General features: G+C 51.9%; 104 protein-coding genes, 1 rRNA gene and 1 riboswitch (1 of these 106 running past the window's edge). Of the genes, 26 read left to right on the plus strand and 79 right to left on the minus strand.

Annotated features, from left to right (window positions below; translation table 11 throughout):
- Nucleotides 1-84 (minus strand): 16S ribosomal RNA (locus ACFVSO_RS00005); the annotation flags it as partial.
- Between the two features lie 439 nt (nt 85-523).
- On the opposite strand from ACFVSO_RS00005, the gene ACFVSO_RS00010 reads away from it, so the two are divergent.
- Both ACFVSO_RS00010 and glsA read left to right on the plus strand, forming a co-directional pair.
- Nucleotides 524-1,939, plus strand: coding sequence for a stalk domain-containing protein (locus ACFVSO_RS00010; protein WP_387468777.1), 1,416 nt, complete (start codon nt 524-526; stop codon nt 1,937-1,939).
- A 91-nt stretch (nt 1,940-2,030) separates the two neighbouring features.
- Nucleotides 2,031-2,987, plus strand: coding sequence for a glutaminase A (gene glsA, locus ACFVSO_RS00015; RefSeq protein WP_387468779.1), 957 nt, complete (start codon nt 2,031-2,033; stop codon nt 2,985-2,987).
- Between the two features lie 119 nt (nt 2,988-3,106).
- On the opposite strand, the gene ACFVSO_RS00020 is transcribed toward glsA, so the two are convergent.
- From ACFVSO_RS00020 to ACFVSO_RS00030, 3 genes are all read right to left on the minus strand, one after another.
- Nucleotides 3,107-3,607: a YkvA family protein gene (locus ACFVSO_RS00020; protein ID WP_387468781.1), complete on the minus strand. Its 501-nt coding sequence runs from the start codon at nt 3,605-3,607 to the stop codon at nt 3,107-3,109.
- 80 nt (nt 3,608-3,687) lie between these two features.
- The gene (locus tag ACFVSO_RS00025; RefSeq protein WP_387468783.1) at nt 3,688-5,523 is read right to left on the minus strand and encodes an ABC transporter ATP-binding protein; all 1,836 of its coding nucleotides are present in this window, start codon (nt 5,521-5,523) and stop codon (nt 3,688-3,690) included.
- Complete coding sequence (locus tag ACFVSO_RS00030) at nt 5,516-7,243, minus strand: ABC transporter ATP-binding protein (RefSeq protein WP_387468786.1); 1,728 nt, start codon at nt 7,241-7,243, stop codon at nt 5,516-5,518. Before ACFVSO_RS00030 ends, ACFVSO_RS00025 begins: the two co-directional genes overlap by 8 nt.
- A 262-nt stretch (nt 7,244-7,505) precedes the next feature.
- Here ACFVSO_RS00030 and ACFVSO_RS00035 point away from each other — a divergent pair, with 262 nt between their 5' ends.
- From ACFVSO_RS00035 to ACFVSO_RS00045, 3 genes are all read left to right on the plus strand, one after another.
- A complete protein-coding gene (locus ACFVSO_RS00035) occupies nt 7,506-8,414 on the plus strand; it encodes a GGDEF domain-containing protein (protein ID WP_387468788.1) in 909 nt (302 codons plus the stop codon).
- A 111-nt stretch (nt 8,415-8,525) separates the two neighbouring features.
- Nucleotides 8,526-9,977, plus strand: coding sequence for a SpoVR family protein (locus ACFVSO_RS00040; RefSeq protein ID WP_387468790.1), 1,452 nt, complete (start codon nt 8,526-8,528; stop codon nt 9,975-9,977).
- Between the two features lie 117 nt (nt 9,978-10,094).
- Nucleotides 10,095-10,610 (plus strand): WGxxGxxG family protein, encoded by a 516-nt coding sequence (locus ACFVSO_RS00045; RefSeq protein ID WP_387468793.1) that lies wholly within the window; start codon nt 10,095-10,097, stop codon nt 10,608-10,610.
- A 79-nt stretch (nt 10,611-10,689) separates the two neighbouring features.
- Here ACFVSO_RS00045 and ACFVSO_RS00050 read toward each other — a convergent pair whose 3' ends face one another.
- The 4 genes from ACFVSO_RS00050 to ACFVSO_RS00065 all read right to left on the minus strand — a co-directional run bounded on the left by ACFVSO_RS00050 (nt 10,690) and on the right by ACFVSO_RS00065 (nt 14,948).
- Nucleotides 10,690-11,235: a YhcN/YlaJ family sporulation lipoprotein gene (locus ACFVSO_RS00050; RefSeq protein ID WP_387468795.1), complete on the minus strand. Its 546-nt coding sequence runs from the start codon at nt 11,233-11,235 to the stop codon at nt 10,690-10,692.
- A 190-nt stretch (nt 11,236-11,425) separates the two neighbouring features.
- Nucleotides 11,426-12,439 (minus strand): protoglobin domain-containing protein, encoded by a 1,014-nt coding sequence (locus ACFVSO_RS00055; protein ID WP_387468797.1) that lies wholly within the window; start codon nt 12,437-12,439, stop codon nt 11,426-11,428.
- A 111-nt stretch (nt 12,440-12,550) separates the two neighbouring features.
- On the minus strand, nt 12,551-12,850 hold the full coding sequence (locus ACFVSO_RS00060; RefSeq protein ID WP_387468799.1) for a rhodanese-like domain-containing protein: 300 nt from the start codon (nt 12,848-12,850) through the stop codon (nt 12,551-12,553).
- Between the two features lie 202 nt (nt 12,851-13,052).
- A complete protein-coding gene (locus ACFVSO_RS00065) occupies nt 13,053-14,948 on the minus strand; it encodes a PrkA family serine protein kinase (protein ID WP_387468801.1) in 1,896 nt (631 codons plus the stop codon).
- Nucleotides 14,949-15,186: 238 nt separating this feature from the next.
- Here ACFVSO_RS00065 and ACFVSO_RS00070 point away from each other — a divergent pair, with 238 nt between their 5' ends.
- Entirely contained in the window at nt 15,187-15,906 is a 720-nt protein-coding gene (locus tag ACFVSO_RS00070) for a DUF2161 family putative PD-(D/E)XK-type phosphodiesterase (protein WP_387468803.1), read from the plus strand.
- Here the strand turns inward: ACFVSO_RS00070 and ACFVSO_RS00075 are convergent.
- The 3 genes from ACFVSO_RS00075 to trmL form a co-directional block, all read right to left on the minus strand.
- Nucleotides 15,890-17,083: an aminotransferase-like domain-containing protein gene (locus ACFVSO_RS00075; RefSeq protein WP_387468805.1), complete on the minus strand. Its 1,194-nt coding sequence runs from the start codon at nt 17,081-17,083 to the stop codon at nt 15,890-15,892. The genes ACFVSO_RS00070 and ACFVSO_RS00075 overlap by 17 nt on opposite strands.
- Nucleotides 17,084-17,494: 411 nt before the next feature.
- Nucleotides 17,495-17,743 (minus strand): AbrB/MazE/SpoVT family DNA-binding domain-containing protein, encoded by a 249-nt coding sequence (locus tag ACFVSO_RS00080; protein WP_116045976.1) that lies wholly within the window; start codon nt 17,741-17,743, stop codon nt 17,495-17,497.
- 118 nt (nt 17,744-17,861) lie between these two features.
- Entirely contained in the window at nt 17,862-18,326 is a 465-nt protein-coding gene (gene trmL, locus ACFVSO_RS00085) for a tRNA (uridine(34)/cytosine(34)/5-carboxymethylaminomethyluridine(34)-2'-O)-methyltransferase TrmL (RefSeq protein WP_387468807.1), read from the minus strand.
- Between the two features lie 122 nt (nt 18,327-18,448).
- On the opposite strand from trmL, the gene ACFVSO_RS00090 reads away from it, so the two are divergent.
- Nucleotides 18,449-19,171 carry a response regulator gene (locus ACFVSO_RS00090; protein WP_387468809.1) on the plus strand — a complete coding sequence of 241 codons (723 nt, stop codon included), beginning with the start codon at nt 18,449-18,451 and terminating at the stop codon, nt 19,169-19,171.
- 80 nt (nt 19,172-19,251) lie between these two features.
- Here the strand turns inward: ACFVSO_RS00090 and serC are convergent, their stop codons facing one another.
- The 20 genes from serC to metA all read right to left on the minus strand — a co-directional run bounded on the left by serC (nt 19,252) and on the right by metA (nt 42,124).
- Nucleotides 19,252-20,337 (minus strand): 3-phosphoserine/phosphohydroxythreonine transaminase, encoded by a 1,086-nt coding sequence (gene serC / locus ACFVSO_RS00095; RefSeq protein WP_387468811.1) that lies wholly within the window; start codon nt 20,335-20,337, stop codon nt 19,252-19,254.
- 203 nt (nt 20,338-20,540) lie between these two features.
- Nucleotides 20,541-21,965, minus strand: a complete 1,425-nt coding sequence (gene glnA / locus ACFVSO_RS00100; RefSeq protein WP_387468813.1) for a type I glutamate--ammonia ligase — start codon at nt 21,963-21,965, stop codon at nt 20,541-20,543.
- A 255-nt stretch (nt 21,966-22,220) separates the two neighbouring features.
- Complete coding sequence (aroF, locus tag ACFVSO_RS00105) at nt 22,221-23,285, minus strand: 3-deoxy-7-phosphoheptulonate synthase (protein WP_387468815.1); 1,065 nt, start codon at nt 23,283-23,285, stop codon at nt 22,221-22,223.
- Nucleotides 23,286-23,466: 181 nt separating this feature from the next.
- Nucleotides 23,467-24,435: a 4-hydroxy-3-methylbut-2-enyl diphosphate reductase gene (locus tag ACFVSO_RS00110; RefSeq protein ID WP_387468818.1), complete on the minus strand. Its 969-nt coding sequence runs from the start codon at nt 24,433-24,435 to the stop codon at nt 23,467-23,469.
- 41 nt (nt 24,436-24,476) lie between these two features.
- Nucleotides 24,477-26,006, minus strand: coding sequence for a sensor histidine kinase (locus tag ACFVSO_RS00115; protein WP_387468820.1), 1,530 nt, complete (start codon nt 26,004-26,006; stop codon nt 24,477-24,479).
- A gap of 4 nt (nt 26,007-26,010) precedes the next feature.
- The gene (locus ACFVSO_RS00120) at nt 26,011-26,706 is read right to left on the minus strand and encodes a response regulator transcription factor (protein ID WP_387468822.1); all 696 of its coding nucleotides are present in this window, start codon (nt 26,704-26,706) and stop codon (nt 26,011-26,013) included.
- Nucleotides 26,707-26,786: 80 nt separating this feature from the next.
- Nucleotides 26,787-28,355: a trypsin-like peptidase domain-containing protein gene (locus tag ACFVSO_RS00125; RefSeq protein WP_387468824.1), complete on the minus strand. Its 1,569-nt coding sequence runs from the start codon at nt 28,353-28,355 to the stop codon at nt 26,787-26,789.
- Between the two features lie 320 nt (nt 28,356-28,675).
- The gene (locus ACFVSO_RS00130; RefSeq protein ID WP_387468826.1) at nt 28,676-29,182 is read right to left on the minus strand and encodes a hypothetical protein; all 507 of its coding nucleotides are present in this window, start codon (nt 29,180-29,182) and stop codon (nt 28,676-28,678) included.
- Between the two features lie 151 nt (nt 29,183-29,333).
- A complete protein-coding gene (locus ACFVSO_RS00135; RefSeq protein ID WP_387468828.1) occupies nt 29,334-29,747 on the minus strand; it encodes a YugN family protein in 414 nt (137 codons plus the stop codon).
- Between the two features lie 69 nt (nt 29,748-29,816).
- Nucleotides 29,817-30,482 carry a response regulator gene (locus tag ACFVSO_RS00140; protein ID WP_387468831.1) on the minus strand — a complete coding sequence of 222 codons (666 nt, stop codon included), beginning with the start codon at nt 30,480-30,482 and terminating at the stop codon, nt 29,817-29,819.
- Nucleotides 30,479-31,513, minus strand: coding sequence for a histidine kinase (locus ACFVSO_RS00145; protein ID WP_387468833.1), 1,035 nt, complete (start codon nt 31,511-31,513; stop codon nt 30,479-30,481). The genes ACFVSO_RS00140 and ACFVSO_RS00145 overlap by 4 nt, the downstream gene beginning before the upstream one ends.
- A gap of 7 nt (nt 31,514-31,520) precedes the next feature.
- Nucleotides 31,521-32,558: a cell wall-active antibiotics response protein LiaF gene (liaF, locus tag ACFVSO_RS00150; RefSeq protein ID WP_387468835.1), complete on the minus strand. Its 1,038-nt coding sequence runs from the start codon at nt 32,556-32,558 to the stop codon at nt 31,521-31,523.
- 173 nt (nt 32,559-32,731) lie between these two features.
- Nucleotides 32,732-34,120 carry a methyl-accepting chemotaxis protein gene (locus ACFVSO_RS00155; RefSeq protein WP_387468837.1) on the minus strand — a complete coding sequence of 463 codons (1,389 nt, stop codon included), beginning with the start codon at nt 34,118-34,120 and terminating at the stop codon, nt 32,732-32,734.
- 130 nt (nt 34,121-34,250) lie between these two features.
- Entirely contained in the window at nt 34,251-34,421 is a 171-nt protein-coding gene (locus tag ACFVSO_RS00160) for a hypothetical protein (protein ID WP_387468839.1), read from the minus strand.
- Between the two features lie 58 nt (nt 34,422-34,479).
- Nucleotides 34,480-35,040 (minus strand): 3D domain-containing protein, encoded by a 561-nt coding sequence (locus ACFVSO_RS00165; protein ID WP_387468841.1) that lies wholly within the window; start codon nt 35,038-35,040, stop codon nt 34,480-34,482.
- 69 nt (nt 35,041-35,109) lie between these two features.
- Entirely contained in the window at nt 35,110-37,044 is a 1,935-nt protein-coding gene (gene thrS, locus ACFVSO_RS00170) for a threonine--tRNA ligase (protein ID WP_387468844.1), read from the minus strand.
- Nucleotides 37,045-37,456: 412 nt separating this feature from the next.
- On the minus strand, nt 37,457-38,380 hold the full coding sequence (locus ACFVSO_RS00175) for a putative sporulation protein YtxC (protein ID WP_387468847.1): 924 nt from the start codon (nt 38,378-38,380) through the stop codon (nt 37,457-37,459).
- Between the two features lie 168 nt (nt 38,381-38,548).
- Nucleotides 38,549-39,685 carry a cyclic dehypoxanthinyl futalosine synthase gene (gene mqnC / locus ACFVSO_RS00180; RefSeq protein WP_387468849.1) on the minus strand — a complete coding sequence of 379 codons (1,137 nt, stop codon included), beginning with the start codon at nt 39,683-39,685 and terminating at the stop codon, nt 38,549-38,551.
- A gap of 304 nt (nt 39,686-39,989) precedes the next feature.
- On the minus strand, nt 39,990-41,150 hold the full coding sequence (locus tag ACFVSO_RS00185) for a PLP-dependent transferase (protein ID WP_387468852.1): 1,161 nt from the start codon (nt 41,148-41,150) through the stop codon (nt 39,990-39,992).
- Nucleotides 41,151-41,200: 50 nt separating this feature from the next.
- The gene (gene metA, locus ACFVSO_RS00190; RefSeq protein WP_387468854.1) at nt 41,201-42,124 is read right to left on the minus strand and encodes a homoserine O-acetyltransferase MetA; all 924 of its coding nucleotides are present in this window, start codon (nt 42,122-42,124) and stop codon (nt 41,201-41,203) included.
- Nucleotides 42,125-42,228: 104 nt separating this feature from the next.
- Nucleotides 42,229-42,335: riboswitch (SAM riboswitch) on the minus strand.
- Between the two features lie 376 nt (nt 42,336-42,711).
- Here metA and corA point away from each other — a divergent pair.
- From corA to ACFVSO_RS00215, 5 genes are all read left to right on the plus strand, one after another.
- Complete coding sequence (gene corA / locus ACFVSO_RS00195; RefSeq protein ID WP_119800740.1) at nt 42,712-43,647, plus strand: magnesium/cobalt transporter CorA; 936 nt, start codon at nt 42,712-42,714, stop codon at nt 43,645-43,647.
- Between the two features lie 85 nt (nt 43,648-43,732).
- Nucleotides 43,733-44,635 carry a LysR family transcriptional regulator gene (locus tag ACFVSO_RS00200; protein WP_387468857.1) on the plus strand — a complete coding sequence of 301 codons (903 nt, stop codon included), beginning with the start codon at nt 43,733-43,735 and terminating at the stop codon, nt 44,633-44,635.
- Between the two features lie 11 nt (nt 44,636-44,646).
- Complete coding sequence (locus ACFVSO_RS00205) at nt 44,647-45,456, plus strand: histidinol-phosphatase (protein WP_387468860.1); 810 nt, start codon at nt 44,647-44,649, stop codon at nt 45,454-45,456.
- Nucleotides 45,457-45,687: 231 nt separating this feature from the next.
- Nucleotides 45,688-46,533, plus strand: a complete 846-nt coding sequence (locus ACFVSO_RS00210) for an EamA family transporter (RefSeq protein WP_387468862.1) — start codon at nt 45,688-45,690, stop codon at nt 46,531-46,533.
- A 340-nt stretch (nt 46,534-46,873) separates the two neighbouring features.
- Nucleotides 46,874-47,182: a winged helix-turn-helix transcriptional regulator gene (locus ACFVSO_RS00215; protein WP_119800736.1), complete on the plus strand. Its 309-nt coding sequence runs from the start codon at nt 46,874-46,876 to the stop codon at nt 47,180-47,182.
- Nucleotides 47,183-47,254: 72 nt separating this feature from the next.
- Here the strand turns inward: ACFVSO_RS00215 and ACFVSO_RS00220 are convergent, their stop codons facing one another.
- The 13 genes from ACFVSO_RS00220 to ACFVSO_RS00280 all read right to left on the minus strand — a co-directional run bounded on the left by ACFVSO_RS00220 (nt 47,255) and on the right by ACFVSO_RS00280 (nt 65,615).
- Nucleotides 47,255-49,111, minus strand: coding sequence for an SLC13 family permease (locus ACFVSO_RS00220; RefSeq protein WP_387470492.1), 1,857 nt, complete (start codon nt 49,109-49,111; stop codon nt 47,255-47,257).
- Between the two features lie 203 nt (nt 49,112-49,314).
- Nucleotides 49,315-50,367 carry an NAD(P)/FAD-dependent oxidoreductase gene (locus tag ACFVSO_RS00225; protein ID WP_387468864.1) on the minus strand — a complete coding sequence of 351 codons (1,053 nt, stop codon included), beginning with the start codon at nt 50,365-50,367 and terminating at the stop codon, nt 49,315-49,317.
- A 72-nt stretch (nt 50,368-50,439) separates the two neighbouring features.
- Complete coding sequence (locus ACFVSO_RS00230; RefSeq protein ID WP_387468866.1) at nt 50,440-51,474, minus strand: FecCD family ABC transporter permease; 1,035 nt, start codon at nt 51,472-51,474, stop codon at nt 50,440-50,442.
- Nucleotides 51,474-52,532, minus strand: a complete 1,059-nt coding sequence (locus ACFVSO_RS00235) for a FecCD family ABC transporter permease (protein ID WP_387468868.1) — start codon at nt 52,530-52,532, stop codon at nt 51,474-51,476. The genes ACFVSO_RS00230 and ACFVSO_RS00235 overlap by 1 nt, the downstream gene beginning before the upstream one ends.
- 74 nt (nt 52,533-52,606) lie before the next feature.
- Nucleotides 52,607-54,322, minus strand: coding sequence for an ABC transporter ATP-binding protein (locus tag ACFVSO_RS00240; RefSeq protein WP_387468870.1), 1,716 nt, complete (start codon nt 54,320-54,322; stop codon nt 52,607-52,609).
- Between the two features lie 67 nt (nt 54,323-54,389).
- Nucleotides 54,390-56,351 carry an AraC family transcriptional regulator gene (locus ACFVSO_RS00245; RefSeq protein WP_387468873.1) on the minus strand — a complete coding sequence of 654 codons (1,962 nt, stop codon included), beginning with the start codon at nt 56,349-56,351 and terminating at the stop codon, nt 54,390-54,392.
- A 97-nt stretch (nt 56,352-56,448) separates the two neighbouring features.
- Entirely contained in the window at nt 56,449-57,420 is a 972-nt protein-coding gene (locus tag ACFVSO_RS00250) for an ABC transporter substrate-binding protein (RefSeq protein WP_387468875.1), read from the minus strand.
- Between the two features lie 133 nt (nt 57,421-57,553).
- Nucleotides 57,554-59,158 carry a helix-turn-helix domain-containing protein gene (locus ACFVSO_RS00255; protein WP_387468877.1) on the minus strand — a complete coding sequence of 535 codons (1,605 nt, stop codon included), beginning with the start codon at nt 59,156-59,158 and terminating at the stop codon, nt 57,554-57,556.
- A 143-nt stretch (nt 59,159-59,301) separates the two neighbouring features.
- Complete coding sequence (locus tag ACFVSO_RS00260) at nt 59,302-61,269, minus strand: ABC transporter substrate-binding protein (RefSeq protein WP_387468879.1); 1,968 nt, start codon at nt 61,267-61,269, stop codon at nt 59,302-59,304.
- 228 nt (nt 61,270-61,497) lie between these two features.
- A complete protein-coding gene (locus tag ACFVSO_RS00265; protein ID WP_387468881.1) occupies nt 61,498-61,866 on the minus strand; it encodes a hypothetical protein in 369 nt (122 codons plus the stop codon).
- 527 nt (nt 61,867-62,393) lie between these two features.
- Nucleotides 62,394-63,158, minus strand: a complete 765-nt coding sequence (sdhB, locus tag ACFVSO_RS00270; RefSeq protein WP_387468884.1) for a succinate dehydrogenase iron-sulfur subunit — start codon at nt 63,156-63,158, stop codon at nt 62,394-62,396.
- 2 nt (nt 63,159-63,160) lie between these two features.
- A complete protein-coding gene (gene sdhA, locus ACFVSO_RS00275; protein WP_387468886.1) occupies nt 63,161-64,918 on the minus strand; it encodes a succinate dehydrogenase flavoprotein subunit in 1,758 nt (585 codons plus the stop codon).
- 25 nt (nt 64,919-64,943) lie between these two features.
- Nucleotides 64,944-65,615 carry a succinate dehydrogenase cytochrome b558 subunit gene (locus ACFVSO_RS00280; protein WP_387468888.1) on the minus strand — a complete coding sequence of 224 codons (672 nt, stop codon included), beginning with the start codon at nt 65,613-65,615 and terminating at the stop codon, nt 64,944-64,946.
- A 202-nt stretch (nt 65,616-65,817) separates the two neighbouring features.
- On the opposite strand from ACFVSO_RS00280, the gene ACFVSO_RS00285 reads away from it, so the two are divergent.
- Both ACFVSO_RS00285 and ACFVSO_RS00290 read left to right on the plus strand, forming a co-directional pair.
- Nucleotides 65,818-66,705, plus strand: a complete 888-nt coding sequence (locus ACFVSO_RS00285) for a LysR family transcriptional regulator (RefSeq protein ID WP_387468890.1) — start codon at nt 65,818-65,820, stop codon at nt 66,703-66,705.
- A gap of 156 nt (nt 66,706-66,861) precedes the next feature.
- Complete coding sequence (locus ACFVSO_RS00290; protein WP_387468892.1) at nt 66,862-68,484, plus strand: CPBP family intramembrane glutamic endopeptidase; 1,623 nt, start codon at nt 66,862-66,864, stop codon at nt 68,482-68,484.
- On the opposite strand, the gene uvrC is transcribed toward ACFVSO_RS00290, so the two are convergent.
- Nucleotides 68,462-70,306: an excinuclease ABC subunit UvrC gene (uvrC, locus tag ACFVSO_RS00295; protein WP_387468894.1), complete on the minus strand. Its 1,845-nt coding sequence runs from the start codon at nt 70,304-70,306 to the stop codon at nt 68,462-68,464. The genes ACFVSO_RS00290 and uvrC overlap by 23 nt on opposite strands.
- Nucleotides 70,307-70,499: 193 nt before the next feature.
- Between uvrC and ACFVSO_RS00300 the strand changes: the two genes are divergently transcribed.
- On the plus strand, nt 70,500-70,646 hold the full coding sequence (locus ACFVSO_RS00300; protein WP_119800723.1) for a YqzM family protein: 147 nt from the start codon (nt 70,500-70,502) through the stop codon (nt 70,644-70,646).
- Between the two features lie 63 nt (nt 70,647-70,709).
- On the opposite strand, the gene ACFVSO_RS00305 is transcribed toward ACFVSO_RS00300, so the two are convergent.
- The 7 genes from ACFVSO_RS00305 to ACFVSO_RS00335 all read right to left on the minus strand — a co-directional run bounded on the left by ACFVSO_RS00305 (nt 70,710) and on the right by ACFVSO_RS00335 (nt 77,125).
- Nucleotides 70,710-70,961 (minus strand): YezD family protein, encoded by a 252-nt coding sequence (locus ACFVSO_RS00305; protein WP_387468897.1) that lies wholly within the window; start codon nt 70,959-70,961, stop codon nt 70,710-70,712.
- 59 nt (nt 70,962-71,020) lie between these two features.
- Entirely contained in the window at nt 71,021-71,887 is an 867-nt protein-coding gene (gene cysW / locus ACFVSO_RS00310; protein ID WP_387468899.1) for a sulfate ABC transporter permease subunit CysW, read from the minus strand.
- 56 nt (nt 71,888-71,943) lie between these two features.
- Nucleotides 71,944-72,777 carry a sulfate ABC transporter permease subunit CysT gene (cysT, locus tag ACFVSO_RS00315; protein WP_387468901.1) on the minus strand — a complete coding sequence of 278 codons (834 nt, stop codon included), beginning with the start codon at nt 72,775-72,777 and terminating at the stop codon, nt 71,944-71,946.
- 34 nt (nt 72,778-72,811) lie between these two features.
- Nucleotides 72,812-73,924 (minus strand): sulfate ABC transporter substrate-binding protein, encoded by a 1,113-nt coding sequence (locus ACFVSO_RS00320; protein ID WP_387468903.1) that lies wholly within the window; start codon nt 73,922-73,924, stop codon nt 72,812-72,814.
- A 278-nt stretch (nt 73,925-74,202) separates the two neighbouring features.
- Entirely contained in the window at nt 74,203-75,159 is a 957-nt protein-coding gene (gene dnaI / locus ACFVSO_RS00325) for a primosomal protein DnaI (RefSeq protein WP_387468905.1), read from the minus strand.
- A 24-nt stretch (nt 75,160-75,183) separates the two neighbouring features.
- Entirely contained in the window at nt 75,184-76,707 is a 1,524-nt protein-coding gene (locus tag ACFVSO_RS00330; RefSeq protein ID WP_387468907.1) for a replication initiation and membrane attachment family protein, read from the minus strand.
- Nucleotides 76,708-76,813: 106 nt separating this feature from the next.
- On the minus strand, nt 76,814-77,125 hold the full coding sequence (locus ACFVSO_RS00335; protein ID WP_387468909.1) for a YuiB family protein: 312 nt from the start codon (nt 77,123-77,125) through the stop codon (nt 76,814-76,816).
- A gap of 199 nt (nt 77,126-77,324) precedes the next feature.
- Here ACFVSO_RS00335 and hemQ point away from each other — a divergent pair, with 199 nt between their 5' ends.
- Nucleotides 77,325-78,071, plus strand: coding sequence for a hydrogen peroxide-dependent heme synthase (gene hemQ, locus ACFVSO_RS00340; RefSeq protein ID WP_387468911.1), 747 nt, complete (start codon nt 77,325-77,327; stop codon nt 78,069-78,071).
- Between the two features lie 179 nt (nt 78,072-78,250).
- Here the strand turns inward: hemQ and ACFVSO_RS00345 are convergent, their stop codons facing one another.
- Both ACFVSO_RS00345 and ACFVSO_RS00350 read right to left on the minus strand, forming a co-directional pair.
- Nucleotides 78,251-78,508 (minus strand): hypothetical protein, encoded by a 258-nt coding sequence (locus ACFVSO_RS00345; protein WP_387468913.1) that lies wholly within the window; start codon nt 78,506-78,508, stop codon nt 78,251-78,253.
- A complete protein-coding gene (locus ACFVSO_RS00350; RefSeq protein ID WP_119800831.1) occupies nt 78,508-79,701 on the minus strand; it encodes an NAD(P)/FAD-dependent oxidoreductase in 1,194 nt (397 codons plus the stop codon). The genes ACFVSO_RS00345 and ACFVSO_RS00350 overlap by 1 nt, the downstream gene beginning before the upstream one ends.
- 427 nt (nt 79,702-80,128) lie before the next feature.
- On the opposite strand from ACFVSO_RS00350, the gene ACFVSO_RS00355 reads away from it, so the two are divergent.
- Both ACFVSO_RS00355 and ACFVSO_RS00360 read left to right on the plus strand, forming a co-directional pair.
- Complete coding sequence (locus tag ACFVSO_RS00355) at nt 80,129-81,130, plus strand: NAD(P)/FAD-dependent oxidoreductase (RefSeq protein ID WP_387470494.1); 1,002 nt, start codon at nt 80,129-80,131, stop codon at nt 81,128-81,130.
- An 87-nt stretch (nt 81,131-81,217) separates the two neighbouring features.
- Nucleotides 81,218-81,460: a hypothetical protein gene (locus tag ACFVSO_RS00360; RefSeq protein ID WP_387468916.1), complete on the plus strand. Its 243-nt coding sequence runs from the start codon at nt 81,218-81,220 to the stop codon at nt 81,458-81,460.
- Between the two features lie 99 nt (nt 81,461-81,559).
- Here ACFVSO_RS00360 and ACFVSO_RS00365 read toward each other — a convergent pair whose 3' ends face one another.
- From ACFVSO_RS00365 to ACFVSO_RS00380, 4 genes are all read right to left on the minus strand, one after another.
- Complete coding sequence (locus ACFVSO_RS00365) at nt 81,560-81,703, minus strand: sporulation histidine kinase inhibitor Sda (protein ID WP_387468918.1); 144 nt, start codon at nt 81,701-81,703, stop codon at nt 81,560-81,562.
- Between the two features lie 1,242 nt (nt 81,704-82,945).
- Complete coding sequence (locus tag ACFVSO_RS00370; protein ID WP_387468920.1) at nt 82,946-83,620, minus strand: YheC/YheD family protein; 675 nt, start codon at nt 83,618-83,620, stop codon at nt 82,946-82,948.
- Between the two features lie 155 nt (nt 83,621-83,775).
- Nucleotides 83,776-85,941, minus strand: coding sequence for a DNA topoisomerase III (locus tag ACFVSO_RS00375; RefSeq protein WP_387468922.1), 2,166 nt, complete (start codon nt 85,939-85,941; stop codon nt 83,776-83,778).
- A 152-nt stretch (nt 85,942-86,093) separates the two neighbouring features.
- Nucleotides 86,094-87,134, minus strand: coding sequence for a DUF418 domain-containing protein (locus tag ACFVSO_RS00380; protein WP_387468925.1), 1,041 nt, complete (start codon nt 87,132-87,134; stop codon nt 86,094-86,096).
- Between the two features lie 327 nt (nt 87,135-87,461).
- On the opposite strand from ACFVSO_RS00380, the gene ACFVSO_RS00385 reads away from it, so the two are divergent.
- A complete protein-coding gene (locus tag ACFVSO_RS00385; protein WP_387468928.1) occupies nt 87,462-88,619 on the plus strand; it encodes a metallophosphoesterase in 1,158 nt (385 codons plus the stop codon).
- Nucleotides 88,620-88,765: 146 nt separating this feature from the next.
- On the opposite strand, the gene ACFVSO_RS00390 is transcribed toward ACFVSO_RS00385, so the two are convergent.
- From ACFVSO_RS00390 to ACFVSO_RS00405, 4 genes are all read right to left on the minus strand, one after another.
- Nucleotides 88,766-89,803, minus strand: a complete 1,038-nt coding sequence (locus ACFVSO_RS00390; protein ID WP_387468930.1) for a FecCD family ABC transporter permease — start codon at nt 89,801-89,803, stop codon at nt 88,766-88,768.
- Nucleotides 89,800-90,813, minus strand: coding sequence for a FecCD family ABC transporter permease (locus ACFVSO_RS00395; RefSeq protein WP_387468932.1), 1,014 nt, complete (start codon nt 90,811-90,813; stop codon nt 89,800-89,802). Before ACFVSO_RS00395 ends, ACFVSO_RS00390 begins: the two co-directional genes overlap by 4 nt.
- Before the next feature lie 96 nt (nt 90,814-90,909).
- The gene (locus ACFVSO_RS00400) at nt 90,910-92,190 is read right to left on the minus strand and encodes a stalk domain-containing protein (RefSeq protein ID WP_387468934.1); all 1,281 of its coding nucleotides are present in this window, start codon (nt 92,188-92,190) and stop codon (nt 90,910-90,912) included.
- Between the two features lie 26 nt (nt 92,191-92,216).
- Complete coding sequence (locus tag ACFVSO_RS00405; RefSeq protein WP_387468936.1) at nt 92,217-92,723, minus strand: hypothetical protein; 507 nt, start codon at nt 92,721-92,723, stop codon at nt 92,217-92,219.
- A 222-nt stretch (nt 92,724-92,945) separates the two neighbouring features.
- Between ACFVSO_RS00405 and ACFVSO_RS00410 the strand changes: the two genes are divergently transcribed.
- Nucleotides 92,946-94,535 carry a helix-turn-helix domain-containing protein gene (locus ACFVSO_RS00410; RefSeq protein ID WP_387468938.1) on the plus strand — a complete coding sequence of 530 codons (1,590 nt, stop codon included), beginning with the start codon at nt 92,946-92,948 and terminating at the stop codon, nt 94,533-94,535.
- Nucleotides 94,536-94,653: 118 nt separating this feature from the next.
- On the opposite strand, the gene ACFVSO_RS00415 is transcribed toward ACFVSO_RS00410, so the two are convergent.
- Genes ACFVSO_RS00415 through ACFVSO_RS00435 form a run of 5 tightly spaced genes read right to left on the minus strand, consistent with a single transcriptional unit; the run spans nt 94,654 to nt 98,612 of the window.
- A complete protein-coding gene (locus ACFVSO_RS00415; protein ID WP_387468940.1) occupies nt 94,654-95,094 on the minus strand; it encodes a metal-dependent transcriptional regulator in 441 nt (146 codons plus the stop codon).
- 14 nt (nt 95,095-95,108) lie between these two features.
- Nucleotides 95,109-95,993 (minus strand): metal ABC transporter permease, encoded by an 885-nt coding sequence (locus tag ACFVSO_RS00420; protein WP_387468942.1) that lies wholly within the window; start codon nt 95,991-95,993, stop codon nt 95,109-95,111.
- Nucleotides 95,990-96,913 carry a metal ABC transporter permease gene (locus tag ACFVSO_RS00425; RefSeq protein ID WP_387468944.1) on the minus strand — a complete coding sequence of 308 codons (924 nt, stop codon included), beginning with the start codon at nt 96,911-96,913 and terminating at the stop codon, nt 95,990-95,992. The genes ACFVSO_RS00420 and ACFVSO_RS00425 overlap by 4 nt, the downstream gene beginning before the upstream one ends.
- Complete coding sequence (locus tag ACFVSO_RS00430; protein ID WP_387470496.1) at nt 96,910-97,644, minus strand: metal ABC transporter ATP-binding protein; 735 nt, start codon at nt 97,642-97,644, stop codon at nt 96,910-96,912. Before ACFVSO_RS00430 ends, ACFVSO_RS00425 begins: the two co-directional genes overlap by 4 nt.
- 5 nt (nt 97,645-97,649) lie before the next feature.
- A complete protein-coding gene (locus tag ACFVSO_RS00435) occupies nt 97,650-98,612 on the minus strand; it encodes a metal ABC transporter solute-binding protein, Zn/Mn family (protein WP_387468946.1) in 963 nt (320 codons plus the stop codon).
- 234 nt (nt 98,613-98,846) lie between these two features.
- Here ACFVSO_RS00435 and ACFVSO_RS00440 point away from each other — a divergent pair, with 234 nt between their 5' ends.
- The gene (locus tag ACFVSO_RS00440) at nt 98,847-99,578 is read left to right on the plus strand and encodes a ZIP family metal transporter (RefSeq protein WP_387468948.1); all 732 of its coding nucleotides are present in this window, start codon (nt 98,847-98,849) and stop codon (nt 99,576-99,578) included.
- Nucleotides 99,578-100,039 carry a hypothetical protein gene (locus ACFVSO_RS00445; RefSeq protein ID WP_387468950.1) on the plus strand — a complete coding sequence of 154 codons (462 nt, stop codon included), beginning with the start codon at nt 99,578-99,580 and terminating at the stop codon, nt 100,037-100,039. Before ACFVSO_RS00440 ends, ACFVSO_RS00445 begins: the two co-directional genes overlap by 1 nt.
- Nucleotides 100,040-100,051: 12 nt before the next feature.
- Here ACFVSO_RS00445 and ACFVSO_RS00450 read toward each other — a convergent pair whose 3' ends face one another.
- Nucleotides 100,052-100,954 carry a LysR substrate-binding domain-containing protein gene (locus ACFVSO_RS00450; RefSeq protein WP_387468952.1) on the minus strand — a complete coding sequence of 301 codons (903 nt, stop codon included), beginning with the start codon at nt 100,952-100,954 and terminating at the stop codon, nt 100,052-100,054.
- Between the two features lie 173 nt (nt 100,955-101,127).
- Between ACFVSO_RS00450 and ACFVSO_RS00455 the strand changes: the two genes are divergently transcribed.
- The 4 genes from ACFVSO_RS00455 to ACFVSO_RS00470 all read left to right on the plus strand — a co-directional run bounded on the left by ACFVSO_RS00455 (nt 101,128) and on the right by ACFVSO_RS00470 (nt 105,803).
- On the plus strand, nt 101,128-102,234 hold the full coding sequence (locus ACFVSO_RS00455) for an extracellular solute-binding protein (protein ID WP_387468954.1): 1,107 nt from the start codon (nt 101,128-101,130) through the stop codon (nt 102,232-102,234).
- Nucleotides 102,235-102,321: 87 nt separating this feature from the next.
- Nucleotides 102,322-103,920, plus strand: coding sequence for an ABC transporter permease (locus ACFVSO_RS00460; protein WP_387468956.1), 1,599 nt, complete (start codon nt 102,322-102,324; stop codon nt 103,918-103,920).
- Nucleotides 103,917-105,050, plus strand: a complete 1,134-nt coding sequence (locus tag ACFVSO_RS00465) for an ABC transporter ATP-binding protein (RefSeq protein WP_387468958.1) — start codon at nt 103,917-103,919, stop codon at nt 105,048-105,050. The genes ACFVSO_RS00460 and ACFVSO_RS00465 overlap by 4 nt, the downstream gene beginning before the upstream one ends.
- 9 nt (nt 105,051-105,059) lie before the next feature.
- Nucleotides 105,060-105,803: a metallophosphoesterase family protein gene (locus tag ACFVSO_RS00470; RefSeq protein WP_387468960.1), complete on the plus strand. Its 744-nt coding sequence runs from the start codon at nt 105,060-105,062 to the stop codon at nt 105,801-105,803.
- Nucleotides 105,804-105,879: 76 nt separating this feature from the next.
- Here ACFVSO_RS00470 and ACFVSO_RS00475 read toward each other — a convergent pair whose 3' ends face one another.
- The 11 genes from ACFVSO_RS00475 to erpA form a co-directional block, all read right to left on the minus strand.
- The gene (locus ACFVSO_RS00475; RefSeq protein WP_387468962.1) at nt 105,880-107,856 is read right to left on the minus strand and encodes an FtsX-like permease family protein; all 1,977 of its coding nucleotides are present in this window, start codon (nt 107,854-107,856) and stop codon (nt 105,880-105,882) included.
- Nucleotides 107,831-108,607 carry an ABC transporter ATP-binding protein gene (locus tag ACFVSO_RS00480; protein ID WP_387468965.1) on the minus strand — a complete coding sequence of 259 codons (777 nt, stop codon included), beginning with the start codon at nt 108,605-108,607 and terminating at the stop codon, nt 107,831-107,833. Before ACFVSO_RS00480 ends, ACFVSO_RS00475 begins: the two co-directional genes overlap by 26 nt.
- An 88-nt stretch (nt 108,608-108,695) precedes the next feature.
- Entirely contained in the window at nt 108,696-109,829 is a 1,134-nt protein-coding gene (locus ACFVSO_RS00485) for a sensor histidine kinase (RefSeq protein WP_387468967.1), read from the minus strand.
- The gene (locus tag ACFVSO_RS00490; RefSeq protein ID WP_387468969.1) at nt 109,826-110,566 is read right to left on the minus strand and encodes a response regulator transcription factor; all 741 of its coding nucleotides are present in this window, start codon (nt 110,564-110,566) and stop codon (nt 109,826-109,828) included. The genes ACFVSO_RS00485 and ACFVSO_RS00490 overlap by 4 nt, the downstream gene beginning before the upstream one ends.
- 89 nt (nt 110,567-110,655) lie before the next feature.
- A complete protein-coding gene (locus tag ACFVSO_RS00495; protein ID WP_387468972.1) occupies nt 110,656-111,186 on the minus strand; it encodes a DoxX family protein in 531 nt (176 codons plus the stop codon).
- 333 nt (nt 111,187-111,519) lie between these two features.
- Entirely contained in the window at nt 111,520-111,822 is a 303-nt protein-coding gene (locus ACFVSO_RS00500) for a hypothetical protein (protein WP_387468974.1), read from the minus strand.
- A 14-nt stretch (nt 111,823-111,836) separates the two neighbouring features.
- Nucleotides 111,837-112,385, minus strand: a complete 549-nt coding sequence (locus tag ACFVSO_RS00505; protein ID WP_387468976.1) for a DoxX family protein — start codon at nt 112,383-112,385, stop codon at nt 111,837-111,839.
- 92 nt (nt 112,386-112,477) lie between these two features.
- On the minus strand, nt 112,478-113,587 hold the full coding sequence (locus tag ACFVSO_RS00510; protein ID WP_387468978.1) for a PAS domain-containing sensor histidine kinase: 1,110 nt from the start codon (nt 113,585-113,587) through the stop codon (nt 112,478-112,480).
- Entirely contained in the window at nt 113,580-114,236 is a 657-nt protein-coding gene (locus tag ACFVSO_RS00515; protein ID WP_387468980.1) for a response regulator transcription factor, read from the minus strand. The genes ACFVSO_RS00510 and ACFVSO_RS00515 overlap by 8 nt, the downstream gene beginning before the upstream one ends.
- A gap of 68 nt (nt 114,237-114,304) precedes the next feature.
- Entirely contained in the window at nt 114,305-114,754 is a 450-nt protein-coding gene (locus ACFVSO_RS00520) for a GAF domain-containing protein (RefSeq protein WP_387468982.1), read from the minus strand.
- A 231-nt stretch (nt 114,755-114,985) separates the two neighbouring features.
- Nucleotides 114,986-115,343, minus strand: the 3' portion of a protein-coding gene (gene erpA, locus ACFVSO_RS00525) for an iron-sulfur cluster insertion protein ErpA (protein WP_387468984.1). It continues 5 nt past the right edge of the window; only the last 358 of its 363 coding nucleotides appear in the window; its start codon lies off the right edge, out of view; it ends in the stop codon at nt 114,986-114,988.

A 115,343-nucleotide genomic window follows, 5' to 3' on the forward strand; every position in this document is an offset into this window, starting at 1 on the left:
GAAGAAACGTTAGGTCCGCTCGACTTGCATGTATTAGGCACGCCGCCAGCGTTCGTCCTGAGCCAGGATCAAACTCTCCATAAAAGTTAGTTTGACTTGCTCAATAACGTTGTTGCTTCGAAGTTCTTCACACTGACCAAGGTCAATGCGAGTTCTTCTTCTATCTATTAATTCCTTAGAATTAACAGGGCAGTTTCGCTCGTTGTTCAGTTTTCAAAGAACAATCAATTTCAGTGACAACGTTTTTTATCCTATCATATATCCCGTCATCGTGCAAGCTTTTTTTTAAAATCTTTTTCAGCTTGTCGTTGACGTCCGCCGTATTTCTCGGCCGGAATTAGAATATACCATAGCCTATTTCATTTGGTCAAGCACTTTTATAAAAAAACTTTACCCGATTGTTGTTTGCATGAACCACCCTACTGTTTTTAATGACGTGCATTTCATAAAACACTTATATCCGCATAAAATTCGGCAGACTATAATAGGAAAAGAATAGAAACCTAAGGAGTGTTACTTATCCATGAATTATAAGAAATGGTTACTATCCTCTGTCATTCTTCTGCTTCTCAGCTTTAGCCCCTCACTATCATCAAACACCAATGCAACCACATCAAAGCCAAATCCAAAATGGGTTGAAATCGCGGTAGGCATCATTCATAGCCTTGGGGTCAAAAGTGACGGAACCGTGTGGAATTGGGGGAATATTACGACCTATAGAGGAAGCCTTGGATCTGAGACGAACCTGTTCAGTCTTGTCCCCGTACAAGTTCCCTCTCTAAGCAATGTAGTCAGAGTCGCTGGCGGACAGACTCATTCCCTAGCACTGCGTTCGGATGGAACCGTATGGGCATGGGGCGGCAATCTTGATGGTCAATTAGGCGATGGCACTACTGTGAGCCGAGATATGCCGGCACAGGTGGGAAAACTTACTGATATCGTTGATATTGCTGCTGATTGGACAAGCAGCTATGCCGTGCAAGCAGACGGTACCCTGTGGGTATGGGGCGGTTTCTTCCCGGATAAACCAACGAACATGAAGAATATCACGGATGTACAGTCCATTTCTACTGGCTACTCTTCTTACGCTGTATTGAAGAAAGACGGAACGGTCATTCACGGCTATCAGCCTGAAAAGGTGATTGAGGGACTTGATAGCGTTACTCAGATTGCGATCAGCTCTTTTGAAGTATATGCATTAAAAGAAAATGGAACCGTATGGTTCTGGCCAGATGAAGATGGCAAGGCCAAGAAGCTGGACGGCATCACAGACGTCAAGGCAATTCAAGCCTCTGGAGGCGGTCCCCTTATGCTGAAGAAGGACGGCACTGTATGGTCTCAAGGCCATAATGTCGGCGGTCAATTAGGAATTGGCTCATATGAAGCAAGTGAAGTTCCAGTCCAAGCCGTTGGCTTGAAAAAAATGACGTCTATCGCGGCACACGGCGCCGGCTACAGAGCAATGGCGATTCGCGCGGATGGAACATTGTGGGCGTGGGGCAACGGATATACGGGGGACGGCACCAAGTGGTATCGAACGAAGCCCGTCGGAATTAAGGGCTACCCTGATGAACAACTGGAACCCGATCCTATCTTTGTAGAACTGGACGGCAGCACGCTTGCATTCGACACACCCCCAACGAAACAAAACGGACGGGTGATGGTTCCGCTCAGAGCGATCTTCGACGCGCTGGGAGCCGAAATCCATTGGGACGCCAATACTAAAACCATTACGGCTACAAAGGATCGCAATACGGTTATTTTGACGGTGGGAGAAAACTTTGCTTCTATTAATGGTGTAAAAGAAAAGCTCGATGCTTCTCCTGTTATCATCAAAGGAACTACTTTCGTGCCTGTGCGCTTTATCGGCAGCGCCTTTGGCAACGAAGTGCAGTGGGATGCTGTCCACAAAACCGTAATGATTTCAACAGCCCCATAACGGCTTCCCGCTTTCAAGCCATGCTGCTGTTGTATCCACGATCCCCCATCCATTATAATTTCAGAAAAAGCGTACCTAAGGAGTGAGGCCGGTGTCTCAAGCACATCATCACGAATCAGAGCTTGAATTGCTGCAGCGGCAGCTGCCTTTATGGCTGGCATCCAGCAAAGAGCAGTGTCGGGAAGGAAAAGTTGCTTCCTATATACCCGAATTGTCCAAAGCGCCACAAGAAGCGCTGGGTATTCATATCATCGACCAGGAAGGCCGCTCTGTCACCGCCGGTGATTGCAGCCTGACCTTCACCATGCAGAGCATATCAAAAGTATTCACCCTCCTCCTTGCGCTAATGGACAATGGCGAGGATGTTGTGTTCGACAAAGTAGGAATGGAGCCGACCGGCGACAACTTCAACTCCATGCTGAAGCTCGAGCTCGTTCAACCCGGCATTCCATTTAATCCGTTAATCAATGCGGGAGCAATCGCCATCTCCTCCCTGATTGCGGGAGGCAGCCCTGAGGAAAAATCAGAGCGTACGCTGCAGTTTTTCCGCAAGCTGGCACGGAATGACTCCCTCACCTATGATATGGCTGTCTATCACTCAGAAGCCGAATCTGCGGACTTGAACCGTTCCATGGCCTATTTTCTAAAAGACAACGGCGTGTTAAAAGGCAACGTGAACGATGTGCTGGATGTCTACTTCCGTCATTGCTCCATCGGCGTCAACTGTGCGGACTTGGCTCGAATGGCGCTCGTGCTTGCGTACAACGGTACCGATCCGATAACAGGCGTAAATCTCGTTCCCCGTCGTTACGTGCAGATCGCCAAGACGTTTATGGTCACATGCGGCATGTATAACGCCTCTGGCGAATTCGCCATCGAGGTCGGACTTCCCGCCAAGAGCGGCGTAGCCGGCGGCATTCTGTCGATGGTGCCGGGGAGGTACGGCATCGGTGTCGTTGGTCCATCCCTGAACCCGAAAGGCAACAGCATTGCCGGCGTTCATCTGCTGGAGACGCTCTCGAAGGAAATGGATTGGAGCTTGTTCTAATAAAAAGTAAAACAAATAAGGGCTGTGGCCCAGCAAATCAATTTGCTGGCCCACAGCCCTTTAATGTTTATATTGACAGGTGCCAGTTGCCCCATCGGCTGCAGAAATGAACCTCACCGCTATGGGCGTGTAATCACTTTGAAATCGCGGTTGATCGCAAAAAACTGCTCCGCTTTCTCCCGATGCTCGTCCGTAATTTGGCTGCTGAGCGCTTTGTAAGCAAGCAGGACGGCTGTCGCATCATCCGCAAAGCCCGCAACGGGTACAAAATCCGGAATGAGGTCAATCGGCAGAATCCAATACGCCAATGCGCCAATCGCAGTTGCTTTGGCCTTCATCGGCGTCGCCGGATCGGTGGCGCAATAATAGAGCGTCACGACTTCTCGTGCAAAAGGAACCTTGGACGCATAGCGCTTCACTTTGCCCCAGAAGCCCTCCTGCACATACTTCGCCTGCTGGTTATAATCCCCGATTTTGCCGGTCCATTTCTGGATATCCTTCTCCTCTAATTGCTCCGCTTCGACTTGCTCAGCAGCGAACGGCTCCCCATAATCCAGTCCTTCCCGATGCTCTTGAGCATATCCATCTTGGGCTTGTCCCTCTTGATCTGATCGTTCCATATGATAGCCTCCTTGAAGCTTGAGTTACCCCATAATACTGCAAAGGATCAGAAACGTTTCATTTGCCATAAAAGCAGCTCTCACGTTAGCACAACCTGACCATGAACCAGCTTGCTGTAGAAGCCGTTCCGCAGCAGCAGGTCATCATGCGTGCCGCTCTCCGTGACTTCCCCGTCCTGCAGGACGATAATCCGGTCCGCCGTCTGAATCGTATTGAGACGATGGGCGATGACAAAGCTGGTTCTCCCATTCATTAACCGCTGGAGCGCCTCTTGAATTTTTATTTCCGTGACCGTATCGATACTGCTGGTCGCTTCGTCTAGCACGAGAATAGCCGGGTCCGCCAGTATGGCTCTCGCTATGGCAATAAGCTGCTTCTGGCCTTGACTGATTCCGCCGCCATCCGGCTTCAGTTTTGCTCCATATCCGCCTCTCATTCTCAAAATAAAGGAATGGGCGTTAGCGAGCTTCGCAGCTTCCTCCACTTCTTCGTCAGTAGCGTCTAGCTTGCCGTAACGTATATTTTCCCGTATCGTGCCTTCGAACAAGAAGGGATCTTGCAGGACAAAGGCCATATGAGAGCGCAAGCTGTCGCGCCGTATGCCGCTTGCAGGCCGACCATCAATCCGAATGGAACCGGCCGAAGGCTCATAAAATCGGCAAAGCAGCCCGATAATCGTAGATTTGCCCGCTCCCGTCGGCCCTACGAATGCGACCGTCTCACCAGGCTCCGCATCGAAGCTGATCTGTCGCAGAATCGGATGGCCTTCCTGATACGCAAAGGAAACGTCGCGAAATTCCACCCGTCCCTTCATTGTACCCAGCGCAGCCGCCTCCCGCTCATCTGCCGCTTCCACGGGTTCGTCCATAATTTGAAAAACACGTTCGGCTCCCGCCATAGCGGACAATAGCGTATTCCACTGATTGGCCAAATCGTTCAGCGGGCGCGTGAATTGACGTGAAAACTCTGCGAATATCAATATCGTACCGACTGTAACACCATGCCCCCCAATGACGAGAAGCGAGCCTACTCCGACAATTAACGCAAAGCTCAAGTTATTGAGCCCGTTCATCAGCTTCGGAATAAAACCGGAGATTGCCTGCGCCCAGAAACCGGACATGTGTATTCGTTTATTGCGCTCATTAAAGGCTTCAATGACAACGGCTTCTCGGGAAAAAGCTTTAATAATCCGCTGGCCAGACAAGGTTTCCTCTACGAATCCGTTAAGTTCGCCGATATTGCGCTGCTGTTCTTTGAACAAGCGGCTTGTTCGACTCGTAATCCACTTCATGCCGAATACCATAAGCGGAATGACCATGAAGGTAAGCAGCGTAAGCAGCGGGCTAAGCGACAGCATCACGCCGACAATGCCGACCAGCAGCAAGATGCTCGATACGAGCTGGATGAACGAGCTGTTCAGCGATGAGCTGACATTTTCGATATCGTTCGTGACGCGGCTCATCAATTCGCCATGCTGGCGCTTCGCGAAGAACGGGATTGGCAGCTTGTGCAGATGGGCGAACAAATCCCGGCGCATCCCGCGAACCGTTTCCTGCGCTACTCCTATCATCCATATATTTTGCAGCCACATCGTCCATGCGTGAAGCCCATAGACAACTGCCAAGCCGATCAGAAAAGGGACGAAGCCCGTATTTTGCACCTCTATAAATCTATCAATCGCTGTTCCTGCCAAATAAGGGCCAAGCAAAGACAATATCGTGCTGAACACAATCATCACGAATACAGCCGCCAGCATCATGCGATGTGATGCCAGATAGCGCCAAAGCCGCTTCAGTGTTCCCGAAGCATCCTTAGCCTTCGCTGGTCGCTTTTTACCTGGATCGTGAGCGCCTGATCCTTCGCTCAGCGTTTTCGGAGGATCATAACGGAATGGCTCCTTTAACGATTCAAGCATGCGCTGCACCCGCCTTTCCGGATTGAGACTGGCAAATTTTCATATAGAGCGCGGATTCTTGCTTCATCTGCTCATGGGTGCCGCTCGCCAGCAGCTTACCGTCGTCAAGCAGCAAAATCCGGTCCGCATTGGCGGTCGAGCTTACCTTCTGTGTCACAAGGAGCGTCGTACAATTCATCGCTTTGAGCGCTTCCAGCAAAGCCGCCTCCGTCCGAACATCCAGCGCGCTGGTGCAATCGTCCAGCAATAGAATGGCCGGTTTGCGCACAAGAGCCCTCGCAATAGTCAGTCTCTGCTTCTGTCCTCCAGACAAATTCACGCCCATCTGTCCGATCACGGTATCGTACTGATTGGGAAACCGTAAGATCGTCTCATGGATTTGGGCCAACTTGGCCGCTTTCATGATCTCCTCCATCGATGCGTCATCCTTGCCAAAGCGGATATTGTCCGCTACTGTCCCCGAAAACAACACAATGTCCTGCGGCACATAGCCGATCGCCCTGCGCAGGTTCTCCATCTTCATCCTTTCATGATCTTGTCCGTCAATGCACACAGTGCCTTCAGCCGTATCATAGAATCGGGGAATAAGCTGGAGCAGCGTCGACTTGCCGGAACCCGTAGCCCCCATAATCGCCAGCGTCTCTCCAGGCAAGGCACGGAACGAGATATCGCTCAGTATCGGCTCCTCTGTGTCCGGGTAGCGGAAGGTCACATTCCGGAACGAGATGCTTCCCTCCATTTGAGAACGGGAAGAAGCAATTTCTCCATCCTTTAACGTTGCGTCTGTGACCAGTACGTCCTCAATACGCTCCGAGGAAGCTTTTGCCTTGGAGAAATTCACAACAATCATCGAGATCAAAGAAAAGACGCCTACGGTACGCGTCGCATAATTGACAATGGCAACAATCTCGCCAACAGATGCACTGCCCGCTTCGAGTTGTACCCTCCCGAACCAGAGCACCGCGATAATGCCTGCGTTCATGACCAGCAGGATAATCGGCATTGTCATCTCCGTCAGCCGAAGCGCCGCAACCGTCCGGTCCATCAATTCTCCGCTGGACTTGTCGAATCTGCCCCGCTCATGCTTCATACGCACGAATACGCGAATCAGCCGCATGCCGATCAAATTTTGCTGCATAATGGCATTCACCTGGTCGAGCCTTTGCTGGACGGAGCGGAACAGCTTCTCCCCCCTTTTCATAACCAGATACAGAAAAACAGCCAGAAACGGTATGGCTCCCGCGAACCATAACGCCAGCGTCGGATTCACGACAAACGCCATAATGACGCTTCCTACAATAAAGAGCGGAGCCCGCAGCATGATTCGCAGCCCCATAAATACCGTATTTTGCAATTGAATGATGTCATTGGTCAGCCTTGTTATTAAGGAAGATTCGGGAAAGCTATTGAAGTTGGCAAAGGAAAAGGACTGGATCTTCTCATACAGCTTCTCCCGCAGGTCGTAACCAAAGCTCTGGCTGACATGAGCGGCATAGAAGGAGCTTAAAATTCCGACCGCAAACGCCAAGACAGAACACAACAGCAGAATGCCGCCCCACAGGAAGATTACTTCCGTATCGCGCATCTGAATGCCTTCATCAATCATTTTCGCCATAATATAGGGCTGGAACAGCTCTATCAAAAGTTCTGTCAGCATAAGCGACAGCGCAACGATCGCCGCAACCCGGTATCGATTCAAATAAGAAAAAACAGTTCTCATTGCTAAACGTCCTCTCCGGCACCATCCCATGATGTCCTAGTTAGTTTCCATATACATCTATTATTATAAAGCCTTCCGGCCAAAAATGGCATGGATCTATCCCGTATGTTGGTTCGAGGGATACTAATTCCATATTCTAGGGATAAATTCCTACTTTGCTCCTAAAATGGTTGAGGACGTCCATTGTTTAGACTACTATAGTACTAGATAAGCTACTGAAATCAAGGACTATCGCCCTTACTACAAGGCAGGAGTTGAGATTATGAGCAGCCATGTCCGCTCAATCGAAGATGCAGCAGCAGGGATCATTCAAACGTTGAAGCATATCTCCAAGGTCAACACGATCTGCGTGACCGCGAATGACGGAACCTTGTCCAATCGCATTATTGGCGTCTATAACCGCGATCAGCAGCTTGTACCCTATGGAGCGGCTATGCCAATCCTGGCGAACTCGCTGCCGCATCAACAAACCACCCAATTTCATTACATTCCGAGCGTCATGGACGACGGTCGAATGACAGCCTCAGCCCCTTTACCCTTTATCAGCGACTGCTCTATGGTCTCCGTCTCGATCTATAAAGCCGATTCTGCTGCGCTTATCGGCTCCATCTGCTTGCTGGACAAGTCCCCTATCGAGCTGTCAGAAGCGGAGCAGGACTCGCTGCAATCCTTATCCTCGCTGCTTGGTTACATCATTGAACTGGAGAACGCCAGCCTAACCGACAGTTTGACAGGATTGTATAACCGCAGATATCTTACCCATCTGTGCAACAATGGCTCGGACAAGCTGTATAGTGTCCTCTTTATTGATATCGATGATTTCAAGGAAGTGAATGACCGCTATGGGCATGACACAGGCGATTTCCTGCTGCAAGAGATAGCGTCAAGGCTTCGGGCGAGCGTGCGCCGCTCCGATGTGCTCATTCGGTATGGCGGCGATGAATTTCTGATCTGCTTCCAGCATCTTGCGGATGATAGCGATCTGGCCATTATCGCAGACAAAATCAAGCTTTCGCTCAAGCAGCCCTACCTGATCGGCGGCCAGCTCGTCTATATCTATGCCAGCGTCGGCATGAGCTCCAAGCAAGGCGGAGGCTCGACACTGCGCGAACTGATCACCGATGCCGACCACTCCATGTACGATATGAAAAACAGCGATAAAAACGACTAATACTTTGCTTACCTGTACAGGCCAAATCGTCCATCCTCCACATAACCGTCCCTCTCCATTCATACATATGGTATGAACCGTGTTTTATACACCCACCTGGAGGGATGAGAGATGAATCAGGATGAGATTCGCGAACTGGAGCGAGCCATCGATGAAATAACGGAGATCGCGCAGGGCTTCGGCCTGGATTTCTATCAGATGCGATACGAGATCTGCCCCGCGGACATTATCTATACGTTCGGCGCTTACGGCATGCCTACCCGCTTCAGCCATTGGAGCTTCGGGAAGACATTCAATAAGATGAAGATGCAATATGATTTCGGGCTTAGCAAAATTTACGAGCTCGTCATCAACTCCAACCCGTGCTACGCCTTTCTGCTGGAAGGCAATTCCCTCATTCAGAACAAATTAATTGTTGCTCACGTCTTAGCTCACTGCGATTTCTTCAAAAATAACGCCCGCTTCGGCGTGTCGAACCGCAACATGGTGGAGAGCATGTCCGCTACAGCCGATCGGATTCACCAGTACGAGCTGCAATACGGCTCAGAAGCTGTCGAGAAATTTATTGATGCCATCCTCGCCATTCAGGAACATGTAGATCCCACTTTAATTAAACCCTATCAGCTGGATAAGAAACGATACATTGAGATGAGCCAAAAGGAACAGGAACGTTCCGCTGGACCCGCCCAACCGAACGCCTATGAAGAATTGTGGAATTTGGATACCGAGGCCGTCGCAGAAGCTAAAGCGGTAGCCGAGGAACTGGCAGCAGAAGCGAGACGCTTCCCACCTAAGCCGGAGAAGGACATCATATGGTTCATCGAAGAATATTCCCCCATTCTGGAGGACTGGCAGCGGGACATCCTGACGATGCTACGCGATGAGATGCTTTACTTCTGGCCGCAAATCGAGACCAAAATCATGAACGAAGGCTGGGCTTCGTATTGGCATCAGCGAATCATTCGGGAGATGGATCTGACAAGCGACGAAACCATTGAATTCGCCAAGCTGAATTCCTCGGTCGTCGTACCGTCCCGACACAGCTTGAATCCGTATTATTTGGGGCTGAAAATTTTCGAAGATATTGAACGCCGCTGGGACAACCCAACAAAAGAAGAGCAGGAGCGATTCGGACGCGTGCCCGGCAAGGGACGCGAGAAGATATTCGAGGTAAGGGAATTCGATTCCGATATTTCCTTCCTGCGCAATTATTTGACCAAAAATCTGGTCGACGATCTGGATTTGTATATATTCGAGAAGAAAGGACCTGAGTGGAAAATTACCGACAAGTCGTGGGAGAACATTCGGGATCAGCTCGTTTACTCCAAGGTAAATGGGGGATTTCCCAGCTTGTTCGTAAAGGATGGCGACTTCAACCGAGTAGGGGAATTGTATCTCATTCATCAATATGAAGGAACGGAGCTTGACCTGAAATATGTGGAGCGAACACTGCCTTACGTCGTTCAGCTCTGGGGAAAAAACGTGCATCTGGAAACCATCGTCGAGGATAAGAAATTAGTATTTAGCTGTGACGGGAAAAAAACGAGCAGAAAGTTCGTCTAAGGCGTGTCCCCGTTACTTACCATCCCTGATCTAGCCAATGGCTTGCATACGAAAGTCCAATACGGACGATCATAAGCCGGAAAGCTAATTCATTAAAGAAAGGGATGTTCACAGCTAATGAAAAAAGCAGGATTATTCGCCATTATGTTCGCATGCTTCACCATGGTCTTCACGGTTCCAACAGCCGACGCTAACCGCACCAGCATGGTCGAACCAAACGGTTCGATGTCGGTAGCCCCGTCACCAACAGCTTACCCGAATGGCAACACCGTGACGAATAATCTGAACCGTGCCACTACCAATGTAGGTAATGGAGTAAACCGCACCATTAACGGCATGGAAAATGGCATGAACCGTGCAATAACTGGCGTAGAAAACGGTGTGAATCGTACAGTTACAGGCTTAGAGAACGGTACAAATCGCGCTCTTGGCGTACGCGACAACAATGCTTACACCACCAACAATGCCAACAACAATTACAATCGCAACAATGCGAACATGAATCGCAATAACTACAGAGCAACAGCAAATACAACAACGAATGCCAACCGCGGATTTAGCTGGGGCTGGCTCGGTCTTCTTGGCCTGTTCGGTCTTGCCGGCATGAGAAGCCGCGACCGCGATCGCGCATAATCTAGATAACATATGGAGAAGCCTTCATGAATCGCGATCTCGCGAGCCCTTGAAGGCTTCTCTATTCCTCCACGGCTAATTAAGGGCGAATGGAAGATACATCGATGGCATCCGCTAATATGCCGATATCCTGATTCCGCATGTAAGCCCGGTAACCTTTGTTCTGTCTTACGCTTACCGATTTGATGCGCTCGCGCAGCTCGTCACTGGCCGTAATATGGTAGCGGTACTCCGGATATTGCCAAGTTAACGCAGACATAACCCGCTTCTCAATTATTCTTTTATTGCCGGTGTTATGATCGGTCTCAAGACCAACCAGCACATCGGTGTCGTTCATGACAGCAATTGCGGTTTTGACACCAGGCACGTTCTCTGCTATATGGGCAAGCTGGTCGTGATTGATTCTGTTTGTAGTGGCATTCGCTTCTCCAGCCGGTCTTCCTGTATGGTCATCCGGTATAGCCTTCCCATCGGATGAAATCCGGTTAAGCGGCTTAATCGCATTTTGCCTGATCTGCCGATCACGATTCGTATAATCGTCAGGCTCATTCCCACAGCCGCCAGTCATAACTAGCGCACTTGTTACAATGACAATCGATAGCGAAGTTCTGATATGCATCCTCATCTTCAAGCACCTCCGTGTATGCTCTTAACATGTACGAAGGCTACTTAAATATACATATCTCAGCACTTATTCCTACGTCTGGCATACATCCGTAGCAACCTTGAGCGTCTGCGCTCCTATGCCACCTGTATACGCCTTTCACCGGAACAATTAAAAAAGAAGCACTGCTATGAGCGCTCCTTAACTTACCTTATTCGTCATCTGATTGATTCAGCTGCTGCAAATCTTTGGTTACTTTCTCTACCATCTGAACGAAGGAAGCCAGCTCTTGCGAGCGTCCGGCCTGATTGCGTGCCTCCACCGATGTCTGCTCTGATTCACGGCGCACTTCGCTTAGCTTCTTCTCGATCTCTTCCAGCTTGGACGTGATGCCCTCCATAGCTCCGCGCGAGGAGGCAGCCAGCTTCCGGACCTCATTCGCTACAACCTCGAAACCTCTGCCGTTCTCTCCTGCTCTGGCCGCTTCGATCGCAGCATTGAGGCCGAGCAGATGCGTCTGATCGGACAAACCGCGAATGAGGCTGCCCATCTCATGAATACCATCCAGCTCTGAACGCAGTTCTCCCAGCAACGTATGCGTCTTATCCTGTGACTGCGAGGTGGATATTGCGGTAGCCGCAATGATTTGCGCCCCTTCGTCCAGCTCTACCATTAAGCTAACCAATTCCTGAACAGCGCTGGTCACCGTTGTCAGCATATGCGAGCGGGAATCCGCAAGCTTCTGAATCCGATACTGCTCATGCAGGTTATAAGCCTCCAGGACAAACTGTGAATCCAAATTGAACATTTTCGAAAGCGCATGCACAACTAGCTGCCAGCGTTCAGGCATGGTACGCTTCAGCACATCCGTCGCGATATCCAGATAAGTCATATACGATCCCAGATACCAGTCCGTCGTTAATCCAATTCTGGAGTGAACGGCGCCGATTCTGATGCGGTTATCAATAAAGTCGGAATCGATGACACCATCGGTGAGCGACATCCAGTATACGCGTTGTGTTTCTTTCAGTCTCTCTACCGTGCTCACTTTCGCGATTAGTGCCAGTAATTCCGGCTGCTGTCCGATCTTATCGTAGAAGCGAGTTACAACCTCTTCCACGACCTGCTGGAATATCGGTCTGCAATCGTTAAGCAATTGCAAGTCCTGCTCCCCAATTCCCGTATAGTCCAGTTGCTTCCGACGTTCTGCAGATACGTTAATCAATGCGCACGACTCCTTAGCGGTTATAGTTGAATGTCTAGTATCTATTATATATCGACTATTCCGCAATTTCCCATAATCTTTTTTCGGATTCAAATGATAGAGTCGCGCTTGTTACCCATAGGCCTTGTCCCAAAACCAGGAAGACATGCCGCCCTTCATATTATAGACCCGATAACCGGAGGCCTGCAGCCATTCGCAGGCAGTCCCGCTTCTGCTGCCGCTTCTGCACACCACGATGATATCTGCGGTTCGGTCAAGCTCCGCAGCCTTCTCCTCAAGTTGTCCAAGCGGAATATGAATCGCTCCTGGGATATGTCCGTTCGTCATCCACTCCGACAGCTCCCGGACATCCACAATTACCGGCTTATGCTTGAGCAGTTGCTCTACTTCATATGGCATCATTTCTTTCATGGACGCGCCCCTTTTCCATTAAGGATGAATACTACCTGGATTCATTACGACAAAATGGACAAGTTTAATCACAATACCCCTGCAGGTATGACAGTAATAAGAAAACTATAATCCCTTCCTTGCAGGCGCGTCAACGCACAGGGAATGGATATAATGGAAATAAGAAGAACCTTTGTCGCCTTGACAAAGGTTCTTCTCACCATTAGCGGTTCAGCAGACTGCCTACATACCGGAGCAACTCATTTGCGCATACCGGGCAATAAAGATGCTCGTCAATGAGCCGCTTCGTCACTTCATTAATCCGTTTGAGCTGGCTCTCATCCGGCGTCTTGGTCGAGGTTGTAATTTTCACGATATCCTTCAGATCGGTAAAAAGCTTTTTCTCCACTGCTTCTCTCAGACGCTCATGGCTGGTAAAGTCGAATTTTTTGCCTTTGCGCGAGTAGGATGAGATCCGAATCAGGATTTCTTCGCGGAAAGCTTTCTTTGCATTTTCCGATACGCCGATTTGTTCCTCTATGGATCGCATCAGCCTCTCGTCCGGGTCCATCTCTTCTCCCGTTAGCGGGTCTTTGATCTTGGCCCAATTGCAATACGCTTCAATATTGTCCAGATAATTCTCGAACAGTGTGCGAGCCGATTCCTCGAAGGAATAGACAAAGGCCTTCTGGATTTCTTTCTTCGCAAGACCGTCGTATTCCTTGCGCGCAATAGAGATGAAATTCAAGTACCGCTCGCGTTCCTCCTTCGTAATGGACGGATGCTGATCCAGTCCATCCTTGAGAGCGCGAAGCACATCCAGTGCATTGATGCATTGCATATCTTGCTTGATCAGCGCGCTCGATATCCGGTTAATGACATAACGAGGATCGATACCTGACATGCCCTCTTCCATATATTCGTTCTGCATCTCTTTCAGGTCAGCTTCCTTGAAGCCCTCCACTTCCTGGCCGTCATACATGCGCATCTTCTTAACGAGATCCATCCCTTGCTTCTTTGTTTCCTTAAGCCGCGTTAGAATGGAGAAGATAGCTGCCGATTTGAGCGCATGAGGGGCAATATGAATATGGCGCATGTCGCTCTGGGAGATTAGCTTCGTATAAATTTTTTCTTCTTCCGATACCTTCAGATTATATGGAATCGGCATGACGATCATCCGCGATTGGAGCGCTTCGTTTTTCTTGTTGGCGATAAACGATTTGTACTCGGATTCATTCGTATGCGCGACGATCAATTCGTCAGCGCTAATGAGCGCGAACCGCCCCGCCTTGAAGTTGCCCTCTTGGGTCAGCGACAGCAGGTTCCACAGGAACTTCTCATCGCATTTCAGCATCTCCTGGAATTCCATCAATCCCCGGTTCGCTTTGTTCAGCTCTCCGTCGAATCGATAAGCCCTCGGGTCCGACTCCGAGCCGAATTCGGTAATGGTAGAGAAATCAATGCTTCCGGTCAAATCAGCAATATCCTGCGACTTCGGATCAGAAGGACTGAACGTTCCGATACCCACCCGGTTATCCTCGGAGATAAAGACGCGCTCCACCAGCACGCTTTCAATCTGCCCATCATATTCCGTGTTCAATCTCATCTGGCAGGAAGGACACAGATTGCCTTCTATTCTGACATTCAGCTCCTTCTCAATCTCCGGCCTTAATTCATGGGGAATGAGATGAAGAGGGTCCTCATGCATCGGACAGCCTTTAATCGAATAAACGGCGCCTTTCTGCGTACGGGAGAAACGCTCGAGTCCTTTCTTCAGCATCGTGACAATCGTCGATTTGCCTCCGCTGACCGGGCCCATCAGCAGCAGAATCCGCTTGCGGACATCCAGCCTCCGGGCGGCTGAGTGAAAGTATTCCTCCACCAGCTTCTCCACAGCCCGGTCCAGGCCGAATATTTCCTGTTCGAAAAACTTATACGTTTTTCGCCCGCCAGCTTCCTCGACCCCATAGGATTCGATCATCTCGTACACGCGTGCATGTGCGGTCATGGCCGGGGTGGGATCCTTCCTCAGCAGCTCGATGAATTCCTTGAAGTTTCCTGTCCACGCCAATCTTTCGCCTTCCGCCTGATATTCCGATATTCGCTTGAAAATGTCCATGCCGTGCCTCCTCCCATCGCTTCCGCTAATACGCTATTTCCTCTCCGCTCGGGATTCATACCATGCGCTAACCTTAAGGCCATCATTTTTTTGAAGTATTACATACCTATGCTTATTCCAAGCGGAAATTGACCACTATTTTATACTGCCTTCCCGCAAATATCGACAAGCGCCCCATGTCCTTTGGTATAATAGGTGAACCAGAGCTAAGCCACGTCCATGGAGAGGAGAATGAGGGTTGGCTGTTCAATTGGAAGAAGAAATGTACGTCCCGATCAAACGCTTCTATGAGCAGCGGGGTTATACCGTAAAAGCGGAGGTGATGCACTGCGACCTGGTCGCAGTACATCCAGAGCGGGACGAGACCGTAATTGTGGAAATGAAAAAAACGTTCAATCTCGCCTTGCTGCTGCAAGGGATCGAACGTCTTCGGCTTAATGGGGATGTGGTGCTCGCTGTAGAACGGAACCGCAAGAAAAGCGGCGCTCATAATCAACGCTTCGGCGATTTGACTGAGCTGTGCCGGATGCTTGGTCTCGGTCTGATGACCGTTACGTTCTACAAAACCAAAGCCCCGGTCATCGACGTATTATGCGAGCCAGGGGAACCTCCCGTCCGCGGTGCGCGCCATCGCAAGCGGAGCAGGCTGCTTATGGAATTCAGAGAGCGCAGCGGCGACTATAATGTCGGCGGCAGCACCGGCAGGAAGCTCGTGACCGCTTATCGCGAGAAGGCGCTCAAATGCGCTTATGTCCTGCATCAAAAGGGACCCTCTGCGCCACGCGAGCTTGTTGCGGCCACCGGTATCGGCAAAAGCGGAGATATGCTTCGCAGCAATTATTACGGCTGGTTCCAGCGTGTCGAACGCGGCAAATACGCCCTGCTTCCGCAGGGCGTAGAGGCGCTTGATCTATACAGGGAAGTTATCGCGGACTGGATTGCTAGCTGCGAACTGTAAACTCTCCAATGGCTTCAACCAGGCGAGCCACGCCTTGCACCGTGCGCTCGCCTTTGGTATACGTATAGTTCAGTCGAGCGGTATTGCGCTTCGGCTGATCCGCATAGAAGGAGCTTCCAGGCACGAAGGCTACGCCTTTCTGCACAGCGCACCTGAGCAGTGCCTCCGCATCGAGCCCCTCCGGCAATTCGACCCACAGGAACATACCGCCTTGAGGTTTCACCCAGTTTAGGCCAGGCAGCGCTTCACGTCTTAACAGCGCATCCATTTCATTCATCCGGGCCCCATATTCCTTGGAGATCAATGCAATATGAGCATCCAGATCAAAGCCGCTCAAGAGCTGACTCAAGATTTGCTGATCCAACGTACTCGACTGAAGATCCGCCGCTTGCTTCGCCTTCTCCACCATCCGGATTACACGGCTGTCGCCGATTGCCCATCCGGTACGGAGCGCCGGCGCTACCGTCTTGGAGAATGTGCTCGTATACAGGACGGGATTATCCTGGGCACTGCCCGCCATTGCGAACAGGGAAGGATATTCCTCTTCATTAAACTTAATGTCACCATAAGGATCATCTTCAATAATAAGCATGTCATATTGCTTGACCAGCTCCAGCATCCGCTTGCGGCGCTCCTGGCTCCAGACACGGCCTGTCGGATTGCCGAAGGTTGGAACGGCGTACAACAGCTTCGGCTTATGCTTGCGAATCAGCTCTTCCGCCGATTCCGGCACCATGCCGAACTCGTCGCTCTCCGCCGATACAACATTGAGGCCATGAAGGGCGAATACCTGCAAGCAAGCCAAGTAAGTCGGCCGTTCGACCAGAATCGTGTCCCCCGGCTCGGTCAACACGCCTACGAGCAAGTCAATCGCTTGCTGCGAGCCAGTCGTGAGAATCATCTCCTCCGGGGTCACAACCATGCCCTTGGCAGCCATCCTCTCGCATAGCTGCTCCCTAAGAGGAAGAAATCCCTCCGTCAACCCGTATTGCAGCGCACCGGTTCCTTTATCAAGCACACGTCCGGCCGCTTCGCGCACAGCCTGTACCGGGAACAGCTCCTCGGCTGGCAGACCGCCTGCGAACGAAATCATGTCTTTGCCTTGCGTCAGCTTCAGAATGTCACGTACAGCCGATGATTTAAGCTGCGACACTCTGGATGAAAAACGGTATTCCATTCCCCTCGCCCCTTCAAACATAGTCTATGGATGTAGCTTGCATACGGAGCTTCGCGCCGAAGTCCATCTTCTACTACTCATATCCTTTATGTTAACAATGTGTTCACAACATTTAAAGTTTTCTTTTTGAAACATGTTGGTTATAATAAAGCTAGCTAATTGGAGGTGTCGAAAACATGAACTTTTTGATCGTAATGACCGTGTTTATCCTGTTCATTACCGCCATTCTGACCAGCTCTTACAACGACGATAAGACTAAAGGTCTGTAAGCAGCACACATTCGTATCATTCGATACTATGCGCCATTTAGAAACAAATGAAGCTTCCACCCTAAGCAATCGCTTAAGGCAGGAAGCTTCATTTCGTCATTCAGCGGCAGAATCGCCTGCAGCGTTCGGCCCGCTGCAACGACTAGCGCTTCAAATATCCCATTTCTTCCATACATTCTCCGCACACATAGCGCTCCTTGAACTCACGAACCTCGTTCATGGAACCGCAGAATACGCATTTCGGACGGTAACGCTCTAGAATGATGTGATCGCCTTGAACAAATATTTCAACGGGATCCCCCTCGTTCATCAAATAGCGTTTGCGCAACGATTTCGGAAGAACAATGCGTCCAAGCTGGTCTACCTTTCTAACAACGCCTGCTGGTTTCATCATATTCACCTCTTTTGTGTCTATTTTGTAAGTAGCTTGAGAAACCTTTGCAATATTATTAGTTCGACATACCCTCATGTTTTCCTTCCCGAAAAATTAATTTCTAAAATTCAGGCAACTATCTAAGTCCTAGAAATTCTATCTGCCTGAAAGCCTCATAAACGACAATTGCTGCAGAGTTAGAAAGATTGAGCGAACGGACATTATCCGTCATAGGCATGCGGATGCATGTATCCAAATTCGCGTCAATCAGTTCCTGAGGCAGCCCCTTTGTCTCCCGGCCGAATACGAAGAAATCACCATCCCGGTAGTCGAATTCCGAATAAACCTTGGTGGCTCTAGTGCTCGCGAAGAAGAAGCGGGCATCCGGGAAGAGCTCCCTGACTTCCTGGAAGCTGTCATGATAATGAATGTTAACGGAATGCCAATAGTCGAGCCCCGCTCTCTTGAGCGTCTTATCATCCGTATCGAAGCCCAGAGGGCGAACCAGATGGAGATGTGTGCCTGTTGCTGCGCATGTTCTCGAAATATTGCCTGTGTTGGCCGGAATTTCCGGCTCGACAAGCACAATATGAAAGGCCATTGCTGTCTTTTCCCACCTTTAAGAACGCTATAATTTTACATTCACTTTACGCACGGTTAATCTAGTGCAAAACGTCTCCCTTCATACTATACCTTATACTAGGAGGCAAAGGAGATAAATTGATGCGAAAAAAGATACTGGTCGTGGATGACGAACCTTCCATCTCCATGTTAATCGAATTCAATTTAAAGCTCGCGGGTTACGAAGTTCGATGCGTGAGCGACGGCGAAGCCGTATTCGATATGCTTAAGCCGTTCCGCCCTGATCTGATCGTTCTCGACCTTATGCTGCCCAAGATGGATGGAATTCAGGTGTGCCGGGAATTGCGAAAACAGAACAACGGCGTTCCGATCATCATGTTGACCGCTCTGCAGGACGTGACCGACAAAATTACAGGGCTCGATAACGGTGCCGACGATTATATGACCAAGCCGTTCAGTCCCCAGGAATTGATCTCACGGATCGGTGCTATATTCCGCCGATTGCAGACGCTGCCGGGATCATCTGACGAGACGATGATCTCCATTGGCAGACTGTCCGTTCATGTTGATCAGCGCGAAGTGTTTTTGGACGGGAAGCTAATTGATCTGACTCCGAAGGAATTCGAGCTGCTGCTGTTCCTGTCCAGACACAAGGGCAAGGTGCTCAGCCGCCAGCAGCTGCTGCATGGCGTATGGGACTACCACTTCCTCGGCGATACAAGAATCGTCGATGTTCATATTAGCCATCTTCGCGACAAGCTGGAGAAGAATGCCCGTTCGCCGGAATACATTATGACCGTCCGCAATGTCGGATACAAGATGCATGGTCCCAGCGCTGCTGCCAGTGAATCCTCACTCGCTTAGCCATTACGGATACAACTCATGACAAAAGACCGCCCTTCCTATCGCCTGCGGCGAGGGAAGGGCGGTTTGTTTATGGTAAACTATCCGTTGCGTTTTTGGAAATCAGCCATAAATTGAGCCAGCGCCTGACAGCTCTCCATCGGAACCGCATTATACGTCGAAGCGCGAAGGCCGCCAACGTCACGATGGCCCTTCAGGCCTACGAAGCCGTTCTGCTCGGATTCCTTGATGAACTGCTTCTCCAGCTCCTCGCTGCCCAGACGGAACGTGATGTTCATCAGGGAACGGCTTTGCGGCTGTGCGCAGCCACGATAGAAGCCGCCGCTTTGGTCAATTGCATCGTAGATCAGCTTCGTCTTGTCGCGGTTGTACTGCTCGATCTGCGCGACGCCGCCTCTTTCTTTGATCCACTTAAGTACGAGCGTAACCATATAGACAGAGAAGGATGGTGGCGTATTGTAGAGCGAATCCGCCTTCGCATGCGTCTCATAACGGAACATCGCAGGGATTGACTTCGAACCTTCCTTAACCAGGTCTTCGCGGATAATAACGACCGTTACGCCTGATGGTCCCAGGTTTTTCTGAGCGCCGGCATAAATGACGCCGAATTGGCTAATATCGATGGGACGGCTCAGAATATCGCTGGACATGTCGGCAATAAGCGGCACATTGCCAGTCGAAGGAAACTCATGGAACTGCGTTCCGCCAATCGTTTCGTTAGAGGTTAGATGCAGGTAGGATGCATCAGCCGGAACTTCAATTTCTGACAAATTCGGCACACGCATAAAGTTGTCAGATGCTGTAGAAGCGGCGATCACCGTTTCACCGATCAGCTTTGCTTCCTTGATTGCTTTGTCAGCCCAAGCGCCAGTCTGAACGTAAGCGCCTGGTTGGCCCGGACGCAGGAAGTTCATCGGCAGCATCGCGAATTGCGTGCTTGCTCCGCCTTGAAGGTACAATACTTTGTAGTTGTCCGGAATTCCGAACAATTCACGCATTAACGTCTGCGCTTCGTTGTTCACGCCCTCATAAAGCGGACTTCTGTGGGACATCTCCATAATGGACATTCCGGCACCGTGGTAATCGACAAATTGCTCTTGCGCTTGCTGCAGAACTTCCAGCGGAATCGCTGCCGGGCCTGCATTAAAGTTATAAGCTCTAGCCATTCTCCCATCCCACCTCTTCAATCTTTGTATATGATATGGTTATGATAGCAAGTTTGCACGCCTGCATCAAGTAGAATCCGGACAATTTTGTGTAAAAGTCGAACATATTATTAAAACCTGAATTAAATATTCGGATTTTGTTCATCTCCACGCCATTGCATAAAAAAACGAGCCCTGTTAGGCTCGTTTTTTTTCTGCTGAAATTAGCAACCGAAGTAGAGGCTATATTCATGCGGATGAATACGGATGGCTACTGCTTTTGCTTCTTGGCGTTTAAGTGCCACGTAGTTGTTGATGAAGTCTTGGGAGAACACGCCGCTTTCTGTCAGGAAGCCGGAATCTGCTTCCAGAGCGTCAAGCGCTTCGTCCAGTGTGCCTGGAACGCTGCGGATCTCTTTCTTCTCTTCTTCTGGCAGATCATAGATGTTTTTGTCGAACGGTCCGTAGCCCAGTGCGATTGGGTCAAGACCTTTCTTGATGCCGTCCAGACCTGCAAGCAGCATAGCTGCGAATGCCAGGTAAGGGTTAGCCGTGGAGTCCGGCGTACGGAACTCGATACGGCAGCCTTTAGGCGTTACAGCTGCGATTGGAATACGAACAGCTGCGGAACGGTTGCCTTTAGAGAATACCAGGTTAACCGGCGCTTCGTAGCCTGGAACCAGACGTTTGAAGGAGTTCGTGCTTGGGTTTGTAATCGCGATCAGGGCAGGAGCATGGTACAGGACGCCTGCAATGTAGCTCATAGCCATCTTGCTCAGGTTAGCGTACTCTTTGTTGTCATAGAACAAAGGCGTGTCGCCGTCGAAGATGGAAGTGTGAACGTGCATGCCGCTTCCGTTGTCGCCGAACAATGGTTTTGGCATGAATGTTGCCACTTTGCCCCATTGGCGAGCTACGTTGTGCACGATGTATTTGTATTTAAGCAGGTTGTCTGCCGTTTTAGTCAATGTGTCGAAACGGAAGTTGATTTCCGCTTGGCCAGCTGTTGCTACTTCATGGTGATGACGCTCAACGCGAAGGCCGGATTCTTGCATCAGGCGAACCATTTCGCTGCGGATGTCTTGTTGGGAGTCAACTGGAGCTACTGGCACATAACCGCCTTTAACCGGGATTTTGAAGCCCAGGTTGCCGCCCTCTTCTTTGCGGGAAGTATTCCATGCTCCTTCTTCAGAATCAACTGCGAAGAAAGAAGTGTGCATCGAGCTTTCGTAGCGAACATCGTCGAAAATAAAGAACTCGGATTCTGGTGCGAAGAATGCAGTCGTGCCGATACCTGTCGACTGGAGGTACTCTTCCGCTCTCTGAGCGATGCTGCGCGGATCACGGTCATAACGCTGTCCGTCTGGAGTGTGGATGTTACACATAATGTTCAAAGTAGGATGGCTAGTGAAAGGATCAACATAAGCTGTTTCAGTGTCAGGCATCATAACCATATCGGACTCTTCGATACCGCGGAAACCAGGGATCGAGGAACCGTCGAAAGCAACGCCGTTCACGAACGTATCAGCGTCCACCTCTGTAGAAGGCAACGAGATGTGATGTGCGCCACCGGATAGACCCACGAAACGGAAATCTACGAATTGAATGTTGTTTTCTTTAATTGTCTCCAAAACTTTTTGAACTGACATCTAAATTTCCTCCATTTCCGAACATTAACTAGTGTATGAGCGTTTATTGTTCAATAATTGCTCCGAATCTTGTTGTTATTATAAAACTACACTTTCCCCTCCGTCAATACTTATGTCAGGTATTTTTTATTCTCATGTCAGGTATACTTACAAGTTTGAACACCTGTTCACAATGATAGCGTTTTCGGCACAAACAAAACAATCCCGCCTGCTTGGGAGAGCAGACGGGACGCGAAGTTTCGGGTTATACGATCGTTATACGATTTTCCATTCCTTAAAGGCTTCTGCCGGCGCTTTCTCCGTATCGAACGTTTTGCCGACAATCGGAGCAAGCAGGGCAAGGTCCTTAAGAAGAGCTGCGAATTGATCCGGGAACAGCGACTGGACGCCATCTCCTGTCATGGAATTATCAGGATCGGTATGCATTTCGATAATCAGACCGTTCGCTCCGGCTGCAACCGATGCCTTCGTCATCGGCTCCACCAGCTCGCGTCTGCCCGTGCCGTGGCTCGGGTCGGAGATGACAGGCAAGTGACTAAGTGATTGCAGCACTGGAATTGCGCTCAGGTCAAGCGTGTTTCTCGTGTACGTCTCGAACGTTCGGATTCCGCGTTCACATAACATGACATTCGGATTGCCGCCGGCCAGGATGTATTCCGCTGCATTGAGGAATTCATCGTAAGTGGAGCTGAAGCCGCGCTTCAGCAAGACAGGTGTCTTGATCGTGCCCAGCTTGCGCAGCAGATCGAAGTTTTGCATATTACGCGTGCCAACCTGAAGGATATCCGCGTATTCAGCACATACATCCACGTATTCCGGCGTCATCACTTCCGTAATGGTCAAGAGGCCATGCTTCTTGCCCGCTTCCGCCATCATGACGAGACCTTCTACGCCAACGCCCTGGAAGCTGTAAGGTCCTGTTCTCGGCTTGAATGCCCCGCCGCGCAGCACCTGTCCGCCCGCTGCCTTGACCAGTCTTGCGATCTCATCGATCTGCTCCGGTGTCTCAACGGCGCATGGTCCGCCCATGACGACCAGGTTGCTGCCGCCAATCTTGACGCCTTTGATGTCAATAATGGTGTCATCTGGGTGGAAATCACGGCTTGCAAGCTTGTAAGACTTCGAAATCTTGATCACATTGTCTACACCTTTCATCTGACGCAGATGTTCGGCCAGTGTCGGGTCCGCCTGACCAATAATGCCAATAACCGTACGATCTGTTCCCTTCGACACATGAGCTTGAACACCGGCATTCTCGATATAATCGACAATCTCATTAATTCGCTCATCGGCGATGTTATGTTTGGTAATGACGATCATGTTCATCTCTCCTCAATTGTTCAATGTGGCAATCTTTAAGTCATTGCCAATTATCTCTTTCGCGCTTTTAAGCTTTTTGGCTTTTAAGCTTTTATGCTTTTAATCGCTAAAGTAAATATACCGAAATAATCGCCCAACGTCAACACCTTTGAGCGATTCAATTTCGTCTAAATTCGTAACTCTATACAGACGCTTCCGCATTGCCTGTCGACTTCACACGCACATTCGGCAGCAGCTTGTTCATATTGACGGTCCGCTTGATCTCCCAGGTAGAGGAGTCGCGGTAGTCATACTGCTCCAAATAAGTGATGACTTCCTTCGTAATCGGCGTCGGCGTCGAGGCTCCGGACGTAACGGCTACTCGGTCAATGCCTTGAAGCCACTCCTGCTTGATCTCACTCACGTCAGATACGCGATATGCCTTCACGCCGGCAATCTCTTCAGATACTTGCGCCAGCCGGTTGGAGTTGTTGCTCCGCGGATCGCCGACAACGATACAAAGTTGAGCCGTTCCCGCCTGACCCGCAACAGCTTCCTGGCGCACCTGAGTAGCCAGACAGATTTCATTATGCACTTCGGCATGAGGATACTTCTCTTGAAGCCGCTGTATGATATGGCGAATATCCCATTGCGACATCGTCGTCTGGTTCGTAATGATAATCTTGTCATGCGTAACGTTAAGCTCTTCGATCTCCGGTTCCTTCTCAATGAGATGGACTTGGTCGGGAGCTACGCCAATCGCGCCTTCCGGCTCGGGATGACCCTTCTTGCCGATATAAATAATATGATAGCCTGCCGCCGTCTTCTCCCGAATGAGATCATGCGTCCTCGTCACATCCGGGCATGTCGCGTCCACGACCGACAAGCCCTTCTGCCGGGCGCGCTCGCGCACCTCAGGCGAAACCCCGTGAGCGGTGAAAATAACGGTGCCTTCATTAATTTGATCCAATATTTCAAGACGATTCGCACCGTCAAGCGTGATGACGCCTTCCTTCTCGAACGCTTCCGTCACATGGGCGTTGTGAACAATCATGCCAAGAATGTAGATCGGTCTTGGCAACTCCAAATTTTTTGCCGTCTGCAAAGCAAGCACCATGGCGTCAACCACGCCATAGCAATAGCCTCTCGGCGATATTTTCACGATTTCCATCCCGTTGCACCTACTTTCTAACGAACCTCATTATGCGAACGCTAGCTTAAGTTCGGATCCGTTTCTACTATTATAGACGAATCCTCCCGCCCGGAAAAGTCTATTGGCAACCAGATCGTGAAAGTAGACCCTTCATTCTCCAATGTAACCACCTCGACCGACCCTCCGTGCTCATCGAGAATCCACTTGGCAATCGACAGCCCAAGCCCTGTCCCTACCGTTACGCCGCGCGATTCGTCAGCCCGGTAGAAGCGGTCGAAAATATGCGGAATTTCGTCCGGATTCATGCCGATGCCCGTATCTTGAATTCGCCAGCCGACATAGCTGTCCGTACGTACAGAGCTCAGCTCCACATGGCCGGAGGAAGTGTATTTGAACGCATTTTCGATAAATATGAACAACAGCTGCTGCAGGTAGTCATGATTCCCGTACACCGGTACGCCAACCAGCTTGGACAAGTCTCCGATCTGCCATTCGGCAGTGCGAGGCAGTAGCTGCGCTCTTCTCACGACTTCTTCTGTCAGCGGCAGCAATTGCAGCTGCTCCTTCTCCATCACATAACCCGCATCCGCGCGTGCCAGCGCCAGCAAATCGCCGACAAGCGTGCTCATTCGTCTGGCTTCCGCCGCGATATCTGACATCGCTTCACTGGACATCTGCCAATGATCCGACGTCAGCATAAGACCGTCCGTTCCTTTGGGTAAGCCGGATTCCTTGGCGCGAGACCACATCTTCTCCAGCAAATCGATATTGCCGCGAATGGTCGTCAGCGGCGTACGAAGCTCATGGGAGGCGTCGGAGACGAATCTCCGCTGCGCCTTATACGCTTCATCGAGTTCATTGTACGCTGTCTCCAGACGTGAGAGCATGGAATTAAGGGTATCGACCAGCACGCCGACCTCATCTTTGGGTCCATCCGAAGGGATACGTACACTCAGATCGGATCCCTTCTCAATCTGCTGCGTGGCGTCGATAACGCGGCCAATCGGATGAAGCGCATGCTTCGCGATGATCATCCCTACCGTAAACGCAATGAATACGACAAGTATGGAATAAAAGATAAGTGTGTTGCGCAGTCCTGACAAATACTTGTCTTCGTTGTAGGTTAGGACGCCGACCTGTACGAGCCCACCCAATTGTCCATCTTTTAAGGGAATTGGCTCTTGATAAGTTAATAGGTCATATTTCGACTTGCCAATCTCCATGACCCGTTTGAAATATCCCGCTTTAGGATTGGATGTAGCTTCAGGAAACGACATCGTCGTTCCAAGCTGCTCCAAATTATAAGAACGTTCAATTTTTTTGTCCGTATATTTAACGAATTGTACGAACATCTTCTTGTCAATCATCGGGGAATTTCCGTTCAATCCGATATCCAGCAAAATGTTTTGGTCGTAAAATGAAAGATACGTAGCGCTAACATTGAGCTGTTCACTTTGTTTCTTAAGCATGACTCTAAGGTCGTTATACGTATTCCAATTGATGAACAAATAAACACTGGCTCCGAATACTAGCAATGCAATTGCCAGCAATCCCGAGTACCACAAGGTTAGACGAAGCCGAATGGACATGCCTCTATCCTGCCTCCCCCCTGAGCACGTAGCCCGTGCCGCGAACCGTCTGAATGATTCGTTTTCCGCCGCCCTCTTCTACCTTTTGCCGCAGCATGGCGATGTAAACTTCCAGCACGTTGGATTCGCCGCTAAAGTCAAATCCCCATATTTTCTCCATGATGGCATCGCGCGTCAGCACACGCCTTGGATTCTGCATAAAGAGAAGCAGCAGATCGTATTCTTTGCTCGTCAATTCAATACGCCGTCCCGAACGAATTGCCTCGCGCGCGTCCATATCCAATATCAGGTCCTCGAACGCCAGCTGATGGCTGCTGGTCTCATCCAGCTTGTCCGACTTGCGGCGCAGCAGCGCTCTGGCTCTGGCCAGAAGCTCTTCCAGCGCAAAAGGCTTCACCAGATAATCATCCGCACCGAGATCAAGCCCTTTCACACGGTCAATCACATCGTCCTTTGCCGTCAGCATCATGATTGGCACGGCACTTCCGCTTTCGCGGACACGGCGGCATACCTCCCATCCGTCGATCTGAGGCATCATCACATCCAATATAATAATATCCGGATCAACGGTTAGAAGCGTCTTAAGCCCCTCTGCTCCATTGGAAGCCGTCGTTACTTCGTATCCTTCGAATGCCAGGCTGCGGCGTAGCATCGATATAATTCTTTCATCATCATCCACCACTACAATATGCGGTCTCACGGGCATCTCCCTTTCTACCGAACAAAAAGCGCAGAGAGTGGAAACTCTGCGCCTTGTTCGCCAATTCGAGCAGCAGCTGATTATTGCAGGCCAAATACGTTTTTATCGCCAATTTCGACCTTCAAATTCATTTCTTTTCCTTGACGGATAATATTGAATTCAACTTGCTCGCCGACTTTTCTGGATTGAATATCAGCAATTAATGCTGCCGATGTTGCCATCTTTTTGCCTTCAACGCCAACGATGACATCGAACTGTGTAAGTCCTGCCAGATAAGCTGGCGAGTTGTAGTAAACGCTCTTCACGAGCGAACCTTCCGCTTTCTCCATGCCAAGCTGCTTCGCAAATTCATCCGTCATATCATAAAGCTCTGCGCCGATGAACGGAGCCGCTTCCTTCGGTACTTCTGTGTTGTTCTTCAAGCTCTCGAGCACTTCATTAATCGTGCTGGTCGGAATCGCAAAGCCGATGCCTTGCGCTTGTGAGCTGACTGCAGTATTGATGCCGATAACCTCGCCCTTTACGTTAAGGAGCGGACCGCCGGAATTGCCGGGATTAATAGAAGCGTCCGTCTGAAGCAAATGCTTGTAATTGCGCTCGCCCTGCTGATCCGGAATATCGATTGGACGTTCCTTCGCGCTAAGCACCCCTGCTGTAATCGTATGGTCAAAACCGTACGGATTGCCGATCGCGACAACCCAATCGCCAATGTTGATATCATCGGAACTTCCCAGCGGTAGCGTCGGAAACGCCTTGTCTCCCTCGATTTTCAGAACAGCGAGGTCCAAATCATAGCTTGAGCCCAGCAGCTTCGCAGTGAACGGCTTGTCATAGCCTTGTACCGTCACCCGGATTTCGTCCGCTTGACCGACCACATGCTGGTTTGTCAGAATATGGCCATCCGCTTCGAAGAAGAAGCCTGTACCGATGCCGGACTGCTGCAGATCGCCGCTCTTCTCTTCACTTGGTGCCTCTGTACCCGGATAGTTATCACCGAAAAACTGTCTAAAGAACGGATCATTGAACAAGCTGTTGCCGCCATTGTTCGTTCTTACCTTCGCATAAGTCTCGATCTTCACGACAGCCGGGCTTGCTTGCTTGAAGAGCTGAGCGATATTGTCCGGCCTAGCCACAACGTTCGCCCCGCTTCCCGCACCGCTGCCGCTTGCCGTCGTTCCCGAGCCTGAGCCGCTGCCTTCCGATTGCGTAGCTACCGTATTGCCTGACGTGAACCAGTTGCGCGTATCCGCCGCATACATAAGTCCTCCGACAACAAGCACGCCTGCCATAAAGGAGAGGAACATCGATTTAAACGATGGACCTTTTTTCTTCTCTCTCACTTGAAAAGCATTCTTGACATTACCGCCGCCTGCTGGCGGAACCGGTCTAAGCTGGGGCGGATAAGACAGCGGCGGTTGCTGCGCCCCTCTATCATATCCGTCTGTTCTCTCGTAGCCATTGCCGCTAGCGATTGGCTGCGATGGTTCATTGACGGTCGGGCCGTATGAATAATAATAAGAAGGCTTTGGCTCCTGGACGCGAGCAGGCTCGGCAGCCTGTTCACTCGATTCGTTCGTATCGTCTGAACGCTTCGGCTCCTCCGGATTGAAAAAGTCGTCGTATCCATTTTTTTTGTTTTGATCATCCATATGCTTTCTCCTCCGTTCGACTGCTTGATTAATCTATTTCAATACAATTTATTTGTTAGTTCTATCTTGCACATTCTACCTTAAAACAAACTTAAAAAACCATGAAATTTAGATAACTTTTGGGCACGCTACTCCTTATTATTATTGGGTTTTGCGCAAAACCGCAAACTATTGAGCTTTTAGATACAAGTGCCTATTGTGGGCAAGATGCGGGCAACCCACAGAAACAGATCAATAAATAGAAAGAGCCGGGGGTATATTTACACACGGCTCTCTTATATTTTATCATATCGATATTTTCGGCGGCAAGACTGGCTTCCCTACCCTATCCGCTGAAGAATGTCCTCATCTATAATTTTTAACAAATCTTTCAAGTTATATGAATCATACTTGACCTTCCAAGTCCCTCCTTCTTCAATTAACTCTATACGTCCAGAGATAGCCATTTCTTCATCGCCAATTTGAAGCACGCCTTCATACATTAGCTTTATTACAACGGGATCATCGGTTTCTCGTTCTTCAAATACCAGGTCAGATAATCGGAGATCCGCTTTTTTAATTTGTGCGATTTCCAGTGAATTGATAAAAATACGATCAACCGATTTCTTTTGGAAAAACGAATCTGTTGTCAGCGGGCGAAGATTAGCATCTTTACTACTTATTTGTTCGAGCATGGCATCATCTGAATCCTCGAAGTGCTTGGCCTCGAGTTCAGTCTTTTTGTAAGCTTCGGCAACAGAAATGGCAGAATTCAGCTTGCTATCCTTCTGGCTTGTACAACCGCTAACTATGATCACAATCATTATGAGTCCAATAAAAACTCTCATGCAAGCACCTCCGATGAAATTATGATTATATGTTCTAAACGTTTCAATGCTTAATGAAGTTGATTACAATTTGCTCATTTACCATGTTAAAACAACAAAAAAACTCTCCAGCCGCCGGCTAGAGAGTCCTCTTCTCATTTATGGAGATTGTTTAGCGCTTCAACAGACTATCCACTTCACCCATAATCTCCTTCGCCTGCTCCGTCCAGCGGTGATCTACCGGGGCGTCAGGATCGGACGGGGCCTGGAACTGGTCGAACAGAGCTCCCGCCACTCGAACGGATGCTTCGGGGTCATTGCCCTCTTGATAAAGATGCCGAAGCACATAGGGTGTACCGAAGCGAATAATGGCATTGTTCTCCGACAGCTCGCTGTCGATGTTGCCGTCGGTCACCTGGAACGGGATACGCAGCCATACCTTGTTCTCATCATCGAGCGCGCGATCGAACGAGCCGCCGTCATAATCCCAATTGCCGCCAAGCGTGAACTGGCGCTCCGCCAGCAGCACCTGCATCTCTGTAAATTTCTTCTCTATGCCTTCCACTTCCGAAGCGATAGGAATCATGCGGCATACCTCCAACCTTTTTTCCGTATTTGCTAAAAGGTAGTATGCCCGCCGTCCCATCTCCTTATGCTACACGCGATTCGCCCAGCCCTTGCGGTGGGCCAGCACCGCCAGCTGCGTCCGGTCCTCCAGCTCGCACTTCATAAGCAGATTACTCACATGCGTCTTGACCGTCTTGATGCTAATATGCAGCTCATCGGCAATTTCCTTATTGGACAGGCCGTCCGCTATAAGCAGCAGCACTTCCTTCTCCCGCTCCGTCAAGTCTTCGTCACCCGACTGGGCCGTCCGCTGCCGCAGCCCTCGCGTCAACGCCTGCGATACGTCAGTCGTCATGACCGGCATGCCCTTGAACGCACCGTTGATCGCATAGATCAGCTCTTCCGCTGAGACGGTCTTGAGCACATAGCTGACAGCTCCCGCTTCAATCGCCCCGTACACCTTATCGTCTTCGAGGAAGCTGGTGAGCATCACGATTTTCATATTGGGATACTTCGCAATGACCGCTCGCGTCGTCTCGATGCCGTCCATCTCCGGCATCATCAGGTCCATCAGGATGATGTCCGGACGCTCCTCCTCCGATCTGGCCTCCAGCCAGCTTATCGCATCCCGGCCGTTGCCCGCTTCCGCAATAATATCGAGCTTAGGCTCCAGCATCAAATAAGTGCGAAGTCCAATTCTAACCATATCATGGTCATCGACAATCATAACCTTTATCGTATCGGATCCATTCATCGGCTCTGCTCTCCCCGGTATATTTTCGGAATTGTTACCTTCACTCTCGTACCGCTGCCTACTTTGCTGACGATATCGGCGCTGCCGCCCAGCTTCTGCGCACGCTCCTGCATAGTCGACAAGCCATAAGACCCGCTCTTCACCTGGTCTGCCTTGAAGCCTTTGCCGTCATCCACCAGCATCATCACGACTTGCCGCTCCGTATCCGCCAGTGTAAGCGTGCAGTTGCCTGCTCCCGCATGCTTCACGATATTCGCCATCGCCTCTTGCACGATCAGGAACAGCTGATGCTCCTTCGCTTCGCTAAGCTGCTCGGACAGCCGCCATTCCATCGAGCCTTGCAGGCCATTCTGGCGGCAATAATCCGGGAACCACTTGTCCAGCGCCTCCTGAAGCGTCCTTCCCTCCAGTTCCATAGGGCGCAGCTGTGCGATGAAATTACGCATCTGCTTCTGTGCCAGGTTAGACATCTGAATCAGCTGATCCAGCACGGACTTGGCGCGCTCTTCATCGACTTGCTGCAGCTTCGGCAAGGATGAAGCGCACATATGGATGGCGAATAATTGTTGACTGACCGTATCATGCAGATCACGCGCCAGCCGCTTGCGCTCTTCCAGTACAGCGGCTTCATTCGAAGCCGCCTCCGCAAGTACTTTCTCTTCTCCCATTTGCTGAAGCAGCTTCATTTTCTCTTCCATTTGCTCAGCCAGCTCATTAAACTCCCGGTAGATAGGTACAAAAGAGTTATGCCCTTGCTCCGTGATGCGCACCTCGTAGTTGCCGTTCACCGCTTGCTTCAAGGACAAATGCAGCGTATCCAGCCTCTGGCCGAACCGCTGCGCTGCCCAATATCCAAATCCGCCGCTTACAAGCAAGATGAGTAAGCCCGACCATAACTTCAGCTCAATCGTCGTGAACTGCCCAACCACTACACTCCATAATAACATCGCGAGCAGCACGGATACGGCGGACGACAAGACGAACATGCCGATAAGCTCCCACTTGCCGCTGCGCAAAAATCGAACCATCATGCCAGCGTCACCCTACCTTTGTTACACGCGTATCGCCAATAAAGGTACTGATGACGATCTTGATTTGTTTGTCGGCATCGGCATAACGAGGCGACTTCGTATTCACGTTCGTGAACAATCCGCCTTCCTTCTGCCCAAGCACCTTCACATCCCCGATGAACGCGCTGGATACCACTTGTACGCCAACCTCGTAGTCATTCGGCACGTATACCTTGACATCTCCGATAAAGGAAGAGATCGTAACTTTGGTTTCGCCAAACGGAATTTGCGCTTTGGTCAGGTCGAGAACGGTATCGCCGATAAAGTGGGAAATATTCATCGGCTTCAGCTCCCAATAATCGTGGCCCATATGGATATCGCCGATGAAGCCGGTGCGATTGATTGTGCTTTCATCATGGTTCCACCATTCTACATGTTCTTTGTGGCCGTTTTCGTAGCAACCGCTTTGCTTGCCCCGTTTCTTGTACTTGCTATACCCGTCATCCGAGCCGTAAGAGCTGCTTGATCCGGCTTCGTCAAACCCCTGATGCTTCGATTGCGATTTCTTAGGCTCATCAGCATAGTCATCCTGACTATTGAACTCATCCGAGCCGTCTCTGCCTGTCGGGTCCGGGTGAAGCGGCGGCGCCGGAGGTACAGGCGACTCATCCTGATAGGGACGGTAAGACTGCCAATCTTCGGATGGAGGCGTCTGACGTTTTCTGCGGCTCGGACTCCAGATCATACGAAGGCCGACAAAGATAATAATGACAGGAATCAGGAACGGAATAATATCCCCAATAGACCAGGTCAAGAAATCCAGGTTATTGCCCAGGAAGACAGCGCCCAGAATAACCATGAACCCTCCCCACCAACCTGAACCGCCATGATTGCGGCCGCTCAGCATCTGCGTTAATCCAAAATAGATCAGGATACACGGCCAAAAGGTCGAGAAGACGTCCCCTATGCTGAAATACAAATAACCAAGCTGTCTAAGCAAAAACGCTATTCCCAACGAAATGATGACAAGTCCGGTCAGCAACCGGCTTGCGAAGTTTCCATTCATGACGCCAACTCCCATGCCCTTCAATTTATATTCTTAGTATACCTGATTGCCCGTCTGTCGTATAAGGGACGGCCGATTGAACTTCATATCGGTCTCGAGACCGATATGTTTGGATGTTATTTACATATTCACAACAAAAAACCGCCATTGCCTCGGCAATGACGGCCTACCCGTTATTGAATCGACATATCCGCGCCGATTACGCCGATCGGATTCCCGGCTTCATCGTGAATCGACACAGAGATCGTCATACACAATTGCTTCGTTATGGCCGATACGTAGATGTCGGACTGGAAGGCATGTCCTGCGATCGCCTGCTTCCACCACTCCCTGCCTTTGGCATTCAGCAGACCAGCCTCAGGCAAGGATACGATAAAGGAGCCGTCCTTGCGATTCGACCAGATTGCTTCGATATCCGGCTTGGAACGGAGCAACTCCGTCAATACGGACCGGTGCTCCTCTTCCTTAAACGACTGCAGTCTGCTGTCGGCTGCGGCTTGCCTCAGCCACTGCTGCAAGGCCGCCACATTGCCCATCGCCTTATTGATTGTATGTTTAATACCGACATAATCAATAGCCTTCACCAGTTCTCCCGACGAACGACCCAGATTGCCCTTAATCCGGCCCAGCTTGGTGATCTGCTCCCGCTGCTGCTCCGTCATCTTAAGTGTCTCATCGACACTTTCCACTGTCTCATTGACGGAATTCACGACTTCCTTCAGCATGCGGGTCATATCTGCCATATGATCCGTCTGCCTTGCGCTTGCCACATCCGTATTGCCTGCCAGCTCGTCCACCTCGGATATTTTGTACAATATATCGTCCACTCTGCCTTGCGTCGTTCTCATCTCGTCTGCGCCGCGTCCGACAGAGCTCTTCTCCTCATCTACCGCCCGGATGACTTGCTTGACACCATTCTCAATCTGCTCGACGACCTGCGACGATCTTCTGACCGCTTCTCCGCTCTGCTCAGCCAGTTTCTTGATCTGATCGGCGACGACCGCAAAACCTCTGCCGTATTCCCCTGCATGCGCAGCCTCGATGGATGCATTCAGCGCAAGCAAAGACGTTTGGGATACGATCGCTTGGATAAGCGCGTTCATCTCACTGATATGAGACGTCTGTTCGATCAGCTCGCGAATATGCGCATCCATCTCTCCATTCTGAATAATCAGCTCATTCATGACTTCATTGGCAGTCTGCAGGGAGCGGCTTACATCCAGTACCATTTCTTTTGTCTCGTTGCTCTTGAGCCTCAAACGGGAGGAAGCCCCGCTAATCTGCTCAGCCGCCGAAGCAACCTCCTGAAGCGCGGAGAACGATTGTTCCATCTGGCTCATCGCGCCTGTGCTGGATCTTCGGAGCATCAGCTCCTGAGCAGCCGAACGGTTAGCTATGTCGGTAAGTTGAAGAATAGCTCCATCCACCTCATCTACTGCCGCATTCAATTGATCGGAAATGACCACCGATTCATGGAGCAGCGTCACCATCTTGTCCTGTTGTTCCGGCTTGATCGGTTCACTATCCGTATTTCGGGAAAACCATCGGGCTGCAGGTCGCATATGTAAGACCGCCCCTCTCCGTGGGTGATGTGAGTTTTCCCTACATTATAATCCAGTATTAGACAAAAGAAAAGAGAAACCGTTGCCGGTTTCTCTCTCTTTTTGGCGACTCATGTCACCTTAACTAACCTTATTGTTGGTTTTGATTGTTTTGATTGTTTTGAGCTGCTTGGTTCGCGTTTTGGTTAGCAGCTTGATTGTTAGCTGCATTATTTTGGTTGAATTCCTCAGCGAATTCAGCGTTGTACTGATTGTTTTGGTTTTGATTTTGTGCAGCTTTGTTTTTGTTTTTGTTTGTCATGGTCGTCACCTCCCCGTTCACCATTAGTATGGCAAGCCTTCGGCTTCTTATGCAAAAATTACGATTCCAGGTAAGACTGGGGAATCGGCTTGCCGACTTCTATCACCTGATTGATTTCATTCAACCAGGATTGGGTCAGCTTGCCCCTTCCTCGCCTTAGCACCTGGACTTCGACCTTGCGCTTGCCCCATTGCTCATATACTTCCTTGATCGTCTCAAAATACAGATCGATGCGATTTCCTTTGATGGCCGATCCGGTGTCGGCTACTACGCCGTAGCCGTATCCCGGGATATGCAGCAGCGTTCCGATCGGGAACAGCTTGGGATCGGCTGCAATAGTCGATACCTGGTCGCGTCTGACCTTCACCCCCGAATACGTAATACCGTATCCGGGATGGCCAGGACGTTTGCCTGTGGACTCGACACCTGCCGTGTAACCTGTTGCCACCACCTCTATAACATCCAGTGCAGCTGTTGTTGTGGTATTCGATTGCTTAGGATGATGATTGGCTGCAGATTCAGCGGGCGCACTGTATGCGATTGGCGCACCAAGCGCTGCGAGTGTGGCGATCAGCAGGATCATCCCCTTTTTTGCGCAAAGAAAAAAGCTTGTAACCATCTGGGCAAACTCCTCCTCAGAAGAATATTGCCCTGATGGTTCAAGCTTTATGCGCAGGGAGGTTACCGCCTACGCTTTGGATGCGATCTGGCTTTGCAAATACTCGATGATTTCTGCGATGGACTTGGCGCCGATATCGCCCTCGCCGCGTTTGCGGACGGAGACGGAACCGGATTGCATCTCATTTTCGCCAACGACCAGCATATAAGGAGCCTTCTCCAGCTGAGCCTCGCGGATTTTGTAACCCAGCTTCTCATTGCGCAGGTCACTCTCTACGCGAATGCCGGCCTCTTGCAGCTTCTCTGCCACTTCACGAGCATAAGCCTCGTATGCAGTCGAAACCGGAATGATCTTGGCTTGTACCGGCGATAGCCATAGCGGCAGCGCACCCGCAAAGTTCTCAAGCAGGAATGCCGTCATACGCTCCATCGTACTGATAATGCCGCGGTGGATAACGACTGGACGATGCTTCTTGCCGTCTTCCCCGACATATTCCAGCTCGAAGCGTTCAGGCAGCAGGAAGTCCAGCTGTGCAGTCGACAACGTCTCTTCCTTGCCCAGTGCTGTCTTGATCTGTACGTCGAGCTTCGGTCCGTAGAATGCCGCTTCGCCCTCCGCCTCGAAGAACGGAAGCTCCAGCTCCTCGACAACCTCACGCAGCATACGCTGGGACATTTCCCACATCTCGTCGTTCTGGAAGTATTTCTCTGTATCCTGCGGGTCACGATAGGACAAGCGGAAGCGGTATTCCTTAATGCCGAAATCTTCGTATACCTTGCGAATCAAGTTAATGACACGCGCGAATTCTTCCTTGATCTGATCCGGACGGCAGAAGATGTGAGCGTCGTTCAGCGTCATTGCGCGAACGCGGTGCAAGCCAGTCAGCGCGCCGGACATCTCGTAGCGGTGCATCGTGCCTAGCTCGGCAATACGAACCGGCAGGTCACGGTAGCTGCGCATGTCGCTCTTGAATACCATCATATGATGCGGACAGTTCATCGGACGAAGCACCAGTTCTTCATTGTCCATAACCATCGTCGGGAACATATCTTCATTATAGTGATCCCAGTGACCGGAGATTTTGTACAGCTCAACATTAGCCAGTACAGGCGTGTAGACATGCTCGTAGCCAAGACGCTCTTCCAGATCGACGATATAACGTTCCATCGTTCTGCGGATTTTCGCTCCATTAGGCAGCCATAGCGGTAAGCCTTGGCCAACCTCGCGCGAGAAGGTGAACGTCTTCAGCTCACGGCCCAGCTTCCGGTGATCGCGCTTCTTCGCTTCTTCCAGGAAGTGCAAATGCTCGTCCAGCTGTGCTTTCTTAGGGAAAGCAGTACCATAGATACGCTGAAGCATTTTGTTTTTGGAATCGCCGCGCCAGTAAGCGCCCGCAACACTCAACAGCTTGAACGCTTTGATCCGGCCAGTCGAAGGCAGATGCGGACCGCGGCAAAGATCGAAAAACTCGCCTTGGTCGTACATCGTAATCACGGAATCTTCCGGCAAGTCGCGGATCAGCTCCAGCTTGAGATTGTCATCCAGCTCCGAGAAGATGGCCAGCGCTTCGTCGCGGCTTACAACTCTGCGGCGAATCTCCAGATTCTCACCGATAATTTTGTTCATTACCTTCTCAATAGCTGCCAGATCGTCTGGCGTCAAGGAATGCTCCATGTCGATATCGTAGTAGAAGCCGTCCTCGATTACAGGACCGATACCCAGCTTGACTTCCTTATTGCCATAAATGCGCTTCAGCGCCTGTGCCAGCAAATGCGCTGTGCTGTGACGGTATACTTCAAGACCGTCTGCAGATTCAACAGTTACAATCTCGATCGCCGCATCCTGCTCGATTGGTGTATATACATCAACGACTTTGCCGTCGATTTTGCCGGCAATCGCGTTTTTCTTTAGTCCCGAGCTAATCGAGCCTGCTACGTCTTCAATGGTTGTGCCGGCTTCATATTCACGGACTGCGCCGTCCGGCAATGTAATTTTAATACTCACTTTCCTTCATCCTCCCATTTCTTCTATTGCAAGCGAAGCAGCAAGAACGCAACAAAAAAAGCACGCATCCCGCAAAAGGGACGAGTGCTTGTCAGCTCGTGGTTCCACCCTACTTCAACTGCTGATGTCCCAATCTTGCGCTTAGGGACGGCAGTCCTCGTAATTATCTGGTAACGGAGATATCCGGTATGGCTTACAGCCGCAGATCATCCTGCAGGTTCAACCATACAGCTAATAGAGGGGTATATCTGCCCGCGTCTAGGAAGGAACTTTCAGCTGGAATTCCTCTCTCTGGTCCAAGCGCATCTGGCAGACACATGACTCTGGTCATGGCTGTTGCAATGTTTATCAGCATCATTATAGACCGAGAAGAGAAAATGGTCAAGGGCGCAATCGCAAGTTGCGCAGCTTCCTAAGGGTGAATAAGCTCATCCAGTGTGCTGGAGCAGGACGGGCATTTCACACATACCTTCACCCGGCTATCGAAGATCGTCTCGATTGTCCGAATAACCTGCATATCGGGATGGCGCGTATGAATCATAATCTGCTTCGGAGATACCGAGATCAGCGAGCTGATGACCATGTCCTCGATATTCATCTCCGTCTCCAGCATCTCCGCTACGATCCGATCCGACGGAGGCTTCGGCTCCAGCGTCTGGAAGCTTTCATTGTACAGCATAAAATCATGGCCGCCTTTGTGCACCAGATGCACAAGCGCTATCTTGGACTCCTGTAGCTGGACAAAATACTTCAGCAGCGAGATGAATTCCTGATATTGTTTATCCAGCACATATTCATCCAGCGCATACTCCACAATTTCCGTAAGTTCCTTGCGGTAGGTGCGCAGGCGGAATGTGAGCAGCCCGCTCAGATTCAGCTCTGTCTCCACTTCAAGAAACTTCGCGATTTCATCGGCAATTTTCCCTTTCCGTCTGGCACGGTCCGCTTCCTGGAAACGGCTTCCGAGACCCTCCCACTCCTTGCCGTGCAGGAGATCATGGCAATACTTTTCAATGATAACGGCATCCATGGATGGATTTCCCCGATATTTCTTGCGGATAATCGACGAAAGCAGGTCTGGCTCCATATGTCTCACCACGTATTCAGCAATTGCATTGGCGGTCGATTTATATAACAAAGGGCCATCGCTCTTTAGTTGGAACTGCGGAAGCTGGGCAACGCAGTATACGGCTCCCTTTTCATGCACAAATTGAACGAATGGAAGACTAACCTCCCGGGCCGACCTATGTAAATCAGCATTTACTTGTTCCTTAAGCAGCGACTGCAGGTTCTCGACTGATTCCTCATCTGGCAATGCGATTCTGAACAAATCCATGCGCTCACCCCTTTCCTTCCGTTACAGTATATGGCCCTTAGGCAGCGTATATACAAAGAAGAGTTTGGCATGAAGCGCAGCTTTCGCATCAAAAAAAAACCGCGCCGAACGGTCAACAGGCCGTATCGGGCGGTCTTGATTTTATAAATAAAGATTAAAGAATAAGAATTAATTTTGCATAATGAAGTCGCGTTCCGCTTTCTCGGATTCATGATACATGCGAAGGATGTTATATTTGGTATCACGCTGAGCCGGGATTTTGCCTGCTTCGCGAATAAGCTGAAGAATAAGGTCGATGTTCACTTTATGCGTCGTGCCGGCAGCGGATACGACATTCTCCTCAATCATCGTGCTGCCAAAGTCATTACAGCCGTACGACAAGCTGAGTTTGCCCATCTCTGGTCCCATCGTTACCCACGAGGACTGGAAGTTGTTAATATTGTCCAGCATCATGCGGCTAACTGCAACGATACGGAGGTATTCCTCCGGCTTCGCCTTCTCCAGCTTCAGATTCGTATTATCAGGCTGGAACGGCCAGGAGATAAAGGCCATGAAGCCCGGCGTCGGATAGCCGTTCGTCAGCACCTTATCCTGTTCGTCACGGATACGGAGCATATGAAGCGCCCGCTCCTCGATCGTCTCACCCAAGCCATACACCATCGTAGCCGTCGTATTCATACCGTGGCGGTGAGCGGAATTCATCACATCCATCCAATCCGTCCATGGGCCTTTCATCCGGCTTATTTTTCTGCGGGTTCGGTCATCCAAGATTTCCGCGCCACCGCCCGGCAGGGAGTCGAGTCCAGCCTCATGAAGCTGGGCAATGACTTCGTCCAGAGACAATCCGTCAGAGACAACCTTCATCTTCTGGATTTCGGCCGGGGAGAAAGAGTGCATCGTAATGTTAGGGAAGCGATTCTTGATTTTGCGAAGCAAATCCGTGTAATACGTGAATGGCAAATTCGGATTCGTACCGCCTTGCATCAAGATTTCGGTACCGCCAACATCAACCGTTTCCTGAATCTTATTTAAAATGACCTCGTCATCCAGTACATAACCTTCCTTCGAGCCTGGTGCTCGGTAGAAAGCACAGAACCGGCAATATACGTCGCATACGTTCGTATAATTGACGTTGCGTCCTACCACAAACGTCGTAATCGGCTCCGGATGCCTTCTCAGCATCAGCTGGTTGGCTACATGTCCCATCTTCTCGATCTGATCGGAAGCGAGCAATTCCATCCCGTCTTCCAGACTCAATCTGTCGCCGCTCAGGGCTTTGTCCAATATACGGTCTATCGCGCTCATCCGCAAGACCTCCTTAACTTGTTCAGTCAAATAAGTAGCAATACTTAATCCTATCACAGATTAAGAAGACTAGTCATCCATTCACTACAAAACCAATATGGCAAATTAGCGAAATTTGAGAAAACCTTTATCGAGGCCATACTAGATGAGCGACCTACAGGTTCTTAAGCATGGTGTAGGTTTTATCGCCAGTTAGAACTTTCAAACTCGATACCCTCGGAAAACTTATAAAGTCTACTATAGTAATAAGAAGACAGACACGGCACTAGCCGATCGGATCGGCAGCCGTGTCTGTATGCGGGCTCTATTGCTCTGCAATCTCCTGCTTCGCCGCGCGAAGCGCTTGTTCCAGATCTTCAATCAGATCATCGACATGCTCAATGCCGACGGAGAAGCGCAGCAGACGGTCATCCACGCCGACAGCCTTGCGAATCTCTTCCGGAATATCGGCATGCGTCTGCACAGCGGGATACGTCATCAATGATTCCACGCCGCCAAGGCTCTCTGCGAATGCAATCAGCCCAATATGGCGCAGAATCGGCTCTACGTAACGAGCATCCTTCACTCGGAATGAGAAGATGCCTGTATTGCCGGACGATTGTTTATTCTGAACCTCATGTCCCGGGTGATGTGGCAAAGCGGGATAAAATACATCCTCGATAGCTTCATGCTCCAGCAGATACTCTGCAATCTTCGTCGCATTGTACTGATGCCGCTCCATCCGAAGCGCAAGCGTCTTCATCCCTCTCATGAGCAGCCAGGAATCCTGCGGTCCCAATACGGCGCCTATGGAGTTATGTAGAATCGCCATCTGCTGCGATAGTTCCTCGCCTTTTGTAATGATCAAGCCCGCCAGCACATCATTATGTCCGCCCAAATATTTGGTCGCGCTATGAATGACAATGTCAGCTCCCAGCTCGATTGGGCGCTGCAAATAAGGAGTAAGCAGCGTATTGTCGACAATCGACAAAAGCCCTCTCGACTTGGCCCATGCGCATACACGCTCCAAATCAGTGATCATCATAAGCGGGTTTGTCGGCGTCTCGATCAATACCGCTTTCGTGTTCGGCTGCAGCAAGCTGGACATGCCGTCTATATCATTCGTATCGACATAAGATGCCGTTACGCCGAATCTCGACATAATGCGCTCCAGCAGACGGTATGTGCCGCCATACAAATCCAGAGATACAATCAGATGATCGCCTTGGCTGAAGTAAGCAAATATGGTTTGCAGCGCTGCCATGCCGGAGCTACAGGCAAATCCGGCGTCACCGGACTCCAGCTTCGCTGCCGCTTCTTCCAGCACGGCTCTGGTCGGGCTTTTGGTTCTGGCGTAATCGAACCCCGTGCTTTGTCCCAGCTTGGGATGGCGGAATGCCGTTGCTTGATAGACCGGGAAGCTGACCGCTCCCGTAACAGGCTCCTGTACGGAACCGATTTGAGCCAAGTGACTTTCGATTTTCATCTTAACTTCGCAACTCCCTTAACATGTATTAGAGGTTTGAACACGCACAACTAGATGCCAGCGCCGAGATCGTAAGGCGTTTGCTGGTACACATAATAGTTCAGCCAGTTGGAGAAGAGCAGATTGGCATGCGCTCTCCATGTGGACAAAGGCATACAAGAAGGATTATCGCCCGGGAAATAATTTTTTGGAAGCTCGATGTCCATTCCCTTCGTTACATCGCGGTCATATTCGAACTTGAGCGAGGTTGGATCGTATTCGGAATGGCCCGTGACGAAGATTTGCTTCCCGTCGCGTGAAGCTACAATATAAATGCCCGAATCCGCGGATTCCGACAAAATGTCCAGCTCCTCGATCGGCTCGATGTCCTCCTTACGCACTTCTGTATGACGGGATTGAGGTACGAAGAACAGCTCGTCGAAACCTCTGAGCAGTTGGACGTTCCGCTTCTCTTCCGCAACGGTATGCGGGAAGACACCAAACACCTTGAAGTCCAGATTGTACTTTGGCACGCCGTAATGATGGTAGAGACCCGCTTGGGAAGCCCAACAGATATGGAAGGTCGAAGTAACATGCCGCTTCGTCCAGTCCATGATTTCCTGAAGCTCTTCCCAGTAGTTCACTTCCTCGAACGGCAGATGCTCTACCGGAGCACCCGTAATGATCATGCCGTCAAAATATTGATGGGAGATCTCGTCGAACGTTTTGTAGAACGACTCCAAATGCTCGGCAGACGTGTTTTTGGACTGATGTGTTCTCGGATGGAGCAGGACAACCTCCACTTGCAGAGGCGTGTTGCCAATCAGGCGAAGCAACTGCGTCTCCGTCGTTTCTTTGGTCGGCATCAGATTCAGTATGGCAATACGCAGCGGACGAATGTCCTGCTGGTAGGCAACGCTCTCATCCATGACGAATATGTTCTCATTGCTCAAGATTTCCTTCGCCGGCAAGTTGTCTGGTACTTTGATAGGCACTTTGATCACACTCCTAAATATCGGTAGTCATTAGAAGTCGACAAACAAAAAAGACCCCTTCTGCGTGAGAAAAGGTCGTATGCTCGGCAAGTAGCCGTCCGCCTCTCTCATCTCTCAGAAACTAAAATGTTTCCGCAAGAATTAGCACCGTGCTTAAATGCCGGTTGCCGGGCTTCATCGGGCTAGTCCCTCCGCCTGCTCTTGATAAGAAAGTAGTCTATTCAGTTGTTGTATTTCCAATTAAGACTACTTTAATCCATTCTGCCCTTCCCGTCAAGAACTCCGCCGCATATACTGTGAAACCGACCTCCATCAAGCCATTTTTCCCTTGAATGTTCTGCCAGTGCGGGAGTATACTAGACAAGGATTGGGACATTCATTCGACATTAAAGGAGTGTATGAGGACATGGAAGGTGATCGACCTAAGCCCGAAGCCAACTGTAATAGGCCACTGTCGGTTTTGCCGATACAAAGCCGCCCCTCCCTCGTTCCTGCACGCACTTTGATGTGGAACGGATAACGGGCCGACGGCTCTGTTTTGGGTTCCAGCCGGCAGTCTCCTGTAAGACGAGAGAGGAGAACTGCGTATGAAGATCAGACATGTAAACAATGGAAAATTCACGATGGTCGAAGACATCGATCAGACGCGCCTGGCGCCTGAAGAAGGCTTCTACTGGATTGATGCAGATGTAGAGGATCTTGAGGTGCTGCAGCCGATATTCGGCATGCATGATCTTGCGGTCGAGGATTGCCTCAACGATGAGGAGCAGCGACCCAAAATCGAGATTTACGAAAATCATTATTTTATCGTCATTGACAGCATTCGCTTTGATGATGAAGATATTTTTTTACGGGCGCTCAATATATTCCTGGGACGCCACTATATTATTACGGTAACAAAACAAAAAATTAACGAGCTACGTTCCCTGAAGCCTATTCTATGGGAGCAGGAGGTCAATCGTCCGGACCAGTTCCTGTATTACCTGGTCGACCTTGTCGTAGACAATTACTTCCTCGTCGGCGACCGGATCGACAGCCGGATCGAGACGCTTGAGGAAGACATCCTGATGCATACAAAGAAGTCGCATCTGAATGAGATCATTGGTCTGCGCGGCGAGATTCTTTGGGTGAAAAAGGTGCTTGGCCCTCAGCGCGAAGTGATCTTCACGCTGAACAAGAAGGAGCTTAAGCTGATTGACGATCAGCTGCAGAAGTACTTCCGCGACGTCTATGAGAATGCCATCAAAGTATCGGAGTCCTTCGAGACGTACCGCGATCTGATGGGCAACCTTCGCGAGGCGTATCAGTCCAGCCTTACGAGCCGCGCCAACGAAATCATGCGCGTTTTCACAGCCATTACGACGATATTCATGCCGCTCACCTTTATTACGGGCATCTACGGCATGAACTTTGACGATATTCCAGGTATTCACTTCAAGCTTGGAGCCTATATTTTACTCGGCATTATGATTGTACTGGGATTTGGCATGTTTATTATTTTCCGCAAGAAGGAGTGGCTCTGAGAGCCATTCCTTTTTTTGCTGCATACTTTTAGATAAGATATAATAGACCTATGCCCAGTGAACGTCGGAAGGGGGAATACTGGACATGAATATTAGCCAGTTGGAAACACTGCTCACCATCTCCAAGACGATGAGCTTCCGCAAGGCAGGCGAGCTTCTCAATTTGACGCAGCCAGCCGTATCGGCTCAGATAAAAAGCTTGGAGGATGAATTCAAAACCGTCCTGATCGACCGCAACCAGCCCGTTACCCTTACGGAACATGGACAGGTCTTCCTGGAGCATGCGGAGCGCATGCTTGCCATCGTCGAGGAGCTTAAGCAGAAGCTCAACGATCTGAATCATACGCCCCAAGGCCATATTACGCTTGGTACGACCTCATCCATCGCGATTCAAATATTGCCGCGGGTGCTGTCTTACTTTCAGAATCAATACCCGCTTATCAAGACAACGATACATACCATGCCATCATCCCAAGTTATGACCTGCGTCGAGAATGGTTCCGTGGACGTTGGCATAACCTATCTATCGGAGAAAAATCCGAACATTGCCTCATCCACTCTTTATTACGATACGTTCGAACTTGTTGTCTCCCCGGAGAATCCGCTCAGCAGCCTGACGCATACTACCGTTGACAAGCTGAAAGACGTCCCGATGATTATGCTTGCACCGGACACGCTGGGCAGGCGATACGTAGACGCCATGTTCAGGAAATACAATGTTCAACCGAATATCGTCATGGAGCTGTCTAGCAGCGAAGAAGTGAAGAGGATGGTCGAGATCGATCTTGGCGCCGCCATTGTCTCCAAGCTGTCCATTCCTACAGAGCTTAAGCATGGCACGCTTAAAATCATTAAAATCAATGAGCTTGAAGCCAGCCACCCCGTTGGCGTCGTCTATAAGTCGGGCCGTTATCTGAATACGGCCATGCAGCAGTTTTTGAGCGATTTGAAAGGCATGCCAGAGCATTCATTCATCAGCAGCGAGTAGGAGGGTTTACATTGAAATTCGATCTACATACACATCACGTCAGATGCGGACATGCGGATGGCACCATTGAAGACTACATTCTCGCCGGTATCGATGCCGGACTAAGTGTCATCGGCATATCCGACCACTCCCCCTATTTCTTCCATGAAGAGGATCAGCCTTGGCCGGGCATTGCTATGGCGAGAAGCGACTTTGCCAATTATGTGAATGAAGTGCTGCGGCTGAAGGAGAAGTATGCAGGACGCATCGAAGTGCTGCTCGGCATGGAGTCGGACTACTTCGCCGATCACGCCGCAGCGTACCGGGAAGCCTATAAGGGCGTTCCGTTCGATTACTTGATCGGTTCCGTGCATCAGGTCAGCGGGGTCAGCATCTTCAATCGAAATCGCTGGAAGAACCTGGACGAAGCCGGACATCGAAATGAAAAGAAAAGCTATTACGAGCTGATCAAGCAATCCGCACAAAGCGGCATGTTCGATATATTGGGACATATCGATGCGATGAAGGGCTATTACCCCGCATTCTCGGATATTCCTGGACATGAACATATTGACGATACGCTGCGTACCATTGCAGACTGCGGCGTATCGATCGAGATCAACACATCGGGCAGCACGAAGGATGTTGGGGGCTGGTATCCGTCTGACACCATTCTGGAGCGGGCGCTTCACTTCGGCGTGGATGTCACGTTCGGATCGGACGCCCATATTCCTTCCCGCGTCGGAGATGAATGGGAACTGGTCGCCAAGCGGCTGAAGGAGATCGGCTTTAAGCATTGGGTATTCTACCGTCAGCGACAGCAAGTTATCGTGCCGCTATAGCCACATGGGGGAGGGATGCAGATCAGCGTCCCTCCCCTTCTGTGTGTGAAGTCTGATCCGCAGAGCAAGCTGTGTCCTGACCTTGCAAGACAAAAAAAAGCGGGCCTGCACGCCGCAGGCCCTAAAAGGTTATATAAAAGGGGGTCTTGTTTATTATAATAGCCCAACCATATGTTAGGGCGGTAACAGGACTATTTCATTTGTGTAACAAATTCGGGAGTGTGAAATTCAATGTGGTTAGCAATAGCCATCGGCAGCGCAGTCCTATTCGGACTGGCAGGCTGGTGGATGAAGGTATCGCAAATGCGCGGGGGTTCTACCCGCATGCTGCTCCTTGCTCTCTACACCGCAGGCACAGCAGGCTTCGGCATTCATACGGCTATCGAGGGTAGTCTTAGCGCTTTATTGGATATAAGAGTGTGGGCAGCAGGCCTCATTATCGGCGCCGGTTCTGCCTGGGGCAATGCCTTGTTCATGAAGGCGCTTGAGCATGGTCCCGCCAGCTTGACCTCTCCCTTAACGAATTTGAATATCGTCCTGGTTGTAGCGATGGCTACGCTATGGTACCATGAGCCGCTCAGCTTGCCGCAGGGAATTGGCGTCATCCTGCTTCTGTTGTCTGTCATGCTGATCGCCTACAAGCGCAAGGAACCGCTCACGATTAAAGAAAAACGCTGGTTTCTGATTGTCGGGCTGGCGATCCTCATGTTCACCTTGCGCAACGGCGGACTTAAAGTGACAGACGAGCTTGGTCTTTCGAGTGCGCCGGTCTTGTTCGTCGCTTATGCGTTGTCGATTGCATGGTTCCTTATTCCATCGAGCGAGATCATTACACCAGCGTCCAGACGCATAGGCCTCAAGCTTGGGCTTGCAGCCGGCTTGTTCTCCTACGGCGGCCTCCAGCTCTATGCGGTTGCCATTTCGACTGGCCAGGCGAATCTGGCGGCTCCGATCTTCGCGACCAACAGCCTGGTTGTAGCCATCGGCTCCATTCTGCTTTACAAAGAAAGATTATCTTTGCAGCAGTGGGCCGCATTCCTGTTCATGCTTACCGGACTCATCGTAATTAAGATGTAAATATTTTGCATTTTTCTTGCAACCTTTATAGTCTTTCATACGTTAGTGTTGAAGAATAGTCAACAAAGCAAACGAACGACGACAAGCGGCATTGTCGTATTCGCATTGAACAATGAACATATTGAACACTATGTTCCTGCTATTGGACGATATGATATCAAGCTGCGTTATCCGGAAGGCATCTCAGTGCTCCTCCTTACCAACATAACGCTTTATCCAACTTGATAAAAAGTCAGTCTCTGCCTGCGCATAAGCTCGCCAAAAGCCTTTGTTGCCTGGCACACTTACTTTTCGTTCGTACATATGCTACAATAGAACTATGAAAAGAGGGGTGATTCTGTTGGATTATTCGACAATGTGCCCGAGGTATGAAGCTGCGGCTGATCTATTAGGCAAAAAATGGACAGGTAGAATCATTCGAGTTTTATTAGGCGGACCGAAGCGGTTTAAAGATATTAAGGAACAAATTCCGGAAATGAGCGACAAGATGCTGACGGACCGGATGAAAGAACTCGAAACGCTCGGCATCGTCAACCGTCAGGTATATCCAGAGATGCCCGTTCGGATTGAGTACGAGCTTACGCCTAAGGGCAGAGACCTGCAGCCAGTCATCGAATCCATACAAGCATGGGGCGAGACTTGGATGTAAAACATAAGAAAACCGCCATTGCAGGCGGTTTTTTTATTTGCCCTTCCTTCTACTCCGACTTCTCCTGAACCATTAAAACGGGAAAAACAGCGGCAGCAGCGCAACCATCGCCACCCCCAGCAGCAGCTGAACGGGCAAGCCGACCTTCACATAATCCATAAAGGTGTACCGTCCTGCCGACATCACCAGCGCATTCGGCGGCGTCGAGAATGGCACGGCGAAGCAGATGCTGGAGGCGAGTGCTACGGCGAACAGGAACGGTACCGGATTGACACCCAACTGAATTGCCGCAGCAAGTGCAATCGGCGCGAACAAGACGGCGCAGGCTGTGTTGCTGATGAACAGTGTCAGAGTCGACGTCGCAAAATATATCCCCGCCAGCAGCGCAAGCGGTCCGGCGCTGCCCAAGCTGTCGACAAGCCCTTGCGAGATCAGCGTAGCCGCTCCAGTCTTCTCGATCGCCACCGACATGGGAATCATGCCCCCAATAAGGACGACGCTCTCCCAATTAACCGTCTTGTATGCGGCATCCATATTTCTCAGGCATCCTGTTGCTACCATCAGCACCGCAGCAATCATAACGGATATCACCGCCGGGAATAAATCTGCGATCATGAGCGCAACCATCAAGGCCATGATGCCGCCTGCGAGCGGCGCCTTATGGCTAAGCGGCATAGAAGCGGCCGCCTCCAGCGGCTGCCCTACAACGACAACATCGGCTTGCTCTTTGGACAGCGTGGCGATATTTTTCCAGGTGCCCTGAACCAGCAGCGCGTCTCCGCGCCGGATTTTCTCGTCCTTGAGTCCATGCAGCACATACTCTCCCTTGCGCTGTATGCCAAGAACGTTGACACTGTATTGCTCACGGAAGCCGGCATGCTTAATCAATTGATTAATATGCTTGGAGTTTGGCGGGATAAGCACCTCCGCAATGCCGATCTCGGGGGATGCATAACCGTCCGTCTCCGCTCCGCCCACCCGCTCTGTCGCCTGGTGATCCAGCAGCGTTAATCCGCAATCTTTGGCGAAAGCTTCCACTTGCTGGAACGTGCCCTTTACATACAGAATATCCTGATCCATGACGACCGTGTCAGGGCCTGCCATCTCCCCATTAATCGTTTTGAAAAAAGGATTCTTATGCGACGTCTTCCGTCTGACCTCGCTAATATGTATGCCGTATTGTTGAAGAACCGACAGCTCCTTAAGCGGCTTCGAGACAACGCTGGACTTGCTGTCCGCCTGAACGCGGTACAGATGTCCGGTAAGGCTGTAACGCTGTGCCAGATGGTGCACGCTTTGACTGCCTGAGCGGCTGTCGTCTTCGCCGCTGCGTGACTTCAGCAGCCATTTGCTGAACACGATGATCAGAACGGTTCCGAGCAGGAGACATACTAGACCGATCGGCGTAAAGGAGAAAAACGTCAGCTCGGCAATGCCGTTTTTCGCCAGCGTCTCCCGAATCACCATATTAGGCGGCGTACCGATCAAGGTCAGCGTTCCTCCAAGGCTGCTGGCGAAAGCGAGCGGCATCAGCAATTTGCCCGGACTGACATTAGCGCTCATCGCGAGACTGATGACAATCGGAAGCATAACGGCAACCGTCCCCGTGTTGCTGACAAAAGCACCAATAAACGATGTGGACAGCATCACGGTCACAAGCAGCTTGGTCTCATTCGTGCCGGCAAGCTTGAGCAGCTTGCCGCTCACGATATTAGCCAGTCCTGTCTGGAAGATGCCTCCCCCCACTATGAACAGGCCGATCATCATAATGACGACGGAATTGGCAAAGCCCGACAATGCCTCTGCCGGAGTAAGTATATCGAATAATACCAGTATGACCAGGGCGCATATGGCGACTAAGTCGGAACGCACTCTGCCGCTTACAAACAGGGCTGCGGCCCCTGCCAATACCGATAAGGTTACTATCATATCCAACTGCAAATCGACTCCCTCCAGATGCTCTTACGCAATTACGCTCTATTCTATACGATTATACAGGAGGATAAGATTCATAGAGTGACTTTTTGGGCACAATATTGGAATCGTTTCCACCAGTCCGGCTGTATCAAATCCCATAAAAAAGCTCCCGGGCAACAGTTATGTGCCGCTCGGGAGCCTGGTTTCAATACGTATTAGGTTGTATACAAATGTTTCATCAGCTCGCGGTTTTTCTTGTCAAACAATTCATTATGAGAAGAAACTACGCCCCACCCTCTGGCGTCAGGGGTAATATACTGCTTTGCTTTATTAACTGCGTTGCCCGCATCGTGGAACGCGCCTGCAATCAGATGCAGCTTGCCTTCATGGTAGAGAATATCCCCGACGGCGTACAAACCCTCTACTGATGTCTCGCTTGTTGGTTTTCCTTTTACGCAATATTCGTCTTCCATCTCGATCTTCAGCTCGCTCTTTTGCAGCAATTCCTTGTCGCGCTCGTAACCGTGATTAATGACGACCTCATCGACGCTGAGTACGATTTCTTCGCCGTCCGAGCTGCGCTTTAGCACCACATTGTCTATTCTCTCATAGCCAGGCTCTGAAACCAGCTTCTCAATGGTCGTATTAAGCAGACATTCCACCGAGCTGTTCATTAATCGTGTTACCTCCGCCTCGTGGCCGTTCAGCATCTCCTTGCGGTAGGTCAAATATACCTTCTTCGCAATCTGCTCCAGCTCATTGGCCCAGTCGATCGCCGCGTTGCCGCCGCCAGAAATCAGCACCGTTTTCCCCTTGAAGCGCTCCAGCGATTTGACCGTGTAATGCAGGTTGGACAGTTCGTACTTCTCGGCGCCTTCAACCTCCAGCTTCGTCGGCTTCAGGATGCCGCCGCCAACAGCCAGAATAACCGTTTTGGAATAGTGGGCATCACCTGTTTGGGTGTGCAGCACAAAATGTCCGTCTTCATTCTTGGAGATTGACGTCACCTTCTGCCCCAGGACAACCTCTGGATCGAAGGTCATCCCCTGCGCCACGGTCTGATCAATTAATTGCGCGCCCGTAATCGGCGTCAGTCCGCCTACATCCCAAATCATTTTTTCGGGATACACATGCACCTTGCCGCCCAAAAACGACTGAAATTCGATAAGTTTGGTTTTCATCTCGCGCAAGCCGCTATAGAAAGCGGAATATAAGCCCGCAGGCCCCCCGCCGATAATCGTAACATCAAATAGTTGATTGTTCTCCATCTCTCTCATCTCCCGTAATCTTATTAAAGAATCATCGTCTAGTCACGTCTTTCTCAGATGCTGCTCACATCCTCAGGTTCTCGTGCGAGCGAGCAAATACAAGAAATAAGGGGCGCCGATGACGGCAACCACAATGCCCGTCGGTATCTCCGACGGCTGGAGTATCCAGCGACCGACTGTGTCGGCAATAATGACCAGCAAAGCACCCGCCAATGCTGATGCCGGAAGCAACAGCTGATGCTTCGGTCCCACCATCCGCCGTGCGAGATGCGGACCGATCAGCCCGACAAACCCGATGCCTCCGCTGACGGCGACGGATGCGCCGGCAAGCCCTACAGCCGCGATTAGCAGTTTCATTCGCTCGCCTTTCACCGAGGTGCCGAGCCCAGATGCAATCTGGTCGCCTAGGCTGAGCACGTTCATAACACGAGCCTTATAGAATACATAAGGGAGCAGTACGACAATCCAAGGCAGCAGGGCGAGCACGAACTTCCAATTGGAGCCCCAGATGCTTCCCGCCAGCCAGGTAGCCAAAAATTGATATTTGTTCGGGTCCAGCCGCAGCGTCAATACGATCATCGCCGCGCTTATCCCTGCTGCTACAGCAATACCTGTCAGGATCAGCCGAGTCGGCGATATCCCCTCATGCCGCTTGTAAGCCAGCGCATAGATTAATGCTGCGGTCGCGCCCGCCCCGATCAAGGCGAGCACAGGCAACAGAAATACAGGCGCTGCCGCCGTCGTCGGGTAAAAGGAGATGAACAGCATCACCATCAGCCCTGCCCCCGCATTGATGCCGAGGATGCCGGGGTCGGCCAGCGCATTGCGCGATATGCCTTGCATAATACAGCCGGATACAGCGAGTCCTGCGCCGATCAGCAGGGAGATGACAATACGCGGAAGCCTGAACTGATAAAGAATAAGCGACTGCTTCTCCGTTCCCATGCCGAATAACGTCTTCATCACATCAAGCGGCGAGAGCCGGATAAATCCTGTATTCATACTGATGATGAACGCAGTAATGATGAGTACAGCCAAAATCGCCATGACGATAAGCCCTCTTCGAAGCCGGTTGTCGCTGGCGGATAGTACATCTGCCTCCCGCATTACAGCTCCCTCCTTTCTTTCCTTGCCAAATATAGAAAGAACGGAACGCCTATCAGCGCAATGAGCGCTCCTACAGGCGTCTCGTATGGAGGATTAATCATACGCGCCGCCAAGTCTGCAAGCATGACCAGCAGACTGCCCAGCACGGCCGAGCAAGGAATAATCCAGCGGTAGTCCACGCCGACCAGGAAACGCGTCAGATGCGGAATAATCAGTCCGACAAAGCCGACTGCGCCCACGACGGATACAGCAGAGCCCGCAAGAATCAGGACAATAACCGTACCCGCCAGCTTGACCAGCTTGGTTCGCTGTCCGAGTCCTGCAGCAATCTCTTCCCCCAGCGTAAGCAGTGTAATCGACCGGGACAGCATTATGGCAGCGAGAATCGCCAAGCCTACCCATGGCGCCATAATCTCAAGCTGGTTCCATTTCGTACCCGCTACGCCACCCGCATACCAGAATGCCATATCCTGGCCGATGCGGAAATAAAGCGCGATGCCTTCGCTCAGTGCCGCCAGCAGCGCGCTGACCGCCGCACCTGCAAGCACCAAACGGACGGGTGTCATCCCGCCCTTGGCCATTGACCCGACGCCGAATACAAGACCAGCTCCGACACCCGCTCCAATGAAGGAATACATAATCAGATACATAAAAGGCATGCCTGGGAAAAACGCAAAACATATGGCAAGCGCAAAGCCAGCTCCGGCATTCAAGCCCAGCAAGCCGGAATCCGCCATCGGATTGCGCGTCATGCCTTGCATAAGCGCACCCGCTACGGCAAAGCTCGCGCCCACCATAGCGCCGCCCAGAACACGCGGCAGACGCAGCTCCTGAATAATCTGATGCTGCGTTATCGTAGGATCAAAGGAAAATATGGCTTTCCACACCGTTGCAAACTCAATATCAGCCGCTCCGAACGACACGGACAACGCCACGCTAAGCAATAGAGCAATCGTGCCGCCGATCAAGATTAATGTTGCGGCTACAGGACGCGACCGCAGTCGCGTCCTGTCCTCGCCAGTTTCATCTATATTCATTTTTTTAGTCAAGTCCGACATAACCTTACTCCTCATTTGTCTAGATCGCGATGACATATTGTAGTAAATCGTTTGTTACCCGATTGATCAATTGTTTACATCCCGAATTGAGCACGGTGCAGACGGCTGTATACGCCTTCCTGCGCAATGAGCTCCTCATGCTTGCCTTGCTCGGCAATTCCCTGTTCCGCTACGACGATAATGCGGTCCGCATTTTTGACCGTGGCAAGACGATGCGCAATAACAAGCGTTGTGCGCCCTTGCGACAACTCTGACAAGGCCAATTGAATCGCAGCTTCCGTCTCTGTATCCAGCGCCGAAGTCGCTTCGTCGAGAATCAGAATAGGCGGATTTTTGAGGAACATGCGAGAAATCGACAGCCGCTGCTTTTGTCCACCGGACAGCTTCACGCCACGCTCGCCTATAAAGGTGTCGAGGCCATCAGGGAGCGACTTGATCAGATCCTCCAGCTGAGCGCGTCTCGCGGCCTCCCAGATCGCTTCATCGCTTGCGCCCAGTCTGCCATAAGCGATGTTTTCGCGAATCGTACCGTCGAACAGGAAGACATCCTGCTGGACAATACCAATCTGTGCGCGCAGCGATTCCAGCGTCATGCTACGAACGTCCATGCCGTCAATGGTGACCGCCCCGCCCTCTACATCGTAGAATCGCGGCAGCAGCGAGCATAAGGTACTCTTGCCGGCGCCTGACGGCCCAACAAGCGCGGCTGTCTCTCCGGCGCGAATGGTCAGATTCACGCCTTGCAGCACCTTGTCTTTGCCTTCGTAGCCAAACGTTACATCGTTGAAGCGGATTTCTCCGCGCAGATGCTCCACATGGCGGGCATTCGGCGCATCGTCTACATCCGGCTCCGTCTCCAGCAGCTCCAGGTACCGCTTGAAGCCCGCAATCCCTTTCGGATACGTCTCGATGACCGAGTTAATCTGCTGGATTGGTCCCAAGAAAACATTGGACAGCATGACAAACGCAATAAACTGGCCGTACGACATTCTGTCTTCAATGACAAACCATGTTCCGCATACAAGTACGAACAGCGACACCAGCTTCATCAGAATGAAGCTAAGCGAGGAGTTCCAGGCCATAATCCGGTAGGTAAGCAACTTCGTGATTCGGAACCGTTCATTGTTTTGGGCAAAACGGTTGATTTCGTGCTTTTCATTAGCAAACGCCTGAACGACGCGAATGCCGCTGACGTTGTTCTCTACCCTTGCGTTATAGTCAGCGATGTCCGCGAACATTCTTTTGAAGGCCGCCGACATCTTCTTGCTGAAATACATGGACAAATAAATCATGATCGGCACGATAATAAAGGTCAACACCGCCAATTGCCAATTGATGCTCAGCATAATGCCGAACGCACCCGCCAGCGTCATAATGGCGATAAACAAATCCTCCGGACCATGGTGGGCAATCTCGCCGATATCCATCAAATCGTTGGTCATGCGGGAGACCAGATGCCCGGTTTTGTTATTATCGAAAAATCGGAATGAAAGCTTCTGAACCCGGTCGAACAGCCTCTTGCGCATATCCGACTCGATGTTAATGCCTAGCTTATGCCCCCAATAGGTCACGACATAATGAAGGGCGGAGCTGATGATGTAGATGCCAAGCAATCCGAGACAAGCATATAAGATCCACACCCAATTGCCGCTCGGCAGCAAATCGTCAACGATGCGATTGACTGCAAGCGGGAATGCCAGCTCCAGCAAGGCCGCTATTATCGCACAAGAAAAATCCAGGATGAACAAGCCCTTATAGGGGCGGTAATATTCAAAAAAACGACGTAACATAACTACCTCCACGGCTACACATAATCAATCAAAGGGTTGCCCCATTTTCAGCGAGCTTCAGCGCTCGTTATTTCAATCCTGCCAGCCATTCGGCAAGCTCCTCGGTTTGGGACAAAACGGCAAGCGGATCATAATACCAGGAATCCTTTTCCTTCCATACATAAACCCGGTCATTCTTCACCGCATCAAGCGTGCCCCAGATCGGATCGGCCTTCACATCCTCCACGGTACGATCGTTGGAGGTCAGAATGATGTAGTCGCCTGCATATTGCGGCAGCGCTTCATTCGACAGGCTAGCCCATTGCTTTTCCATAATTTCTGCGGCGATTCCCGCCGGCGGATGGAAGCCAAGCGCTTGGTAGACGGGTTGACCGCCTCTGCCGAAGTTGTCGCCGTATACATAAATGTCTTTATCGGACCACTCAATAATCGAGAAGGTAGCGTCCTCCTGCACGGCTTGAAGGGCTTTCTCTTTCGCAGCGGCAATCCGGCGGTCATATTCCTCCAGCCAAGCCTTCGCTTCCTTTTCCTTGCCAAGCAGCTCTCCGAAATACGTCAGCTCCTCATGGGCGTTTTTAAGCTCGCCATATGGGACAGCAAGAGTTGGCGCGATTTTGGATAACTGCTCGTATCTGGCATCATCCATAGAGGCGCCTGTAATGATCAAATCAGGCTGCAGGTCGACCACCTTCTCCAATGAGCCATTCACCTCGCCGATATCCTCGACGCCCTCCAGCAGCTCGGCCAAATATGGATTGTCCCAATGAAGGCCAGGCGTTCCGATTGGCGTAACGCCAAGGGCAATAAAGCTGCCCAAATATTGATCGGCGACAATGCGCTTCGGATTAGCCGGTATTTGTATTTCCTTGCCGCCGGAGACGACCGTCCTGGTTTCTGAATCAACGGCAGTCGATTGCGAAGTGTTGCCGGAGCTGCCCTCCGCTGCCTTCGAAGACGGCGCCGGTCCATTGCCCGTATTGGAAGCGGCAGTCCCGCCGGAGCATGCGCTCAGCACTAAGGAGAGGCACAGCAATAGCGTTGCCGCGGTTGTAGTTGAAAACGATTTGTACATGAAATAATCTCCTCTGCTCTGATGTTGATAACAATTATCATTATCAGTATGATCCCGTTTCCCCACTGCGGCAATGGAGGATCTTAGGATTGCAGATGGATTTTTCTCGGATTGGTTATTTTCGAGTCTTATGTTCCGGTATTGAAGCGGAGAAACTCCGATCATCTTCTTGAACATGCGCCCAAAATAATACGGGTCGGCATACCCCACATATGCCGCGATTTCGCGGATGCTTGCTTCCGTGTCAAGAAGCAGACAGGCTGCCTTTTCCATTCGGATACGAAGCAGATAATCGATTGGACTATAGCCCACTTGCTTCTTGAACACATCCGACAGATGTGCGGCGCTGTAATTTAATGCTGCTGCAAGCGACTCCAGCGAAATAGACTCCGCATAATGCCTCTCCATATACCGGACAGCCCGTGCCGCAAGATCCGGCACCGCTGACGCAGACTCTACGCCCTGCCGATGCAGCTGCTGCAGGATCATGCCGACCAGCTCATAAAACATCGATTTGACCTGGAATCTCTCGAACGGACCTGCGATCAGCCACTCCCGGCGCATTGCTTCGACGATTCGGAATAAGGAGAGTGGATCATCCGGCATAAGCTGATACGCCGTCCGGAAGGGATTAGAGCGTGCCAGCAGCTCCGTCATACTGCGGGATGGCAGTGGCAGTACGGCTTTGTAATAGATTAAGTCGTACTCCCATTGCTCTTCTCTTATATGGATATCCATAATAGAGCCTTTGCCGCCATGGAGCACATGAAACGGACGAAGAGGATATTCCGTTCCGTCCAGCGTAATAGCAGCGCCTCCTCTAGCGGCGAATAAGAACATGCTCGCCGGCAGCTGGTACCCGCTCAACTCTTCCCCTTTTCGTAAGATCATGTGCCTGATATCCAACACTTTGATCGAGGCATGATTCCATAATGCGATATGCTCCTGTTCAAACATGGTCTATAACACCCTTCCAACCTTCCTCTTATATGAGTATTACGGCTCATGATGCGGACGGCGGAAGGCTGTGGTCAACGGTTTCACGTATAGAGCGTTATTGCGTCTGCTTCCACGCCTGGAGCATCTCCGCCACCTTTTGCACTTGGGCTTTGATTGCAATCGGATCGTATGGCCAGAAGTAATCGCCGTCCAGATCGAATACCTGGTTCTTCTTTACCGCATCCAGCGTCTTCCATACAGAGCCTTCCCGATCCAGCAGTCCCTCCTGCGGAGAATCCAGAAAGATGTAGTCTCCCGCAAATTCCGGAACCAGCTCGAAGGATATTTTCTTATTATCCTCGCCAGCCTCGATCATCTGCTGCACACGCGGTGGCGGGGCGAGCTCCAAATGCTTGTAGATAGCTTGTACGCCGCGCCATACTCCCGAGGCGTAAATGTACATGCCTTTGTCGAAGCCTCCCATTACCGTCACCGTCTCATCATCACCGATAATGCCTTCTATTTGGCCTTTGGCGGCCTTTACCGTCGCATTAAAATCAGCAACCCACATCTCCGCTTCATCTTCCTTGCCTAACAGCTTTCCGAACTCGCGGATTTCATCTCGCGTGTCCTTGAACGTATCGTACGTGTACACAATGGTAGGTGCGATTTTGGAAAGCTGCACGTAGAGCTGCGGGTCTTGGCTTAGCGTAATAATCAAATCAGGCTCTAGCGACAAAATCTTCTCTACGCTGCTGTTATCGATATTGCCGATATCTTCAATTCCGTCCGTCAAGCCTTGTACATGCGGACTTTCAATATCCCAGAATGGCGCGCCTATCGGCTTGACGCCAAGCGCCAATAAGGTAGCCATATAGCCTTGCGCAACAATACGCTTCGGATGGGCAGGAATCTCAAGATCGCCATTTACGGTTTTTACGATGCGTGTCGCAGGACTGGACTCAGAAGCTTGGTTGTCCTTCTGATTGGAGGGCTGAGCGCCTTCCCCGCTTCCGCAAGCGGTCAATACGACGATAAGCGCCGTTAACAAACTAATAAATCCAATATAAGGTTTGGCCTTCTGCATGTATCTCTACTCCTCTGAAATAGACTTGATGTGATCACATCGCCAATAATGAGAATCATTATCGGTTACGGACCTAATCATATCAGCAGGAGACATGACCGTCTATTTCAAGAAGTTGTCTTTTTGTTATGTCTTAATGTTGGATCACATGCCCGGACAGCAGCCATTCCACTTGCTTCTCCAGTTGTTTCTCAAGCGATAACCCCTCGCAGCTCCAGCATTCCTCCAGCTTAAGCGGGTAGATGCGGTTATGCTTTGCGGCGGGCAAGCTGCGCCATGCTTCGTCTTCCCGAAGCATACGGTTCAGCTCGCCTTCATAATCCGGGCTGTCACATATGACGACAAACATATGATCAGCCGCATACTCCGGCAGCTCGGATTCCGTTATATACATCGGCTTATCGGGCAGCAGCACCTCTTGCTGTATCCGCTCCGGCGCAGTCATACCCAGTGAGTTGTACAAATTGTAGGCCCCTCGAAGCGTTCGATTCCAAATGCCGATGGACTGTTCCCGTATTTCATATAACGCAACCGTTTCATTCGGCTTGATATGTTCAGCGAGCCGCAGCCTGGCATACCGGGCCTTGGCCAAGTAACGGTTAATCCATTGCTCCGCTGCAGCCTCTTTCCCCACCAGCTTGCCGATTAGCCTAACCTCCTCCAGCGGGTCCAGCTTAGCCCAATCCAGCGTGACGACTGGCGCAATCTCCTCCAGCTGCTTCATTTTGTCCGGCGTATGATAGAAGTAGGTTGGCGCAAGGATCAGATCCACGCCAAGCGACTTGAGATCATCCGCGCCGTACTGCTCGCTTACCGTATGGACGTCTCTCAACTCGTCCTTCAACAAGAGCGAATGATGGAGGATGATTGCATCTGTGGCAATCGGCTGAACGCCTAATGCCAAGAGATGGCCTACAAACTGGAAGGCTGCGATGCGTGCCGGCTTGGGCAAGCTGCGGAACTGCCCTGGCGTCATGCCGGTTACGGCTTTGAACTTCCGGCTCAAGTACAACCCGCTCTTGTACCCCACACTGAGCGCAATTTCATGCAGCGTCTGATCCGACGCAAGCAACCGCTCCTTCGCTTTCCCGATTCGGAATCGATTCAAATATTCGGAGAATCCCCAGCCTGTTCGCTTGCGGAAGAGCGTGGAGAAATACGTTTCGTTGAAGCCGGCCATCCCTGCAAGCTGAGCGCGCGTAATCGGTTCTTCATAATGCCCATGCACATACGCGATCGCCTCGTCGATCAACTTATCATAATGGACGTCTTCCTTGCCTCCGCCATCGCCGGAGAACACGAAATCGAGCAGCTCCTCCAGCATATACCGCTTGGCGCGACTGCTAATCTTGCCCGCTATCGGAGCTTCTGTCAATTGACGCAGCTGCGAATAGGCTCGCTGTGACAGATTCGGCGACACCCAGCCGCTCTCCGGCAGGATCGACCAATCGACATGATACAGCATTCGATTGTCGCTCTCCTCCATTAGACGGTAAGACTCGAAGGCAATATAATGAATCCTGACATTCGGCGTACCGCTGGATAGAAGCTTGATCTGCTGCCATGGCCTCAGAAACATCATAACCCCGTTCTGAAGCGTCACGGTTCGTCTGCCCAGCTTAACCTTAACCCCTCCCTCTGCCGCTATAAAGGATGGAAATTCTACTTGTAGGGTCGAAGCCTGGTGCTGTAATTGAAGCCGGCTTGCCGACTTCAACGTAAAGATGGATGCATCCATACCTGCTATGCCTCCCAAAAAGCTCATATGACTACCATTATAGTGATAAAGATTATCAATATCAATGAACTTTTTTAAAAAAGTCATTATCTTTAATCCATTTTCAAACAAATGCCCGCTCTTAGGCAGAACGGGCATTTCGGTCAAGATGTTGTTTTCAGCAGACTGTCCACAATATAATCGAGCTGCTTGTCGAGCGAATAAATGTCGGTATAGTAGCTGAGTCCAAAATCAAGCTCGATCAAACGTCTGTCCTTAACAGCAGGGAGGTTGTTCCATAACGTGCTGTCCGTCAGGTTCTCCATCCCTTCATAGGCGGAGCGGATGATGATATCACCTGCATATTCAGGCAGCTTTTCGAAAGAAATCTCATAGCTGTACACCTTGTCCGTAGCGTCAATATCCTTTTGAATGATGTCCGGCGCCTTCATTCCCAAATATTCATATACAACTTCCGATCCTCGTCCATACTTTTTGCTCGCCGTAATGAGCATATTGCCTTTGCCGCCCTCCATAATCGTCACCGTTTTGTCCAACATGCCTGCTTTGCGCAGCTTCTCCTTGCTGGACTCAACCTTATCGTAAAATTGCTGCAGCAGCGCATCGGATTCATTCTCCTTGCCCAGCACCTCGCCTAGCGTTTTCATTCTCTCTTCCAGCGTCATGCTTTCAAAAGGCATAAATACCGTTGGTGCAATATCCTTCAGCACCTTATATGGATCCTCCGAAGGCACGATGATTAAATCCGGGTCCAGCGCAAGCACAGCCTCCGGGCTTGGCTCCATCCAGTGGCCTAAGGAAGGGACACCCGATACCTCTTCCTGAAACGCCGCTCCGTCGTATACCTCCGATACGCCGACAGGCTTTGCGCCGAATGCCAGCAGATCACCCACATGATACAACACAACGATGCGTTCCGGATTCGCGGGTACTTCTATCTCGCCTTTCAATGTAGACACCATTCTCGTCTTAGACTCCGCCTGCGCATTCCCATTCTCCCCTGCGTCTCCGTTCACTCCAGCCGCGGGCGAGCTCGATGCGCCTCCGCTAGCATTGGAAGCCGATTGGCCTCCCGTTCCGCCAGAGCATGCCCCGAGCAATAACAGCAGGCATAACATCATAGATGTAACCGCCAAAGATGACTTGTTGCCGTTCATAGTTAACTTCCTCTCCCTCATATATTGAAAATGATTCTTACTATCATTAACAATATATCGCGGCCTCCGGCTTCTGGCATCAGACGATATGAACCTGTTTACAGGATAATCCGAACTTTGTTCTTTATGCTTCTCACGGTACTGCCCCGGTGTTAAGCCAACCGTTTTTTTGAACACGCGGATAAAATAAGACATATCCAGATAGCCAACGCCAGCTGCGATCTCCTGCAGCTGGAGATCCGTGTCTGTCAGCAATTGCCTGGCTTCATCCATTCGCACTTCAATTAAATATTCGATCAGGCTTCTGCCCGTTTTGCTTTTGAACTGCCTAGCCACATAAGGCGCGCTGTAATTGAGCGCCTGCGCGAGCGATTCCAGCGTAAGCGGCTCCCGATAATGTTCATGAATGTATCGAATGGCTTGCTCTGCCAAGTCAGGCAGATGCGTTTGAATGTTTTGACTGGTCAGCTGCCGCAGCAGCTCATAAACAAAATCATAAAACAGCTTTTTCACATAAAACCGTTCCAGCTCGCCCTCAGTTTCCCATTCACCATATAGTTCTCTAACCATCTCCAGCAACAAAGCCGGATGCTGCGGCTGAAAGCCATATTGCATGGCAAACGGATTCTTTCGCTCCATCAACTCCAAGATTTCTTGGCGATTCGGAAGCGGAATAACCGCTTTATAGAAAATCATATAGAACTCAAATAATTCCTCCGTTAAATCGATAGTCAAGGTTGCCCCTTTACCGCCATGTATAACATGAAAGCGTCTAGCCGCATATTCCCGATCATCCATCCATATATCTGCTCCGCCGCGCACAGCATACATAAACATGCTGGACGGAAGCTTATATCCCCCCAAGCGATCGCCAGCCTCCAACGTCGTGTGACGTACATCCAGCACCTTAATAAAGGCATGATTCCAAAGCTCCATTTGGTCACGTTCGAACATTCACTCTGTCCATCCTCTCCAGCTTACTTCGAACATGATTGTAGCAGATTTCAACGAAAATGATAATCGTTATCATAAAATACATAAAAAAGACCGCCCCTCTCACAGCGGAGAACGGAGCGATCCTTGAAAGGGTCGAGGGACCCCAAAAAACATAAGCGTGCAAGTTGCATTACTGCCAGTCAAGCTTAGTGTCTATCCCCTATTAAATAAGAAAAGCAATTTGAATTAATAGGTGCTCCAAACGATGGATGGCCCCATCCAACCGCTTGGCAGGGTAATAACGTATTTGTAAGTGCCGGCAGGCTGATTGCCCAAATATAGATTGCCCGTACGGATTCCATCTCCGTGAGGCATACCGCCCTCAATGCTGCCGGAACCGACGTACACATCACCTGAAGCCGTGACACGATAAACCGTTGCATACATCCAACCATGTATATGTGAATCATATGCGTAATATTGAAGGGCAAGGTTACCCCCACTATGTGTTGTTGTACCGGTATCTGTACGGGTCGTGCTTGCGGAAACACTTGTAGCGAAAGTCAAAAACATAACTAAAGCGATTAGTCCCAGGCCCATTCTTTTAATATTCATTGTAATTCCTCCTCAATTAAATGTTTTTTAGCGCTTGCAGTTTCACTTATGCCTAACTAGAAGCTGTTCCTATCATGCAAAGCTCGTGCTCGTGCATGAACCACCTCCCTATAAGAATTAAGCAGGTTCACTCAGGCTAGTACAAAAAAACTTATGGGTATCGTCATAAGGAAGGTATTCATGGAATAGAAGTGGTAAAGAAGGAAGAGACGTAAGGAGAAAAATAGTTCAACCGTAGTACTTTTTTATTGGTATTGTATCACCTGTCCCATTCTTTGACAATGATTTCTAGTTCTTTTCCATGAACATTTCACTTTAGCGGGTCCTATTTGAAATTATATTTTAGCTCATAATTCACAGCACATAGACGAAAGGCTAGTTGACAGAGAGCCCCTATTTTGATTATTATTGATAATAATTATCAATATCAACGTTCAACCGTTTATTCCCATAAAAAAGCCCCCAAGCGTAAACGCTTGAGAGCTTTATCACCGTATACGATCACAATCATACGGAGTTTAATGATCTTACATGCCCAGCCATTTCTTGAACAGATGCTTGGTGGTGTCCTTGTTCATTGCCGCAATTGAAGTCGTCAGCGGAATGCCCTTCGGACAGGAGCGCACACAGTTCTGCGAGTTGCCGCAGCCCTCAATGCCACCGTCGGTCATCAGTTCATCCAGACGCTCCTCCTTGTTCATCTCGCCCGTCGGGTGAGCGTTGAACAAGCGAACCTGGGAGATCGCAGCCGGGCCGATAAAGCTGTTGCGATCATTGACGTTCGGGCAGGACTCCAGGCAGACGCCGCAAGTCATGCACTTCGACAGCTCGTACGCCCACTGGCGCTTCGTCTCCGCCATACGCGGACCAGGGCCCAGATCGTACGTACCGTCAATTGGAATCCATGCTTTAACCTTCTTCAGTGCGTTGAACATGCGCTCGCGGTTAATGACGAGGTCACGGACAACCGGGAACGTACGCATCGGCTCAAGACGAATCGGCTGTTCCAGCTGGTCGACCAAGGCGCTGCACGCCTGGCGGGGCTTGCCGTTAATGACCATGGAGCATGCGCCGCATACTTCTTCCAGACAGTTGGATTCCCAGCATACCGGCGATGTTTTGGAACCGCTCGACGTGACAGGGTTGCGCTGAATTTCCATCAGACCGCTGATGACGTTCATGTTCGGACGGTAAGGCAGTTCGAACTCTTCCGTATACGGCTTGGAATCCGGCTTATCCTGGCGGGAGATGATAAACTTAACGGTTTTGGATGCGACAGTCGTTTCAGCCATGATTATTCTCCTTTCTTCTTGTCAGTGGAGTAATCGCGCTTACGCGGAGCAATCAGGCTTACGTCGATGTCCTCGTAAGAGATTTTCGGTCCGTCCGGCGTCCAGTCCGCAATCGTCGACTTCATGAATTGATCGTCGTCGCGCTCTGGGAAGTCCGGCTTGTAATGCGCGCCGCGGCTTTCATTCCGCATCAGTGCGCCAAGCGTCATTGCTTCGGACAGCTCAAGCATGTTCCACAATTGGCGTGTGAAGGCAACGCTTGCGTTGTTCCATTGCGCCGAATCATTGATGTTGATGTTGCGGTAACGCTGCTTCAATTCCTTGATCTTGCCAATTGTAGCTTCCAGCTTGTCATTGAAGCGAACAACCGTCATGTTGTTCGTCATCCACTCGCCAAGCTCTTTGTGGATTACATAAGCATTCTCTGTGCCGTTCATGGCCAGAATGCTGTTGTATTTATCGGTATGCGACTTCGTCGCGCGATCGAATACGGAGGAAGATACATCTTCAGCCGATTTCTTAAGGCCTTTGATATACTCAACCGCTTTCGGACCTGCTACCATGCCGCCATAGATGGCGGACAGCAGGGAGTTAGCACCCAGACGATTCGCACCGTGGAACTGGTAGTCACACTCGCCGGCAGCGAAGAGGCCCGGGATGTTCGTCATCTGGTTGTAGTCAACCCACATGCCGCCCATCGAGTAGTGAACTGCAGGGAAGATCTTCATCGGAATTTTCCGCGGATCGTCACCCATGAATTTCTCATAGATTTCGATGATGCCGCCGAGCTTAACGTCCAGCTCCTTCGGATCCTTGTGCGACAGGTCAAGGTATACCATGTTCTCGCCGTTGATGCCGAGCTTCTGGTCTACGCAGACAGAGAAGATCTCACGAGTCGCGATATCGCGCGGTACAAGGTTGCCGTACGCCGGATATTTATCCTCAAGGAAGTACCAAGGCTTGCCGTCTTTGTACGTCCAGATGCGTCCGCCTTCGCCGCGTGCCGATTCCGACATAAGACGAAGCTTGTCGTCGCCCGGAATTGCAGTCGGGTGAATTTGGATGAACTCGCCGTTCGCGTATTTGACGCCTTGCTGATACACGGCGCTTGCCGCAGTACCTGTATTGATAACGGAGTTCGTTGTTTTGCCGAAAATAATGCCAGGACCGCCGGAAGCCAGAATGACCGCATCCGCACGTACCGTATGAACTTCCATCGAACGGAGATCTTGCGCCGATACGCCGCGGCATACGCCGTCGTCGTCAAGTACTGCGCCAAGGAACTCCCAATGCTCGTATTTGTTAACCAGTCCAGCTGCTTCCCAGCGGCGGACTTGCTCGTCCAATGCGTAAAGCAGCTGCTGGCCAGTCGTAGCGCCTGCAAATGCAGTACGGTGATACTTCGTGCCGCCGAACCGGCGGAAGTCCAGAAGGCCTTCCGATGTACGGCTGAACATAACGCCCATACGGTCCATCAAGTGGATGATGCCCGGTGCCGCTTCGCACATCGCTTTGACTGGAGGCTGGTTAGCCAGGAAGTCGCCGCCATAGATGGTATCGTCAAAGTGCTCCCATGGGGAGTCGCCTTCGCCTTTTGTATTAACAGCGCCATTGATGCCGCCTTGCGCACACACGGAGTGCGAACGCTTGACCGGCACAAGGGAGAACAGGTCAACGTGCACGCCGGCTTCCGCTGCTTTGATTGTCGCCATAAGGCCGGCCAAGCCGCCGCCGACGACGATAATTTTATTTTTTGCCATTACGCTTCGCTCCTTGTCTTCAAAACTATCCGATATTCGCCGTAGTCAAAGCGACGCTTGCTGCTGCTTTGAACTCGTCGCCGCTAAACGCAACCAGAGAAAGAATGAACAGGGCCGATACGATGACGAATACGCCCATGCAAATATAAGAAGAGATACGTTGCGCTTTAGGGCCGACTGTAATGCCCCAGCTGATCAGGAATGCCCACAGGCCATTGCTGAAGTGGAATACCGCAGCAAGCACGCCGATCACGTAAAGCGTGAACATAAGAGGGCTGCTGGCGATGTGATTCATCGTCGAGCCAAGCTCCTCATGCGTGATGTTGCCCATGTACACCTGCAGACGCGTCTGGTACACATGCCAGAAAACGAATACAAATGTGATAACGCCTGTTACCCGTTGAGCCGTGAACGCCCAGTTGCGTCCATATTGAAAACGGCCCGTATTGGAGTTCGACTGGTATGCGACGTATAAGCCGTAAATACCGTGAAACAATAGCGGGAGGTAAATGCCGAAGATTTCTAGCAGCGATATCATCGGCAAGCTGTTGATCAGATGCACGCCCTTGTCGAAGCCCTCAGGTCCCCGTTCGAACGCCTGGTAGTTCGTGAGCCCGTGCACAACAATGAACCCGCCCAGTGGAATAATCCCCAGAAGCGAGTGCAGCTTGCGCGAGAAATACGAATTTCCTTTCATTTTTCCTTCTCCTTTCAAGACTGTGAATTACCCATTCGTAGTAAAACAAACCATTCTACATTGTAACGCTAGCATGTACCCCCGTCAACAAATGTCGACACATATTTGCCACACTTCCATCCTACTCCTTTTCAGCTTATAATGGAATTGCATATTTTTTATAATTTCTTATAACAAAATGATATAAGGGGCTTATAACACCATGTACGAAGAGCTTCATGTCTTCACGGTAATCGTCGAACAATCCAGTATGAACAAAGCATCCGCGCTGCTTAACCTGTCGCAGCCAGCCTTGTCGCGCAAGATTGCGAAGCTGGAGGATGAGATCGGCGTCGAGCTGTTCAGGCGTGTAGGCAAGCGGCTGGAGCTTACGCGGATCGGACAATTGACCTATGAATATGCGCTGGAGCTGCGACAGCTGCACCGTCATTACTTGCAGACCGTCTCCGAATTTACGGCGACCGGTCGTTCCTCGCTGACGATTGGCGCGAGCCTCACAACGCTGCAGACGACGCTGCCGGATTTGATCCAGATGCTGACGTCAACCCATCCTGAATTCGATATCAAGGCCGTCACAGGAAAGACACATGAGATCGTCTCTTATGTCAGAGAGCATAAAGTAGATATCGGCATAGTCGCCTCTGGAATTGATGATGCTGCGCTCCGTTGCGTCCCTCTATTCGACGACCATCTGCTGCTTGTGCTACCCCGCAGCCATGTCGTCACGGAGAAAGGCATGCTCCACATTGAAGATTTGAACGGCTTGCCGATGATTCTGTTCTCCAAGGGCACCTGGTACCGCATCATGACCGATGAGCTGTTCGATACGTACCGAATCTCCCCCGATGTCCGCATGGAGATTGACTCCTTCGAAGCAATCCTGCGGCTGCTGCATACATGCAGAGCCGGAACGCTGCTGCCCAAGTCCTACATGCGCGAGCAGTTGCTTGAGGATAATGATCTTATCGTGGTGCCGATCAAGGAGCTGGCGGAAGCCAAACGGACGACTTCACTCATTCATCTGGACCCTGCGGCGCTAAGCCCATCCGTTAGGCAATGCATCAACGAAATTACAGCAAAGTTCAATTAATATAGTTATTGCCATCTTGCGCTCCCAAAATCCCTTGAAACCGATGGCCTTCCGAATCGTTACTACCTATATATGCCGGCCGCCGAATGGATAATTTAGACAGCGTTGTGATAAGGTAGTGTAAGACCATACTATTATTTAACACAGGGGTGAATTATGAATCAAACGATCAAGTCGAAGGATTGGACTGTTTTGGGCATAGCCGCCATTATATGTACGATTATCTTCATCTTTATGGAGATTGTTCCGGCTATTATTGCAATCAACAAGCATGAATATGGCGGCAAAGCCATTCCCAAGACGGTCGCGGAAGAGCGTGCAGGCGCATTCGCGGCGGAACAGACGGGGCTGACCGTCACGAAGGCACATGCCGTCCATCAATCAGATAAGCTGCTTGCAGGCTATCTGTCCAAAGAAAAGAAAACCGAACAATTCGAAAATAAATACGACGCTCAATTTCCCGTAGATACTTTCCAGGTCAACGTCAATTTTGCGGACGGCAAGGGCTACGGCTTTGTCTATGTGCATATGTACAATGAAGGGATCATCGGCTGGAACTTGATTGTCGACGGAACGGCAGCGTCCCTGCAGGAGACGCAAGAGCTGACGAATGACTTCCTGTATGGAGGCGGCATCCTTCAAGGTCAGGACAGGAGCAATGCAACGATGGGTCGGAACGGCGAGCTGCGCCAGCGCATTGGAGGCTACGCGGTGGAAGGCGCCAATCTGACGATTGCGACAAAGGTGATCTCGATGGACGGCAAGCTTGTGCTGAGTCAATACAAGCCAGCCTTTGATGTACCCGATACATACAAGGCTTATGTGAAAAAGCAAGATAAGCTCGCGGGCTGGCTGACCGGCATCGGGTACGGGTTTATGAGCTTTGTGCTAGGTATATTAGCGATCATCTATGCCGTTCTGTATCGCAAGCATACGTCCTTCACTTATGGCATTATTTTGACAGCGGTATTCTTCATCGCCTATGTCATCATGAATTTGGGCGTGATGGACGGCATAATCGCTTCGCAAGGCGAGACGCGCTTGGACAGCTTCCTCACCATTGGCGTCACCATAACGACAATTGTCATGTCCGTCGCCATGGCTGTCTCCATCTACTTCTCGCTCGTTGCGGGCGACGGTTTGTGGAAAGCACAGGGACGATCACTGTGGCCGAGAATGAAGGACCCGGGCTATGGCGATTATGTCTGGCGCAGCATGGGCTTATCCTATCTGTTCGCGCTGATCATGCTCGGACTGCAGCCTGTCATCTTCTTCGTACTGGGGAAACTGATCGGCACTTGGGGAGCAACGGATGTAACCATGTCGCCTTATAACATCAAATACCTGTGGCTCATGCCTGTTCTAGCTTGGGCCGCGGCGATCTCCGAGGAAGCCGTCTACCGCTTCTTCGGCATCGGGTTGTTCCGCAGATGGTTCCGCAATACCTTCGCTGCGGCGATTATCCCGACCATCGTCTGGGCGCTGGGGCATGTGATGTATCCGTTCTACCCGTCAACGACTAGGCTGTTCGAGCTGATCGTCATCGGCCTGATCTTCAGCTTTATCTTCGTCCGGTACGGATTCATTACCGCCATGTTCACGCATGCCATCTTCAACTCCGTTGCGGTCGGCAGCTCCATGATCTTCGCCGGCGAAACAGTCAATATTGTATCGGCGCTGTTCTTTATCGCGCTGCCGTTCTTTATCGCCTTCATCCTGAAAGCATGGAGCAACCGAAAAAGGACGAATCCGCCGACTAGGTCGACGATTCATCCTTAAGGGCAGCAATTATATCTGCGGCGAGCTTATCGCCGATCGAGAGAGGCCTGAAGTCTTCGACGGAGGCCTCTCTTATTTTTTTGAGCGAGCCGAAGTGCTTCAGCAGCGCCTTTCTCCGTTTCTCACCGATGCCTGAGATGGCATCCAGCCTGGATTCCACCATCGACTTGGCGCGCTGCTCGCGGTGGAACGTAATGGCGAATCTATGCACCTCATCTTGAATCCGTTGCAGCAGGTAGAATTCCTGGCTGTCTCTGGGCAGCGGCACAATCTCCGCCGGGTCGCCTGTCATAAGCTGTGCCGTCTTATGCTTGGCGTCCTTCACCAGACCGCATACGGGGATATATAACCCCAGTTCATTCTCCAGCACGTCCAGAGCTGCCGCGATCTGCCCCTTGCCGCCGTCGACAACAATCAGGTCGGGCTGCTTCAGTCCTTCCTTCAGTACGCGCTCGTAACGTCTGCGGATCACCTCTCGCATCGTCTCATAATCGTCCGCGCCAACAACTGTCTTCACCTTATACTTGCGGTATTCCTTCCGATCAGGCTTTCCGTCCGTAAAGACGACCATAGCGGACACCGGACTCGTGCCTTGAATATTAGAGTTATCGAACGCTTCAATGCGGCGAACTTGCTCCATGCCCAGCCATTCCGCAAGCGATTGCGAAGCCTTCACACTGCGTGCCTCGTCGCGCTCGATCAGACGGAACTTCTCCTCCAGAATAACACGGGCGTTATCGAGCGCCATATTGACGACCTCACTCTTCTTCCCGCGCTGAGGCATCAATACCTTCACCTTCAGCCATTCATGCAGCGAGGTCATAATCTCGTCCTCCCGCTCCGCATCCTGCTCCGGCGGATGAGGAAGCAGAATTTGCTTCGGCAAGGCCGGGTTATCGCTGTAATATTGCGTGACGAACGTCATAAAGTCATCGTATTCCTCGCCGTAATAGGGAAAGGTCGTCCCATGTCTTTCGATCATTTTGCCTTTTCGCATATACAGAATTTGAACGCTCATCCAACCTTTGTCGACCGCGTAACCGAATATATCACGGTCCATGGCGTCGGACATCGTAATCTTCTGCTTCTCCATAACGGCGTCGATCGCGACTATCTGGTCCCGGTATTCCTTGGCGCGCTCGAACTCCAGCGCTTCTGCCGCAGCCTGCATCTTCCGTTCCAGCTCGGCCTTGACCACGTCTTCCCCGCCGTTCAGAAACTTCGTAATTTCGCTGATCATTTCGTCGTAAGTGGACTGCTCCACTTTGTATTCGCATGGCGCTACGCATTGTCCCAAATGATAGTAGAGACATACCTTATCAGGCAGTGTCTTGCATTTGCGCAGCGGATACAGGCGGTCAAGCAGCTTCTTCGTCTGCTGGGCGGCGAATGCATTCGGATAAGGGCCAAAATATTTGCCTTTATCCTTTACGATTCTGCGTGTAACCTCCAGCCTCGGATGTGCTTCATTCGTAATTTTGATATAGGGAAAGGTTTTGTCGTCCTTCAGCAATACATTGTAGCGCGGATGATGCTGCTTGATCAGATTGCACTCCAGGATAAGCGCCTCCATGTTGCTGCCGGTGACGATAAATTCGAAGTCAACAATCTCCGATACAAGCCGCTGCGTCTTTGCGTTATGGCTTCCGATAAAGTAGGAGCGGACGCGGTTCTTCAGCACCTTCGCCTTGCCTACGTATATAATAACTCCGTCACGATTCTTCATCAGGTAGCAGCCGGGCTTATCCGGCAATAGCGCCAGCTTGTTGCGAATCGCTTCCTTGGCTGCTTCCATGCTTATAAATTCCCCTTGATTCGTCATGCTTAGCTCTCCTCCGACTCGAATACGGTCTACTCTCAATTTTAGCATAATCCATTACGCTTTTGCCTTACATTTGTCACCGCTTCTTCTTTACATTTGTTCGAAACTTTGGGTATACTAATGAAAGCTAGGTCTTAAGCGTATGCTTACGACTCAAAGTTTGCCCGGCAAACTTTTAAGGAGGACGTCAACAATGGAGAATGTAAGAGACCCTCGCGAGCACTATAATGAAGAGCCTCGCCACGATTTGATGGATGTCGTGTTCGGCTTTGGAGGCATGCTTGCTTTCATGACCGTTGTATTCGCGGTAGCCGTTATCGTGAAATTCATCATCTCTTAGTACATAAGAGAGACTGAAAAAGCTCCGCACATCATGTGCGGAGCTTTTTATCATTCGATCATCCTATTGAGCGGCTCTCAACGATTCTCCGTCTGCGACGCCGCTAGTCTTCGCGCGGGCGCTTGCCGAAGGCTTGGAGGCTTCAGCTGGCGCTTGCTTCTGACCGGGATTATCGTAACGCGTTCTCTCCGTGCGGTCGATCTGTACGATCCGGCCATCGTGGACGGTAATGATGACTTGCCCGTACTGCAATCCGCTCACTTGATTCAAAATTCTTTCTTGCCATACATCATCCACTTCCAACGGTTTTGCCATTTGAATCCCCTCCAATTTGATATATTAAGTCGGATTAATAACGTTAGATTATGCCGCATTCAATGACTTGATGACGACTTCCATTCCACGATCGCCTTTACGATCAGCGTCAGTACAGCCAGCATCACGAGCAACGAAGCAACGGCGAATGCAGCGGAAAACTGATATTCATTGTACAGGATCTCAACATGGAGCGGCAGCGTATTCGTCTGGCCCCGAATATGGCCCGATACGACGGACACGGCTCCGAATTCCCCCATTGCCCGAGCGTTGCTTAAGATGATGCCATACAGCAAGCCCCACTTGATGTTCGGAAGCGTAACCTTCCAAAAGATTGACCAGCCTCTCGCCCCCAGACTCGCCGCCGCTTCCTCTTCCTGCACGCCCTGCGCCTGCATGAGCGGGATCAATTCTCGCGCCACAAACGGCACCGTTACGAATACGGTCGCAAGTACAATGCCCGGTATGGCGAATACGATCTGAATGCCCTGCTCGCCAAGCCAAGGTCCGAGATATCCCTGAGCGCCGAATAACAAAATGTAGACGAGACCGGCGATGACCGGCGATACCGCGAACGGCAGATCGATAAGCGTAATGAGGAAGTTTTTGCCCTTGAAGCTGAACTTGCTGATCGCCCAAGCAGCGGCGACGCCGAATATCGTATTGACGGGTACAGCAATCAGCGCAATGATGAGCGTAAGCTTCAGAGCGGACAAGGCGTCCGGCTCGATCAAAGCCTTGAAGTACATGTCCGCGCCCTTGCGGAACGCTTCGACGAATACGGATACGAGAGGCAGAACGACAACCAGCCCGATAAATAAGAGCGCTATGCCGATCAGCAGCCATTGTACTCCGCGTTGCTCGGTATTATGCTTCGGACGCTTGGCGTCCTCCTTCGATGTATAAACCGTAATGGCGCCTGCCATAGGTCATCTCCTCCTTTGAATGCGAATCAGCCGCCTGTGAAGGGTTGCGCCGCCTGTCATTTGGCGACGGCCCTTCTCTGCATATGCCATTGCAGCAAATTAATGATTAGCAGCAGGATAAACGATATGATCAGCATGACGGCAGCGATCGCTGTCGCTCCTGCGTAATCGTATTGCTCCAGCTTCGTCATGATAAGCAGCGGGGCGATTTCGGTTTTCAAAGGCATGTTGCCGGAGATGAATACGACGGAGCCGTATTCGCCAATGCCTCTGGCGAACGCCAGGGCGAACCCGGTCAGCAAGGCCGGCATCAATTCCGGCAGGATCACCTTCCGGAACGTCCGAAGCCGGTACGATCCCAGTGTTGCAGCCGCATCCTCAGTCTCTTTATCCAGGTCTTGGAGTACGGGCTGAACCGTCCGGACAACAAACGGCAATCCGATAAAAATAAGCGCAATCGTTATTCCGGCTTGTGTATAAGCGATCTTAATGCCAAGCGGATCAAGCAAGGAGCCGATCCAGCCGGTCTTGGAATAGATCGTCGTCAGGGCGATGCCCGCTACCGCTGTAGGAAGGGCGAAGGGGATATCGACCAGACTGTCGATGATCTTTTTGCCCGGAAAGCGGTAGCGAACGAGCACCCAGGCGACCAGCAAGCCGAATACGGCGTTGATGAGTCCGGCCCAGAGGGCCGTGCTGAAGCTGATGCGGTACGATGCCAGAACCCTTGGATTCGTCACCGCGCTCCAGAACTCGGCCCAAGTAAGCTCGAAGGTTTTGAAGAAAATGCCTGCTAGCGGGATTAAGACAATCAAGCTGATATAAAACAGCGTGAATCCAAGCGACAATCCGAACCCTGGCAGTACTCTGCGGTTTTTGGAACCTTTCATGAGAAGTCAGCTCCGCTCTCTCCCATATTGTTCATTACGAGCCTGGCGTGTAAATCTGATCGAATACTCCGCCATCGGAGAAATGCTTCGTCTGCGCTTCCGTCCAGCCGCCAAAATCTTCGTCAATCGTCAAGAGATCAAGTGCCGGGAATTGATCCTTGAATTCTGCCGCGACGGTCTCGTTCGTAGGACGGTAGTAGTTTTCACCTGCGATACGCTGTCCTTCCTCGGAGTACAGGTATTGCAGGTATGCCTCGGCCACTTCTCTTGTGCCACGGTCGTCAACCGTTTTGTCTACGATCGCTACAGGAGGTTCGGCCAGAATGCTAAGCGATGGATAGACGATATCGAATTTGTCCGGACCTAGCTCGTTAATGGACAGATACGCTTCGTTCTCCCAAGCAAGCAATACGTCGCCAATGCCGCGCTCTACGAAAGTCGTGGTGGAGCCGCGTGCGCCAGTGTCGAGAACCGGCACATGCTTGAATAGATCCGTTACGAATTGTTTGGCAGCCGCTTCGTCATTGTTGTTTTGCTGCAGTGCGTAACCCCATGCCGCGAGGTAGTTCCAGCGTGCGCCGCCCGATGTCTTCGGATTCGGCGTAATGACTTCCACGCCATCCTTCAGCAAGTCGTTCCAGTCCTGAATGCCTTTCGGATTGCCTTTGCGAACCAAGAATACGATCGTTGATGTATAAGGCGAGCTGTTCAGCTCATATTGCTTCTGCCATTCTTTGTCCAGCAGCCCTGTTTCGATCAGTGCGTCAATGTCATAGCCAAGGGCCAATGTGACGACATCGGCTTTCAGGCCGTCGATGACTGCTCTCGCCTGCTTGCCGGAACCGCCGTGGGATTGATCGATTTCAACCTTCTGGTTTTTCTCCGCTTGCCAGTAGGCGGCGAAGGCTTTGTTAAACTCTACGTACAGCTCGCGAGTCGGATCATAAGAGACGTTCAGCAATTTGACAGGAGGAAGCGGCTCTTTCTTGTCTTCCGCTGGCTGTGAAGCCGATGGCGAAGGCGATGATGCGTTCTCTTTATTTCCCCCGTTGTTCACTGTTCCTTTGTCGCCGCCGCAAGCAGCAAGCGTTAACGCGAATACGACAAATAAAATAATAGCTTGAATACGAACCGAAGTTTTCTTCATTTTTCTTGCACCCCTCATTTTCATTGGATGAGATAGGGCTTCGTCAACTCCGGTTCGTCCGGTCATTAAACATTATTCCTACCCGATTAGTTGGTTATGAATGCATATTACCAGCCATCCCCACCTCTGTCAACACAAATTTCGTTTTTTTGAAGAGTTCGATAAGTTTTCGTTATATAACTTTTCCTTCCAGAAAAAAAGCCTCCGCCGATTTGGGCGAAGACTTGGATATATGGGCATGTAATTGCGGTGTTCCTTAAGCTTGCGCTTCCTGCGGCTTACTTCCGTCCACGTTTGTTTTCTCCTGTAACCATGACCATCTCCACATACGGCCGGATGCGGTCCATGATCCGCTGTCCCTTGTGCAGCTCGTCGCCATCTTTGCTGGTAAAGCTGAAATGGCGCTCCAACGCTTCCAGATCATAATTGGATGTATAGAAGGTTGGCTTGCGCTCCATCCGGTAGTTCAGAATCGCGCCCAGCACATGGTCGCGCACCCACGGATTGAGGTTCTCCGCGCCAATATCATCGAAGATGAGCAAGTCCGTCGACTTCATCATCTCGACCGTTTCCTTCAGCTTAGCGGGATCATGCATCAGCACTTTAAGATCCTCTACGAAGTCAGGCATGTAGACGATAACGCCGGAGTGCCCCGCCTTCGCGAGCTCCTGAAGCAGGTAGCACATCAGGAATGTCTTGCCTGTGCCGAACCGGCCAGCCAGATATAGGCCTTCATGTCCAAGACCTTGTTCTCTTGTACGGTCGATATAACGAAGCACCTGGCCTACTGCCTTGGCCCGCTCCATGTCATTGGTTAATATCTCGTCCGAGGAGTATCCGCGGCGAAGCGCGGCATTGTCCACATAGAAGCTGCGAATCCGGCTGCGGATCGCTTCCTCGCTTTGTCTTGACAAAAACTTCTTGCAGGATACCTTCCGGTCATAGAGCTGGGTATGGCCGTTCATTGTCTCCGAGGAAAGCAGCGTATAATGCCCCTCATAGTCATTCGGACACAGGTCGAGTCCCGGACAATTGGTGCAATTCTGATATTCGGATACATATTGATAAACCCGGTTCAGGTTCAGCCGGATCTCTTCTTCTTTCACATCGGGATACTTCTCCCGCAGCTTGATGACGAGGGGGTCTCGCATCAGTTCCTTTAATTTGCGTTCTGCTTCCTCCGACAGGGATCTTCCTCCCGGAAATGACTTCAACAATTCGCCTAGCGATTCCATTTCTATCACCCCTCGTAAAGATCGTTATGATTGTCCGTCCAGCTTCCGCGCCAGACGGCGCAGCTCCTCCAGCTCATCGGCGGATACGGAGGCTGCCGAGTTCGCTTCCGAAACGATCGGAATGGACGGCTTGCGGGATGTGCCGCGCGAGTTGCCCCCTCGCGCCCCTCCTCTTGCGCCGCCAGCATAGGCACCGCCTGTCTCCTTCCGCCGCTCCTTATCCTGCTCAAGCTGCGCTTGCTCTCTCACATATTTGACCGCCTTCTCGAAGGTATCAATTCCCTTCATCAGCATGTTGGAGGCCACCGCATCGATGAACGTCTTGGTCACGCGTGCAGAGTCGCTTTCACCCAGCACGTAATGGATGAGTACATTAATAACCGGAGGCGCCAGCCGGTAATTGAGATCGATTCGCTCGAAGATGAGATCGACCCAATCCGGAACAGCTCCCGGGAAGAAGCGCTTCAGGAAACGGGTATGCGGTTCATTGCGCATCAGCATATTGTACTGCTGAATATCGCAGCGGCCCTTCAGTTGATTCGGCACAGGAAGATAGTCCTGCTCCTGGACTTCGAACTCTTCGTCCGGCTCATCATCGTCCTCCGGTTCTGCCGAATCGGTATGAATCGACGTATGGGCCAGCGTGCGCTGTCTCTCTCCCTCACGCTTCTTGTCCTGTCTGTATAGCTGATTCGCTCTTAGCTGAAGCTCGTCCATATTCACTTCGCCGTCTTCCGTGAAAGCTCCGTCCTCATCCAACAGACGGCACAAGTTGACGATCGACAAGTTATATTTGTACGCCACGTAATTGATCTGCGCGAGACCTTCCGCATCCTGTCTCAGACGTTCGACATAAGTCCGATTGGCCGAATTGCGCGGGAAGCGAATAATCAGCTCCCCATAAGGGATGCCCGCTGAAGCCAGCTCCGTGCGCGCTGACGATTGCCTTGTCGGCGCAACCTCGTTCAGCGCCTGCTCCAGCTCCGTATCAAAGGATTGCGGATTCAGCTTGAACAGCTCATAGAACGGCATCGAAATGTTTTCCTTCGTAAATTGCGCATGCGCCAGCTCATCGGGCTCGCTGGAGCCGAACGCTTCCCTGAGCGCGATGACGGCGTATTTGCCCACCTTGTCCCGCAGCAGCATGGACAGATGCATGTTTTGGAAAAACTCAGCAGCTGAGAGCGGCTGAATAAGCTCGTATTCGTAGATAACATCGGCATGCTCCGGCACGCCAAGACGGGAGGTCGAGAGCAGACCGACCGCCTCCAGCTTGGAAGCTTGATCGATGATGTAACGGCGGCTCTTCTCGTTCATCTCAAGACCAAGCCCCAGGAACAGCTTGCGATGCGGCTCCAGGGAGGAATATCCGCAGCGGTCATCGGCAATGCCGTGATAGAGCTGCTGGTACATCGAGATGGCGAACGCGCCGATCATTGGCTGATAGATTAACGACAACATTTTATAATGAAGGCTGCTTAACGAGAAATCCCGAAATATGTAATAACGGTGATGTTCCGTAAATTGCATAATATGATTGATGCGCATCGCACCGACTCCATCCTTATCTTTATCTCTACTATTCTAGCATACAAAGGGACAAGTTTGGCGAATCGGACAAATAGAAAAATCCCCCGTAAGAGGGATTTGGAGATTAAAACATTTTATAGCCGCCTTTGCGCAGCGCATTGATGGCCCAGCCGCTTACGTACGCCCCGATCATGGCGCCGATAATAGGCAGATAGTAGATCGTCGTATATGTACCTATATTATCTAATGTCGGGTTTGACGCTGCGTCCCAAGGCGACCATATGAGCAGTCCGATCAGGACGATGGCAAACAAGATCATCGGAAACCAAGTCGTCTTGAGCAACATGTTCAGAATAAAGCCGATACCGAACATCATGACAAAGAACAGAACCGTCGCCACTGCGGCTTGGACGATCATAATGACTATGTCTGGCATTCCAATAGCTCCTTTCAAGCTCTCCGCTTACGTTATGCGCCAATCTGCGCATAAACATTGACTTTATTAGTTTAATGAAAGCGGCATCCGAAGTCAATCGACATAGCCCAAATGTCACAAGTCCGTCATTTGCTCATTCCGCAGACGTTAGATACAATATATAGAAGCTTAAATTAGGAGCTGAGAGGAGTTTTTCCCTATGAGTGAAGCCGCACAGACATTAGAGGGCTGGTACGCCCTTCATGATTTTCGCAGTATCGACTGGACCGCTTGGCGCCTAGCCGACGAGGGTGAGCGCAAGCGCGCACTGGACGAGCTGCATACTTTCCTAGGCCAGTGGTCTGCGATTGAAGAGCAGAAGCTCGGCAGCACAGCTGTTTACTCCATTGTTGGACAGAAAGCCGACTTCGTCTTCATGCATCTGCGTGAAACGCTGGAGGAACTGAATGAAATGGAGACGGCGTTCAACAAAACGACGTTCGCCAGCTTTACGTATCCGGTTCATTCCTACGTCAGCATCGTAGAGCTCAGCAATTACATGGGACAACCTGGCTCGGACCCGCTGCAGAATCCGGAAATCGTCGCCAGACTGAAGCCGATTCTTCCGAAGTGGAAGCACATCTGCTTCTATCCGATGAACAAGCGCCGCTCCGGCAACGACAACTGGTACATGCTGAGCATGGACGAGCGCAAGGCGATGATGCGCAGCCATGGCATGATCGGCCGTCAATATGCAGGCAAGGTCAAGCAGATCATTACCGGCTCCGTTGGCTTCGACAATTGGGAGTGGGGCGTCACGCTGTTCGCGGACGACGCACTTCAATTCAAGAAGCTTGTCTATGAGATGCGCTTCGATGAGGTGAGCGCACGATTCGGCGACTTCGGCGACTTCTATGTCGGCAACTTCCTGGACGAAGAAAAGTTCGAGAAGCTGCTTTCGGTATAAGCGCCTTATTTTCATAGTAAGAGCTCTGAATAAGAACAGGTCCGTTGAACGCAGCGGGCCTGTTCTTTTTTATGCTGCTCTGGCTGAACATTCTAGCATGGACAGCTGCATGACATATGCTCACGAAAACACAAAAAAGGCTTTCACCGGCAGCAATTGCACGGCGAAAGCCTTTATCATTATTCCTCTTCGTCCGATTCCGCACCAAGGCGTTTGGACTCCAGATACTCTTGCGTCGCTCTGTCGCGCTCGCGGCCCTTGTCCTTCAGCCGCTCAATCGCGGGCTGGATCAACAGGTCGATTTCCTTCTGCACCGTATAAGCAAGGTCATAGCGGGTTTGCGACTCCAGATAGGAACCAACCTCGATCAAGGCATTGTAACGATCCAGTTCATCTCTCGTCAATAAACCGCGGACTTGTACGCTGCAGTGTCTCATTACAGGAACTTACCTTTTTTCAGAACGAGCGGAATGCCGCCGATAATGAACAGGTAACGGATATCGATCATTTTTTTCAGCCATGCAGCTACGCGGCCTTTGTATTTCTTGCCGAAAGCGATGCCGATTGCTTCGCCTTTACCAAGCGACGCCACTGTACCCTTGTTGGAGAATACAAATGTCTTCAGCGGCTGGTTGCGGATCGAAGCGACCAGGTTATGCGCGCATACAACGCCTTGTTGCATTGCGATTTGCGCTGTCGGCGGGTATGGACGTCCTTCCGGGTTGAACATCAGGGAGTTGTCACCTACGATGTAGATGTTCTCGCTGCCAGGGCAACGCAGGAACTCGTCAATTTTCACACGGCCGCGCATCGTCTCGAAGCCAGCTTCCTCGATCAGACGGTTGCCGCGGATACCGCCAGTCCAGATGACCGTAGCGGATTTGATTTCTTCGCCTTCGCCGACTACGACGCCTTCAGGCGTGCACTCTTTGATAGCTGTGCCGATGCGGAACGTAACGCCTTTCTTCTGCAGCACATCCATGCCGTATTGCACAAGCTCCGGATCGAAGCCTGGCAGAGCGGTTGGGGCAGCTTCGATGTTGTAGATTTTCACCAGGGAAGGATCTACGTCGAATTGCTTGCAGAGCTCAGGAATGCGGTCGGACAATTCGCCTACGAACTCGATGCCTGTAAAGCCGGCGCCGCCAACGATGAACGTCAGGTAGTCCGTGCGATGCGGCTCGCGTTTGTAACGAGCAAATTGATATTCGATATGTTCGCGAATCAGGCGAACGGAGTTAATGCTGCGAATATTCATTGCGTTCTCAGCCAGACCTGGAATGCCGAATGTTTCCGGCTCGCCGCCAAGGCCGATAACCAGGTAATCGTACGACAATGTGCCGTCTTCGAGGATGACTTTTTTGTCTTGCGGACGGATTTGAACAACAGTCGATTTAACGAAATCGATTTTGAATTCATCAATCAGCTTGGAGATGCTTACACGTGCGTTCTCCGGGTTGTCTGTACCCGCAGCCGGCATATGAAGATGCGTCGTAATGTAGTGGTAATCATGCTTGTTCACCAACGTTACGTCCGCTTCATTATAATTTAGTTCTTTCTGCAGACGGAGCGCCGTCAGCACGCCGCCGTAACCGGCGCCAAGGATAACAATTTTCGGTATGTTGCTCATCGTAGAATCCCATCCATTCCTCATTTTCTTTTGATTGGCGATATAAAAATCCCCCGCTTGCATAAAGCGAGTTCGCTTAACAAACCATTTTATAGGCCGAACCCCACGCATGTTCATCCAAAAGAATGTGAAAAATTACACAAACTCATTCAAAAAATAATGCTCTTATGAAGTTTGCGCTTGAAAAAGCACATTTATCACATCGATTCGAATGTTATTCGCCGAAATCCGACATCATTTGCCAATATTCCGGGACGGTGGATATCATCAATATACATCAGACATATTACAGACTTTTCACAAAAAGTTCAAGGGTAATTTTAACGAAAAACTTTAGAGTCTTGCACAATTAAAAGATTACCATCTCTGCAAGCGAAGCATTATAATGGGTTACGTAAAGGATTTTTTGCAGGAGGTGCTTATGAAAATGATAAACGCGCAATCATCTACACATACGGTTGATATCTTGATTATCGGCGGCGGCCCAGCTGGCATGTTCGCTGCATTCTATGGCGGGATGCGTCAGGCCTCGGTGAAGATCATCGAGAGCATGCCCCAGCTTGGCGGGCAGCTAGCCGCATTATATCCGGAGAAATATATTTATGACGTAGCAGGATTTCCGAAGGTAACGGCTCAGGAGCTTGTGGACCGATTGAAGGAGCAGATCGATCTGTTCAAGCCCGAAGTATGCCTGGAGGAGAAAGTTATAGGGGTAGCCAAACATGATGAACGGCTATTCGAAGTAACGACCGATAAGGGGAAGCATTATGCCAAGGCCGTCATTATTACGGCAGGCGTCGGAGCGTTCGAGCCCCGCAGGCTGGAGCTGCCGGAGGCATCCCGCTTTGAAGGGAAGAACCTGCATTATTTCGTCAGCGATCTTAGCCGCTTCAAAGACAAGCGTGTACTTATAAGCGGAGGCGGCGATTCCGCCGTCGATTGGTCACTTATGCTGGAGCCGATCGCGAAGAGTGTCACGCTCATTCATCGCCGCGATAAATTCCGCGCTCATGAGCACAGTGTTGAGAACCTTATGAATTCCACTGTGAATATCATCACCCCAACGGAGATTACGGAGCTGCTTGGCGAAGACACGATAACCGAAGTGACGCTGAGCGATGTGAAGACGAAGGAATTAAAGAAGCTTGAAGTGGATGATGTTATCGTCAACTTCGGGTTTGTATCCTCTCTAGGCCCGATTGCCGAATGGGGGATTAACATTCAGGGCGGTTCCATTATCGTCGACACGAGAATGGAGACGAACATTCCTGGCATCTTTGCCGCTGGCGACATCACGACCTATCCCGGCAAGCTGAAGCTGATTGCGGTGGGCTTCGGTGAAGCGCCAACGGCGATCAACAACGCCAAGGTCTACATTGATCCTAGCGCGAAGCTCTCGCCGGGACATAGCAGCAACATGAAGCTCTAATCGCATGTAAAGTTAACAGAAGGGTATCCTATACTTGGTTAAGCGGATTGCAATAAACGCCAATCTTAAGCCAAGGAGGATACCCTTATGTTATGCCCCGTATGCAACGGGATTGTCGACTTGCAAGTTCCTTGTCTTTCCTGCGGTGGAACGGTAACGGATTGCGGCCGCTTGTCCGATTGGACTGGACCTTATGCGCCTTATGAGCCGGCTGATGCTCAAGCTGTAAGCTCGGCTTTATCGATGCAATCTGAGGCTGGCTGCTGTCATGCGGTATACTGCCCAAGCTGTCAGCAGACAAGTGAGGCTATTGTTACGCAGTGGGAATAATCATTCGATGATGCAAGTGCAAAGCAGGTTATTTGCATATAAAGTATGTTAGCTAGTTCTCCGAAGAACCCGCCTCATCCATAATCACCTACCGTTGGGTTACGCTGTATGTTTGTGCGAGGACAGTTCTACGCCACGACGTTTCATCTCGACAGCCAGCATTCGGATAAATTCCGGATCAAGCCTATATTCGATCGCGGCGTAATAGGTGTCCACAAGAAGCTCGTCAGATAAGGTATCCATAATATCTCCTCCTTCACCTTCTACTATTTTTTACACCAAACTCGTATAGTTAAAACGTTTTAATAGCCACGTGGGATTTACAGTTTTTAGTGTAGCATCGTCCTAGAACCGAAACAACAGACCATCTTATGCACACAGGCATGTGGATACCTTGTGAATGGGATGTGTATAGACCTTAAATTTCCAGTGTTTTCAGTATGGATAATGTGGATAGGGTTATCCACACCCCGTTGAAGTCTCTAAAACTATAAAAAACTTTAATAGCCTTTTCTTACTCTATCAACTTAATATTTTAATGTCATTAAATGGTAGGGTTCTTAATTAGCTTATTTATCTGCCCCTTAGTTAGACATGTGCGTGTAATACTGGCGGTTTACATGGCATGAGAGCAGATAGCCTCTGATCGCTTGCTATGACAGGGTTTGCGCGTTTGTCAGTTACTTAAGTGCTTCCTTTTATGCCTTTCATTCGACACATGACTACCTGGATTGACGCCCTTCTCCAGCTGACTATGCGACGTTAGCACGTTAAAGTGATTTTTCGATAAAGCGCGCTGTTTTTTCGACTGCTTTCGTCTCCGCGAGCGCAGCTTCGAGCTTTTAAGCCGAGTTTTTTCGGCTTGCAGCTGCCGTGGCGCGAACGTTCTCACCCTAAGCCGAGTTTCTCGGCTTGCAGCTGCCGTGGCGCGAACATTCTCACCCTAAGCCGAGTTTCTCGGCTTGCAGCTGCCGCGATGCACACATTCCCGCCTCTAAGCCGAGTTTCTCGGCTTGCAGCTGCCGTGACGCACACATTCCCGCCTCTAAGCCGAGTTTCTCGGCTTGCAGCTGCCGTGGCCCATACATTCCCGCCTCTAAGCCGAGTTTCTCGGCTTGCAGCATTCTTGGGCAAGTAACAGAAGGAGGAAACTCGAGTAAACCGTAAACATAGATTTAGTTACAATTAGTCGCAATGACAACCAACAATACGGAGCATCAGGCATACGTGAAGCATATGTGGAGTCAAGCAAACATGTGGCATTCAGGCATGCGTGGAGCATACGTAGAGCTAGGCAATCGTGAAGCATTCAGGCATCCATGGAACATCCGTGGAGCCAAGCAAACGCGAAGCATTCAGTCCGAGTACAAAGTCCGATCACACGCAGAAGCGCCTTGTCGGCTGAACGCCTACCCCCCAACACGAAAGAGGGCTGTCCCCCTGTCATGTTGGCATGACTGAGAGGACAGCCCTGTTCTTCTGGCGTCAATGCGGTCTCGTATTAACCTCGAAGATCCATATCTTGCCTTGGCGGTCAATGCCGTAGTCGAAGCCCAAATGCGAGATGCCAGGATACCGCTGCTCCAGTACTCTCGTCGCCATCACGGTGATTTCCCGCATTTTGCTCTTTTTGGACTTCACATGAGACGGGCCAAGCGAGGATCTGATTCCTTCCCCTGCCAGCACCATGCGTCCGCCTTGACTCAGGTTCGTAACGAATAAACCGGGTCTCGCAATACGACCTACGAGAGACCGATACTCCCAGCGGCCAAACGACTTGACGTATTTGACCCTGTAATCGATAGGCCTTCCGTTCACCGTCGCCAATGAAATTCCCTTCTGTATCAAATAGTACCGCTTGCTCGTTCTTGAACGAAGCGCGCCTGCCAGCGCATCAAAACTCCCGTACCTGGACGTCCGGGCCCGATGCGTGAATGAGTAGCCCCCGTCGCCGGTTCTCGACACTTTAATGACCCCGCTGCCGCCAGAGCCGACGATCGGCTTGATCACGACCATTCCATGAGCGTTCAGCATATGCCGAAGCTGCTGTGGAGAATACTTGCTAGTCGGCGGGACATGGGACGCAAGTCCGGGATGAGAGAGAAGCGCTTCCGTTTTGGCCCACTTGCTGGCCAGCTGCCTTCCCGAGTGGTTAGCCAATGCTACCAATCTCCTTTCCTATCGCCTTCTCTCTATCATATGGCGATAGCAGCCTTCCCTCTTGGATGAATGTCGTAGGTAGTCGCGGGAAAAGCGGACAGTCCCACTGCCTTCAGGCAATGGGACTGTCCATGATCCATCTATTTATCGACTTATTAATCCGACTTTTGCTCCAGGGCAGCCTTCAGCTTATCCGCGAGGCTGTTCGTCAGAGGCGCATTGTCGCTGAACTGCTGAATGAGCTTCTGCTGCTCTCTTTTGTTGACGCGTCCGCCATCTTTGTCGCCAAGCATTTCGATGACATTGCATCGGCGGCATTGCGCATACTTGCCAGCCTTGCCGTCATGCATCTCCATCTTTTTATGGCATTGCGGACAACGTTTGTTCAGCAGGATCGGCTCAGTCGAGCGGCGGTACCCGCATTCGCGGTCAGGGCACTGCAGCGACTTGCCGCGCTTGCCATTCACCTCCAGCATCCGCTTGCCGCATTCCGGACAGCTGGAGTGAGACAGATTATGCGGCTTGTATTCCTTCGTCTCCGCTTTCACTTCCCCGATCCACTTCTGCGCCTGCTGGCGAATGCCCCTCATGAAAGCGGCTGGATCGCCTTTACCTTTCGCAATAAGCTCCAGCTCGTGCTCCCACTTCGCCGTCAGCTCGGGACTACGCAGCTCCTCTACGACCAGCTCAATCAATTGCTTGCCCTTCCCAGTCGGAACGAGTGAATTTCTCGTGCGCTCAATCGTGTCGGTAGAGAGCAGCTTCTCGATAATATCCGCCCGTGTCGCCGGTGTGCCGAGGCCATGCTTCTCCATTCGTGTAAGCAGCGATGCCTCCGTGTATCGGGCTGGCGGCAGCGTGCGCTGCTCCTTCACGCCCGTGCTCTTGACCGGCAAGGTCTGCCCCTCCGCTAGCGTCGGCAGCAATTGCGCTTGCTGGCGCTCCTCGTTCGTCCGGCTTGCGCCGCTATCGGAATCATCATCTTCATCATCTTGATGCGAGGCGTGACTATCCTGATAAATCTCTCTCCAGCCCTTGTCCTTCTCCGTCTTTCCTTTGGCATAGAACCGCTGGCCGCCCGCTTCAAGCGTCACGCTTGTCTCGTCAGAGCGGTACGGTCCGTAGAACAGCGCAATGAATCGCCGAACGATCAGATCGTAGAGCCGTCTCTCGTCGCTCGTCAACGCTCCCAGATTCACATATTGCTCTGTGGGAATAATCGCGTGATGATCGGTCACCTTGCTGTCATCTACGATCCGCTTCGTTACAGATAGCGGCGTGCGAAGCAGCTTGCGCGCAAGTGCCGCATAAGGTCCTACTGCTACACTCTCCAGCCGACCTTTAAGCGTAGGAACCATATCGCTGGACAAATAACGGGAATCCGTCCGCGGATACGTGACCAGCTTATGCGCCTCGTAGAGCTTTTGCAGCACATTGGAGGTTTGCTTGGCCGAGAAGCCGAGCTTCCGGTTCGCATCGCGCTGCAGCTCAGTCAGATCGTAAGCCTGCGGGTGAGGTTCCGAACGTTCGGCGGTGCGAAGCTTCACAACCTTGGCCGAGCCGGCCTCGATCGCCTTCGCCGCCACTTCCTCCGCGCGTTCCTTCTTCCAGGCTCTGCCGTCGTGGCCGTCCTGCTCGCGCCATTGCGCACCGAAGCTTCCGAATCCCGCTTGCACCGTCCAATACGGCTGGGACTGGAAGTCGGCAATCTCCCGCTCCCGCTCCATCAGCATGGAGAGCGTCGGCGTCTGTACGCGTCCCGCCGCCAGCTGCGCATTGTATTTGCTCGTCAGCGCTCTGGTCATATTGAGACCGATAATCCAGTCGGCCTCCGCCCGGCAGACTGCCGAGGCGTACAACGCTTCGTAATCCTTGCCCGGCTTCAGCCGCTTGAAGCCATCTTTGATCGCGCCGTCCGTCTGCGACGAAATCCAGAGCCGCTTGACCGGCTTGCGCCAGTGCACAAGCTCCATAATCCAGCGGGCAACAAGCTCGCCCTCGCGGCCTGCATCCGTCGCGATAATCAATTCATTAATATCATTGCGCTTGAACAGCTGCGAGACAGCCCGGAACTGATGCGACGTTTCCTTCAGCACCTTCAGATTCATTTTGGCCGGCAGCAGCGGCAAGTCTTCCAGGTTCCATGTCTTATATTTCCCATCGTAATCCTCCGGCTCCGCCAGCGTCACCAGATGGCCGAGCGCCCACGTTACGACGTAAGCGGGTCCTTCGATATAGCATTTCTGCTTGGTTGTACAACCAAGCACTCTGGCGATTTCCTTCGCCACGCTAGGCTTCTCCGCCAGCACAAGTGATTTCATGCCCTTCTCCCCAATCCCATATCATATGGTGACACGATACCATAGGGAGCAGCGCCCGCGCAACGGCGCAGCCGCTCTTATTCGAGCAATCGCAGGCTTTCCGGCTCCTAACAAAAGCACTCTTCTTACCGCAGCATACGCCCCGCCAGACCTCACTGAGTCTCAACCGCTGCACGCTGCCTGTTGAACACCGGAGGCCAACTCAGATACGTTGCCGCCCGCCAGATCCACTCCAATGGTCCCATCGCAAAATAATGAAGCCACACCGAACTTGCGATTAATTGGATCAGATAAATGCCCAGGCACAGCCACAAGCCATCTACCCAGTTCGCCGTCCCTTCAAGCCCCAGCCATTGACCGGCTAGCAGGACCAGCACTGTTTGACCAATATAATTCGTAAGCGCCATCCTCCCCACCGCCCTCATCGGGTCTAGCAGCTCGCGAATTGGCTTGATCTGAAGCAGGAGCAGCACCAGCGCCATATAGGCGATAGCGACCAGCGGTCCTACTAGCAGTCCTGCCTTCAAATATTGATTGGCCTGTTCCAGCTGCGGATCGCCCGTACCTTCCATCATAACGGGAATGAACGGCTCGCTTGGCGCCAGTCCGTATTGGTACTGAAGGGCCGCTGCCGCCACCGCTACCAGCACTACAGCCGTAATCTCAAACATCCGGCGCCTCTCCCGAATCCGTTGGAACAACCTGAGCTGTCCCGCCGCTACCCCAAGCAGCATGAATGGAATCGGCATCAGCACCTTGGCGCCAAGCGCCGCGAATAACCCAAGCAGTACCGCACCAAGCGCCACATTCACCCACCGATTCACCTTATAGAACGGGAGCAGCAGCAAGCCGCATATCGCATAGATCATCAGCGCCTCTCCGGGATGGTAGATCGAATGAACATATCCGAACCCGAACAACACCGCGATACGAATAAGGAACAGCAGAAACCCGTTGCGCCCTTTGTCACGGGCACGCATAACAAACAAATAAAATCCGATTCCGAACAAAAACGAAAATATGCTGAAAAACCGGGCTTCAGCAAGCAAATAAAGCAGTCGCTGGTACAACTCGCTCCCAGTGCCCGGCTCAGGCAGGGACAAGTGTAGCAGCGCGGTCACGTTCATCAGCAGGATGCCAAGCAGCGCAAATCCCCGCAAATAGTCCAATTCATCGATCCGATTATATGACATAATCCATCTTTCCTCCGTCCATTGAGCTAAGCCCAGTATACGGCCCGGCATGCGCCGTTATCCATCGATTTTCCGTACAGCATACATGACATTTTTGTAAGGTTGCTCTCCACCCCGGATACCGCAACGGCATCCATATGATAAGTTCGTAAAGGCCTCATATCCGCCGCTTCCCGATCGTACATTTATTCAGGGCAGGAAGCCCCTCGCAGCGCCCTTCCCGGCCCATTCTAGCAGATTAGCATCCGCCCGTCCGACTATGCTATAGTAGGAGCATTCCTTCTTGCTAGAGCATCTATTTTTCATAAAAAGGAGCTTGGTCCACCCATGAATGTGCGTGCTGTTTTTTCGATTATCGGATTTCTCGCTATTTATGGCGCGCTGGCGGGCTATATCGGCTGGAACGGCTGGCTATTCCTGTCCCAAGTGACAGGATGGGAGAGCGCTATCCTCTATAGCTGTATCATCGCTCTGCTCGCACTTGGCTATATCGCCGGCAGACTGGCGCAGTCCGCGCCGCTGGATTGGCTGACTACCCCGCTGAAGTTCATTGGCTCCTATTGGCTGGGACTGCTGCAATATTGCATTTTGCTGTTTCCGATTGCGGATATCGCGGGACTATTGCTGAAGTGGGGCGGCGCGGGAGCGGACATCTATATTACGGCTGTCGGAGGAGTCGTCCTCTTGCTGTTGATCATATTGCTCGCGCTTGGCTCGCGCAACGCATGGTCTCCCGTCATTCGAACCTATCAGATTCGCATTCCGAAGACGGCGGGCAATCGCCGGAAGCTAAAGATCGCAATGGCCTCCGATCTGCATCTGGGTACCGTGATCGGCAATAATCATTTGCGCAAGCTGCTCCGCAAGGTGGAGGAGATTAACCCGGATATCATCTTGCTTCCCGGCGATATTCTGGACGACGACCTGGCTCCGTTCCTCAAAAAAGGGATGAAGCATGTTATCGGACAGCTGAAAGCGCCGCTTGGCGTCTATGCCGTAACTGGCAATCATGAATATTACGGCGGCAAGGTTCCCGAATTCATCGCCGAGATGAACAGCATCGGCATTCGGGTGCTGATGGACGAAACCGTCATGATCGGGGATGAATTTGCGGTAGTCGGCCGCAAGGACAAAGCCGTCGGCAGCCAGAATGGCGGACGGCTGAGCATCAAAGAGCTGGTGGAGCCGCTTGACCGCTCGCTTCCCGTTATTATGCTTGACCATCAGCCGTCCGATCTGGCGGCTGCGGCTGACAACGGGGTTGACCTTAGCCTGTCCGGCCATACGCATAGAGGACAGCTGGCGCCGAATCACCTCATTACAAGACGAATGTTCGAGCTTGACTGGGGGTATTTGCGGAAGGGCGGCCTGCATGCGATCGTATCCTCCGGCTTCGGCTTCTGGGGACCGCCGCTTCGAATCGGAAGCCGCTCCGAGGTACTGCGGATTGACGTTGAATTTGATGATGCCACAGCGAAGGCTTAATGTGATCTCAGAATCCATCGCTGATTAGCCCGCGCCGATTCTATTGACCGAACCAACCAAAAACCTCCGCTTCTACCAGATCGGCAGAAGCGGAGGTTTTGTTGTATGGGTATACCTTATATTTATTAAAGCATCCCTGCCCGCTCCTAGCCTGTTTTCCTGGAACGGTACAGCAAATAAATAAAGAACGGCGCGCCAACCGCTGAGGTGAATACGCCCACCGGGATGTCATACGGCAAAAATACGGTTCTGCCAATCAGGTCAGCTGCGGCAACCACGATAGCGCCGATCAGCGCACTTACCGGCAGTACCCGGTGAATGACCGGCCCGACGAGACGTCTCGCCATATGGGGCGCAATAAGCCCGACAAATCCAATAGAACCGCCAATCGCGACCGCAGAGCCGGCAAGCGCGACGCTCAGCGACACTAGCAGCAGCCTATGGCGCTGCAAGGGCGAGCCGATGCCGATCGCAAGCTCATCCCCTAGCAATTGGGCATGCAAGTTGCCTGTGTTGAAATACAAGATGATACCAAACACTGCAAGCCACGGAGCAAGCACCGCGACATCTCCCCAGGAAGAGCCGTAGATGGTACCCGTCAGCCATATGTAAGCTGACGTTGCGGAATACGTGGTGCTGAACGTCAGCAGAAACGACGTCCCTGCCGACAGCAGTGAAGCGACTCCAATGCCGACCAGCACCAGGCGGAGCGAATCCGCGCCCTTCCGCCAGGCCAGCACGTATACAAGCGCGGATGCGCAGAAGGCGCCGATGATGGCAGCCAGAGGCAGCAGCTCGCGGCCAAATGTTCCTGCCAGCACGGTCAGGAACAACACGGCGCCCAGCGAAGCGCCTCCCGTTATGCCGATGACATCCGGCGCAGCCAGCGGATTGCGGATGACAGCCTGCAAGATGGCGCCTGATATCGCCAAGGCCGCGCCTACGAGCAAGGCAATGACAAGCCGCGGCGCCCTAAGCGTCTGTACAATCAGAACATCCTCGTCCAGCCCCCGTCCCCATAACCCCTGCCATACGCGGTGAATGCCGATAAAGCTGTCGCCAAGCATTAGGTATAAGATGGATAATCCGATCGCAATGAGCGAAAGCGAAAGCATGGCCCGCGCTGCAGCATTTCGTTTGGTGCCCCGCTTGCCTGCGGCAGCACCATGAAGTGGTGCATTCATAGCTTCGCACGCCCCTTCCGTGCGAGATAGATGAAGAACGGCGCTCCGAGAACAGCCGTCATGATGCCCACCGGCACCTCCAGCGGGAAAATAATAAATCGCGCTGCCAGATCCGCGAGCAAGAGCAAGCTTGCCCCAAGTACGGCGCTATAGGGCAGCAGCCATCGGTAATCCAGGCCCGCAATGCCTCTTGCTACATGAGGGACAATAATGCCGATCAGGCCGATCGGCCCCGCTACTGCGACAGCACTGCCCGCAAGCAGGATTACAATCAGTCCGGCAGCCACCTTCATCAGCGTCATGTTCTGTCCGAGCCCCTTCGCCGACTCTTCTCCCATCGCCATGATATTCCACTGCCTGGACAAGGCGAGCGCAAGCAGCCAGCCAGCACCCATATAGGGGAGCACAGGCAAAAGCATCTCCGTCGTACGGCCCGCTACGGACCCCGCTATCCAGAACAGGACATCCTGCAGCCCGCTTTCATTGCGTACGAGCATGCCTTGCGTCAATGAAGCGAATAATGCGGTCATGGCGGAGCCCGCAAGAATAATTCGCAGCGGCGAAAGCCCCTCTCTCCCTACGGAGCCCAGCACATAGACAGCAGCCGCCGCGACGGCTGCGCCGAAGAATGAAATCCACATCAGAGGCTCCGTCTCCCGGATCGAGAACAATGTAATCGCAGCCACAACGGCTAACGAAGCGCCGGCATTGATGCCCAGCACACTTGGAGACGCAAGCGGATTGCGGGTTACGCTCTGCAGAATAGCGCCCGCCAGAGCCAGCGAGCCGCCTACCGAAGCGGCAATCAACGCCCTGGGCAGCCTCGCCGTTCGGGCGACGACCTGATTCATTTCCCCCTCATCATAGCTGATCATGGAAGAGACGATATCGTTCCAGCTGATCGAGACAAATCCGTACCTCATGCTTGCTATGAAGCTGACCGCCAGCAACAGCAGTCCCACAAGCAGTCCTGCGCTGCGATAGACATTGCTTCTAAGCTTCCTTCCCATAACCTTGTTCCTTCCTCCCCTGATGCGAAACACGCAACAAAAGAATGGGCTGAACAGCCCATTCTTTCATTGGCCTTGCTTATGTGTATTTGGGTATTATTCCAGTCCGAAGTAGAAGTACAGATCATCCAGCATCAGCTTAGCTGCCAGAGCACCGCCGGACAGATTCCAAGTTACAGAATTGACTTTGTAATACTTGTTGTTTTTAACGGCATTCAAGTTTTTCCACAGTGCACTGCTGGTCCATGTTTTCTGATGCTGCAGAATCGCACCGTCGCCATCCCAGTCTGTCGTGAAGTCAAAGATATAGTCACCGTCGAGCAAACTGATTTGTTCCGTCGAGGCTACAGGAATGATTTCCTCGCCTGTCGCCAGCTGCGCTTTCGGAGTCGAGAAGCCCAGCTCCTTGAAGATTTTGTAGGCAAAGCCCGTATTATAGGCACGTGCCGTACCATTCGGGTTAACACGGATAATAGAGATCGCTGCGCCTTTATCTTTCGCAGGGAGCTTGCGTTTGAAATCGGCAACTTGCTTCTTCCAATCCGCCAGGAATGAAGCGGCAATATCTTCTTTATTCAATACTTTGGACATCACTTGCAGATTGTCTTGCCAATCAGCCAGATCCTTCGTCACAATAGTCGGAGCGATTTTGTTCAGCTGCTTATAGATGCCTTCATGACGGTCTTTTGTGGCGATAATAACATCCGGCTTGAGGGCAACAATCGCTTCTACATTCGGCTGCGTCTCGTCGCCAAGCGTTTTCACGCCGATCAGATTGGAGCGGATGTATTCATAGAACGGCTGTTGAATATACGATTCAACCGCACCTACCGGCTTCACTTTAAGCAGGACAGAGATATCGACGCCGCCATTGAACAATACGACTACGCGCTTTGGAACGCTGCTTAGCGTCGTGCTGCCAAGGTCATGCTTGAAGGTACGCTTTGTCTCCAGTACAGCTGTGGAAGAAGATCCGTTCCAGGTTACCCATACGCCCAGCGATTCGCCTACGAAGCGAAGCGGCACAAGCAGCGTTCCGCTTACGTTCAGCGGAGCGGCATCCAGCGTTACAGCCGAGCCGTTAATGCGGGCCGACTTGCTGCCTTGCGTCAGCTCGATCGTTTGACCGCTCTTTTTGATCGTAGCTTTTTTGCTCTTCGCGTCATAGCTTACTGTTCCGCCCAGCGCTTCCGCGATAGCGCGGTAAGGGACGAGCGTGCGTCCGTTCTCAATGCGGGGATTTACACTATATGATTGCTTCTTGCCGTCGATCGTTACGCTGACAGTTTTGCCTGCGGCAACCGCTGCCGTAGCCGGTACGAGACCAACGACAAGCGCCACCGCCAATAGCAGGGATAATAATTTTCTTCTCATCATTTTGTTCACAATCTCCTAACCTATCATTAATTTGTCAAAGCGGGCTTCACATCGCGAAAGCCTTGGTACAGGGAATAATCCAAATCAATCAGCCGCGTCTTGTCCCATTCCGAAGCAGCGACCTCCTCCAGCACGCCGCCCAGATCTGCTTCGATCTGCTGCAGCTTCTCCGGCTGCGCGCTTGCCGCTTTCTCGCTGAGCGACTTCCAGAGCGCCGCCATGCGTTCAGCCTGGCGAACGGCTTCGTCGCGGTCATCAGACTCTACCGCTGATTTGAACGTCTTGATCAAGCCGGACAATTCTTCCGCCGCAAGTAGCACATCGTCTATCTGGGCAGCCTCTATTAGGGCCAGTCGATCCTGCTTGCTATCGGTCTGCGCGCCGCCATCGGCGACGACCGCGCCCGGCTCCGTCTTCGTATCCGAAGCGCCTGCGCTGCAGCCAGTCAAGAGGAAGACAACCAACATCATGAGCATTATGTAGCGAATCGTTCCACAACCTCCAAACTCCATGTGAATGATAATCATTTTCATTACCTATTGTACCTAGCCCGTTTTTCGTTTCCCATACACGATATTGCCCGATTCGCATGGACAAAAATTTCAAACGATTCAGCCACTCTATATTCTGCTTGTCAGATTTCTATTGCCGCCCAACCAATATATTGCTAAAATTGTGAGTGATAATAATTATCAATATCATATTATACTTCTGCGCCTATTATCGCACTTCTAATAGCAAAGGACTGCCGTGCCATGAACCCCCGTTCTTATTTCTCTTGCTACCCGCTTCATATCTCGACTTATCATTATAAAGAAGGTTTTCGCTCGGAGCCCCAGCAGGCGGAGCACGGCTTGATTGGCATCGTGCAGAGCGGAGCCGGCATGCTGTTCCTGAGCAATGGCCGCTCCTGTCCGCTGCAGGAAGGCTCCTTCTTCTTCGCCCAGCCCGGCGCCATCAGCTTCGAGCTGATGGCTGATCCCGGCGGCAGCCTCAAGCTCAGTCTGGTCCATTATGCAGCCGCACAGCTGGATGAGAATCGACTGACGGCTGGCGGGTATGAGCTCGTCCAAGGCGATCATTGCTCCTACCGCGCCGCTTCCGCGCAAACGGAGTCTCTTCTCTCCAATCTGCGTCTGGCGCTGAATGAATCCGGCGTGATCGGCGATATGCGCAAGCAGCTTGCCCTATATGAGCTGCTGCTGCATCTGGACGCTCATCAGCATGCACCGTCGCGGGCAGGCACCGATTCCATTCAGACGACAATCGAATATATGGAGCGCCGCTTGGCCAAGCCGCTCCAGATCAGCGAGCTGCCAAGACTGGCGGGGATGACGCCAAGCTCCTATTGCCGGGCGTTCAAGAAGCTGACCGGCTTGTCTCCCGGCAGCTATCTGACCAAGCTGCGCATGCTGAAGGCGAAGGAGCTGATGACCGACAAGCAGGCATCGCTGCGCGATATCGCCGTCAGTGTCGGCTATCAGGACGAGCTCTACTTCAGCCGCGTCTTCAAGAAGACGGAGGGTATCTCCCCGTCCGTCTACCTGAAGCGCCGCGACCGCAAGATCGCCGTCGTAAGCAGTCTTGCGCTGCAAGACCACTTGCTGGCGCTGGGCATTCTGCCTATCGCCGCTCCAAGCTTTCCGACCTATCATTTGACTCCGTCGGGCTTCCCAAGCTATCTGCATGAGCGGTTAGCCGGCACAGTCCCGCTCAATGCGGAGAATCCGATCCGATCCAGCGATGTCGTGCCGCTGGGACCGGATCTTATTCTGCGCACCAAGCTCAGGCATGATCTTGGCGACAAGCATTGGGGCGAAGAGGGCAGCGCCATTCTCATCGACCATTCGACCAGCTGGGAGCATTACTTCCGTGCGATTGCCAGCCGGGTTGACCGGATGGCGGAGGCGGAACGCTCGATCCGCGCCATGTCTGTGCTGGAGCAAGAAGCGAGGCGCAAGCTGGAGCCGGTCACGAAGCAAGGCAAATGGACAATCATCCGGCTGCTTCCCGGCAATTGCCGCATTTATGGGGTGAAGGAGCATGCATTGACGGACTTGTTCTATGGAAGACTCCAATTCCAGGCGGAAGAGCGGATCAGCCACGGCACCTACCTGGAAGACGCTTTCGAGCAGCTGGTAGAATGGGACCCGGAGCAGCTCCTCGTCATCTGGAGCGAAGAGCCCGTCATTCATCAGTTCAGCGCCGATCCCCGCTGGCAGCAGCTGAGAGCCGTCAGAGAGAACAGAGTCTATTATCCTGACAGCAGGGAATGGGACCCTTGGGGGCCGATCGGACGGGAGCATATGATCAAAGCGATGGTTCGTTTTTTTGTAAAGCTGTAGCTGTGAGGGGATCTTCTATTAGGCAGTTGTAAAGGACGAACGCGTTCGAATGGGGACGGCGTTCATGGTTGAAAGACGAAGAAGCCTTCACACCCGCTTGAGGCAAGTGTGAAGGCTTCTATGGCTTTGCGCGATTCAGCTTTTCCCTATGGTCATTCTCGGCCTTCCTCAGCGGCTCCAGACTTGCGCTCTCCTCCATCATTCCAAGGAGCGCTTCCAGCCTGGAGGCCGACTCCCAGCTGATATGATGCTCCAGCCGCTCCGCTTCCCTCAGGGCCAGTTCTTCCGGCACGCCCGCATGCCGAAGCAGCCTGACTAGCGTCCCGTGCTTGCCGAGGAGCTGCTTGCCCATCCTTAATCCGGCATATGTAGGCGCAATCTGCCCATATTTCTCATAGATCACATAACCGGACTCTCGCAGCTTCAGCGCCATCTTGGATACAGTGGACAAATGAACGGATAAAGCCTCCGCTACCTCCGACACTCGCACGCAGCCCGTCGTTCTCGACAGCCTATAAATTTGCTTCAGATGATCCTCCATTACCGGTGTCAACGTCATCGCACTACCACCCTTTACGCCTCCGGCATCGCGGTAGCGCGTGGCCGGAACCAGCGCGACGCAAGGCCATGACGGGGCGAAGCGATAAAGCTGATCATAAAGACGATGCCTGTCGCGAAAGCCATCGAACCTGATATCGAGGTGTCGAGCCAAGCCGCTACGTAATACCCCGCCACGGCCGACAATACGCCGAACCCGCCGCTAAGCGCGAACATAACCAGCAGCCGGTCCGTCCATAGATACGCTGCCGCAGCCGGCGTAATCAGCATCGCCACGACCATAATCGCGCCGACCGCGTCGAAGGCCGCAACCGTCGTCACGGATACAAGCGACATAAAGACGTAATGCATCAGCACGACCGGCAAGCCCAGACTGGCGGCAAGCGCCGGGTCGAAGGACGTAATTTTCCACTCTTTGTAGAACGCCAGTACAGCGACCAGAACAACAATCAGTACAATCGACAGAATAAAAACGGCTTCCGGAATAGAACCGATCCATGGCAACTCGATGCGCTCCCAAGGGATAAAGGTGATCTCTCCCATCAACGTATGCTTCACATCCAGATGCGCATTGCCGACCTTCGTCGCAATGAGCACAACGCCAATCGCGAACAGCGTGGTGAACACAACACCGATGGACGCCTCCTGCTGCACGCCTCTGGCATGGAACCACTGCACCAGCACCGATGTCAGCAAACCAGCCGCGATGGCTCCGATGAGCATATGTACGCCGCTAAGCTCCCTTGTTACCAAATACGCAACGACGATGCCGAGCAGCACCGTATGGCTGATCGCATCGGCCATCATGGCCATTCTCCGCAAGATAAGCAATACGCCGATGATGCCGCAGGAAAGTCCCACAAGCGATGCCGTCAACAATATCCAGCCTGCATAGCTCATCTCGCTTCCCCCCTCTCCAGCACCCGCTGCGCAGGTACTGACCGCTCGAGCGATTTCTTCTGCGCATATCGCTGCAGGAACAGGACGAGCATGCCCTTGCGCGCTCCGAATGCAAGGGAGACGATGAAGATCGAAGACGCTGCGATAACAATGAACGGGCCTGTCGGCCATCCTTTGCCGAAGGTGCTGATCAACGTTCCCGCCATTCCAGACACTCCGCCAAAGACGCCCGACAGCACGACCATCCACAGGAATGAGTTGGTCCAATATCTGGAGCTGACCGCCGGTATGATAAGCAGCGCCGCCATCAGAATGACGCCTACCGCTTGAATGCCGATGACGATGACCAGTACAAGCACCGTCATATAGATGCTGCTCATCCAGCGGCTGGAGAGTCCGAGACCCTTCGCGAACTGCGGATCGAACAGATAGAGCTTCCATTCCTTAAATGCGATAATCGAGATAAAGACCACAAGCAGCGCAACCCCTGACATGGTGAATACATCCTTGCGGATCATCGAAGCCGCCTGGCCGAAGATGAAGCTGTCGAGGCCGCTTTGGCTGCCGCCGCCCATCCGGTTCACGAAGGTCAGCAGCATAATGCCTAACCCGAAGAATACGGACAGGATCATCCCCATCGCGGCATCCTCCTTCACCCGGCTGGAGGAGCGAATCCACTGGATCAGCAGCGCCCCCAGCAGAGCACTTGCCGCCGCCCCTGCGATCATAAGCGGCAGGCTCTTGCTCCCCGCGATCATAAATCCAATAATGACGCCCGGCAGCGCGGCATGTGACAAGGCGTCGCTCATGAGGCTTTGCCGCTTCCAATAGGCGAAGCATCCCATCACGCCGGCTGCCATTCCCAGAATCAAGGTGCTGAAGAGCACCCATTGAGCGTTATGCGACAGTGCCAGGCTCATCCCAATTTCTCCCCCATCCATCTAAGCGTTCCGCCATAGGTCCGGAATATATTTTCCCTTGTGAAGGTCTCCGCCGTCGGTCCATGCGCCACGACGCTTCGATTCAGCATCAGCACCTGATCGAAGTAATCCTCTACCGTCTGCAAGTCATGATGGACGACCATGACCGTGCGCCCCTTGTTCTTAAGCACCTTCAGCGTATCCATAATGGCCCGCTCGGTAGCTGCGTCAACCCCGGCAAGCGGCTCGTCGAGGAAATACAGATCCGCATCCTGCACGAGCGCCCGCGCCAGGAATACCCGCTGCTGCTGCCCGCCCGACAATTGGCTGATCTGGCGGTCGGCGAATGCGGCCATGCCCATCTCGTCCAACGCGTTCATGGCCAGATCGCGATGCTTGCGCTTCGGCCACTTCAGCCAGCCGATCTTGCCATACAATCCCATCATGACCACATCCAGCGCATTCGTCGGGAAATCCCAATCCACGGAGCCCCGCTGCGGGACGTAGCCGATTCTGGACTTGGCCTTGCTGTAATCCGTTCCGAAAAATTGGACCGAGCCGGACAGCCGCGGATGCAGATCCAGCATCACTTTCAACAGCGTGGACTTGCCCGCTCCGTTCGGTCCGACGATGCTCGTCAGCGTTCCCGGCTGCACATCGAACCTGACATCATTCAGCACTTTGTTCTTTCTGTAAGAAGCGGATAAGCCGCTTACGCTTAAGACTGGCATCATATTTACTTCTCCTCTCCGCTCAGAGCTCCGGCTATCGTGTCTACGTTATGGGCATACATCCCAAGGTAAGTGCCTTCCTTCGTTCCCGCTTCGCCCATCGCATCGGAGAACAGCTCTCCGCCCAGCGACACATTCAACCCCTGCTTCTTCGCCCCTTCAATGACGGCATTGATGGAGGCCGGATTGATGCTGCTCTCGATAAAGACAGCAGGAACATCATGCTCAACCAGCGTAGTAATGGTGTCGTCGATATCCGACAGCCCGATCTCATCCTCCGTGCTAAGTCCCTGCAAGCCGACCACTTGAATGCCCAGCAAGCGGCCGAAGTAACCGAATGCGTCATGGGCAGTAACCAAAATTCGCTTATCCTGCGGGATCTGGCTGACCTTCTGCACCGCCTCTGCTTTCAAAGAGTCTAGCTTCTCGAAGTAGCTCTTCCGATTACCCTCGAAGTAATCCGCGTCGTCCGGATAGGCCTTCTTCAGTTCATCCGTAGCGGCCGACAGCGCCTGCTTCCACAGATCGATATCGAACCAGATATGCGGATCGATCGCTCCGCCTTCGTCCTTCAGCAGCTTCTCCTCCGGAATCACTTCCCCGATGGCGAGGACGGGTCTGTTCTTGCCGATCTCCTCGAATACCTTCAGCATATTGGACTCCAGATGCAGCCCGCTGTAAAAAATCATGTCGCCGTTCTCCAGCGTCGCAATATCTCCTTGCGTAGCCGTGTACAGATGGGGATCGACGCCCGGCCCCATCAGGCTATGTACCTCCACCTTGTCGCCCCCAATGACGGACAGCGGCTCGGCGATCTGCGCAATGGTCGTGACGATGTTGATTTTGCCGCTCTCGCTCTTGCCCGGCTTCTTCCCTCCGTCACTGCATGCGGCCAGCACCAAAGATAATGACAATACAAGCAGGACGGCTGTCCAACCTCTCTTTTTCCCAATCAACCCGGTTTTCACGTTTCTCTCTCCTCCTGATTCCCCTCGACCCTAGTTGACCAAGGTAACAAAATGTGAATGATTACAAAAGTTTTTCCTTAAGGCAAAACTAATGGTTAAATACAAAATAGTAGACATAGGGCAATTTGTCAACCTTTTTTTGGACTTCTTTTCATGCGGGCTTGTACATATAGCTTAAAGATGGAATGAATTCGGGATGGTATTTTTGGAGCAAAAAAGGGGGAATTAGCGTCCATGAACGGACATGTAATGGGAATGGTGCTGTGTGCGCTCTCTACCGGCATCGGCGCCGTTCCGGTCTTGCTGTTCCGCCGAATTTCCCATAGACGAATGGATATCTTGCTGGCCTATACAGCCGGGGTCATGGTCGCTGCGTCTACGTATGGACTTATTCCTGCATCGCTGAAGCTAACTAATCTGTATGTGCTCTTCTTCAGCGTGCTGATGGGGGCGCTGCTGCTTAGTCTGCTGGAGCAATTCGTGCCGCATGTGGATCTTCATCACGAGAGAGGAGGCGTCGCGCTGCCGCGGGAATCACTGACGCTGGTCATGGCGATGGCGCTTCATAATGTGCCGGAGGGGTTGTCGGTGGGGGCCAGCTTTGCCAGCGAAAGCGATAATCTCGGCGTCATCGTCTCGCTGTCCATCGGGCTGCAGAACGCGCCCGAAGGCTTCCTCGTCGCGTTGTTTCTTGTGAATCAGCGCGTGAGACGGCGCACAGCGGTGCTCATCGCGGCATTAACGGGATTGATCGAGATGGCAGCCGCCTTTCTCGGTTATCATTTGGCCAGCTTTGCGGTTTCGCTTGTCCCGTATGGCCTTGCTTTTGCCGCCGGCGCCATGCTTTTTATCGTCTACAAGGAGCTCATTCCCGAGACGCATGGGCATGGCTATGAGCGTTCGGCGACCTTTGCGTTTTTGCTGGGATTGCTCAGTATGATCAGTGTTGTAGAATGGTTTCGATAGTGGACACCAGACAAGATGTCTGTTCGGTTCACCAGTTGATGACGGTTAAAAAACTTTCCCGAGGGAAACATAAGTCCGGCAAGCTACAACATGACGAGACGGAGGCTGACATGCTGCTCATTTACGCTCTTGCTTTATTACTTGTCGGATTATTTGCGGTCAACGGCATATTCGCCTACCAGAGCAAGCACATCGATCCTGCCTTCTGGACGACCGTCTGGTATCAGACCAAGCTGATCCCGCTCTTTTTTGCCGCTAATCTGATGATCGGTTACGGGGTTAAATTTGTTCATCAGGTATTCGGCAACCTGACGTTTGCCCTCACCCTGTCCAAGGGCGTCGAAATTATCGTCTGCGTTGTACTGGGCTTCTTCTTCATGAAGGAAGTGCCAAAATGGAATACCTATGCCGGACTTGCCATGGTCATTGCGGGATTCTGGGTGACGAAAATGAAAGGATAAAGGTGGCGGCTCTCAGCTGCCGTCCTCGGCGCGCAGCGATTGCCTGATGAACGCGATAAAGGAACGCACCACACCCGAAAGCTGCTCCTCATCCCGGTACGCAAGGCAAATATGCCGCTTATTCTCATAGTGCGGGAGACTGCGCATGATCAGCTCTCCCGCTTCCACCTCCCGCCTTACGCTGCGGGCAGGCAGTATACCGATCCCCATATTGCATTTGATCGCTTCCTTGATCGTCTCGATCGCCCCCAGCTCCATCACCTGGCCCCACTGCAGGCCATTTCCCTTAGCCCATTCATCGGACAGTGTCCGCGAGGTCGAACCCACCTCATGCAGCAAAAAGGTCTCCTCCCGTATCTGATCAACCGTAATAGGGTCAGCTTCCGACAACGGATTAAGCGGCGACAGCAACAGCTTCAGCTCATCCTGAACGAGCGGCACAATGATCAGCCCCCTCTCCTCCAGTGCGCCAAGCGAAACAATTCCCGCATCGATCTCATAATCCCGCAGCATCGCCAGCACCGACTCCGCTTGCTTCACCGTCAGCATAAGCGAAACATCCGGACTCAGGTTCCGATAGGATGCAAAATGCGGAGGCAACACATAGGTTGCTGGCGTGTAGCTCGCCCCGATCCGCAGCCTGCCTCCCTTCTGGCTGCCATAAGCCGCCATAGCCCCGCTTGCCGTCTCGGTCAGATGCACAATTCGCCGTGCATAGGGAAGCAGCTCCGCCGCCGCTTCGTTCGGGTGCAGGCTTCGAGATTGCTTGCGGAACAACTCCACCCCAAGCTCCTGCTCCAGCTTGCGCAAGTGGAAGCTGACGGTAGGCTGCTTCAGACCCAGCCTGTCCGCCGACTCCGCCAGCGTCCTCCCTCCGCACATCTCGATAAACACCTTCAACTGCTGAATATTCATGCTACATCCCCTCTACCGTTTCGATTGCCTAAAATATAGATGATATCTATATATTTATCAATACATATAGATGTTATTTAACAAAAACTCGACATCCCGTTAACGTTCAACTGACAAACCGTTGGTAGAGTAAGACATGCAGGACCAATAACGTTTGTGGAGGGAATCAATCAATGAATACGTACCGCAACAGCAAGCTTAGCCTCTTGCTCATTCTGGCGCTTGCGCTCGTCTTAAGCGCATGCGGCGGCGGCAATGGAAATAAGGGCGCGAATACAGGCTCCGGCACAACGGCGCCTTCGGCAACCCCGGAGCAGAGCAGCCAGCCGTCCGAGACGCCGGCCGCGCAAGACGAAGGAACATTAACCGTCTATCTGAACGACTTCGACGATATGATCGCCCCGCTTTTCGAAGCCGCTACCGGCTATAAGGTCGAACTGGTGGTAGGCAACGGAGCGGAGATCATGTCGCGCGTCGAAGCCGAGAAGGGCAATCCGCACTGGGATGTGCTCTGGATGGATGCGATGCCTTCCATTCACGGACTGGGCGAGGCCGGCCAGCTGATGGAGTGGACGCCGGACAATCTGGGCAATCTGGACGACTTCGCCCAAGGCTTCGTGCCGGAGAAGCACTGGTACTTCCCGACTGGCGCTCATGCCGCCGGCGTCATCGTCTACAACAAGGACAAGGTCAAGGCGGAAGACGCTCCCGCTTCATGGGAACAATTCGACGATGCGAAGTACAAAGGTATGATCGGTATGGCAGATCCCGCGATTGCCGCTCCCGCTTATCCGTACGTGTCCTGGTTCTTCAACAATCTTGGTATGGACAAAGCGCAGCAATACTTCGACGGACTGATGAAGAGCGGCCTGAGGGTCTATCCGAAAAACCCTAACGTGGTCAGCGCTCTGACCAGCGGCGAGATTTCCATTGCGGCGCTTCAGGAAAGCAACGCCTATGCGATGGTCAACAAAGGCGAGCCAATTGAAATTGTATGGCCGGAGGAAGGCGCGCCTGCATCCGTGCGGGTAGCCGCCATTCAGAAGGATACCAAAAATCCGAATGCCGCCAAGGCGTTTATCGAATTCCTGCTCGATCCGGCTACGCAGCAAGCACTGGTCGACGAAGGGGACGAGAGCTACTTCCAGCCTTCGGCGAAGGGCGTTGCGCCTAGACCGGACCGCGCAGCCCATGCGAAGCTCGTAGCAGCCGACGCTTCCTGGGCATCCCAGAATGAAGCGGCGATCAAGCAATGGTTCGCCGACCAATCCGTACAATAACCGATGCGATCGATTGGCAGGGACAAGCTGGGATGGAGCGTCAGCGCCATCCTGATCGTCCTCGTAATGCTCCCCTTGGCGGCAGTCATGATACAAGTGCTGCTGCCAGGGGTTTTCTTCGGCAATTGGCAACTCGGCGACTGGAAGCTGCTGCTCCAAATCTTTCACCGGCCATTATGGCAAAAGTCGCTTGAGAACTCATTGATGCTGGGCATCGGCACGACGCTGCTGGGCACCTTACTGGGCGCGGCGCTTGCCGCTATCCGCTCCAGCTGGTCCTTCCCGACGGCGAAGCTGCTGGACGCTTCCGTCTGGCTGCTGCTCATTACGCCGTCCTTCATATTGGCGCAAGGCTGGGTGCTCTTCGCATCCGGCGGCGGCATCGCCGTCCAGCTATTCGGCTGGGATTGGGTGAAGAATGGCATCTTCACTCCCGCAGGGCTGATCTTTATGATGACGCTGAGCAAATTCCCGTTCGCTTACTTAAGCGTACACGCCGCTCTGGAGTGGAAGGTCGATCAGCTCTCGCAGGCTGCGCGCTTATGCGGCGCATCCGCATGGACGACATGGCGCACCATCCATGCTCCGCTGCTGCTCCCGGCTCTACTGGCCGGCGCCGCGCTTGTGTTCATGGATACGATCGGGGACTTCGGCATGCCCGCCTCCATCGCGGCTGTCTATCGTTTTCCCACGCTGCCCTATTCCATCTATTCGGCCATCTATACGTCGCCGATCCGCTTCGATATGGCCGGCGTGCTGTCGTTCTATCTGGTCGCGCTGATCGGGCTGGCAATGATGCTGCAATTCTATGCGCTTAAGCGGTCCCGCTACGACTTTCTGACGGCGAGAGCCTCGCGCTCCGTTCCGAAATCCGCAGGACGCTTCACGCCTCTGCTGACGGCGCTGAATCTCCTGTTCCTGCTGCTGGTTATTGGAGTTCCTGTCGGCTCCAACGTCGTCAGCTCCTTGCTGAAGACGCAAGGCGGCGGCGTTACGACGGACAATTTAACCTTGGAGCATTACCGCAGCTTATTCAGCACGTCGAGCAGTCTGCTGACCGGCTTATGGCACTCGCTTGCGATTGCCGGTGCCGCCGCGATTCTGGGGCTGTTGATCGGCCTGGGCGTTGCGTATGTGCTGACTTATTCGCGCTTCCAATTCAAACGGTCCATTGAAGTCTTCTCGATCATTACGCTTGCCGTTCCTGGCGTCGTGCTTGGCATCGGCTATATTTTCGTCTGGAATCAAAAGTGGCTGGAACCTCTTGGGCTGCTTCTATACGGCACGCCCTGGATTCTCGTCCTGGCCGCCATCGCAGGAGCGATCCCGGTTATTACCCGTCTTATGACGGGAGCGATGGCCAAGGTGCCTGGCAACCTGCTATCGGCTGCCCAGCTTCAGGGTGACAGCTTTATGCACCGGATGCGCTATATTCTCCTTCCGCTTATCCGTGGAGCGCTGCTGTCGGCTGGTCTTGCGGCATTCGGCGCAAGCATATTCGATCTGGCTGTCAGCTCGATCTTGTTCCCGCCGAAGTTCGTGACGCTTCCCGTCGCGATCAATAAGGCATTCGAGGACTTGAACTTCGGCTATGCCTCCGCGGCTACCGTAACAAGCTCCCTCATTGTCATTCTCATCATTCTGGCGATAGAGCTGCTGCTTCGCCGCAAGGAGGCATCATCATGACACAAGCATCCGGCAATAACATCTTACTCGACATATCCGATGTGTCCAAAAGCTACGGCAACTTCCAGGCGCTAAAGAGCATATCGCTCACGATGCAGCAAGGCGAGATTATTAGCGTGCTCGGGCCGTCAGGCTGCGGCAAGTCCACGCTCCTGCAGCTTGTGGCCGGCTTGTCACAGCCAGATGGCGGCACAATCCGGCTGGGCGGCGACATTGTCGCTACAGCCAAGTCGCTTGTCCCCCCGGAGAAACGCGGCGTCAATATGGTATTCCAGGACTATGCACTGTGGCCCCATATGTCCGTCATGGACAATATCGAATACGGACTGAAGCGCATGAAGCTAGGCAAGGAGGAGATGAACGTTCGCGTTGGCGAGCTTCTTAACCTGCTGCATCTGGAGGGGCTGGAGAAGCGGCTTCCGCCTCAGCTCTCCGGAGGACAGCAGCAGCGTGTCGCCATTGCCAGAGCGCTTGCGACACGGCCGAAGCTGATGCTGCTTGATGAGCCGCTGTCCAACTTGGATATGAGGCTGCGCGTGGAGATGCGGACGGAGATGGCCTATTTGTTCCGGAAGCTGGGCATCAGCGTCTTCCACGTCACCCATGATCCCGACGAAGCATTCGCCATGGCGGACCGTCTGCTCATCATGAGAGCAGGCAGGATTGACCAGCTCGACACGCCGGAGCAATGCTTCAAGCGGCCTGCAAGCCGATGGTCCGCCTCCCTGATGGGGGCGTTCAACACATTAAAGGGCAGAATTATCGATGCTGCAAGCGATACTCCTGTCATTCAAATTGGAAGCCAGACGATCCGGGGCATTATGCCCGCAGATAGATCTGGGACAACCAGCAGCCGAAGCACTATGGACGGGCTGCTCATGTTACGGCCGGAAGAGTTGACGCCGATCTCCCTGCAAGAAGGCTCGGCAGACGGCTCTCTGAACAATCAACTGAACGTCCAAATTGTTCACTGTTCCTTCGAAGGCACCAGATGGCGTGCAGTAGCCGAGACCGAATGCGGCCAGAAGTTATATATTGTTCATGAGACCCCTCTGGCCGCAGGAGAGCGGATGGCAGTCCGTCTGCCCTTGCAATCCGCTTATATCTACAGGGATGAGGACGAAAGGTAGTCGATTGACGTGAACAATGATAACAACATGACCAGCACCAAGAGGCTGCTGGCCATCTCGGATATACACGGGCATCAGGATGGCCTCATGCGACTCTTGCATGAGGCGGCTTATGATCCTTCGCGCGATCAGCTGCTGCTGCTTGGCGATTATATCGATGCTGACAATCCCGTCTCTTGGGGGACACTGGAAGTTGTAAGGGAACTCGTCTCGCAAGGGGCCATTGCCATTCCCGGCAATCAGGAGCTGAAGCTGGTCGCTCTGTCCAAGCGGCATCGGGATCGAGGAAGACTTACCGGCCAGCAGCGCCATTACGTGAGATGGATTAATTCGCTTCCCCTCTGCATCATCGATCATGAAATATTGTTTGTGCATGCCGGGCTGCGGCCTGGCATCCCGCTTCGCGAGCAGTCCGTCCGCGACATGACAGAGATCCGCGAAGACTTTTATACCTATCCGCTAAGGCATCTCGCTTCGCTTATTGATGGCGACGAAAGCAACAGGAGCAAGCCTCTGTGGCGCCGAATTATGTTCGGCCATACGCCGACCAGCAAGCTCGGCGCTGCTCCCGGCGATATCTGGACCGACGGCCGCCGAATCGGCATCGATACAGGCGCCAAGCACGGACAACGTCTCACACTGCTCGATGTTCGTGAAGGGATCACCTATTCATGTCCTACGGAGCCGGGCTACCGCAGCGGCGAGTGCTCACAGGGTATCGCCCGGGGAGTTAAAAGTCCGGCTCTCCCCTGACACCGGGCAATTAAGCTGACAGCAAAAAACTCCCGTTCCACATATTCTGTGGATTCGGGAGTTTTATTCATTCAGCCTATGCTGCCGAGCCGCGAAGCATGCTCTTCATGTAGCTGTTGCTGGCAAGCAGGAAGTAAATCGTCTGCATGCCCACATAGATGCCGATAACTACAAATGAATAGAACCAGTTGGATGTATTCATCATATTGTCCAGCGAGCGCATCGCGAACAGCGCATGGCTGATGCCGACAACACATGGAATGAAGAAGATTATCGCAATCTGCGAGACGACGACGCGGCGAACTTCCTTCTTCGTCATGCCGATGCGGCTGAGGCCCTTGAATTGAGCCTGGTCCTCCTGAATTTCCGTGAACAGCTTGAAGTAGATCATGCTGCCTGCGGCAATAAAGAACAACAAGCTGATGAACAAGCCGATGAACAGCGTCAAGGATACCGTCTCATTCAGTTCCGAATATCTCTGCGGACGATTGAAATCCTTTTCGTATTTCATGTCCTCCGGGACCAGATTAACCAGCTTCTCCACTGTCGGAGCGGCTTTTTCCCAGTTTTTCAGCTCATAGCCATAGAACGCTAGCTGCTCGTCTTCGCTGATGCCCGAGATGGTATTAATAAATGTCAGGTCATCCATCACCAGCGTCAGCGAATTGGCATCAATCCAGTTGTTCATGACGCTCGTATCCATAGACCCCGATACGGGAATCTCGATTTTCTCTCCGTTCACATATCCTATAGCTTTCCCGCTGCCGAATACCGTCTTGTCAAAGTTGCGGTACAGCAGCGTCAGCTTGCCGCTCTCTACGGTAATCTGCGGCTTGCCCTGCTCCTTCGCCAGCTTGTTGTAATCGGAAGCCGATATAATCATGGCATGGCGCTGGTACTCGTTTGTTTCGTCATGTCCGTTGCCCAACTGGGTTGATGTATCTCCGTCGAACGTGATGGAGTATTTCTCCAATCCAATTCCGACTACTTTAGCTTCGTAATCGTATGAGAAGCCGCCTTCCTTCACAATTCGCTGCAAATCGTCCGGATTAATGACGTTATGCGCGTGAAGCCCCTTCTCTACGTAAGCAATGGAGAATGGCGAGCTGCTCACGAGATCCTGCTTGCCTTGGACATGCATAATATAGACGGTGCCCAGCGCCGTCATAATGACTGCGCTCAGGATCGATACGACGAACAGAATGCGGGCGTTATCTCTAATTTTATAGCCCAGCTGCGCGAAGATCAGCATATTGGTCCGTTTGTAATACAAGCTATGCCGCTTCTGAATGAATTTCAGGATGACAATGCTCAGCTGCGTAAACAAGAAATACGTTCCGACAACGACCGTGATCAATATCGGCAGCGCCAGTAAGACAAAGTTGTAGCTGTCCATCATAAGCGCCATGCCATATCCTATTGCAAGGCTTAGGGCCCCGATGATCACAAGCCAGCGAGAGTAGACCAGCTTGCCCTTCGGCTGTCTCGACGCCGTCAGCAGATCGATAATCTCGGTACGGCCCATTCTGAGCACGGTCCAGAATGAAATCAGCAGAAACAGAGCAAAAAATCCGCCCGCGCTCAGCCATACCGCTTTCATCGGAATCGCGAACGCAATTGTATCGCTCATGCCCAGCAGGGCAGCCAGCGCCATGAAGAACAGCTTGCTGAACAGAATGCCGAGTCCGATGCCAACGGCAATGGACATGATGGCAATTACGATATTTTCATAGATGACCAGCTTGCGAAGCTGAGACTTGGTCATGCCGAACAAAGAGAACAAGCCGAATTCCTGCTTCCTCGTCTTCAGGAATGCGGAGTTGGAATACAGGATGAACAGAAACGAAAAGATGATTATGATGTATAAGCAAAATTGCATGCCGTCGCGCACCTTCGCCGCGCCCAGAATATGGCCATTGACCACATCCGGATGGTTCAGGAAGGACGCATACAAGTAGAAAATCAATACCGAAAATACGCTGCTAAGGAAAAACGCACTATATGAACGCCAATTCCCCCGTACATTACTAAGCGCGAGCGAACGGAACGTCATCGAAATTCCCTCCCAGCACGCTTAGCGCGTCCAATATTTGTTGGAAGAACGCTTGGCGGTTCGAACCTCTGCGAATCTCCGAGAAAAACTTGCCGTCTTTAATAAACACAATGCGCTGACAGTAACTGGCGGAGAACGGATCATGCGTCACCATCAGAACGGTCGCCTTGAATTTCTCGTTCATCTCCTTCAGCGCGTCCATGACATCCTTGGCAGCCTTGGAATCCAGGTTGCCTGTCAGCTCATCTGCAAGCACAAGCGAAGGCTGATGGATAATCGCTCGCGCAATTGCCGCGCGCTGCTTCTGTCCGCCCGATACTTCATAGGTCCGCTTATCCAGAATCGCAGCGATCTGCAGCATCTCCACGATCGGTCCAAGCCGCTGCTCGATCAGCTTCGGCGCCATGCCCTCCATAACGAGCGGCAAAATAATATTCTCCTTAATGGACAGCGTGTCCAGCAGATTGAAGTCCTGGAATACAAAGCCCAGCTCCCGTCTGCGGAACAAAGCCAGCTTGTTGTCGCTCAGCTTCGTCGGATTCACGCCGTTAATCTCAATCGCTCCCGATGTGGGCCGGTCGATTGTCGCCAGCAAATTCAGCAGCGTCGTCTTGCCGCTGCCCGAAGGTCCCATAACGCCGACAAACTCGCCCGCTTCAACCTCCAGATCGATATTTTCCAGCGCTTTATAGACGACATTGCCTTTGGTGCTATATATTTTGCCTAACCCTTGCGCTCTCAGTACGCTCATTACTATCGTTCCTCCCCGGAATTCATCGTTGTGTATCTTATAGCTAAAGTATACTTCCGGGGAGCCTTGCCACCCATCGATTTGTCTTTCAATCCGTTCCTTGCAACCTTACAATATTGTCACCGAAGCGCTGCGATTCCATAATGTGAATGCCCCGGGTCTGAAATAGAATGGTGAACGTAGTGCCAACGCCAAGCTCCGACTCTACTTGCAGTGTGTGCCCCAGCCTGCTGCATACCTGCTTGGCGAGATACAGCCCCATGCCTGTCGATTCCCCTGTCGTACGGCCGTTCTCGCCTGTGAAGAACGGATCGAAGATACGAGGGATGTCGTGGGCAGCGATGCCGATGCCGGCATCCGTCACCCGGAGCCGCACGCTGCTGTCCGAATACTGCTCCAATCGAAACTGCAAGGTTTTGGTACCGGGCTTGTTTTTGCTATATTTAATTGCGTTGCTGATCAGTTGGTTCAGCACGAATGTCATCCACTTGTCGTCTGTCTCCGCCCATGCTTCGCCTTCCACTCTCGGGAAGATAGAATACTGAATACACAGGCGCTTGTGCGCGTTGATCACGCTTCGAATCATATCATGCAAAGAAGTTTTCCGAATATGTACATCCAGCTCGAACTTATCCAGTCTGGCGGTATATAGCATCATCTCAAGGCCGCGCGTCAACCTCTCCGTCTCTTCCCTGACGCTGCCGATCAGATCCATCCACTCCCGCTCGGTATCCGGCGGCTGTCTGAACGCTTCCTGCACCTGCAGATCAACCACCGATACCGGCGTCTTCATATGATGGACCCATTGCATCACAAAGTGATTATGGATCTCCTGCTGCCGCTTATGCTGGTTTAATTCATTCAAATAAGCGCGGTGCTGATCCTGCAGCAGCCGTGCAGCGAGCCGCTGCTCCCCGGTGGCCGCGGATTGGATCAGCGTCACCGCGCCCAGCTCATCCGAACGTTCCATTGCTTCTTGCAATTGCTTGTAATAATAACGCATGCGCAAATAATCAACAGCGAGCCATATGCTGTATACGAATACGGCAAGCAAGATGAAATAATAGATCGTCTGCGTGTCGATAAGGCCAGGATAACGGTACTGCTCCAGCAAATACAAGCAGCAAGCCAAGCCAATGATCGTCAGCGCGCACAGCATATTAAGAAGACGGTCCTTCAGAAACATAAGGACAGAAGACCAGCGTCCGAATTCATCGTTCATCGTACTCCACCTGATTTTGACCCTTCCAGCGACAGCTTGTAGCCTTGTCCTCTGATCGTCTCGATCGCCTTCGGCAAGCCAAGCTCCTCCAGCTTCTTGCGCAGCCTCGTCACATTAACCGTGAGCGTATTGTCATCGACGAATTGCACATCGTCCCACAGCGCCTCAAGCAGCGTCTCCCGCGCCACGATATGTCCGGGCCTGCGCATCAGGCATTCCGCAAGCAGCCCTTCGTTCTTCGTCAATTCAACCCGCTTGCCTTCCCAATCCAGCTCGTTGCGGCTCATCAGCAAGCGCAGGCCGCCAGCGCTCAGCTCCATCGAGAGACTCTCCGAAGAGTCTCCGCCTTCTCGTCCCTCCGTAATGGCATATTCCCCGTAGGTTCTTCGCAAGACGCTGCGGACCTTCGCCATGAGCAGCTCAAGCTGGATTGGCTTCGTAATGTAATCATCCCCGCCATTCTCGATTGCCATCACCTGATCCATCTCTCCCGCCCGGGCCGAAATGAAAATAATCGGCACGTTCGAGCGCGAGCGGATTTGCCTGCACCAGTAATAACCGTCGAAATACGGCAGGTTAATATCCAGCAATACAAGTTGAGGTTCGAATGACTCCAGCTCCGGCAGCAGATCGCGGAAGTCGGAAGCAGCCTCAGCTGCATAACCGTATTGCTCCATTTTATTTTTTAGAATAGCGGCAATCTTGCCGTCATCCTCGACAATAAATACGCGGTACATCCCATCGTTCCCCCTATTGAACTCTCATCATGTGCAGCACGTCCTTTCACTTATTATAATCTTCCTTAAGCGGCATAGTCGAATGTCCGTCACATTCCCGAGCCCGCTCCCTCCGTCTTGTGCTGGCCTCTTGCCAGTCTGCCGGCAGCATCCCTCAGCCATGGCAGCAAATAACGGTCGACGCCGAAGCGTCCTGTATTGCTTCCCGCGAGTACGATCAGAATGCCCAACAGAAGGAACCACGGATTATTGCTGACGGAGCCGGAGAATATGAACATAAAATTAAGCAGCAGACCGAAAAAAGCGGCTGTAAGCGAAAGCGCTCCTACAATTAACCCGAGTCCAACCAGAAATTCGCCCCACGGCACCAAAATATTAATGATCTTAACCTGAGGCAAGGCTACATGCTCCAAGAAGGACAAGTATGTCGGATACAGCGCTTCGCCGGTGGCTCTGTCGATCACGGGATTGGCAAGCGCATTGTTCAGAAATCCGGAAGCATCAAACGGTTTGTCCCCCGACAGCTTGCCCCAACCTGACATCAGCCAGTTGTAACCAAGAAAAATTCGGATAAAGGTGACAAGAAAAGCCGACCACATTTTTTCGCTCCAAAACTTCATTCGCCATCTCCCTTTCCTATAAAACCTAATATCAATCCTAATAAGTGAAACTTATTTGACACTTTATGAACCGCTTACATAAAGCGAAAACCTTATCGTCTGTCACACATCCTCCTTCCTCTGAACTTTTATAGCTTCTAAGCTATCGATGTCCTCCTTTCCGGCTATCAAAGTTGAATACGACTATAGAATAGACAAAATTTTCATATTTGTATATAAAATTGATAAAACGCTTATAAATGACTCCTGAGTGGACATGTGCCGCAACGAAAAAGAAACAGCCGGCGAACCCTTCCGGCTGTTTCTCGTGCTCATAACCTTTATTTCAAAAGATTACCAAGTGGTGCGAACCAAGTGCTCGACGATCGCTTTCAGCTCTCCGTCATGCTGCATTTGCTCGTTATCGTCGCCTTTGATCTCGATGCGGGTTACGTCCAGCTTGTAATCTTCCCCGTTCGTCGGGGCGAAGATCAGCTCGCGCTCATTCTCCAGCTTGACGCGGTAGCCTAGCTGCTGGAATGCGTTCGTGAAGTCCGCAATCGTCGGCTGACGCTCTCCATCCAGCATGATTAACGCTCGGAGAAGCTTGCTGCTGCCTCCCCGGATGACTTTAAAGTGAAAGATACATTCTCTCATCGCTTGCTTCTCCTTTACACATTCGGCGTCTTACCGGCAACCCCACGATCCGGCTTGCCGAGTTTTCCAAATAGTTTGTTGCCGATATTTGCTTTCAGCCAAGGCAGTACCCAGCGGTCTCCGCCGAAGCGTCCTGCGTTTGCTCCTGCTATAAGTACAGCTACTCCCAGAAGGGCCAGCCACGGGTTGGTGCTGATCGTTCCCGCGAACATGAACATGAAGTTCATCATTAAGCCGAAGAATGCAGCTGTTACGGTCAATGTGCCTAGAATAAGTCCAAGGCCTACAAGGAACTCTCCCCATGGGATAATGAGGTTAATCAGCTTAACGTTCGGTAGTGCGAAATGCTCAATAAAGGCGTTGTATGTCGGGTAGAGCGCTTCTCCTGTCGCTTTGTCCATAACAGGATTCGTTACTGCGTTTCCTAGATATCCGCTGGCATTGAATGCGACTTCACCCGTTATTTTATGCCAGCCCGACGTCAGCCATTGATACCCCAATACGATTCGAATAACGGTTACCAATCCTGCTGCCCAGCGATTCTTTCTCCATAGTTCCATCATCTCTGATCACTCCTTCTCTTGATGTCTTTAGTATAATAGGACCATCAGGAGAATTATGTGATTTTTATCACAACTACGAAATATTTGTCGAATTATGGCTTAGGGACGATCAGACGCACGGTTGTGCCTTTGCCCGGCTCCGATTGAATGGACAAGCGGCCATTCACGCTGCCGGCTCTCTCTTCCATGCTGAACAGCCCGACGCCGCTTTCGCTGGCGTTTCTGACGAAGCCCGCTCCTTCATCGCGAATACATACCACAATGTCGTCATCACGCTCTTCGACCAGCACCTCCGCGCTTTCTACCCCGGCATACTTGGCTACGTTCGTGAGCGCTTCCTGAATGATGCGATAGATAACCGTCTCCTTTAGCGTTCCCAATCTGCTCGTCAGCCGAATATCAAGCTGTACCTTAATACCGAAGTGCTGCATATAGTTTTCGGTGAACGTTCGGATGGCCGGCTTCACGCCCAGATCGTCCAATACGGAAGGGCGCAGCTCCCACGCCAGCCCGCGAACGTCTTCCATTAATGCGGATACGTCGCCTCGGAGCTTCTCCAGATCGTCCTGTCCCTCCTGTCCGCCAATGATGCGGTCCAGTGAGATGAGCAAGGAGAACAGGCTTTGGCCAACACCGTCATGCAGCTCTCTTGATATCCGCTTGCGCTCTTCTTCCTGAATAAGCATAATCTTCTCCATCAGATGCTTCAGTTCACGCTGCGCTTCCTTTAGTGCGGTAACCTCCGAGCGGATAGCAAGAAATTGATATGGCTTGCCTTCATCGCCAAGGAACGGCACAATCGTCGTATTCACCCAATAATAGCTGCCGTCCTTCGCTTTGTTTTTGATCTCACCGCGCCAGACACTGCCGGATGAGATCGTCTTCCATAGATTGCGGAAGTAATCCTTGTCATGGTAGCCGGAGTTAATAATTCGGTGGTCTTGACCAATCAGCTCTTCCCGCTCGTACTTGGATATTTCACAAAACTTATCGTTCACATAACGGATGACGCCCTTGGCGTCCGTAATCGCCACAATCGACGATTCATCCAGGGCGAACTGGATATCTGCCAGCTGAGTCAGCGAGAGTCTGGCTCGTGCCAGCAGCTCCTCGCTGCCGAGCTGCTCCGACAAGGAGGTCAGAAGACTGCTTACATCCGAGTCGATACGGGTTTGCCTCAGATTCCTGGGATCGTTATTCAAAGTTCAACAATCCTTTCTTGGCGGCGAACTTGATGAGCTCCGGCCTTGTTTTCAAACCCAGCTTCTCCATGAGGTGGCTGCGATGCGTCTCTACCGTCTTGACGCTAATGAAAAGATTCTCCCCGATTTCCTTGTTCGTGTACCCTTTGGCGAGCCAGCCTAATATCTCCTTCTCCCGCTCCGACAGAGAGCCGTACGGCTCCGACGAATCTGTCCCATCCTTCATGCGGCTCATATATTCGCCCATCAGACGCTTGGTCGCTGTCGGATACAGATAGGCATCTCCTGCGGAGACGCACTGAATAGCCGACACCAATTCGTGATGCGGCGCATTTTTCAATATATAGCCTGAAGCCCCGATACTGATCGCCCGGAACAAATATTCATCATCATCGTGCATCGTCAGTATGAGAACCGCTGTCTCCGGCTGCTTCTGCTTCAGCTCCGTCGTTGCCGTCATTCCGTCTTTGCCATGCGGCATGCTTAGGTCCATCAGCACAACATGGGGATGCAGCTCCTCTGCTTTGGCGATCGCCTCGTCACCCTCCGACGCTTCTCCTACAACTTCTATCCCATGTTTGCCGTGAAGCAGCATGGACAAGCCGGATCGGACCATGGCATGATCGTCCACGATCAGCAGCTTAATCATTAAATCCCTCCAGTGACGTTTTCATTTCTTTCTACCATTATAGCTTCTAACCCCAACTTAGCCAGCTATTATTGCACATCCGATCGCCAGCAAGCGGTCAGGAGCCGGCCGACCTCATCTGCTTGCGACATGGCGGCGGCGGAATAGCTCTCGTCCCTTCTCCGGCCGATAAACGCAACAAGCGCATGATGCTTCGACGGATGCAGCGGCAATGCGGCTGCGGCACGCAGCCCTTCCGTAAGCACAATGGCTTCTCCCAGCTTAAAAAACTCCTTGTCGGTTAATCCGCTGTCGAGCTTGATCATTCGTCCCGATCGGAGAGCCGAGCCTGTCAATCCGTCGGACAGCTTCTGCCTGATGCGCTCCGTCCGTACGCTAGCGCCGCCTTCCACAAGCAGCCACTTTAGCTTGCGGGTCACGGCATCGGCTTCCCCGAGCGCGGCAACATCGCTATCTGTGCTGGACAGTAGCAGCCTCAGCAGCTCAGCAGCGGTCATATCCCTTTCTTCTTTTGTCATCTTTCCCTCTCCCCTTCCATGCGGGCAGCATGAATCCATTCCTTTGTATCTTTATTATAGAAGGAAGGGAATCGCTTGTATGTCGGGGAGAACCGCATATTTGAGTCAGGGTTTCCCCCGATAGGAAGGCTCAGAGGTTCTACAGCTGCTTGGTTATATAACAAATAAGGCTCCCTGCACCACCGTGCAGAGAGCCTTATGCCGCTTGCCATTATTCGCGGGATAGTTCGATTAGCACTCGCCTGCCGCAGCTGGCTTGCCTGCGTCACTCGCCGTGCGGAATGAAGATCCGCAGCCGCAAGTTGCGCTAGCGTTCGGATTCTCGATCGTAAACCCGCCGCCCATAGCGGACTCCTTGTAATCAATCACAAGACCGCGAAGATACTTGATGCTTTCGTTGTCCACGATAATCTTAAGGCCTTGCGCCTCCAGCTCCTGGTCTCCTTCATTCACTTCATCGTCGAAGCCCATTCCATAAGAGAAGCCGCTGCAGCCGCCTTCCTTCACCCCGACGCGCAGGAACAAGTCAGGAGACGCCTCCTGCTCCAGCATTTCTTTTATTTTTTCAGATGCCAGCTCACTGATCGTG

Origin of the sequence: Paenibacillus sp. NPDC057967, assembly GCF_042887015.1 — a bacterium.
Lineage (GTDB): Bacteria > Bacillota > Bacilli > Paenibacillales > Paenibacillaceae > Pristimantibacillus.

What these genes read in the sequence shown, in the direction of transcription:
- ACFVSO_RS00140 (WP_387468831.1), bottom strand. Translation starts at nt 30,482, where the DNA reads ATGAATGGATCCGATACGATAAAGGTTATGATTGTCGATGACCATGAT.
- ACFVSO_RS00455 (WP_387468954.1), top strand. Translation starts at nt 101,128, where the DNA reads ATGAATACGTACCGCAACAGCAAGCTTAGCCTCTTGCTCATTCTGGCG.
- ACFVSO_RS00330 (WP_387468907.1), bottom strand. Translation starts at nt 76,707, where the DNA reads ATGCGCATCAATCATATTATGCAATTTACGGAACATCACCGTTATTAC.
- glnA (WP_387468813.1), bottom strand. Translation starts at nt 21,965, where the DNA reads ATGTCAGTTCAAAAAGTTTTGGAGACAATTAAAGAAAACAACATTCAA.
- ACFVSO_RS00345 (WP_387468913.1), bottom strand. Translation starts at nt 78,508, where the DNA reads ATGAGACACTGCAGCGTACAAGTCCGCGGTTTATTGACGAGAGATGAA.
- sdhA (WP_387468886.1), bottom strand. Translation starts at nt 64,918, where the DNA reads ATGGCAAAAAATAAAATTATCGTCGTCGGCGGCGGCTTGGCCGGCCTT.
- ACFVSO_RS00010 (WP_387468777.1), top strand. Translation starts at nt 524, where the DNA reads ATGAATTATAAGAAATGGTTACTATCCTCTGTCATTCTTCTGCTTCTC.
- ACFVSO_RS00490 (WP_387468969.1), bottom strand. Translation starts at nt 110,566, where the DNA reads ATGTACCGCGTATTTATTGTCGAGGATGACGGCAAGATTGCCGCTATT.
- ACFVSO_RS00020 (WP_387468781.1), bottom strand. Translation starts at nt 3,607, where the DNA reads ATGGAACGATCAGATCAAGAGGGACAAGCCCAAGATGGATATGCTCAA.
- ACFVSO_RS00240 (WP_387468870.1), bottom strand. Translation starts at nt 54,322, where the DNA reads ATGTTACGTCGTTTTTTTGAATATTACCGCCCCTATAAGGGCTTGTTC.
- ACFVSO_RS00115 (WP_387468820.1), bottom strand. Translation starts at nt 26,006, where the DNA reads ATGTCCATTCGGCTTCGTCTAACCTTGTGGTACTCGGGATTGCTGGCA.
- ACFVSO_RS00165 (WP_387468841.1), bottom strand. Translation starts at nt 35,040, where the DNA reads ATGGTTACAAGCTTTTTTCTTTGCGCAAAAAAGGGGATGATCCTGCTG.
- ACFVSO_RS00405 (WP_387468936.1), bottom strand. Translation starts at nt 92,723, where the DNA reads ATGAAAATGATTATCATTCACATGGAGTTTGGAGGTTGTGGAACGATT.
- ACFVSO_RS00485 (WP_387468967.1), bottom strand. Translation starts at nt 109,829, where the DNA reads ATGAACGATGAATTCGGACGCTGGTCTTCTGTCCTTATGTTTCTGAAG.
- ACFVSO_RS00450 (WP_387468952.1), bottom strand. Translation starts at nt 100,954, where the DNA reads ATGAATATTCAGCAGTTGAAGGTGTTTATCGAGATGTGCGGAGGGAGG.
- ACFVSO_RS00025 (WP_387468783.1), bottom strand. Translation starts at nt 5,523, where the DNA reads ATGCTTGAATCGTTAAAGGAGCCATTCCGTTATGATCCTCCGAAAACG.
- ACFVSO_RS00390 (WP_387468930.1), bottom strand. Translation starts at nt 89,803, where the DNA reads ATGAATGCACCACTTCATGGTGCTGCCGCAGGCAAGCGGGGCACCAAA.
- ACFVSO_RS00245 (WP_387468873.1), bottom strand. Translation starts at nt 56,351, where the DNA reads ATGTTTGAACAGGAGCATATCGCATTATGGAATCATGCCTCGATCAAA.
- ACFVSO_RS00210 (WP_387468862.1), top strand. Translation starts at nt 45,688, where the DNA reads ATGTGGTTAGCAATAGCCATCGGCAGCGCAGTCCTATTCGGACTGGCA.
- ACFVSO_RS00230 (WP_387468866.1), bottom strand. Translation starts at nt 51,474, where the DNA reads ATGCGGGAGGCAGATGTACTATCCGCCAGCGACAACCGGCTTCGAAGA.
- ACFVSO_RS00125 (WP_387468824.1), bottom strand. Translation starts at nt 28,355, where the DNA reads ATGGATGATCAAAACAAAAAAAATGGATACGACGACTTTTTCAATCCG.
- ACFVSO_RS00155 (WP_387468837.1), bottom strand. Translation starts at nt 34,120, where the DNA reads ATGCGACCTGCAGCCCGATGGTTTTCCCGAAATACGGATAGTGAACCG.
- ACFVSO_RS00235 (WP_387468868.1), bottom strand. Translation starts at nt 52,532, where the DNA reads ATGTCGGACTTGACTAAAAAAATGAATATAGATGAAACTGGCGAGGAC.
- ACFVSO_RS00200 (WP_387468857.1), top strand. Translation starts at nt 43,733, where the DNA reads ATGAATATTAGCCAGTTGGAAACACTGCTCACCATCTCCAAGACGATG.
- ACFVSO_RS00365 (WP_387468918.1), bottom strand. Translation starts at nt 81,703, where the DNA reads ATGGATACCTTATCTGACGAGCTTCTTGTGGACACCTATTACGCCGCG.
- ACFVSO_RS00380 (WP_387468925.1), bottom strand. Translation starts at nt 87,134, where the DNA reads ATGTCATATAATCGGATCGATGAATTGGACTATTTGCGGGGATTTGCG.
- ACFVSO_RS00040 (WP_387468790.1), top strand. Translation starts at nt 8,526, where the DNA reads ATGAATCAGGATGAGATTCGCGAACTGGAGCGAGCCATCGATGAAATA.
- ACFVSO_RS00060 (WP_387468799.1), bottom strand. Translation starts at nt 12,850, where the DNA reads ATGAAAGAAATGATGCCATATGAAGTAGAGCAACTGCTCAAGCATAAG.
- ACFVSO_RS00500 (WP_387468974.1), bottom strand. Translation starts at nt 111,822, where the DNA reads ATGAGAGAATGTATCTTTCACTTTAAAGTCATCCGGGGAGGCAGCAGC.
- uvrC (WP_387468894.1), bottom strand. Translation starts at nt 70,306, where the DNA reads ATGACGAATCAAGGGGAATTTATAAGCATGGAAGCAGCCAAGGAAGCG.
- dnaI (WP_387468905.1), bottom strand. Translation starts at nt 75,159, where the DNA reads ATGGAATCGCTAGGCGAATTGTTGAAGTCATTTCCGGGAGGAAGATCC.
- ACFVSO_RS00265 (WP_387468881.1), bottom strand. Translation starts at nt 61,866, where the DNA reads ATGAATATTAAAAGAATGGGCCTGGGACTAATCGCTTTAGTTATGTTT.
- ACFVSO_RS00110 (WP_387468818.1), bottom strand. Translation starts at nt 24,435, where the DNA reads ATGGAAATCGTGAAAATATCGCCGAGAGGCTATTGCTATGGCGTGGTT.
- ACFVSO_RS00425 (WP_387468944.1), bottom strand. Translation starts at nt 96,913, where the DNA reads ATGAGCCTGGCACTGTCGCATAACGCTCAATGGGTGCTCTTCAGCACC.
- ACFVSO_RS00030 (WP_387468786.1), bottom strand. Translation starts at nt 7,243, where the DNA reads ATGAGAACTGTTTTTTCTTATTTGAATCGATACCGGGTTGCGGCGATC.
- ACFVSO_RS00420 (WP_387468942.1), bottom strand. Translation starts at nt 95,993, where the DNA reads ATGAGCTATGCAGGCTGGATATTGTTGACGGCATCGCTTGTGGGACTT.
- ACFVSO_RS00065 (WP_387468801.1), bottom strand. Translation starts at nt 14,948, where the DNA reads ATGGACATTTTCAAGCGAATATCGGAATATCAGGCGGAAGGCGAAAGA.
- ACFVSO_RS00515 (WP_387468980.1), bottom strand. Translation starts at nt 114,236, where the DNA reads ATGATTAAGCTGCTGATCGTGGACGATCATGCCATGGTCCGATCCGGC.
- ACFVSO_RS00225 (WP_387468864.1), bottom strand. Translation starts at nt 50,367, where the DNA reads ATGGAGAACAATCAACTATTTGATGTTACGATTATCGGCGGGGGGCCT.
- ACFVSO_RS00045 (WP_387468793.1), top strand. Translation starts at nt 10,095, where the DNA reads ATGAAAAAAGCAGGATTATTCGCCATTATGTTCGCATGCTTCACCATG.
- ACFVSO_RS00480 (WP_387468965.1), bottom strand. Translation starts at nt 108,607, where the DNA reads ATGAGCGTACTGAGAGCGCAAGGGTTAGGCAAAATATATAGCACCAAA.
- ACFVSO_RS00360 (WP_387468916.1), top strand. Translation starts at nt 81,218, where the DNA reads ATGTTATGCCCCGTATGCAACGGGATTGTCGACTTGCAAGTTCCTTGT.
- ACFVSO_RS00475 (WP_387468962.1), bottom strand. Translation starts at nt 107,856, where the DNA reads ATGACGTTCCGTTCGCTCGCGCTTAGTAATGTACGGGGGAATTGGCGT.
- ACFVSO_RS00335 (WP_387468909.1), bottom strand. Translation starts at nt 77,125, where the DNA reads ATGCCAGACATAGTCATTATGATCGTCCAAGCCGCAGTGGCGACGGTT.
- ACFVSO_RS00220 (WP_387470492.1), bottom strand. Translation starts at nt 49,111, where the DNA reads ATGATAGTAACCTTATCGGTATTGGCAGGGGCCGCAGCCCTGTTTGTA.
- ACFVSO_RS00375 (WP_387468922.1), bottom strand. Translation starts at nt 85,941, where the DNA reads ATGAAATCACTTGTGCTGGCGGAGAAGCCTAGCGTGGCGAAGGAAATC.
- ACFVSO_RS00385 (WP_387468928.1), top strand. Translation starts at nt 87,462, where the DNA reads ATGAATGTGCGTGCTGTTTTTTCGATTATCGGATTTCTCGCTATTTAT.
- ACFVSO_RS00160 (WP_387468839.1), bottom strand. Translation starts at nt 34,421, where the DNA reads ATGACAAACAAAAACAAAAACAAAGCTGCACAAAATCAAAACCAAAAC.
- liaF (WP_387468835.1), bottom strand. Translation starts at nt 32,558, where the DNA reads ATGAATGGAAACTTCGCAAGCCGGTTGCTGACCGGACTTGTCATCATT.
- ACFVSO_RS00290 (WP_387468892.1), top strand. Translation starts at nt 66,862, where the DNA reads ATGAATCAAACGATCAAGTCGAAGGATTGGACTGTTTTGGGCATAGCC.
- cysT (WP_387468901.1), bottom strand. Translation starts at nt 72,777, where the DNA reads ATGAAAGGTTCCAAAAACCGCAGAGTACTGCCAGGGTTCGGATTGTCG.
- ACFVSO_RS00355 (WP_387470494.1), top strand. Translation starts at nt 80,129, where the DNA reads ATGATAAACGCGCAATCATCTACACATACGGTTGATATCTTGATTATC.
- hemQ (WP_387468911.1), top strand. Translation starts at nt 77,325, where the DNA reads ATGAGTGAAGCCGCACAGACATTAGAGGGCTGGTACGCCCTTCATGAT.
- ACFVSO_RS00320 (WP_387468903.1), bottom strand. Translation starts at nt 73,924, where the DNA reads ATGAAGAAAACTTCGGTTCGTATTCAAGCTATTATTTTATTTGTCGTA.
- ACFVSO_RS00130 (WP_387468826.1), bottom strand. Translation starts at nt 29,182, where the DNA reads ATGAGAGTTTTTATTGGACTCATAATGATTGTGATCATAGTTAGCGGT.
- cysW (WP_387468899.1), bottom strand. Translation starts at nt 71,887, where the DNA reads ATGGCAGGCGCCATTACGGTTTATACATCGAAGGAGGACGCCAAGCGT.
- ACFVSO_RS00410 (WP_387468938.1), top strand. Translation starts at nt 92,946, where the DNA reads ATGAACCCCCGTTCTTATTTCTCTTGCTACCCGCTTCATATCTCGACT.
- serC (WP_387468811.1), bottom strand. Translation starts at nt 20,337, where the DNA reads ATGGCTAGAGCTTATAACTTTAATGCAGGCCCGGCAGCGATTCCGCTG.
- ACFVSO_RS00395 (WP_387468932.1), bottom strand. Translation starts at nt 90,813, where the DNA reads ATGGGAAGGAAGCTTAGAAGCAATGTCTATCGCAGCGCAGGACTGCTT.
- ACFVSO_RS00250 (WP_387468875.1), bottom strand. Translation starts at nt 57,420, where the DNA reads ATGCAGAAGGCCAAACCTTATATTGGATTTATTAGTTTGTTAACGGCG.
- ACFVSO_RS00495 (WP_387468972.1), bottom strand. Translation starts at nt 111,186, where the DNA reads ATGAAGTTTTGGAGCGAAAAAATGTGGTCGGCTTTTCTTGTCACCTTT.
- ACFVSO_RS00090 (WP_387468809.1), top strand. Translation starts at nt 18,449, where the DNA reads ATGCGAAAAAAGATACTGGTCGTGGATGACGAACCTTCCATCTCCATG.
- ACFVSO_RS00035 (WP_387468788.1), top strand. Translation starts at nt 7,506, where the DNA reads ATGAGCAGCCATGTCCGCTCAATCGAAGATGCAGCAGCAGGGATCATT.
- ACFVSO_RS00305 (WP_387468897.1), bottom strand. Translation starts at nt 70,961, where the DNA reads ATGGCAAAACCGTTGGAAGTGGATGATGTATGGCAAGAAAGAATTTTG.
- ACFVSO_RS00050 (WP_387468795.1), bottom strand. Translation starts at nt 11,235, where the DNA reads ATGAGGATGCATATCAGAACTTCGCTATCGATTGTCATTGTAACAAGT.
- ACFVSO_RS00520 (WP_387468982.1), bottom strand. Translation starts at nt 114,754, where the DNA reads ATGACAAAAGAAGAAAGGGATATGACCGCTGCTGAGCTGCTGAGGCTG.
- sdhB (WP_387468884.1), bottom strand. Translation starts at nt 63,158, where the DNA reads ATGGCTGAAACGACTGTCGCATCCAAAACCGTTAAGTTTATCATCTCC.
- ACFVSO_RS00075 (WP_387468805.1), bottom strand. Translation starts at nt 17,083, where the DNA reads ATGGAATACCGTTTTTCATCCAGAGTGTCGCAGCTTAAATCATCGGCT.
- ACFVSO_RS00300 (WP_119800723.1), top strand. Translation starts at nt 70,500, where the DNA reads ATGGAGAATGTAAGAGACCCTCGCGAGCACTATAATGAAGAGCCTCGC.
- ACFVSO_RS00350 (WP_119800831.1), bottom strand. Translation starts at nt 79,701, where the DNA reads ATGAGCAACATACCGAAAATTGTTATCCTTGGCGCCGGTTACGGCGGC.
- ACFVSO_RS00415 (WP_387468940.1), bottom strand. Translation starts at nt 95,094, where the DNA reads ATGACGTTGACACCGGTAATGGAGGATCATCTGAAGCAAATTTATAGG.
- ACFVSO_RS00440 (WP_387468948.1), top strand. Translation starts at nt 98,847, where the DNA reads ATGAACGGACATGTAATGGGAATGGTGCTGTGTGCGCTCTCTACCGGC.
- ACFVSO_RS00145 (WP_387468833.1), bottom strand. Translation starts at nt 31,513, where the DNA reads ATGATGGTTCGATTTTTGCGCAGCGGCAAGTGGGAGCTTATCGGCATG.
- ACFVSO_RS00460 (WP_387468956.1), top strand. Translation starts at nt 102,322, where the DNA reads ATGATACAAGTGCTGCTGCCAGGGGTTTTCTTCGGCAATTGGCAACTC.
- ACFVSO_RS00465 (WP_387468958.1), top strand. Translation starts at nt 103,917, where the DNA reads ATGACACAAGCATCCGGCAATAACATCTTACTCGACATATCCGATGTG.
- mqnC (WP_387468849.1), bottom strand. Translation starts at nt 39,685, where the DNA reads ATGAGCGCGATAGACCGTATATTGGACAAAGCCCTGAGCGGCGACAGA.
- ACFVSO_RS00175 (WP_387468847.1), bottom strand. Translation starts at nt 38,380, where the DNA reads ATGGATTTGTTCAGAATCGCATTGCCAGATGAGGAATCAGTCGAGAAC.
- corA (WP_119800740.1), top strand. Translation starts at nt 42,712, where the DNA reads ATGAAGATCAGACATGTAAACAATGGAAAATTCACGATGGTCGAAGAC.
- ACFVSO_RS00285 (WP_387468890.1), top strand. Translation starts at nt 65,818, where the DNA reads ATGTACGAAGAGCTTCATGTCTTCACGGTAATCGTCGAACAATCCAGT.
- ACFVSO_RS00505 (WP_387468976.1), bottom strand. Translation starts at nt 112,385, where the DNA reads ATGATGGAACTATGGAGAAAGAATCGCTGGGCAGCAGGATTGGTAACC.
- ACFVSO_RS00135 (WP_387468828.1), bottom strand. Translation starts at nt 29,747, where the DNA reads ATGATTCCTATCGCTTCGGAAGTGGAAGGCATAGAGAAGAAATTTACA.
- ACFVSO_RS00255 (WP_387468877.1), bottom strand. Translation starts at nt 59,158, where the DNA reads ATGGATGCATCCATCTTTACGTTGAAGTCGGCAAGCCGGCTTCAATTA.
- ACFVSO_RS00430 (WP_387470496.1), bottom strand. Translation starts at nt 97,644, where the DNA reads ATGCCAGTCTTAAGCGTAAGCGGCTTATCCGCTTCTTACAGAAAGAAC.
- aroF (WP_387468815.1), bottom strand. Translation starts at nt 23,285, where the DNA reads ATGATCGTCATTACCAAACATAACATCGCCGATGAGCGAATTAATGAG.
- ACFVSO_RS00080 (WP_116045976.1), bottom strand. Translation starts at nt 17,743, where the DNA reads ATGAAACCAGCAGGCGTTGTTAGAAAGGTAGACCAGCTTGGACGCATT.
- trmL (WP_387468807.1), bottom strand. Translation starts at nt 18,326, where the DNA reads ATGGCCTTTCATATTGTGCTTGTCGAGCCGGAAATTCCGGCCAACACA.
- ACFVSO_RS00260 (WP_387468879.1), bottom strand. Translation starts at nt 61,269, where the DNA reads ATGTTCGAACGTGACCAAATGGAGCTTTGGAATCATGCCTTTATTAAG.
- ACFVSO_RS00185 (WP_387468852.1), bottom strand. Translation starts at nt 41,150, where the DNA reads ATGAAAATCGAAAGTCACTTGGCTCAAATCGGTTCCGTACAGGAGCCT.
- ACFVSO_RS00280 (WP_387468888.1), bottom strand. Translation starts at nt 65,615, where the DNA reads ATGAAAGGAAATTCGTATTTCTCGCGCAAGCTGCACTCGCTTCTGGGG.
- ACFVSO_RS00400 (WP_387468934.1), bottom strand. Translation starts at nt 92,190, where the DNA reads ATGATGAGAAGAAAATTATTATCCCTGCTATTGGCGGTGGCGCTTGTC.